The organism is Spirosoma areae, assembly GCF_054781775.1.
Map to the genome: position 1 here is coordinate 170967 of NZ_BAAGTT010000033.1, position 81667 is coordinate 252633.

General features: G+C 51.3%; 72 protein-coding genes, 1 tRNA gene and 1 pseudogene (1 of these 74 running past the window's edge). 32 read left to right on the forward strand and 42 right to left on the reverse strand.

Annotated features, from left to right (window positions below):
• From msrA to ACYVI1_RS18770, 4 genes are all read left to right on the forward strand, one after another.
• Window positions 1-89, forward strand: partial view of a peptide-methionine (S)-S-oxide reductase MsrA gene (gene msrA, locus ACYVI1_RS18755; RefSeq protein ID WP_460912269.1) — the 3' end only. It extends 556 nt beyond the left edge of the window; only the last 89 of its 645 coding nucleotides appear in the window; the start codon falls outside the window, past its left edge; its stop codon occupies window positions 87-89.
• 114 nt (window positions 90-203) lie between these two features.
• Window positions 204-995 carry a hypothetical protein gene (locus ACYVI1_RS18760; RefSeq protein ID WP_460912270.1) on the forward strand — a complete coding sequence of 264 codons (792 nt, stop codon included), beginning with the start codon at window positions 204-206 and terminating at the stop codon, window positions 993-995.
• Between the two features lie 13 nt (window positions 996-1008).
• Entirely contained in the window at window positions 1009-1458 is a 450-nt protein-coding gene (locus ACYVI1_RS18765) for a DM13 domain-containing protein (RefSeq protein ID WP_460912271.1), read from the forward strand.
• Between the two features lie 23 nt (window positions 1459-1481).
• On the forward strand, window positions 1482-2402 hold the full coding sequence (locus ACYVI1_RS18770; RefSeq protein ID WP_460912272.1) for a hypothetical protein: 921 nt from the start codon (window positions 1482-1484) through the stop codon (window positions 2400-2402).
• A 57-nt stretch (window positions 2403-2459) separates the two neighbouring features.
• Here ACYVI1_RS18770 and ACYVI1_RS18775 read toward each other — a convergent pair whose 3' ends face one another.
• From ACYVI1_RS18775 to ACYVI1_RS18800, 6 genes are all read right to left on the reverse strand, one after another.
• Entirely contained in the window at window positions 2460-3290 is an 831-nt protein-coding gene (locus ACYVI1_RS18775) for a hypothetical protein (RefSeq protein ID WP_460912273.1), read from the reverse strand.
• Window positions 3291-3377: 87 nt separating this feature from the next.
• Entirely contained in the window at window positions 3378-4415 is a 1038-nt protein-coding gene (locus ACYVI1_RS18780) for a Rieske 2Fe-2S domain-containing protein (protein ID WP_460912274.1), read from the reverse strand.
• Window positions 4416-4421: 6 nt separating this feature from the next.
• The gene (locus ACYVI1_RS18785; RefSeq protein ID WP_460912275.1) at window positions 4422-4841 is read right to left on the reverse strand and encodes a hypothetical protein; all 420 of its coding nucleotides are present in this window, start codon (window positions 4839-4841) and stop codon (window positions 4422-4424) included.
• Window positions 4838-5071 carry a hypothetical protein gene (locus ACYVI1_RS18790; protein WP_460912276.1) on the reverse strand — a complete coding sequence of 78 codons (234 nt, stop codon included), beginning with the start codon at window positions 5069-5071 and terminating at the stop codon, window positions 4838-4840. Before ACYVI1_RS18790 ends, ACYVI1_RS18785 begins: the two co-directional genes overlap by 4 nt.
• Before the next feature lie 6 nt (window positions 5072-5077).
• Window positions 5078-5761: an SDR family NAD(P)-dependent oxidoreductase gene (locus ACYVI1_RS18795; RefSeq protein WP_460912277.1), complete on the reverse strand. Its 684-nt coding sequence runs from the start codon at window positions 5759-5761 to the stop codon at window positions 5078-5080.
• A 260-nt stretch (window positions 5762-6021) separates the two neighbouring features.
• Complete coding sequence (locus ACYVI1_RS18800; protein WP_460912278.1) at window positions 6022-6558, reverse strand: REP-associated tyrosine transposase; 537 nt, start codon at window positions 6556-6558, stop codon at window positions 6022-6024.
• Window positions 6559-6592: 34 nt separating this feature from the next.
• Between ACYVI1_RS18800 and ACYVI1_RS18805 the strand changes: the two genes are divergently transcribed.
• Window positions 6593-6790 (forward strand): hypothetical protein, encoded by a 198-nt coding sequence (locus ACYVI1_RS18805; RefSeq protein ID WP_460912279.1) that lies wholly within the window; start codon window positions 6593-6595, stop codon window positions 6788-6790.
• A gap of 7 nt (window positions 6791-6797) precedes the next feature.
• Here ACYVI1_RS18805 and ACYVI1_RS18810 read toward each other — a convergent pair whose 3' ends face one another.
• From ACYVI1_RS18810 to ACYVI1_RS18830, 5 genes are all read right to left on the reverse strand, one after another.
• A complete protein-coding gene (locus ACYVI1_RS18810) occupies window positions 6798-7625 on the reverse strand; it encodes an MIP/aquaporin family protein (RefSeq protein WP_460912280.1) in 828 nt (275 codons plus the stop codon).
• 9 nt (window positions 7626-7634) lie between these two features.
• Window positions 7635-9596 carry an amylo-alpha-1,6-glucosidase gene (locus ACYVI1_RS18815; RefSeq protein ID WP_460912281.1) on the reverse strand — a complete coding sequence of 654 codons (1962 nt, stop codon included), beginning with the start codon at window positions 9594-9596 and terminating at the stop codon, window positions 7635-7637.
• A gap of 193 nt (window positions 9597-9789) precedes the next feature.
• Window positions 9790-12456: an MGH1-like glycoside hydrolase domain-containing protein gene (locus ACYVI1_RS18820; protein ID WP_460912282.1), complete on the reverse strand. Its 2667-nt coding sequence runs from the start codon at window positions 12454-12456 to the stop codon at window positions 9790-9792.
• 193 nt (window positions 12457-12649) lie between these two features.
• Window positions 12650-13465, reverse strand: coding sequence for an SDR family oxidoreductase (locus ACYVI1_RS18825; protein ID WP_460912343.1), 816 nt, complete (start codon window positions 13463-13465; stop codon window positions 12650-12652).
• Window positions 13466-13519: 54 nt separating this feature from the next.
• Window positions 13520-15076, reverse strand: a complete 1557-nt coding sequence (locus tag ACYVI1_RS18830; RefSeq protein ID WP_460912283.1) for a GMC family oxidoreductase — start codon at window positions 15074-15076, stop codon at window positions 13520-13522.
• A gap of 638 nt (window positions 15077-15714) precedes the next feature.
• Here ACYVI1_RS18830 and ACYVI1_RS18835 point away from each other — a divergent pair.
• The 4 genes and pseudogenes from ACYVI1_RS18835 to ACYVI1_RS18850 form a co-directional block, all read left to right on the forward strand.
• Complete coding sequence (locus ACYVI1_RS18835; protein WP_460912284.1) at window positions 15715-18060, forward strand: ATP-binding protein; 2346 nt, start codon at window positions 15715-15717, stop codon at window positions 18058-18060.
• Between the two features lie 26 nt (window positions 18061-18086).
• Window positions 18087-21047, forward strand: a complete 2961-nt coding sequence (locus ACYVI1_RS18840; protein WP_460912285.1) for a ligand-binding sensor domain-containing protein — start codon at window positions 18087-18089, stop codon at window positions 21045-21047.
• Entirely contained in the window at window positions 21040-22524 is a 1485-nt protein-coding gene (locus ACYVI1_RS18845; protein WP_460912286.1) for a sigma-54-dependent transcriptional regulator, read from the forward strand. The genes ACYVI1_RS18840 and ACYVI1_RS18845 overlap by 8 nt, the downstream gene beginning before the upstream one ends.
• 344 nt (window positions 22525-22868) lie before the next feature.
• A pseudogene (locus ACYVI1_RS18850) lies at window positions 22869-23012 on the forward strand (IS1 family transposase); the annotation flags it as partial.
• Window positions 23013-23328: 316 nt separating this feature from the next.
• Here ACYVI1_RS18850 and ACYVI1_RS18855 read toward each other — a convergent pair.
• From ACYVI1_RS18855 to ACYVI1_RS18875, 5 genes are all read right to left on the reverse strand, one after another.
• On the reverse strand, window positions 23329-23808 hold the full coding sequence (locus tag ACYVI1_RS18855; protein WP_460912287.1) for a hypothetical protein: 480 nt from the start codon (window positions 23806-23808) through the stop codon (window positions 23329-23331).
• Between the two features lie 144 nt (window positions 23809-23952).
• Entirely contained in the window at window positions 23953-24615 is a 663-nt protein-coding gene (locus tag ACYVI1_RS18860; protein ID WP_460912288.1) for a hypothetical protein, read from the reverse strand.
• Between the two features lie 5 nt (window positions 24616-24620).
• Complete coding sequence (locus tag ACYVI1_RS18865; RefSeq protein WP_460912289.1) at window positions 24621-25130, reverse strand: RNA polymerase sigma factor; 510 nt, start codon at window positions 25128-25130, stop codon at window positions 24621-24623.
• Between the two features lie 872 nt (window positions 25131-26002).
• The gene (locus ACYVI1_RS18870) at window positions 26003-26929 is read right to left on the reverse strand and encodes a helix-turn-helix domain-containing protein (RefSeq protein ID WP_460912290.1); all 927 of its coding nucleotides are present in this window, start codon (window positions 26927-26929) and stop codon (window positions 26003-26005) included.
• 12 nt (window positions 26930-26941) lie between these two features.
• Window positions 26942-27862, reverse strand: coding sequence for an SDR family oxidoreductase (locus ACYVI1_RS18875; RefSeq protein ID WP_460912291.1), 921 nt, complete (start codon window positions 27860-27862; stop codon window positions 26942-26944).
• Window positions 27863-28282: 420 nt separating this feature from the next.
• Here ACYVI1_RS18875 and ACYVI1_RS18880 point away from each other — a divergent pair, with 420 nt between their 5' ends.
• Window positions 28283-29047 (forward strand): alpha/beta fold hydrolase, encoded by a 765-nt coding sequence (locus ACYVI1_RS18880; protein ID WP_460912292.1) that lies wholly within the window; start codon window positions 28283-28285, stop codon window positions 29045-29047.
• 22 nt (window positions 29048-29069) lie between these two features.
• The gene (locus tag ACYVI1_RS18885) at window positions 29070-29537 is read left to right on the forward strand and encodes a hypothetical protein (RefSeq protein ID WP_460912293.1); all 468 of its coding nucleotides are present in this window, start codon (window positions 29070-29072) and stop codon (window positions 29535-29537) included.
• 350 nt (window positions 29538-29887) lie between these two features.
• On the opposite strand, the gene ACYVI1_RS18890 is transcribed toward ACYVI1_RS18885, so the two are convergent.
• Window positions 29888-30031, reverse strand: a complete 144-nt coding sequence (locus tag ACYVI1_RS18890; RefSeq protein WP_460912294.1) for a hypothetical protein — start codon at window positions 30029-30031, stop codon at window positions 29888-29890.
• Between the two features lie 727 nt (window positions 30032-30758).
• Here ACYVI1_RS18890 and ACYVI1_RS18895 point away from each other — a divergent pair.
• The 4 genes from ACYVI1_RS18895 to ACYVI1_RS18910 all read left to right on the forward strand — a co-directional run bounded on the left by ACYVI1_RS18895 (window position 30759) and on the right by ACYVI1_RS18910 (window position 35658).
• Entirely contained in the window at window positions 30759-32876 is a 2118-nt protein-coding gene (locus tag ACYVI1_RS18895) for a S9 family peptidase (protein WP_460912344.1), read from the forward strand.
• Window positions 32877-32884: 8 nt separating this feature from the next.
• Window positions 32885-34519: a M1 family metallopeptidase gene (locus tag ACYVI1_RS18900; protein ID WP_460912295.1), complete on the forward strand. Its 1635-nt coding sequence runs from the start codon at window positions 32885-32887 to the stop codon at window positions 34517-34519.
• A gap of 60 nt (window positions 34520-34579) precedes the next feature.
• On the forward strand, window positions 34580-34867 hold the full coding sequence (locus tag ACYVI1_RS18905) for a hypothetical protein (RefSeq protein ID WP_460912296.1): 288 nt from the start codon (window positions 34580-34582) through the stop codon (window positions 34865-34867).
• 170 nt (window positions 34868-35037) lie between these two features.
• The gene (locus tag ACYVI1_RS18910) at window positions 35038-35658 is read left to right on the forward strand and encodes a transposase (protein WP_460912297.1); all 621 of its coding nucleotides are present in this window, start codon (window positions 35038-35040) and stop codon (window positions 35656-35658) included.
• A gap of 239 nt (window positions 35659-35897) precedes the next feature.
• Here the strand turns inward: ACYVI1_RS18910 and ACYVI1_RS18915 are convergent, their stop codons facing one another.
• Window positions 35898-36854, reverse strand: a complete 957-nt coding sequence (locus ACYVI1_RS18915; protein ID WP_460912298.1) for a carbohydrate kinase family protein — start codon at window positions 36852-36854, stop codon at window positions 35898-35900.
• 78 nt (window positions 36855-36932) lie between these two features.
• Window positions 36933-38468 (reverse strand): MFS transporter, encoded by a 1536-nt coding sequence (locus ACYVI1_RS18920; RefSeq protein WP_460912299.1) that lies wholly within the window; start codon window positions 38466-38468, stop codon window positions 36933-36935.
• Between the two features lie 121 nt (window positions 38469-38589).
• Here ACYVI1_RS18920 and ACYVI1_RS18925 point away from each other — a divergent pair, with 121 nt between their 5' ends.
• Window positions 38590-40026: a BamA/TamA family outer membrane protein gene (locus ACYVI1_RS18925; RefSeq protein WP_460912300.1), complete on the forward strand. Its 1437-nt coding sequence runs from the start codon at window positions 38590-38592 to the stop codon at window positions 40024-40026.
• 2 nt (window positions 40027-40028) lie between these two features.
• On the opposite strand, the gene ACYVI1_RS18930 is transcribed toward ACYVI1_RS18925, so the two are convergent.
• Entirely contained in the window at window positions 40029-40394 is a 366-nt protein-coding gene (locus tag ACYVI1_RS18930; RefSeq protein WP_460912301.1) for a hypothetical protein, read from the reverse strand.
• Window positions 40391-40615 carry a DUF4160 domain-containing protein gene (locus ACYVI1_RS18935; protein WP_460912302.1) on the reverse strand — a complete coding sequence of 75 codons (225 nt, stop codon included), beginning with the start codon at window positions 40613-40615 and terminating at the stop codon, window positions 40391-40393. Before ACYVI1_RS18935 ends, ACYVI1_RS18930 begins: the two co-directional genes overlap by 4 nt.
• A 165-nt stretch (window positions 40616-40780) precedes the next feature.
• On the opposite strand from ACYVI1_RS18935, the gene ACYVI1_RS18940 reads away from it, so the two are divergent.
• Together ACYVI1_RS18940 and lepB are read left to right on the forward strand one after the other, a co-directional pair.
• Window positions 40781-41368, forward strand: a complete 588-nt coding sequence (locus ACYVI1_RS18940) for a hypothetical protein (RefSeq protein WP_460912303.1) — start codon at window positions 40781-40783, stop codon at window positions 41366-41368.
• A 179-nt stretch (window positions 41369-41547) separates the two neighbouring features.
• Window positions 41548-42717, forward strand: coding sequence for a signal peptidase I (lepB, locus tag ACYVI1_RS18945; protein WP_460912304.1), 1170 nt, complete (start codon window positions 41548-41550; stop codon window positions 42715-42717).
• A 112-nt stretch (window positions 42718-42829) separates the two neighbouring features.
• Here lepB and ACYVI1_RS18950 read toward each other — a convergent pair whose 3' ends face one another.
• From ACYVI1_RS18950 to mltG, 6 genes are all read right to left on the reverse strand, one after another.
• The gene (locus ACYVI1_RS18950; protein ID WP_460912305.1) at window positions 42830-43849 is read right to left on the reverse strand and encodes a hypothetical protein; all 1020 of its coding nucleotides are present in this window, start codon (window positions 43847-43849) and stop codon (window positions 42830-42832) included.
• Between the two features lie 97 nt (window positions 43850-43946).
• Entirely contained in the window at window positions 43947-44567 is a 621-nt protein-coding gene (locus ACYVI1_RS18955) for an L-threonylcarbamoyladenylate synthase (RefSeq protein WP_460912306.1), read from the reverse strand.
• A 103-nt stretch (window positions 44568-44670) separates the two neighbouring features.
• Window positions 44671-45702, reverse strand: a complete 1032-nt coding sequence (locus ACYVI1_RS18960; RefSeq protein WP_460912307.1) for a glycosyltransferase — start codon at window positions 45700-45702, stop codon at window positions 44671-44673.
• A gap of 267 nt (window positions 45703-45969) precedes the next feature.
• A complete protein-coding gene (locus ACYVI1_RS18965) occupies window positions 45970-46926 on the reverse strand; it encodes a YihY/virulence factor BrkB family protein (RefSeq protein WP_460912308.1) in 957 nt (318 codons plus the stop codon).
• 131 nt (window positions 46927-47057) lie between these two features.
• The gene (locus ACYVI1_RS18970; protein WP_460912309.1) at window positions 47058-47471 is read right to left on the reverse strand and encodes an acyl-CoA thioesterase; all 414 of its coding nucleotides are present in this window, start codon (window positions 47469-47471) and stop codon (window positions 47058-47060) included.
• 2 nt (window positions 47472-47473) lie between these two features.
• Window positions 47474-48511 carry an endolytic transglycosylase MltG gene (gene mltG, locus ACYVI1_RS18975; protein WP_460912310.1) on the reverse strand — a complete coding sequence of 346 codons (1038 nt, stop codon included), beginning with the start codon at window positions 48509-48511 and terminating at the stop codon, window positions 47474-47476.
• 153 nt (window positions 48512-48664) lie between these two features.
• Between mltG and ACYVI1_RS18980 the strand changes: the two genes are divergently transcribed.
• From ACYVI1_RS18980 to ACYVI1_RS18995, 4 genes are all read left to right on the forward strand, one after another.
• Window positions 48665-49162: a YybH family protein gene (locus ACYVI1_RS18980; RefSeq protein WP_460912311.1), complete on the forward strand. Its 498-nt coding sequence runs from the start codon at window positions 48665-48667 to the stop codon at window positions 49160-49162.
• A 141-nt stretch (window positions 49163-49303) separates the two neighbouring features.
• Window positions 49304-50563: an MFS transporter gene (locus ACYVI1_RS18985; RefSeq protein ID WP_460912346.1), complete on the forward strand. Its 1260-nt coding sequence runs from the start codon at window positions 49304-49306 to the stop codon at window positions 50561-50563.
• On the forward strand, window positions 50563-50970 hold the full coding sequence (locus tag ACYVI1_RS18990) for a hypothetical protein (protein ID WP_460912312.1): 408 nt from the start codon (window positions 50563-50565) through the stop codon (window positions 50968-50970). The genes ACYVI1_RS18985 and ACYVI1_RS18990 overlap by 1 nt, the downstream gene beginning before the upstream one ends.
• Window positions 50967-51713: a class I SAM-dependent methyltransferase gene (locus ACYVI1_RS18995; protein ID WP_460912313.1), complete on the forward strand. Its 747-nt coding sequence runs from the start codon at window positions 50967-50969 to the stop codon at window positions 51711-51713. Before ACYVI1_RS18990 ends, ACYVI1_RS18995 begins: the two co-directional genes overlap by 4 nt.
• A gap of 151 nt (window positions 51714-51864) precedes the next feature.
• On the opposite strand, the gene hslU is transcribed toward ACYVI1_RS18995, so the two are convergent.
• Entirely contained in the window at window positions 51865-53250 is a 1386-nt protein-coding gene (gene hslU / locus ACYVI1_RS19000; RefSeq protein WP_460912314.1) for an ATP-dependent protease ATPase subunit HslU, read from the reverse strand.
• Window positions 53251-53677: 427 nt separating this feature from the next.
• Here hslU and ACYVI1_RS19005 point away from each other — a divergent pair, with 427 nt between their 5' ends.
• Complete coding sequence (locus tag ACYVI1_RS19005; protein ID WP_460912315.1) at window positions 53678-55561, forward strand: beta-N-acetylhexosaminidase; 1884 nt, start codon at window positions 53678-53680, stop codon at window positions 55559-55561.
• A gap of 211 nt (window positions 55562-55772) precedes the next feature.
• On the opposite strand, the gene porQ is transcribed toward ACYVI1_RS19005, so the two are convergent.
• Window positions 55773-56822 carry a type IX secretion system protein PorQ gene (porQ, locus tag ACYVI1_RS19010; RefSeq protein ID WP_460912316.1) on the reverse strand — a complete coding sequence of 350 codons (1050 nt, stop codon included), beginning with the start codon at window positions 56820-56822 and terminating at the stop codon, window positions 55773-55775.
• Window positions 56823-56988: 166 nt separating this feature from the next.
• Between porQ and ACYVI1_RS19015 the strand changes: the two genes are divergently transcribed.
• From ACYVI1_RS19015 to chrA, 4 genes are all read left to right on the forward strand, one after another.
• Window positions 56989-58575, forward strand: coding sequence for an acyl-CoA carboxylase subunit beta (locus ACYVI1_RS19015; RefSeq protein WP_460912317.1), 1587 nt, complete (start codon window positions 56989-56991; stop codon window positions 58573-58575).
• A gap of 279 nt (window positions 58576-58854) precedes the next feature.
• Complete coding sequence (locus tag ACYVI1_RS19020) at window positions 58855-59547, forward strand: superoxide dismutase (protein WP_460912318.1); 693 nt, start codon at window positions 58855-58857, stop codon at window positions 59545-59547.
• Between the two features lie 136 nt (window positions 59548-59683).
• Window positions 59684-60640: an isopenicillin N synthase family dioxygenase gene (locus ACYVI1_RS19025; RefSeq protein ID WP_460912319.1), complete on the forward strand. Its 957-nt coding sequence runs from the start codon at window positions 59684-59686 to the stop codon at window positions 60638-60640.
• Window positions 60641-60767: 127 nt separating this feature from the next.
• Window positions 60768-61970, forward strand: a complete 1203-nt coding sequence (gene chrA / locus ACYVI1_RS19030) for a chromate efflux transporter (RefSeq protein ID WP_460912320.1) — start codon at window positions 60768-60770, stop codon at window positions 61968-61970.
• Between the two features lie 33 nt (window positions 61971-62003).
• On the opposite strand, the gene ACYVI1_RS19035 is transcribed toward chrA, so the two are convergent.
• The 11 genes from ACYVI1_RS19035 to ACYVI1_RS19085 form a co-directional block, all read right to left on the reverse strand.
• Window positions 62004-63986, reverse strand: a complete 1983-nt coding sequence (locus ACYVI1_RS19035) for an ATP-binding protein (protein ID WP_460912321.1) — start codon at window positions 63984-63986, stop codon at window positions 62004-62006.
• 104 nt (window positions 63987-64090) lie between these two features.
• Window positions 64091-65008: a PhzF family phenazine biosynthesis protein gene (locus ACYVI1_RS19040; protein WP_460912322.1), complete on the reverse strand. Its 918-nt coding sequence runs from the start codon at window positions 65006-65008 to the stop codon at window positions 64091-64093.
• An 8-nt stretch (window positions 65009-65016) separates the two neighbouring features.
• On the reverse strand, window positions 65017-65706 hold the full coding sequence (locus ACYVI1_RS19045) for a hypothetical protein (protein ID WP_460912323.1): 690 nt from the start codon (window positions 65704-65706) through the stop codon (window positions 65017-65019).
• Between the two features lie 67 nt (window positions 65707-65773).
• Window positions 65774-67147 (reverse strand): hypothetical protein, encoded by a 1374-nt coding sequence (locus ACYVI1_RS19050; protein WP_460912324.1) that lies wholly within the window; start codon window positions 67145-67147, stop codon window positions 65774-65776.
• 63 nt (window positions 67148-67210) lie between these two features.
• Entirely contained in the window at window positions 67211-68275 is a 1065-nt protein-coding gene (locus ACYVI1_RS19055) for a hypothetical protein (protein ID WP_460912325.1), read from the reverse strand.
• A gap of 131 nt (window positions 68276-68406) precedes the next feature.
• Window positions 68407-69120: a hypothetical protein gene (locus tag ACYVI1_RS19060; RefSeq protein WP_460912326.1), complete on the reverse strand. Its 714-nt coding sequence runs from the start codon at window positions 69118-69120 to the stop codon at window positions 68407-68409.
• A gap of 89 nt (window positions 69121-69209) precedes the next feature.
• Window positions 69210-70496: an adenylosuccinate synthase gene (locus tag ACYVI1_RS19065; protein ID WP_460912327.1), complete on the reverse strand. Its 1287-nt coding sequence runs from the start codon at window positions 70494-70496 to the stop codon at window positions 69210-69212.
• A 390-nt stretch (window positions 70497-70886) separates the two neighbouring features.
• On the reverse strand, window positions 70887-71120 hold the full coding sequence (locus ACYVI1_RS19070; protein WP_460912328.1) for a hypothetical protein: 234 nt from the start codon (window positions 71118-71120) through the stop codon (window positions 70887-70889).
• Window positions 71121-71124: 4 nt separating this feature from the next.
• Window positions 71125-71601: a DUF3291 domain-containing protein gene (locus ACYVI1_RS19075; RefSeq protein WP_460912329.1), complete on the reverse strand. Its 477-nt coding sequence runs from the start codon at window positions 71599-71601 to the stop codon at window positions 71125-71127.
• A 73-nt stretch (window positions 71602-71674) separates the two neighbouring features.
• Window positions 71675-72184, reverse strand: coding sequence for a Fur family transcriptional regulator (locus ACYVI1_RS19080; protein ID WP_460912330.1), 510 nt, complete (start codon window positions 72182-72184; stop codon window positions 71675-71677).
• Between the two features lie 65 nt (window positions 72185-72249).
• A complete protein-coding gene (locus tag ACYVI1_RS19085; protein ID WP_460912331.1) occupies window positions 72250-74535 on the reverse strand; it encodes a RelA/SpoT family protein in 2286 nt (761 codons plus the stop codon).
• A gap of 277 nt (window positions 74536-74812) precedes the next feature.
• Between ACYVI1_RS19085 and ACYVI1_RS19090 the strand changes: the two genes are divergently transcribed.
• Window positions 74813-74894: transfer RNA gene (locus tag ACYVI1_RS19090), tRNA-Leu, on the forward strand.
• Window positions 74895-75003: 109 nt separating this feature from the next.
• A complete protein-coding gene (gene tig, locus ACYVI1_RS19095; RefSeq protein ID WP_460912332.1) occupies window positions 75004-76350 on the forward strand; it encodes a trigger factor in 1347 nt (448 codons plus the stop codon).
• Window positions 76351-76429: 79 nt separating this feature from the next.
• On the opposite strand, the gene ACYVI1_RS19100 is transcribed toward tig, so the two are convergent.
• Both ACYVI1_RS19100 and ACYVI1_RS19105 read right to left on the reverse strand, forming a co-directional pair.
• A complete protein-coding gene (locus tag ACYVI1_RS19100) occupies window positions 76430-77500 on the reverse strand; it encodes a branched-chain amino acid aminotransferase (RefSeq protein WP_460912333.1) in 1071 nt (356 codons plus the stop codon).
• Window positions 77501-77646: 146 nt separating this feature from the next.
• On the reverse strand, window positions 77647-78198 hold the full coding sequence (locus tag ACYVI1_RS19105) for a cob(I)yrinic acid a,c-diamide adenosyltransferase (RefSeq protein ID WP_460912334.1): 552 nt from the start codon (window positions 78196-78198) through the stop codon (window positions 77647-77649).
• Between the two features lie 177 nt (window positions 78199-78375).
• Between ACYVI1_RS19105 and ACYVI1_RS19110 the strand changes: the two genes are divergently transcribed.
• The 3 genes from ACYVI1_RS19110 (at window position 78376) to tyrS (ending at window position 81481) form a co-directional block, all read left to right on the forward strand.
• Entirely contained in the window at window positions 78376-78885 is a 510-nt protein-coding gene (locus tag ACYVI1_RS19110) for a hypothetical protein (RefSeq protein WP_460912335.1), read from the forward strand.
• Entirely contained in the window at window positions 78878-80104 is a 1227-nt protein-coding gene (locus ACYVI1_RS19115) for an S-adenosylmethionine:tRNA ribosyltransferase-isomerase (protein WP_460912347.1), read from the forward strand. Before ACYVI1_RS19110 ends, ACYVI1_RS19115 begins: the two co-directional genes overlap by 8 nt.
• Window positions 80105-80176: 72 nt before the next feature.
• Window positions 80177-81481 carry a tyrosine--tRNA ligase gene (gene tyrS, locus ACYVI1_RS19120; protein WP_460912336.1) on the forward strand — a complete coding sequence of 435 codons (1305 nt, stop codon included), beginning with the start codon at window positions 80177-80179 and terminating at the stop codon, window positions 81479-81481.
• The last annotated feature ends 186 nt before the right edge of the window (window positions 81482-81667 follow it).

An 81667-nucleotide genomic window follows, 5' to 3' on the forward strand; every position in this document is an offset into this window, starting at 1 on the left:
CGAACCAACCGTATATCCAGCACGTATCGCTTCCCAAAGTAGAAAAGCTGCGCCATGCCATGCAGGGTAAACTGAAACGGGAAGGCTGAAAACGGTCTATTTTTTTCGACAGGATTAACAGGATTGACAGAATAAGAGAATGAAAGAAATCTTGTCAATCCTGTTAATCCTGTCGAAAAAACAAGCTTCTAAAACCTTAATCCATGAACGACTTAAATCAGGCCGATAAAACGCTGCATAGTCTGGCCCAGTTAATTGCCCTGACGGGTATGCAATGGTTGCCGCTTCTGGCCGACGATAGCCAGACCAATATGGCCTGGAACAGTCATCTGCATCGGCTGGAAGGTCGGCCGTTCGCCGATAACGGCCAACCGATTCGCTTAATTATTGATACCGAGGATTTTGCCTTACAGTTTATTAACGACCGTGAGGAGGTGCTGGCCTCGTTTTCGCCCGAAAACAAAACACCTGATGATGCAATGGCCTGGTGGAAAGACCAGATGAAGGCGTGGGGCATTTCTGAAATTCTGGGAGTAAACTACCAATTGGACCATGACCCGGTTGATGACCAAACTCCTTACGAACGACCAGCCGGTTTGCCTGCGTGGAATTACTGGCGGACAACAGCCAATAAAGCTTTGCAGGCATTGACGGACTGGAGCGGTCGGGCAAGCGAGGTCAGGATTTGGCCGCACCACTTCGATACCGGCGTTTATTACAGCCAAACCGATGCCAGCCGACAGGAGAAAGCCGCTATCTGGGCAGGCTATGCCATTGCCGACTCCATCTGCCATGAGCCTTATTTTTACCTGTCGGGCTACACTACCAATCAACCTATCGACTTCGCAGCAGCACCTGCTCTTTCAGTGGGTGAATGGCGTAACACGGCAGACTGGAAAGGGGCGATGATGCCTGTCTCTGCCAGTAACGAGACCCAACCTATAGAAGCATTTTTCCAGGAAAGTTATTCCTGGATTAACAGGTTAATTGACTAACAATCTACGAATTATGAAACAGATAGCATCAGTTGGTATTCTGCTGGCTTTACTGCTTGTCGGATGCGTCAAACCCAAAGACCTGACTCCCTTAGGCAGCACAGGCGCACCCGTAAGTGTCGTTGACCCGGTTCAGACATTTGATAAGGCCGGACAGCAGTTACGCGCTTCCGGGACCTTCCAAAATGGAGTTCATACGGTGAGTGGCAAAGTAAGTCTGTATGAACGGAACGGAAAACAAACCTTAGTCTTTGAAGGCTTCCAAAGCGATACTGGACCCGACTTACGAATCTATTTAGCCACCAACACGCAAGCCACTGACTTTGTTGAGGTGAGCATGTTAACCGCCACCGGTAACTTTTTCGTAGACGTACCGGCGGGGGTTTCGATGAATCAGCAACGGTACGTACTCATCTGGTGCAAACGATTTTCTGTGCACTTCGGAAATGCCGAACTGAAATAGAAACTGTCTTTAAAAATCAATCCATGAAAACCCTGACAACAATTTATCTGGCCCTCGTGCTGCTTTTATTGAGTAAGCTACCCACCCTTGCACAAGGCTGTAGCGATGCCGGTTTTTGTACCATCGGCGGGTTGAAACAGCACGGCGCAACCGATACGAAAGGGCAGAAGATTACCCTCCTGCTGCCGGTCGGATTAGGCGATGAAGCCGTTTTTGTGTTTGCGCCGGGTATTCAATACGATAATCAACTGTCGGCAAAATGGGCTGTACAGGCCAAACTAACGGGCAATTATGCCAGCGGCAACTTAGGCAGTGTCAGCGGTCTGGGTGATGTTTTTCTGGCGGGTACGTACACGCTGCCAGCCAGAGCAAAATGGGCAACATCATTGACACTGGGCACAAAACTCCCATTGAATCAGGGGAATCTGAAAGCCAGCGGCCAGCCGCTTCCGATGCAGTACCAAAGCAGTCTGGGAACGGTCGATTTGATAACGGGGCTTTCGGTTAGTGACGGTAAATGGCAATTTTCGGCGGGTTGGCAACAGCCGCTGACGGGTGCCAATGACAACACGTTCCTGCCAAATTTGAGCACGAAACCCGAAGCACCGGCGTACCCACCCTCCAACCAATTCAACCGCCGGGCCGACGTACTGGCGCGGGGTGCTTATACACTGGCAATAAAAAGCCGCTTCAGCCTGAATGCGGGATTGCTGGGCATCTATCATTTAGGGGAAGATACGTATAAAGAGGCAAGCGGTAAATCGCTTCCTATTGCTGGCTCACAGGGGCTTACCCTGAATGCGACGCTGGCGGGCTGGTGGACCGTAAGCCCAAAAATGCGAATCGGATTTACGGCGGGAACGCCCTTACTCGTCCGCGAGGTTCGCCCCGACGGCCTTACCCGAAGTATCGTTTTTGCGCCGGAAATCAGTTGGTTTTTTTAACGATATAGTCTGGGCCAAGCCAGAACGGTCTATCGTGCGACTTGACCCAGACAAACCCTACTGGCACATGGCTATTTGAAACACCTCATCAAGTCGATTTTGAGAAATGGGCTGAACCGAATCGGTGTATAGAATCAGCCAGTTATCGGCTTGTTTGAGCCGCCCCGACAGGCGAACCGGCCGACCCACATCCGTTAAAATGCTGGCATTAAGCGGTTCGCCCTGTGGCCCGACGAGGAGGTAATAATTGGCTCGGTTGCCGCTGTTACGCACCGACAACAAAGGTGGAATTCCTCCCGCCATGCACCGCACGGCACACGAGCGATGCGGTCGCCCTTCGCCGGGTTTCATCACACCCAGCATACATTTTGGGTCAGTGATTTCGCCGACCAGGGTGACCATGCCCAACTCGACGGGTTTAGCGGTGAATTGCTTCTGAACCGGAGCCGATACGTTTACTAAGGCATCGGCCTCTTCGGTTAGTTCGAGGGCTGCTTTTCCGTCGTGGTAAATGAGCGTCCCCCTGACGGTCAGTGTTTTGCCAGCCAGCGAACCGCGTTTCGCTTCCCATTGATTCAGGGTTGAGTCGGCTCCGCGCTTGTTGAAACCGATGAGCAGAATACGCTCGAAAAGGGGCGCATTTCCGGCAGGTTGTTTCACCAGCACCCGCAGAAAAGGCATGGGCGCCCGGATTAACTCACCTTCGAGAGTGGTTAGTTGACCATACTCGAACACGGCTCCTGAAAATCCCCGCTGCTGCCACACGAGTAGCCCGGCCATAATTGGCACCACAACGGCCAATGCAATCACTGCCAATCGTACCGCCTTTCGGAACGGGGCCGGAGCTTCGGCCTGCCAGCCAATGTAAAAATCAGTTTCTGGTTTCATGGGGTAATGAAGAATGTATAATTAATAATGAACGAACTTCTCAGTAGTTCTCAAACCCGACACCACTCCCACCATTACAACAGCGCGTTATCCATTTATCACCGCCGGTTCCTGCGGTGTGCCGGGCAGATTAGGCGTGGGGTTGACCCATACTGTTGTGCCAATGCACCTTACTGCATAGGTCTCTACTTTTTCGGTAAACGGCGGGGGCGATTGCCCGTTTTGGGGCAGATACTGATAGCCGTGCCAGGGACAGGTGATGCAGCCATCAACGATTTTACCCTCGCCCAGCGGCCCGTTCTGGTGCCGACACTGATTATTCACCGCTGAGAGTTTACCCTCGTATTTGAAAACAGCAATGTTCTGCCCGTCAACCATCAGCGTTTTGGCACGGTTTTCGGCAATTTCACCGACCTCGCAGACCTTCACGAAGCCAACGGTTTGGGCGGGTAATGGCTGGATGTCGCGTCGCTGACTCACAAAAGCCGCCGTTAGGTGCATGCCTACAATGGTCACTAAGCCAATACCCAGCACCGTAGCGTATACAGGTGATGTTTCCTGCTGGAGAACCCCCAGTAAAACGTGCATAACAATCAGGCCATAAGCCACATATACGCCCATATGCAGGGTTTTCCAGGTGCTAGGCGTCAGGTTTTTGAGCCAGAAATCGTGGCTCGTTGCGGCCATCACGAACAAAATCAGCAGGGCAAAAAAACCCAGCGGCTGAAACGGAAATTGCGAAAATCGGCCATACTCCGGCTCCGAGGTAAACAGTGAAACCAGGGGGTTGACATTCCCCTGCGAATGAAACTGGAGCAGGCTGAACACGCCATGCACTGCCGACACCAGGAACATACTCACGCCCAGATGCCGCCGGTTGTAGAGCAGGGGCAGAAACCGGGAATCGAGCCGACAGAGTGGGCCGATAATCAGGATAACGTGCAGCATCAGAAACGCCAGCGTACTGGTCGCCCGGATGATGACGGTTTCGGCGGTTACGTCGGGAAACAGCGCGGCTTGCAAGCCGATAAAAATAAGCAGATACAGACCCACGAACCCGACAATGGCCCAGTCGTACAGTTTTTTCTGGCGATTCCAGGAAACGGCTTGGTAGTGTAGAGCCATAATTGCTTAGAAATGAATGGTTTGAAGGGTAGAATGATGGACTTCATCGGTAAGTGTGATGGTTGGATACGCTGACGAATCGGGCAGGGAAAAGCGGTACACACCCGCTACGTCGAGTTGCCCAATGGCTTGCCCGCCAGCATCGCCCACGCGAACCACTACCGAAGGAACCTCCAGCGGTTGCCGGACTATGATTTCGAGTTGCCGCTCAGCCGATTTCCTGTCCCGACGCAGATTCACCTGCAAACCGGGGTTATTAATTGACTTTATTAGCACGGGTAGCGAAGCCGCCAATGGCAGACCAATTGGTTGCACCTGCACGGGCGGGATGGTATTTAGTCGCAACGCTGCCACAAAGCCGATGGGCAGCAGTATGGCCAGTCCGAGCCACATAATGCGGTGCGACCGGCGAAGGGTTGGCGTCATGGCAATGAAGAATTAGAATCTGTATGCGCTGGCGAATGATGTTGCATCAGTTTCCGCAACAGCAAGGGCCACAGGGCAATAGACCCCGGCAAGAGTAACAGCCGAACGGGCCATATCATCGTTTTGGCTTCGTCGTCGAGCCGGGCGGCTCCCCAGCCAATAAAATATAGCCCAAACACAGCCCCCATGAACCAGTAGCCGTAAAAGAGATTGATAAGTAATTCGGACATGGGTTATCAGGCTTTGTTATAGAGTTTTACCACCGTTTCGCGGGTCATGCGGCCCGTGTCGCTTATTAAAAAAGCCAGTAGTTCAGCTACTTTGTCGGTGGGGACCCAATGGCTGGGGTCGGCATCGGGCATGGCAGCGCGGTTGGCGGGGGTATCTAAGGTGCTGGGCACAACCACCGTTGCCGTAATATGATGCGTTTTGCCGTCGGCATTAATGAGTTTGGCAAGTTCAAAAATCAGGGCTTTGCTAAGGGCATACGCTAGGGCACTCTTGCCTTCGGTAGCGTTGAGCGTGGGCCGCGAGCCAATCAGAATAAACTGCCCGCCCCGCTGTTGCTCAAATCGGGCCATCAGGGGCTTCACCAGGTTAAACGCCGACATGAAATTGAGGTCAATCATTTTCTGCAATAACCGGGCATCGGTCTGCTGAATGGTTCCCATCGCAAAAGCACCCACGAGCAGCACCGCCGACCGCAACTCAATATCCGCAATGTCGGACAGAAAGGCGGCTACACTGGTTTCGTCCAGCACATTCACAACATACGACCGAACGTTGGGCAGGTGAGTGAACAGCGACAGGTCGCGGTTGGAGCTAAACGTAGCGAGTACGGAATAACCCTGTTGGTGAAGGTGCTCGACCACGTCTCTGCCCAGATTGCCCGATGCGCCGGTAACAAGAATTGTATTCATAGGGGTTGTCATTTGTAGTAATTAGGTTCTCATTAGCGTGCTGTCAGGTTCTCATTAGCGTGCTGTCAGGTTCTCAAACCTGACAGGCGAGGACGGTTCGCCGTTACAATTCTTAAGTTTTAATTTCCTTGACGCGGTTTTAAGAATCGTAACGGCGAACCGTCCTCACAGAGTCGGGTTTGAGAACCCGACTCCACTACAGCAAAACAAAAACCTGACTCTACAACAAGAACCCAACGTTGTCATTGCCCGGATTCTCACTAAAACAAATCGCGATAATGCATCAACTGCGATTTCTCCCGTTTGCCCTCGTAAAAAGCTGCGCTGGAAAACGGATACTCAGCGGGATAACTGACTAATCCCGCCTTAACCGGATTGTTATGGATATACTTAATTTTCGTTTCGCAAACATCCCGCGAGTACAGATATACGTCATCGAATCGGTCCGTCCAGATTTTAAAATGTTGAGTGCGGTGTTCATATTCGATATGCCGTAGCAGTTCGGTTTGCTGAGTCTGCATATACTCCCGTAGTTTTAGCGATGTGAATTTCTTAAAGTCCCGCATATAATCGATGAGGTGATTTTCTTCTTCAAAGAAGATGATGAAGTGTATGTGATTGGTCATCAAAACATAAGCCAGCAGTTTTGCCCTGTATTTGTCATTGTAGAATTGAAAACTATCAAAGAGAATGCTAAAACACTGGTTATCAAAAAGAAGTGGCAAATGCTGATGACAGGTTGTCGTGATAAAAAAACAGCGTTCTTCAGTTAGTAAAGTGCGGTTGCGAAGTCCCATTCCCGGCGGGTTTATTGGTTCGTCCTAAGACGGGGTGTTTTGGATTACGTTACCACTGTGCCTGATTTTCCGCGATTTGCCTGGCTGGCGTTTAGTTGTCGTGGTGGTGGGTTTTGTGTCGGCTGTGGTGTCGGGTTTAAGAACCCGACACCTCGCGTCAGCAATTGTGTCGGGTTTAAGAACCCGACACCACAGCCGACACCACACGACCACCGAACCCACTACCATCTGACACAGCACTACGACGCACCCGACATCATATCAGCGTCAGCCTCACTCCACCACAGCACTTCATACGTTTCGCAGCCGTTTTTCTGGCCGGAGAGATGCATCGCCATCGTGCGGCATTGGCCATAGCGTCGGCGGTAGTTGCGCCGGTAGAGCCCGCCCGCCAGCCACATACCCGAAACTGGCCCGACGAAATACAGCCACCAGCCCGTCCAGAGATGAGCGGATAGGGCCGAACTGACCGTGCGGGCGGGGTTGATGCTCATACCCGAATAGGGGGCCTCGAAGGTGATATACAAAGCGACCACAACGCCCACAAAATACCCGGTGTAGGGAGCCAGTTGGCGGGAGTTGCTCAGGACCAGTACCATCGTCAGCATACCGAAGGCCATTGCAAACTCAAGTGCTAATGCTACCCAAACGCCGGTTGAGCCGGGCTGCGTGGCTACAAAGTTTACCGATGGATGCGCCATGTATTGGGGTAAAAAACTGTATATCAGGATAATTCCTAAAGAGCCACCTACAAACTGGGCTACAATATAAGCCAGCGCATCGGTCGTCGTAATTCGGTTAAGCCGCCATTGGGCAACGGTTACGGCAGGGTTCAGGTGTGCGCCCGACCGCTTGCCCCAACCCGAATAAACCAGGCTGATGGCCGTTAGCCCCATGCACACGCCAATCAATGCCCTCCGATACAAGGGCGACGAGATGGCCGCACGCACCGGGAAAGCCGGATGCTCGACAACCATGACCGCCACCGAAGCCACTACCATAAACACGCCTAACGCCCAGGCTTCAATCAGATACAACCGCCAGTTTTTCCGCAATGTCTGTATCATATCCAGAATTTATCGGGCCGGATAATCGGTCATGAGTTTAACCATCGCCCCAACCGACCACGCCTGATTGGCCGCTCCCCACCCCTGCTGCGGGTGCAGTCCGTCGAAAATCTCGGAGATACCGAATAGGCAGTCGTTTTCGTAAAAATGCTGCTTCAGCGTCGCCAGTTCAGTATACATCCGTTTACGGGCCTTCGCCGAATCGCCATGAACGCGGAAATAAGCGGGCCAGTATTCGCCCAGCAAAAACGGCCAGACGGTTCCCTGATGGTAGGCTGTATCACGCAGCCACGGGTCGCCCCCATACACAGCCGCAAAAGCCGGGTCGCTGGGCGCGAGAGTCCGCAGACCATAAGGTGTGTACAGATGAGCATCCACCGTTGCCAAAATCTGTTGCTGGTCGGTTTTGTTCAGTAACGGGAACGGCAAACTGAGGGCATAAATCTGATTGGGCCGGATGCTGCTGTCGGGCGACCCACCGGGAATCACTACGTCGTTCAGATACCCTTTTTCGTTCCAGAAATGGGGCCGGAAACTCTCCTCAAACCGCCGAACCATGAGCGCGTACATATCGGGTTTCCGGCGCAGTTGCCTCGCAAAGAAAATCGTGATTTGCAGCGCGTTATACCACAAAGCGTTGATTTCGACCGGGCAGCCATGCCGGGGCGTTACCACATAATCACCCACACGGGCATCCATCCAGGTCAGTTGCGCCGTGCCTTTACCGCCGTACAGCAATCCATTTTCCGTGACATGAATACCGTATCGTGTACCACTTATATGGGCATCCAGAATGGTCAGCAACGGCTCGAAATACTGTTCAACAAAGGCCAAATCGTTGAATTTCTGGTGGTATTCGTAGAGAGCCACAAACAGCCAGAGCGTTGCGTCGATGGTGTTGTATTCAATCGGGTCGTGGCTATTATCTGGAAAACGGTTGGGCAGCATTCCATCATCGAGATACCGGAAAAACGTGGCCAGAATCCGTTGCGCCGTTTGCTGATGGCCGAGCGAAATACACAATCCCCGCAGGGCAATCATGGTGTCGCGGCCCCAGTCGGTAAACCAGTGATAGCCCGCAATAATCGTCTCACTCTGGGCGGCCTGCGTTCCGGTGAATTGCCGCTGCACAATGAACTGATTGGCCGAGATGACCAAATCCTGCAAAAACGGCTCGGTCTGGCTTTGGCGCAGGTCTTCAACCCGTTTGATTTCCCAGGCCCGTAAATCGGCAGGGTCGGGAATCAGGATTTTTTCGTCGGTCGAGAAGGTCAGAAAACACTCACCACCGGGTTCGAGCCGGGTTTCAATATGACCAACAGCGTAGGCATCTTCCATAAAATCCAGCCCGCGCTCCTGTTCCTGCCGGTATGTAAACCGATTGTACCAGGCCCGATTTTCGATAAACGTTCCCGACGAAAACGCGCAGTAAAGCGGCTCCGCGCCGTAATGGGCATAGAGTTTGAGGTATGGGGTAGTCTGGGCGATGTAGAAATTGTAATAATCGTTCTGATGGAACAGGCTGTGATAATCGCGGTGAACAAACAACGGCATCAACTGAATCGTAACTGCTTTTTTGCTCAGGTTTTTATACACAACCACCGTTGTATTGGCCATTTGCACCATAAACACGGTTTTGCTAAGGCTGTGTTCGCCCGCCTGATACACCCACGTGGGCAACGCCAATCGCTCGAACGACACCAGATGCTGCCAGCCCTGCGGATGCACTACATCACCGTAGCGATTGCTTGCCAGCGCCACCGGCCCCTGTTCGGTCAGCAGCGTTTCTTCCACTTTCGAGACCAGCACCTGCCGGTCAGTAGGCGGATTTTGGGCGGCCACCAGCAAGCCGTGATACCGCCGGGAGTTGGCCCCCGTCAGCGTGCTACTGGCGTAGCCGCCTAACCCGTTGGTTATGAGCCACTCACGCCCGGCGAGGTCGTCGAAGTTATTGTTTAGGAGAGCGTACATGAGGGAGGTTTTTGGTTTTAGTAATGTCAGGTGCTTATTGGTAGCGACAGGTTAGCCCGTGGTGGGTTTTGCCGGTGGTGTCGGGTTCTCAAACCCGACAGGCGGGAGCGGTTCGCCGTTGCGATTTTAAAACCGCACAGTGTCGGGTTTGAGAACCCGACACCACCAGAACATCACCGCAAACCGTAAACAGCTATCCTCCAATCAAGTCTGCCACAACGCCCGTCCAGCCGGTTTGGTGGCTGGCACCAACGCCCTGCGACGTATCGCCGTGAAAATACTCGTAGAACAACACGAGGTCTTTGAAATGCGGGTCGGTAGCATACCGATTCTCTCCGCCGTTGACGGGCCGGTGGCCGGATTCGTCGGGTCGAAAAATACCGATGAGCCGGTCGGCCAGCATAGAGGCCGCGTCGCCGAGGGTGATACGGTGGCCCGACCCCGTCGGGAATTCCACCTGCACCTGGTCGTTGTAGTAGCTATAATACGTTCGGAGGGCGCAGATGAGCAGGTAATTCATGGGCATCCAGATAGGCCCGCGCCAGTTGGAGTTTCCACCAAACAGCCCGCTCGACGATTCGCCGGGTTCGTAGCGCAGGCCAAACTCCTGGCCGTCAATCTGCACCGAGTAGCCGTGTTCGTGGATTTTCGAGATGGACCGAATGCCGCCCGGTGCGAGAAATTCGCGCTCATCGAGCATGGCGTGAAGGAGTCGCTCCAACCGCGCGGGTGGAATTAGTGACAGCAGCAAATCCTGATTGTCGGGAATATCTTCGACCACTACATGCATACTGCCCTGTTTCTGGTATTGCTGAAACCAGCGCATCCGTTTTGTGAAATCAGGCAGTTTCGTATAAATGCTTTTGGGAATTTTCAGCACGGCAAACAGCGATGAAAGTCCAACTAACGACCTGATTTTTAGAGGGATGTAGTTATGTCCGGGTAGTTCCAGAATGTCGTAGAAAAAGCCTTCGTTCTCGTCCCACGAACCGGCCCAGTCTTCGCCCATGCGGTTAAGCGATTCGGCGATATAGACGAAATGCTCAAAAAATTTGGTCGCTACGTCTTCGTAGGTATCGTCAACTTTAGCGATTTCGAGGGCCATTTCCAGCATATTCAGGCAGTACATCGCCATCCAGCTTGTGCCATCGGCCTGTTCGAGCCGACCGCCACCTGGAATCTGATTGCTCCGGTCAAACACGCCGATGTTGTCTAACCCCAGAAACCCACCCTCAAATACATTATTGCCTTTGGCATCTTTGCGGTTGACCCACCACGTAAAATTGAGCAACAGTTTCTGAAATACCCGCTTCAAAAACTTCACGTCGCCCACGCCCGTCCGTTCGGCATCGAGCTTGTACACTGCCAGGCACGACCACGCATGAACGGGCGGGTTTACGTCGCCAAACGCCCACTCGTAGGCCGGTAGCTGGCCGTTGGGGTGCATATACCATTCGCGTAAAAACAGAATAAGCTGGTTTTTTGCGAATTGTGGGTCAACGCGGGCCAATGGCACACAGTGGAAGGCCAAATCCCAGGCCGCATACCAGGGGTATTCCCACTTGTCGGGCATCGAAATAATGTCCTCGTTGTTGAGCGTGCGCCACTGCTGATTGCGCCCGTGTTTGCGCTCGGCGGGTGGAGCGGGCTGTCCGGGGTCGCCGTCGAGCCACTGCGGTATGTCGATATGATAAAACTGCTTCGACCAGAGCATTCCCGCAAACGCCTGCCGCTGAATCTGTTTCGTTTCGGTATCGGCCTCCGGCGATTGAATTCCGGCATAAAACTCATTCGCTTCGGTGATACGCTGGGCGAAAATCTGGTCGAAATCCGGGCCAAACGGTTGACTGTTTTTGCCGCGCAGCAGCCGGAGTTTTATTGTAACCGACTGCCCGGCAGGAATGGAAACCTGATAGACGGGCGCAACTTTAGACCCTTCGACCCGCTGGGTCACGTCGTCAAAATTCCCGCTGATAACGGCCCGATGGAACGCATCTTTGGCGAACGGCTGCGCGTCGCCGTCCGAACCGTCGGGCCGTCCAAACACCTGTTGGGTATTGGTTTCATTTTCAGTGAACAATACCCGGTCGGTAGTCTCGAAATAGAGTGTATAATCGCCCTGTTCGGGGTGTTCAGTCGTTACGCTTTGGCAACCTTCGCCATCAGGACCCCGCCGGATGCGTGGTTTGCTATCGAGCCGCCCGAATGACCAGCCATTCCGAAACCATAGTGTAGGCAACAGGTGTAATGAAGCCGAATCAGGACCGCGATTGTAGGCCGTAACCCGAATCAAAATGTCGCGGTCGGAGGCTTTGGCGTATTCGGTGAATACATCGAAATACCGATTCTCATCGAATATGCCGGTATCTAACAACTCATATTCGGGCTGATTCCGGTCGCGGTTGCGGTTGGTCTCTACGAGGTCGGCATAGGGGAAAGTCCGCTGCGGATACTTGTAGAGGTGCTTCATATACGAGTGTGTGGGGGTGCTGTCCAAATAATAGTACAGTTCTTTCACGTCCTCGCCATGATTACCTTCATTGCCGGTCAGCCCGAAAAGCCGCTCTTTCAGAATTGGGTCGTGGCCGTTCCAGAGGGCGATGGCAAAGCAAAGCTGTTGTTTCTCGTCAGATATTCCCGCAAGGCCATCTTCGCCCCAGCGGTAGGCGCGTGAGCGGGCGTGGTCGTGCGAAAAATATTCCCAGGCGTTGCCGTGCGGGCTGTAATCTTCGCGGACGGTTCCCCACTGCCGCTCCGACAAATACGGCCCCCAGTGCAGCCAGTCATGCTGACCGGCATATTGCTCCTGCAACCGAAGCTGTTCGGGCGATGGGGCGAGTTTGGTTTTTTGTGTTTTCATGGAAAAGGTTGCTTGGTTTGTTTAGTGATGCCGGATTTCCGTTGTTGTAGTGTTGGGTTTGCCGGTGGTGTCGGGTTCTCGTGGAGGTGTCGGGTTTGAGAACCCGACACCTCGCGTCAGTAATCGTGTCGGGTTTGAGAACCCGACACCTCCACGAGAACCTCAGCACACTTTCGCACCACCAGGTTTTCGTTTACCCATTATCTTCAAATCCAGGGTACAAGGTCATGCCGCCATCGACAACGAGGGTATGCCCGTGAATGTAGTCGGCTTCGTCGGAACACAGCCAGGCGACGGTCGAGCCGATATCGGACGTTTCGCCAATACGCTTGTAAGGAATGAGCCGCATTAGGCTCGACAGGGCTCGAGGTGTTTCCCAGGCTTCCCGGTTGATGGGGGTGCGAATGGCACCCGGTGCCACGCTATTGACCCGGATTTTGTAACCACCCAACTCCTGAGCAATGGATTTCATGAGCAGCATAACCCCGCCTTTGGAGGCTGCATAGTTCGAATGGCCCGCCCAGGGAATAATTTCGTGTACCGAACTCATGCAGATAATTTTGCCAACAGACTGCGAAACTTCCGGGCGTGGGCCGCGACGCAGGAACTCACGGGCGGCTTCGCGGGCGCATAAAAACTGGCCCGTCAGGTTCACATCCAGCACAAACTGCCAGTCTTTAAGCGTCATGTCGATAAATTTTGCATCTTTTTGCAGCCCTGCGTTCGCCACCAGAATATCGACCGTACCGAAGGTAGCAACAGCCTCGGCAAACATTCGCTGCACCTGGTCTTCTTTACTCACATCGGCCCGTGCGAGCAGTGCCTGACCGCCCCCATCCCGAATCAGGGTGGCGGCTTCTTCGGCGCCTGCCGGATTACCGATGTAATTGACAACGACGTTGGCTCCTTCGCTGGCTAACGCAATGGCGGTGGCTTTGCCAATGCCCGAACTGGCACCGGTAATGATGGCCGTCTGGCCAACAAGCCGTTGGTTTGGTTTCTGAAACATAAGGGTAGGTAGTGATTTAGGGTAGTTTGTCGTTGGCATACGTTGCGACACCAATTACAGCACGTTATTCATCAAATAATCACCGACACGCAATGCATTGGCCGCCGTTGTGAGCGACGGATTGTAAGCACCCGATGAAGGAAAAAAGCTGGCATCGGCCACAAACAGGTTGTCGAGTTCATGGGCTTTGCAGTTCACGTCAAGCACCGACGTAGCCGGGTCGGTGCCAAAGCGAAGCGTGCCGCACTGGTGCGATACCCCACTGATACCGAGGTCATAGCCCGACCAGTACACCGTTTTCAGAGCCGGGTCAATCTCGCCCAACTGCACGAACAGGTCTTTCAATTTTTGCTTCAGGGCGTCAAAAGCCGCTACGTTGTTGCGGTCGCGGTGGTAGATAAGCTGGATGGCTCCATCGTGCGTGAGCGTCACGCGGTTGTCGGGGTCGGGCAGGTCTTCGGCGGTAAGCCAGAAATCAATGCTGTGGGCCGATAGCCAGTCGGCCTCTTTGCCGGGCAGGAAATCGGCAGCTAATCCAACCACTGTTGGGGGGTCATTTTTGCCCATCAATTGAATTTCGCCCAGCGGATGAGGATTGTCGGGAGTCGGTTCGTAGTAATCGCCGATGCAGAAATATTTCTGAAAAAACGACGTGTTCAACTTGTCGGGCGTGTAGGCAATCTGGCAGCCGTTGATGTGCGCCATGTAATTCCGGCCCACCTGCCCACTGCCATTTGCCAGGCCGTTCGGATGTTGCTCATTGGCCGACCGCAGCAGCAAAGCCGCCGAATTAATGGCCCCCGCTGCCAATACTATGGCATTGGCGTAGTACGTTTTCGTCTGGCCGTTTCGATGAACCTCCACAGCCGTAATGCGCTGGCCGTTGGCATCGGTGATGAGCCGGGTCGCCATGGCGTTGGTCAGCAACGTCACGTTGGGGTATTGCAGAGCCGCCCGAACGCCCGTTACGTGCGAATCGGCTTTGGCTTCGGTTGGGTCAGGAAAACCGTCGAAATTGCCCAGCACGGTTGGCGCATCGGGCCGATTGGGGTTATCCTGCGACAGCCGCACCGCCATTGGAATCGGAAATGGTTTCAGGCCGGTTTTCTGAACGTTTTGGTACAATTCTTCGGCAAATGGTTCGGGTGAAATTGGGTTAAACGGATAAGCTTCGGCCCCGGCTGGTTCGGTCGGGTCGGCCCCGCGCAGGCCATGAACACTGAATAACCGTTCGGCTTCGGTGTAGTAGGGCGCAAAATCGGCGTAGGGAAGCGGCCAGGCGGGTGAGATGCCCGTCATGTGCTTTGTTTCCTGAAAATCAGACTCGCGCAGCCGAAAACTGGCCGCACCATACATCTTGCTGTTGCCGCCCACAACGTAGTGCGTAAACGGTTTAAACGGCTGGTTGTCTTTGTCAAACCAAATCTCATCGGTACGGTAGCGGCCTTTCACTACCACCTCGTTTACGTCCCAGTTTTCTTTCTCTTTCGGAATAAAATCGCCCCGTTCGAGAATCAGGATTCGTTTGCCCGACGGGGCCACGCGTTGGGCAAGTGTGCCGCCACCGGAGCCGGTGCCGATGAGGATTAGGTCGTAGGTATGTGTTTTCATAATAGGGAGATTCAGGACGTTTAGGCCTGATTAGTTTTTTAGCTATTGAGCGATTACCGCATCTCAATAGCCAGTTGACTATCCATTGCCAACTACCATACCACGCTATGAAAAAGGAGTAAAAGGGTTTTTTTAACGCAGGAATACGTGTTTTCAGGTTTGGATACGTGTGCCAACTCAGGCAGCAATCACGATATTTCGTGAGTATTGCTGAATGTCAGGATAGAGGGCCTTGTTTAGGCCAGGTCCGGCTCGACCGTTGTACTTCCGGGTGTTGTCAGATGTACGCATTTGACCCTACAATCATCCCCTAAATCCCCTGAAAGAGACTTGGCTGGCACGCAACTAAAGCCCCTTTGGGCACCTATAGGAGTTTATCAATTTTTCACGACATTTCGTTAGTTTCACGATATTTTGTGAATGTACGGATAGCCTGCCCCAAAATTCTCGCTGACAATTACCACCAGAAGGGCTACTCTGCTCACGTCAGACCACTTTTAACCAATGCAAATCTTATCTGCGGAAATGGGACCAAAAGTTGATAGACTACTATAGGGCTTTTTCATAAATGATGTAGTCTTAGCTGTACTCATCCGACACCACAAAAACCAGGACATTCCAACAACAGCAATCAGGCAATGGCAGATAGTATAAAAACAGATGAAAAAATCCTGCGGCTGTCGCACTTTACGGTTGAAAATGCGCTTGAAGCTATCCTTCTTCTCGACCAGCAGGGGCGAGTTTATCGGGCCAATAAAGCCGCTGCTGCTTTGCTGAACTATTCGATTGAGGAACTAACGAAACTCACGTTCTTCGATTTTACTACCGAACATAACGCTGAGAGCTTTGCCCGTTTGTGGCAATCCTTAGAAAAACTTCAGACGCTGACCTTCGAGATGAAGCAACGTCGAAAAAACGGCACGACGTTACAGGCCGAAGTGGGCATGAATTTTATCGACTTCGAGAGCCATAAATACCTGTGCTGCTTTTTCCGCGACGTAACCGAACGCAGTCAGTTGGACGAAACGCTGCGGCTCATTTCGGAGGGAACGGCGGGGGTGACGGGCCTCGATTTTTTTCAAACACTCGTTCGGCACATTACCCAAACCCTCCAGGTGCAGTTTGCCCTTGTAACGGAATGCACCAACGTCGAAAAAACACGCGTCCGAACGCTGGCTTATGCGGAAGATGACCGGCTTCTCGAAAACATTGAGTATGACCTGGCCGGTACGCCGTGCAGCATCGTAATGCAGGGCCGCGATTTTTATTATCCCTATGATGTCAGCCTGAATTTCAATAAAGATGCGGGTGTCGAATCCTACGTGGGCGTACCCATCTACGACCGCGACGGGCTGGTGATTGGGCATATCGCCATCTGCGACCAGCGGCCACTGTTGAACCAACAGAAATACCTGAGCATCCTCCGCATATTTGCGTCGCGGTCGGGGGCCGAAATCGAGCGAAACGTAGCGGAGGAGAATCTGCGCCGAACGCAGGAGCAGTTGGAAGCAACGGTCATCGAGCGAACGCGGGAGTTTTTGAAAGCCAAAGAAGCCGCCGAGATGGCCAACCGGGCCAAAAGTGAATTTCTGGCGAATATGAGCCACGAACTGCGTACCCCGCTCAACGGCATCCTGGGATACACGCAGTTATTCCAGCGCGACCTGTCGCTGACCTCAACTCAGCAAAATGGCATCGCCATCATTCACAATTGCGCCGAAAACCTGCTGGTGCTCATCAACGACGTACTGGATTTGTCGAAGATTGAAGCCCGAAAACTGGAATTTGAGCCGAAACCGTTTAGCCTCAACGAGTTACTGACCAACGTCAAGAGCCTGTTTCAACTAAAGGCCGAACAGAAAAATCTGACATTTTTTGACCAGACTACTATCCCGCTTCCCGAATTGGTGTATGGCGACGAGCGCAAGCTGCGACAGGTGCTTATCAACCTGCTGGGTAATGCTGTTAAATTTACCGATAAAGGGGGCGTTCTTCTGAACGTAAAGTACGAGTCGGGCGGCAGTCGCGTCTGGTTTCAGATTGACGACACGGGCATCGGCATTCCGTCCGATAAATTAGACCTTATTTTTCTGCCCTTTCAGCAACTCCGCGAACACGGCCGATTCATAGAAGGAACGGGTCTGGGGCTGGCCATCACCGAAAAATTAGTCGCCCTCATGAACGGCGAACTGCTCGTGGTCAGTACACCCGGCAAGGGTAGTTCGTTTAGTGTCACCCTCGATTTGCCGCCCCTCGCTACGTCGGAGCAACCCCATACGACCCGCAAAGAATCCCGCCAGATTATCGGCTACCGGGGCCGTCGGCGAACAGTTCTGATTGTGGACGACCACTGGGAAAATCGCTCCGTACTGACAAACCTGATGGAGCCGCTGGGGTTTCGCACGGTGGAAGCCGAAAACGGGGCTGTCGCCCTGACGCGGGCGCGGGAATTCACGCCCGACCTGGTGCTGATGGATTTGGTGATGCCTCAGATGGACGGCTTCGAGGCTGTGCGGCAGTTTCGGCGGCAGAAATCCCTTTCGGCGGTTAAGATTATCGCGCTCTCGGCCAGTGTTCTCAACAGCCACCAATTGAGCATGGATGCGGGCTGCGACGATTTTCTGCCCAAACCCATTCATGTCGAGCAGTTGCTCAATGCGCTGCAACGGCTTCTGCGGCTAACCTGGACCTACAACCCCACGCGAACATCTGCCCACTTAACAACCGCGCCTGGTTCGTTTTCTGCCACCGATACTACCGGACAGCTTCCGCCCATACACCAGATTGAAGACCTCTACGCCACAGCGCTCACCGGCGACATTCAGGGTGTACTGACCCGGCTGGATATGCTGGCTACAACCGGGCCGGACATCAGCGCGTTTGTCCATTCGATTCGTGAACTGGCCCGCCAGTTCGACATGAAAAAGATGCGCGACTATCTGCGGAGTTGCTTAAAAGACCAATCCTACCTGTCTGACAATTGAATTTACCGGCCTGATACGTAAACGTTATGAAAATCAATGGGTTGCTCATCGTATTGGGTTTGCTGGCAGGGATGCCGGGGATGGCGCAGGAAATGGGCAGCCCGCTTATTCAGCATTTCAGCCCCAAAGATTATCAGGCGCACCCCGAAATACGGACGATTGTTCAGGACAAACGGGGTATGCTCTACGTAGGAAACTACAACGGTCTGCTCGAATACGATGGCAGCAACTGGCGACTCATCGAGGTGCCGGGGCTGACGGTCAGGGCGTTGGATGTTGACAACAGCGGCACGGTCTTCGTAGGTACCCAATCGGATTTTGGCTTTCTGAAAACCACCCCAACCGGGCAAATGCAATACGTATCGCTGGCCCGCCACCTACCCGTCTCCGACCGCAGCGTACCCCCCGTCTGGCGGTTGTTCTGCACGCCCGAAGGCGTGTATTTCTGCACATACGGGAAAATCATCCGGTATCGGCCCAATAAGCCAATGCAGGTCTGGTATCCGAAACGACAGTTTCAGTTGGCTACGTATGTTCGGCACACCCTATTTGTTCAGGAAGAAGGGTTTAGCCTTATGCGGATTAACAGACAGGACGGATTGGAACCCGTACCTAACGGAAAGCAGTTTGCCAACGTCGCCGTGCAATCCATCCTGCCCTATCCCGGTGAGAAACTATTGGTGGCTACCCAGCACGACGGATTATTGCTGTATGATGCCCCCTTTCTGCACAACCGGCCCGGCCCAACTACAGTTACACGCTTAACCACGACCGAAGAAGCCTGGCTGCGCCACAGTGACATTTCTCAGGCCATTGCTCTCCCTGATTCGGCGAACAAGTCTGTTCGCTATGCCCTTTCGAGTTTGCGCGGGGGAATTAGCATTTTTGATGCCGATGGGCGACTCCGGCAACGCATTAATGAGCAGACGAACTTAGGAAATAATCGGGTTCATAGTCTGTTTCTGGACCAGCAGCAAACGCTCTGGGCCGGGCTGGCGAATGGCCTTGACAAAATTGAAATTAACAGCCCAATCACCCGATTCAACGCGAATCAGAACATCCGGGCTACCGTCTGGGATGTGTTTCGGCACCAGAACCGGCTCTATGTCGGTACCAACTCAGGGTTGCTATATGCCGATAAACAGAGGAATTCCTTCCGGGCGGTAAGCGGGTCGGAGTCGCCCTGCTGGGATATGGTTGCTTTCGGTAGCGACCTCTTGGTGGGGACAATGGGGGCCGTGCTACGGGTTCGGGATGGAGTTCTACAACAATCGTTATCTATAACCGGCGGTATGGCCTACGCCCTGGCGCGGTCGCACGTGGATACGAATGTGGTGTTTGCCGCCATGTTCGACGGGGTTAATGTGTTGCGGTTCACGAACGGCCAACTGCGCTTGCTGGGGCGGCTGCGGGGTATTTCGGGCGAGTGCTGGTCGATTGTCGAGGAACCGGGCGGGAACCTGTGGGTCGGCACGCACCTACAGGGGTTTTACCGCGTCAACCTATCGGGTGGTATCCGCCTGAATCCACCCATCCGGCACTATGGCCTTGATAAAGGACTGAATCAATTAGTCTGGAACTACGTCTTTGCTGCCCCGGACGGACTGTTTTTTACGACAAAGAACCGCATTTACCGGTATGTTTCCGGCACAGACCGGTTCGCTGAAGACACACGTTTTGCCTCTCTTTTCCATAATCTGGCTACCGGTTCGCCTTATTTTGCTCAGGACAGCCAACGCTCGTTCTGGTTTTCGAATCCGCTGGGAGGATTACGCCACCAGCCCGACGGGTCGTTCAGGCCCGATAGTGTAAGTTTACGGCCTGTTCAGCGCGGAGGTTTTGCGGTGTACCCTGATGCTTCCGGTGTGGTCTGGATTGGTAATGACGAAGCGCTGTATCGCTACGATGGCACCCGAAAATTACCCACATCAGCTTATTGGTCCCTAATTCGGGAAATACGCCTGACGGAGTCAGATTCATTGCTGGCTCTAAACGCCCGTGGCAAGGCCCTCATGGCTGAACTCACCTACCGCAACCGGTCCATTTCGTTCCACTTCGCAGCCGGTAGTTTCGTGGGCGAAGGCGGCAACGAATTTCAATATCGGCTGATGGGCCACGGCCTGATGATGGACGACACAAACTGGTCGAAATGGACGAAAGAAACGAAGAAGGAATACACTAACCTGCCCGCCGGGATGTACACCTTTTTCGTGCGGGCGCGCAACCCGTATCGGCAGTTCAGCCGCGAGAGTACATACTCCTTCAAGGTACTGCCGCCCTGGTATCAGACGAAGGTGGCCTACGTAGTCTATGGCTTTGCGTTCCTGCTGGTTATAAGTCGATTGGTTCGCTACTACACCCGGCATCTGACCAACGAGAAAACGAAGCTGGAACGGCTGGTAGAGTCCCGAACAGCGCAGGTCGTTCAGCAAAAAGAAGAACTTGAAGCGCAGGCTGTTCATTTGAAAGCGGCCAAAGAAGCCGCTGAACTGGCGAATCGAGCCAAAAGTGAATTCCTGGCCAATATGAGCCATGAACTACGCACCCCGCTCAACGGTATTTTGGGATTCGCTCAACTGTTTCAGCAGGATAACACCCTGACCGAAAGCCAGATGAAAGGAATTCGGGTTATTGAGGAGAGTGGTAACCGCCTGCTGACGCTCATCAACAAACTGCTTGCTATCACGAAAGCCGAAGGATTAGACAACGGCGTTTGGAATGGAGAAGCGGGCCATGAACCCATCAATAGGAGTGAACTACCTAAGGCTACAGGCCCGATTCAACCCCCGCCTGCTGAGTATCTCGAAGACCTGCATAAACTGGCCATGACCGGCGATATTCAGGGCATTCTGGCTCAGCTTCGCCAGATTGAATCGCTTGATTCAGCCTACCGGCCTTTTGTGGAGGAAGTGCGGAAAATGGCCGATGTGTTCGACACCAAACAGATACGACAGTACCTTAAAATCTGCTTAGAAACCCATGATTAACCGAACCGATAACGCGTCTGCCAGTATTCTGATTGTCGACGATACGCCTAATAACATCAGTATTCTGTTTGAAACCCTGAGCAGCAGCGGCTATAAAGTGCTGGTTGAGCGCGACGGCAAAAGTGCCATCGAGCAAATTCGCTATGCCCGGCCCGACCTGGTATTGCTCGATGTGATGATGCCCGGCATGGATGGCTTTGAAACCTGCCGCCGTCTCAAACTCGACCCCGATACGCGCGACATTCCGGTAATTTTCATGACCGCCCTCTCCGAAACCATCGACAAGGTAAACGGATTCAACATGGGTGCTGTGGACTACATTACCAAACCGTTTCAGCTTCAGGAGGTGTTGTCGCGCATCAACACTCATCTGACGTTGAGAAACTTACGGGCCGAACTCCAGCAGGCCAACCAATCCCTCGAACAGCGCGTGGCCGAGCGAACCGAAGCCCTTTCGAAAGCCTTACAGGAAGTAGAAAAGCTGACCAATCAATTGCAGGCGGAGAACGTTTATCTGCGTGAAGAGATTAAATCGACCAGTAATTTTGACGAGATTGTCACCCAAAGCAAGCTATTCCGGAAGGTGCTTACTCAGGTCGAACAGGTGGCTTCCACCCCTACGTCGGTGCTGATTCTGGGCGAATCCGGTACGGGGAAGGAACTGCTGGCGCGGGCGGTGCATAACCTGAGCAACCGCCAGAACCGGCCCCTGGTCAAAATCAACTGCGCGGTACTACCCGCTACATTAATCGAAAGCGAATTGTTCGGCCATGAAAAAGGCGCCTTTACCGGAGCCTCGGCCCAGAAAATCGGGCGGTTTGAACTGGCTAATGGCGGTACTATTTTTCTGGATGAAATCGGCGAAATGCCCATTGAACTCCAGGCCAAGCTCCTGCGGGTATTGCAGGAAGGCGAGTTTGAGCGGCTCGGCAGCACCAAAACCCTGAAGGTGAATGTTCGGGTGATTGCCGCCACCAACCGCAACTTAGAGACCGAAATTCAGGCAGGCCGGTTTCGGGAAGATTTGTACTACCGGCTAAACGTTTTTCCCCTGCAAAGTCCGCCGTTGCGCGAGCGCAAAGAAGATATTCCCCTGCTGGTGCGGCATTTCTGCGCGAAACACGGCCCCGGCATTGGCCGTAAAATTGAGGTCATTACCCAGGAGGTCATTGATGCCCTCTGCGCCTACAACTGGCCGGGCAACATCCGCGAACTCGAAAACATTATCGAGCGGTCGCTCATTATTTCACCCGGTCGCAAACTCGAACTCGGCGACTGGCTAACGCGAAAAAGTACCCTCGACAAAAAATTAATTCCCATCACGCTGGAAGAGTGCGAACGGGCGCACATCCTGTCGGTATTGGAAACGACCCGCTGGAAAGTAAGCGGCAAAAACGGAGCAGCCGCCATTCTGGACCTTGTTCCCACGACGTTGGAATCGAAGATGAAAAAATTAGGTATTAGCCGGAACGGTTGAATTCCTCCGGGAACGTACTTGCTGACAATAAGGTGTTATTCCAAAAACAAGTGATTATTGGCTACAGTACTGCTGTGTTTCCTTCGGGCCAAAAATAGCTCGCTAACCCCTAATCAGGCTTCTGGTATCATTCTTGAATTTATTGCCTGGCTACCAACAATTTACACAAATCCATTCGGTAGTGCTTAAGAAGTAATGATATTAGGAAGAAAGCCCCAGCCAGAGGGTAATTTTGAGTCGCCAAACTTGAATTACCCGTCATGTTTTATCAACACAACTGCCCTGGCTGTGGCTCATCAAACATAGTCAAAAATGGACGCACATACTACCACAAAGCGCGAGGCCATGTCGAGCGGTTCTTTTGCACGCTACGGCAACGGGCTTCTCGCTTAGTTCGATTGAGTTTATCGTTCTCTAAAAAGCTGGAACGGCACATCAACTCGATTCGATTTGTAGTGCATCACTACAATCTATCATTACAAATTTAGGACTACCGAAAAATGATATGTTACCGTTAATCGGGAAATATATAAATTTTGTATTTCTCCCATCATGAAAATTATTTTTGGTAAATATGTGACCCACCTTAGTGAACGGAGTCTAAAGAGTGTAATACCAATTTTCTGTAAACAGTACAGTTCTTCAATTCGGTTTCTGTTTATAGAAAATACAATGCCTGGCCACTGATAGGAAGTGGCCAGGCATTGTATTTTCTGAAGGTGTGTTTTATAATTCAGAATATGTTGTGAAATTAGCTAAAGAAGCGAACTGAGTTTGAGACGGCTTTAGGTTCTTTGATTACTGTTAGTTGACTTTAATAAACTCAGCCGATACGCGCCCTAATTTATAGCCCGGAGGGAGAAATACGTAGGAAGCCCAATTCGGTGAGACATCTGGTGGAAAAGGCGGTGCAATAACAAGTTCGCTTCCCAACTGATTATTTGGTTGGGTTTTGTCTGTTTCTAATGTCAAATAGTAGCCTTGTGGCTTTGTAACCACGTAAACCCTGTTGTAGGTAGTATCTCTGGCAGGCGAATAGAAGCCGTTGGCAGGAGCTTGCACTTTAACGCGTACTGTGTCAGGTGAAATTCGCTCTATCTGAAATGTTATCGTCTTTCCATTGATGGGATAGGACTTTACGTCGGGAATACGTGATATGTTAGCCGTGTATGTGCCCGCTATAACTTTGGCAGCATCGGGAGCAAGTACTGGCTGAACACTTGGAACATCATGTTTGCAAGCAGCACACAAAGTAATTCCCAAAATGATAAGTTGCTTTTTCATCCTGTTGAGTGTTTAGACAATTGTTAAAACCCTTTGATCTTATAAGTGTTCTGCAACGCTGTTGTATGAGTGAATATTATGTTTAAATAGTGGCTCTTAAACAAGCTCTTTTTGAGACAATTTTCTTCGCACTTGCAAGGCAGGTTAGTTTTCCTGAATAGTTGAGGCCTTGTACTCCTCGGCCTGGTTTAACAGGTCCATCGACTTCATTACTGGGCTCCATTCCTTACCCTCGAACAACAACCGAAACCATGGCTTATCCCGATTCGCGTAATTGATATTCCGGAAAAGCCAGATGGCTACTACCGTAAACGTGAGCGTAATGAAGGTTTGGACCAGGTAAAAGATAGGCGTGCCGTTGTTAATTAAACTGCTTGTTAGGTAAAAAGTGGTCCAGACTGGAAGCTGGAGCAACAGCAGGCGCGTCGCCCAAAGCGTCGATGCGGTCAAACGTGCCAGCGTATCTTGCGTTTTTACGATGGGTTCGCTAACATCAACCCGTTGAATCAAGACCAATTGGTAGAGGTAAACACCAATGGCCAGTTTGGTCAGTACCACTTGAATCACAGCGGAAATTAAGAAAAATGGACTAGCAGATGAAAAGATAGCAATTAGTAAACTATCGACAAAGCCAACCCATACAATGCCCACCGCTATGGTGAAGAATTTCAGGGGGTTCATGGAGGCTAGTAAAGACTGGACTTTAATTTTAATAATGTCTTCCGCATTTTTCCGGTTGAGGGCCAGGCTTTCGTCCAGTTGCTGGCTATAGGATTTCCAAAGACTGATAAGTTCAGCATCTTGCATGGCTATTAGGCTTTAATTGTGGAAAATTTCTGTCGTAGTATAGTTTTGATACGGCCAATTTTGGTAGCAATGTTAGTTTCAGACATGCCCATAATTTCAGCGATTTCCCGGTGACTTTTTTCGTCGAGGTAGAGCAGCAGCAGAGCTTTGTCAAGTTCTTTTAGCTGAGCAATGAATTGCTGGAGCAAGTTCAGATTTTCGTCTCCTTCATCCGTATTTGCTGACCCACCCAAGGTGAGAATACTATCTGAGAGAGGCTGGGAAATCGGTTTTCGACGGGTTTCTTTCCGGTACACCGAAATAGCGACATTCAGCGCGATACGGTAAATCCAAGTGGAATATTTGTACTGATCGGAATAGGTATCGAACGAGTTCCACAACTGAACAACGATGTCCTGGACCAGATCTTTTCGGTCTTCAGCCTCGGTGCAGTAGGAATGGGCTACTTTATAGATGATTCCTTTATGGGTCTGAAGAACGGTCAGAAATCGCTCCGTTTGGTCTGGTGCTCTCATGCGTTGGTGAGCGAGGTGTTGATTACCCAATTATTCGCACAAGGGTTAGAAAAAGCACATAATCTGGAGGAAATAGTATTTGTGTAGTTATTGGAATGAATTGTGAACCTGTTTATTAGATTTGTCATAGAGCCGTTTGAGGAGACTTCTTAGGCATGTTCGACCAAGTTTTAGCCGTAGTAGCGTCCATTACTACGCACTTTTTCTAGCTTGTTTAGATTACCAGCACTACGATAATGTTGCCCATTCGATTCTATAATCCGTAGCTTGAACTATCGAAAATAATTGCAATGGATTTACTTGGTAACCCCTCTGCTTGAAAGAGATTTCAGGGAGTGTATTTGGTATGGTTTTCCTCACCCTCTGTCAACCCCATTTCTTGGAAAAGTTTCTTAACATAAGAACTCATAGACCACTTGTCTGGTAAAAGTACAAAATTCATTGACGATAAAAGGGTGGTATAAACCTAATTTCTCATCCCTGTTAACCTCTCCTGGCTGGGAGCAGACCTCAATGCACTACCTCATTAATTTACTCTGTTATTGCCATGGGGGTTTGGCTGGTAGTGTTTCTGTACTATTTAACTAATTAGTATTTTTCTAATAATACGACGTCTCTTCTTATCTTCTGCATAACTCTTTCTGATTTGTAATTTTCGTGAACGCTTACTATGAAAAGTACAAATGTTAAAAAAGGAAGTCTTTCACTTCCTTCTAAATAGATTAACGGTAAAATACTATTATAAAATTAACAGAGCAGGCTAAAGCAACCCAGACTGCAACTTTGTTCATAAGCATTTAAATGGTTGATGAGAATATATGGGACTACCTTCCCTACGGAGTCTATAGGGAATTTGTTTGATACTTCCAGGATCAGTTAAACGCTTTCCTAAAGGCTAAAGGCGATTGATTCGTCTTAGTCTTGAACAACTTGCTAAACGATTGGGAATGTTCAAAGCCTAACTGGTAAGCGATCTCACTGACCGATAAATTGGTCGTTGACAACTGCTGCTTGGCTTTTTCAATGAGCTTCTCATGGATATGTTGTTGGGTGGTCAGCCCGGTCAGTGTCTTAAGCAAGCCACTCAAATAATCCGGCGATACGTGGAGTTGGTCGGCTAGATAACGAACCGATGGTAAACTAATCTGAATCTTATCCCTATCATCAAAATAGGCAATAAGCTGATCATTGAGCCGATCAAGGAGTTGGTGATTGGTTATCCGGCGGGTCATAAACTGGCGCTGGTAAAAGCGCTCCGAATAGTTGAGCAACGATTCCAGTTGAGTAATAATGATCGCATGGCTGAACTGATCCAGGTTGTTATGATACTCCTGGCTGATGTTACCGATGATCTGCGTTAGGACAGCTTCCTCTTTATCCGAAAGAAATAGGGCTTCATTCACCGAGTAATCAAAAAACGCATACTGTCTGATGGTTTTGGTCAAGGACGTATGCCACAGAAAATCGGGATGGATCAGCAGCATCCAGCCTGATTGGTAGGGAGTACTGTATTTTTGAGGGTCAAACCCGCTGATTTGACCAGGCGACATAAAGCTGAGTACGCCTTCATCAAAATCATAGGCTTGCTGGCCATATTTGACTTTCACCGGGGCCTTGAAGTCCTTTTTGAGAGCTATGTTATAAAAACCAGTAACCATAGTGCCCGGTATGCCCGCCGGTATAGGCTCAACCGGTTTAATGGCAATGACGCTGATCAACGGATGCTCCGGTTTAGGCAAGCCTAACAAGCGGTGAAACTCGCTGATAGTTTTGATCGGGTAGGGTTGGCTTCGTTCCATTAGGTAATTAAACTAGTGTTGTTGATACAGCTTCAATGCCTGCTCCACCGCTTGTTGATACGAAAGCGGCCTGCGTGGCAACAGCTTTCGGATGGCCGATGGGTCACCGATCATATCCTGGCCAAGACCATCCAGCGCACCCATTATGGCCCCCTTTGGTGATTTAGCCATTCGTTCGATCAGCGGGGATGCCCACCGTAATAGGGTCAATGAAATGTGGATTTTTATGGGATGCCGATGGCCGACCACGTCAGCAACCGTGTCGATCAATTCATCACTCGTCAATACATCGTCGCTGCCGACCTCGTAGCACTGCCCATAGGCCTTCGGTTCATTCAGTACACCAATAAGATTATAGACCAGGTCATCGATCGCAATGCAGCGAAACTTAGTACGGCCGTTGCCCACGACAAAGGCCAGACTTTTGTGAGCATTTGCTACTACCAGATTAAATCCTTGTCCGCCGATACCCACGATCATGCCCGGTTGGATGACCGTTATATCAAGGCCGCTGGTCAACAGATATTGTTGTATTTTCCATCGCCCGCGTGTCCAGGCATCGGTTGAATTCGCTGAAATGCCCAGAGATGTCACATAAAGCAGGCGGTGAACCTGGTGGAGTTGACAAGTCTGTACAATATGTTGCAGGCCCTTCATTTCGATGTCCATAAATTCCTGGCCTGCCGTGTCAGCGTGCTGAGGAACTATCGTATGTATGGACACGTAAACGGCATCCATGGAGTCAAGCGCCTGCTGAATTGAGGAAAGATCGGTGATATCCCCTTTTACGATCTCGCAGCCGCTGTCAGCCAAATCCTTCACTTTATCCGGATTACGGGCCAGGCAACGTACCCTATACCCGTCTGCCACTAATTGCCGGGTTAAATAACGACCGACAAACCCGGATGCCCCAATGACCAAAATCTTTTTCATCGTCAATTGTTTTCTATGGGGCAAAGCTCCCTTCAATGCTTCAACAGGCTGTAGTCAAATCCGGTTTTATTGTAGCCGAAAGCGAAGCGTCGGCTTTTTAATCCGATCCCCACGAAGTGTGTTTCATGAATGGCCGTGGTTTTAGGCAATTGATTCGTTCCGATGATTTTTCATAACGGCGATCATTGTACAATAACCATCGACCCGTGAACAGGCAAGCTTTTTCGTCCGTATTTATAAACAAAGCCAGTTAAGTTTTTGCTAAACAGTGTCTCGCTTGCCTTTGTTATAGCCGTAATAGCATCTGGTCAATAGCGATCAAAACAATGTTAGACCCGTTTAACGGCATCAATAAAGATGGTCATCAGCCAGAATATACAGCCAGATGAAAGCGGCTATGCAGCCGTAAACGGCCTAAAGATGTACTATGAGGTGTACGGCAGGGGCAAACCTATCGTCCTGCTGCATGGCTCTTTTATGAACATCCCCCTGAATTGGTCGCACATTATACCCCTGTTAATCCAAGATCGGAAAGTTATAGTAGCGGAAATGCAAGGACACGGCCGCACAAGAGACATAGACCGGGAGATCAGTTACGAAGGGATGGCCGACGATGTGTCCGGCCTACTTACCCAGCTCAACATAGATAGGGCAGACATAGTGGGCTATAGTATGGGGGGCGGGGTTGCCTTCCAACTGGCCGTCCGGCACCCTGAGCAGGTACGCAGACTGGTGGTATTGTCCGGTACGTATACCCATGACGGCTGGTGGCCCGATGTAGAAGCCAGTTATGCTACGTTCACCGCCGATATGTTCCAGGGCACATCCATACAACAGCAATACGAGAGCCTTGGGAACGATCCGGCCCATTTTCCCGAATTTGTAAAAAAGGTGATTCGTATAGACCTACAGCCTTATGATTGGTCTAAGGAGGTAAAAACCATACAAGTCCCGCTCTTGATGGCCATCGGCGATGCCGACGGAGTACGCTATGAGCATGCCCTGGAGCTGTTTCGGGCTAAAGGCGGGGGGAAAATGGGCGATTTACACGGGCTGCCCCAATCCCGGCTGGCCATTTTACCGGGCACCACCCATATTGGGATGATGCAGCGGACGGATTGGCTACTACCCATGATCACAGATTTCCTGGATTCGGACCTCCATGCTGCCCCACCCACCTTTTAAGACGCGACTAATTCTTAAAACTATGAAACAAGAACAAGGTATTCACAACGCACAAATTCCGAATCCTGCCCTAAACCAATTTGCTAAATTGGTTGGTGAATGGAAAACCGTTGGCACCCATCCCGGGCTTCCCCATACCGTTTTGGCCGGAAAAGCAACATTCAGGTGGATTGAGGGCGGTGCTTTTCTGGTGTGGTATTCTGAGGTAGATGAACAAGGTTTTCCAGCCGGCATTGGCATCTTCGGTAGTGACGATGCTACGGGAGACTTGTTAATGCTCTATTTTGACGAGCGGAAAGTTTCAAGAAAATATGAGGTATCCGTTGAAAACAATGTGGTGAACTGGTGGCGGAATGTGCCTGGTTTTTCGCAACGCTATTCCTGGACAATCACAGACAATGATGCGACTATAATCGGAAAAGGTGAACTGTGCAAAGACGGCACCACTTGGGAAAAAGATTTAAACCAGACATTTACCCGCATTCGGTGAGGGTGTTTTTCCTAAAGAGCTTGGCCGCAGGGAACCATACACTTCGAACCGCCAACAAACGTTTTTTAAGCTGATAACACGATGAAGGGTGCTTCTATTAAAAAGGATAAAGCCGCCTGAGCACCTATTTCACGGTCCCGCGATGGCGTACCAGGCCATCGCCGTCATTGAGAATTTATTGTCTTTAAAATTTACAATTTTTTATATTGGTTATTTAGAAAATTTGTGAGTAATATTTATTAGAAAGATACAGTTACTGATTTTATAGATTTCGTCCACGAAATCGCTGCTTCACCTAAACACTTATTATAACATTTGTTTACTACCGCCAATCGTGTACTAAAAGCGTTTCATGCACAAATGCGAACCCGTGACAGCCGGATATCCGACCGGTTGAACTGACGCTGCATTTCAGCAAATACCCCGTCAATGGCTTCGTCCGGATCAGTAGCCGCAACCGATAACTCTTCATTCAGACGGATATGGTGTTTCATCTCATCAAGTACGTCAAAGATGACTCGGATGAATTGTTTCTTTTTAGTGGCCATAGCAATCAACTAACTAAATACGGTTGGTCAATCAGCGCCAGGATAGTAGCACATGGCTTACTGTTGGTAGTGTCTATCCCTGGCAGCAGTTGCTTCTGGCCAAAAGTAATACCTTATTGTTATAGTTGTATTATATATAGCAAAATAATATTATAAAATTTTTAGCTTGCTTTTAACCAGCTTGCCGGACATAAGTAACGAATGGAATGGTTTACTCAATGGTCTGTTGGCAGTCGGGCAGCCAGACCACGCTGAGCATCTCGACCGGGCCTCTGCGGAACACTACCCAACAAGTGAAGTCGAAGGGGCTGAGTGGCTTTAACTGCTCTCCCTTTCCGATTTGGCTCAAGGCTAATATACCCGCTATGATACCTCCGCTAAACGGCTAAACGGGCGGTCTGGACTTACTAAAGAATGGGGTAAACCAGTACGACCGGTTCGTTATGCGGCTATTGTGGTAGACGAGTTCTTTACGTACTGCCGCCAGGACGGTACTATCTGTTCGGTATCGCAAACCAGTAATGCAGAAATCTGTGTATTTTTGGTAATTACTGACCTCAACTATACGCTTCAATCTGTGAACCCGTCTTTTTCTGTTTCCCGTTTATTAGTACCGTTGCTGCTGCTGACAATAATCCAGTATGCGGCAGAGGCTCAGGTGCCCGGTCGCCAGATGCACTGGTCTGCCGATGGAAATGCCCTGGCCACCGTCGAACAGGGTGACCTTGTCCTGACCGACATTCGCACCGGTCGCAAAACGGTTCTACTGGCAAAGGACAACCTGCACCGGCCCGGCAGTGATCAGGTCATGCCGGTTACTGATTTTGCATTTACGCCCGATAGTGCCAGTGTCCTGATTTTTACCAATACGGCCCGCGTTTGGCGGTATAACACCAAAGGCGATTATTACCTAATCAACCGAACAGGCGGACAAGCCCGGCAGGTAGGGAAGGAGCGGCCTCCGCAGTCGATGATGTATGCCAAACTGTCGCCGGATGGGCGTACCGTCGCGTATGTGAGTGAACACAACCTGTTTGTGGAGGACATCGCGACGGGCAAAACAACCCAACTCACCACCGATGGCACCCGCAAACGCATCAACGGCACCTTCGATTGGGCGTATGAAGAAGAGTTCGGTTGCCGCGATGGGTTCCGGTGGAGTCCCGATAGCCAGCAGATTGCCTACTGGCAGATAGATGCTACCGGCATTCGGGATTACCTGATGCTGAATACAACCGACTCCGTGTATTCGCATGTGGTGCCCGTTGAGTACCCAAAAGTGGGTGAGTCGCCATCGCCGGCGCGGGTTGGCGTGGTGTCGGTGGGGCGGGATGCCGTACCACCAACGACCTGGCTGGCCATCCCTGGCGACCCGCAGCAGCATTACCTGACGCGCATGGCGTGGCTGCCAAAGGGCGGGAGCCTGATTGTGCAGCAACTGAACCGCAAACAGAACGAAAGCAGGTTGTTTGTCTGTTCGCCTGCCAACCAATCGGTTACCCCAATTCATACAGAAATCGACAAAGCCTGGATCGACGACAATGGGCGCTGGAACTTCGACGACCCAACCGGGTGGGAATGGCTCAACGGAGGGAAAGCTTTTGTATGGGTATCCGAAAAAGATGGGTGGCGGCACCTGTACCGGGTAAGCAGCGATGGCAAGACCGAAACCCTGCTGACGCCAGGGTCGTATGATATTGACCTGATTAGCCATATTGACGAAGCCACCAACCAGATTTACTTCATTGCGTCGCCCCAGAACACCAATCAGCGGTATCTGTACCGCACCCGCTTAGATGGCAAAGGCAAAGCCGAGCGGGTAACCCCCGCCGGACTGGCCGGGACCCACCGGTATGTGATTTCGCCTAATGGACGACTGGCGCAGCACTCGTTCAGGAATTATCAGACACCGGTGGTGCAGGAGTGGATAAGCCTGCCCGACCACAAGGCCGTAAACCCCGCCGAAAGTATTGCTTCGCGGATGAAGCCCGTGCCCAAACCAAACGTTAGTTTCTTCAACCTGACCACCGATGAGGGTGTAACGGTAGATGGCTGGATGGCCAGGCCTACCGATTTCGACAGTACCAAAAAATACCCGGTTGTTTTTTATGTGTATAGCGAACCAGCGGGTAGCACCGTCAATGATAACTTTTCGGTGGGAAATAACTCACTTTTTCAGGGCGACATGGCCAAAGCGGGCTATATATATGTGGCGCTCGACAACCGGGGAACGCCCAACTTAAAGGGAGCCGCCTGGCGGAAATCCATTTACCGACAGATTGGCCGCATCAACATCCGCGATCAGGCGATGGGTGCCCGCAAATTGTTTGCCAAACATGCCTACATCGACACCAGCCGCGTGGCCGTTTGGGGCTGGAGCGGGGGCGGCTCGGCCACCCTGAACCTGCTGTTTCAGTACCCCGACATCTACAAAACCGGCATTGCCATTGCGGCCGTCAGCAATCAGTTGTTCTACGATAACATCTATCAGGAACGCTACATGGGACTGCCGCAGGAAAACCGGGACGACTTCGTGGCGGGATCGCCCATTACCTACGCCAAAAATCTGCGCGGAAATCTGCTCTTTATTCACGGCACTGGCGACGATAATGTGCATTTCGACAACGCCGAAGTGCTGATTAATGAATTGGTGAAACACAACAAACAATTTCAGGTGATGCCCTATCCGAATCGCTCGCATGGTATTTTTGAAGGCGAAGGAACGTCGCAACACCTAAGCACACTCTATACCAACTACCTGCTGAAACACTGCCCGCCCGGCCCTCGCTAATTGCCCTCATGATTCGACTGATAACCCTGTTTCTGCTGCTCTCGCCCGTTTTCGCCCAGGCCCAACGGGTTGAATTCACCCGCGACGATACCCTGCGCGGCACCATCACGCCCGAGCGCGCCTGGTGGGATTTGGCCTTTTATCACCTCAGCGTCCGCGTTCAGCCAACCGACAGCACCCTGAGTGGCTCAACGGTTATTCGGTATCGCGTGCTGAAACCCGGCCAGACGATGCAGGTTGATTTGCAGCGGCCCATGCGGGTGCTGCGGGTGGAGCAGGACGGAAAACCGCTGTCGGTTCGGCAGGAGGGCAATGCGTATTTTGTGATGCTCACCAAACGGCAAATGCCGGGTAAAACCGAGTCCATTACGGTAGAGTATGCCGGAAAGCCCCGCGTGGCCAAACGTCCGCCCTGGGATGGCGGATTGGTGTGGTCGCGGGATAAAGGCGGGAATTGGTTTATTGCCACGGCCTGCCAGGGATTAGGGGCCAGCGTGTGGTGGCCCTGCAAAGACCACATGTACGATGAGCCCGACTCAATGGTCATCAGCGTAACCGTTCCCGAAGACCTCACCGATGTCTCGAATGGACGCCTGCGCCGGGTGACAACTAACCCCGACCACACCCGTACCTTCGACTGGTACGTTGTCAATCCGATTAATAACTACGGGGTTAATCTCAACATTGGCCGGTATGAACACTGGTCGGAGACGTATGCCGGCGAGAAAGGCCCGCTTGCGCTCAACTACTATGCCCTGCCCGAACACCTCGATTCGGCCCGAGTGCAATTTAAGCAGGTGCCCCGCATGATGAAGGCCTTTGAGCACTGGTTTGGGCCGTATCCGTTCTATGAAGACGGCTACAAATTAGTCGATACGCCCTATCTGGGTATGGAACACCAAAGCTCGGTGACCTACGGCAATCGCTTTCGGAACGGCTACTTAGGCCGCGATTTATCCAGTACAGGCTGGGGACTGCTCTGGGATTTTATTATCGTGCATGAATCGGGGCACGAGTGGTTTGCCAACAACATCACCTACAAAGACATCGCCGATATGTGGATTCATGAGAGTTTCACCAACTACTCCGAGAATCTGTTCACGGAATATTATTATGGCAAAGACGCCGGGGCGCAGTATGCCATCGGCTGCCGCGCCCTGATCCGGAACGACCGGCCAATTGTTGGTATTTACAACGTTAACCACGAAGGGTCGGGGGATATGTATTACAAAGGCGGAAACATGCTTCACACCATCCGGCAACTGGTTGGTAATGACACAAGGTGGCGGCAAATTTTGCGGGGAATGAACAAAACATTTTATCATCAGACCGTTACGAGTCGGCAGATTGAGCAGTACATGAGTCAGCAAACGGGCCTGACCTTAAAACCTGTGTTCGACCAATACCTGCGCGATGTCAGGCTGCCGGTGCTCGAATACCGCCCGATGGCTGGTGGACTTCAGTACCGCTGGCGAAACTGCGTAGACGGATTTGCCATGCCGGTGCGCGTATGCCTCGGCGACTCGGGACCGTATCGGCAGCTACAACCCACGGGGCAATGGAAAACCCTGCCAGCCAGCGGAGTTACGACCCTCACGCCCGATGCCAATTATTACGTACTGGCCAGGCGGGTTGCGGAATGAGGAAATTAACAAATGGCCATACGGTTAGTTAGAATTGGACAAACTAACTATTTCTTTGCTATGCGTTATGCCTTTTTTTTCCTCCTGAGCGTCTTAGCTACATCGCTCTGCTTTGGTCAGATTGATTCGACCCAAAACGCCCAGCGCTCAGCGAATCCGCCCGTGCTGACACCAGGAATCAACTCGCCTGTCTCAGCGCCGGGCACGATGATGCAGGCCCCGGTGCAACCCAACGTAAATCTGACTCCCAAAAAGGACGGAAAGCGCAAAACAACTCCACCCAGCGACCCCAGAGCCTTTGGCGTGGGCATTCCGCTCGGAAAAACGAAGAAAGATTCGCTTCGGTGAACCGCGCGACCGGGCAATCGTTCCGTTCATGCTGGCATTGGCGTACCCGTTTAAGAAGCCCGGTAGGGTAAGAAACGACGTTTAATCAAAATAGTAGCTATTATTTTACAAGAAAATGTAGCTTGCTACCGATTAATCCTTAACCCCATTCTTATCTACTAAGAACGACCATGCGACTAAATCGAACGTTACTTTGGGCTGGTTTGCTTCCGGCGATGCTGATGAGTGGCTGCGGAAGCAGTAAAGAAGAAGAAAAAAAAGACGACGAGTCCGTATCGGCAATGGGTGCCGTGGGCGCTCTGAAGGAAATGGCCGCTCAGGCGGAGGAAATGCAGAAAAACGGCCCCGTTGCAACCGTTGACTTTCGCTCCCTGAAAGAATTACTTCCTGCCGATGCCGACGGACTGGCTCGTAAAGAAGCGACCGGCGAGAAAAACGGAACGGCAGGCTTCACTATTTCGACGGCTAATGGCCGCTACGCCAATGACGATAACAGCGAAACCGTCGAGGTGTCGATCATAGACGGGGGCGGCTCGGCCATGATGATGGGTCTGGCAGCCTGGTCGATGGTTGAGATGGACAAAGAAACGGACACCGGCTACGAAAAAACGGGTAAAATGGGCGATAATAAATCGTATGAGAAATACGACAATGCCAGTAAGAACGGCGAAATCGCGGTGTTGGTAAACAAACGGTTTATTGTTACAGCAAAAGGGCAGGGCATCAGCATGGACAAGCTCAAAGAGGTTGTCGAGGCCGTTAACCTGGATAAACTGGCTGCGTTGAAGTAAGTATAGACCGCAGAGTAGGATGACTGTTATGATTAAGATGATAAATCATAACAGTCATCCTACTCTGCGGTCTATACTTACTTCTGATGTTACGCCCAATTGCTACCAAACCAGACACCCCTACGGGGCTGAACCAGCACCATTCCGCAGCCCTGTAGGGGCGTCTGGTTTGGTAGCCTGTCGTACCCCATCGGCTTCAGCCCCGTAGGGGCATAGCAATAGACCGGGCGTAACAGCAGTTACTTGTGAGAGTCAAAATGCTCGTAGATCAGGTTTCGGTCTACTCGATCGGGCAGGGGTCCCTGCCGGGTTAATTTCATTTTGGCTAAAGCGGCTCCCGCATGAGCGCAGTTGCCGGGCGCATAGCCATCCAGATAGGCGGTCAGAAAGCCCGCCCAATAGGCATCACCTGCTCCCGTAACGTCCACTACATCAATTTTTCTGCCGAGTATGTGCGCCTGCCTGGCGCCCCCTTCATACGATACTAAACTGCCGTTGGGGCCGAGGGTCAGGCAAATCACGGTAGCGCCCATCTGATGAAAATCCTGCAAAATTCGCTCCGGCTTCTGGGCTTCGCCATAAAGCCGCTCGGCATCGTCCTCGCTGATTTTCACCAATGCACCAGCCGAACAATAATCTGCCAGCACCCGCCAGGCCTGGTCGCGGTCGGGCCAGATGGGGGGGGCATAGTTCGCATCAATCGTTACCTGACAACCGGCGGCCTGAGCACGGCGGGCGGCATCGACAATAACATCCTGCGCCGGTTGCCGGCTTAGCGCGAAGCAGGTCGTATGAAATAACTGAGCCTGAGCCAGCAGGGTATCCGGCAACTGCTCAGCCCTGAGTTGACAGTCGGCGTGGCGATACGCCACAAAGTCTGGCGTTCCGGCGGTGCGCGAAACAAGTACGATGCTGGTGGGTTCAAGCGGGTCGGCGGTGATGAACTGCGTATCGACGCCCGATTCCTCAATTTGCCGGGTCAGGTATCGCCCGATGTTGTCGGAGCCGACGCACGAAATCAAGGCTGCTTTATTCCCCAAACGGGCCATATTCGAGGCCATATTTGCCGGGCTTCCCCCCTGATACCGACGAAAATCCTGGGCGTCGAGCAAACTGCCCGACACGTGATGACCAATTAAGTCGGCTAATAATTCGCCAACGGAAAGCAGGGCGTAGGGGCGGGGAGTTGTTATCATTTTAAAAAAAGTGTTGCGGTCGGGAAACGTCCGACCGCAACGGCAAATGTAGGAAACAGTTCATACGATCAAAACCCCTCAATGTCCGCCTGGCCCAACCGAAACCTCTATATCTCCGGTTGTTTTGGGCGTTTTTACCAGGAAACAGGAGGCTGCCGCGAGCAGCAGACAAACACCCGCCAGTACCAGTGCATTGCGCGGGTCATCGCCCAGGAGCGGTTTATAGTAGAGTGGTACGGTGAGCATCCCAATAAACTGGGGTACGCAGATAAAGCCATTGAAAATACCCATGTAAACGCCCATGCGCTCTTTCGGAACCGCACTCGCCAGCATCAGGTACGGCATCGACATGATAGATCCCCAGGCTAAACCGATAATGCTCATGCCAGCCAGATAAATCAGTTTATCGTTCGACGTCAGCGTGAGGAAGAAGCCCATGGCCCCAATGGTGAGGAACAGGGCGTGCGTGGCCCGGGCACTGCCGATGGCCTTGGCAATGCGGGGGATGAATATTGAAATTACAGCGCAGGAGATGCTGAACATGGCAAAGCAAAGCCCACCCCACTTGGTACCTTCCTCGAATCCGGCTCGATTCGACACCGTATCGGGCGCGTTAAACGCATATTTAGCCGTTGCGAGCGACAGGTATTGCCACATCAGCGGCAGGCCATACCAGGTAAAGAATTTCACCCACCAAAGCTGTTTCATAACGGTGGGCATGGCCGAGAGCGAGGCCAGAATCTCTTTGAAAATAGGAAGCATCAGAAACAGGTAACTGCCTGCCAGGACGCCAAATCCCCACAGCAGGCCCGCTGAAATACCACCCAGGCGCGTAGCAAAGAAGAAGGCCAAAACAGCGGCCCCAACGGCTAAGGCCAAATGCCAGAACGAAATCGACTTCTTTTCTTCCGCACTAAACACGGGCTGCTCTTTATAGCGCTCGTCAACAGGCGGATACTCTTTCGTTGTGCGAACCGTCCACAGGACAGAAATCAGGATAGCGGCCGCGCCAATGTAGAACGGGTAACGCACCGAGTTGGGAATGCCATTGGCTAATTGCCCTTCCGACATCACCATCGAAATGCCCAGAATAGGCAGCAGATACGGCATCAGGTTGGCTAAGGTTTGCCCGAACCCCACCATAAACGATTGGACGGCAAACCCCGTAGGCCGCTGCTTATCGTTCAGCATATCGCCCACGAAGGCCCGGAATGGCTCCATAGCGGAGTTTAACCCGGCGTCGAGCATCCACATCAGCCCCGCAGCCATCCACACATACGATGAATTGGGCATCAGGACCATCGCGATGCTGCCGAACAACGCTCCTATGAGAATGAAGGGCTTCCGCCGTCCCCACGTCGGTGACCAGCTTCGGTCCGAAACGGCCCCAATGATAGGCTGGAGTAACAGACCCGTTAGCGGTCCGGCAAGCCAGAGACCCGGAATGGATGCTTCATCAGCACCCAGATAGCGGTAAATAGGACTCATATTGGCCTGTTGCAGGCCGAAGCCGTACTGAATTCCTAAAAATCCGAAACTCATATTCCAGATCTGCCAGAAACTCAAATGAGGTTTATCAGTTACAGACGATTTCTGAATTTTTTCAGTTTGCATGAATTAACGTACTAGTTAAGAAGTCATCATAGGTTTGCAGAATTGCCGACAATAATACACAGCGTTTGCAGGATACGGAGATATTGTTGGCTTATTTTTTTGAAAATTCGTACTTTTGATCATGATTCCCAAAAAGTGGCTGACTTATTTTCTGACGCTCCCGGCGCTTCTTTTGTCGCTTCAACTAAGCGTTGCGGCTGTGCCAGCCGATTCGTCGCAGAAGGTCATTGTCCGGTCCATAACGCTGAAAGGAAATTACCGCACCCGCGACCGGATTATCCGGCGGGAGATGACACTCCACGTCGGCGATTCCGTGCGGCTGGCCGACCTGCCCGACCGCATCGCCTGGGACGAACGAAACATCAACAATACGACCCTGTTCGTAACGGTCGATACCGAAACCCAGCTTACCACGCCAACCGACTCGACCGAACTTGCCCAACTCGATCTGACCGTGCTCATGAAAGAGCGCTGGTACATTATCGCGTATCCCGTCTTCGATTTGGCCGACCGGAATTTCAACGAATGGTGGTATGACCGGGGCCGCGATTTTCGGCGGGTGATCTACGGCGGGCGGCTGAGTTACCGGAATGTAACGGGCAACAATGATAAACTTCAGATCGCCATTGAGCGGGGCTTCCTCCAGCGAACAGTCCTGTCCTATTCCCGGCCCTACATCGACCGGGCGCAGAAAATTGGCCTGCGGGTGGATATAGGCTACATTACCAACAAAGAAATTCCGTATCGAACCCAGGCCGATAAGTGGGTATATGCCAAGTCGGAGGAGGTTCTGCGCGAACGGGCTTATGCAAGCCTTACACTCACACACCGGCGCGGCTTGTATCATTACCATACCCTCGATGCCCGTTACAACCTCAACTCCATTGCCGACACCGTCGCCCAACTGAATCCTGATTATTTTCTGGATGGCCGCACGCACCAGCAGTTTCTGGCCCTGAGTTATGTGTATCGCTACGACCGGCGCGACAATGTGGTGTATCCATTGCAGGGAACCCTACTCTCCGGCCTTGTTGGCGTGTCGGGGCTGCTGCCAACCGATAATTTTCATTTTCTGGACGTATCCGCGGCTATAACGCGCTATTGGCCATTGGGTGGGCGATTTTATGCCGCCGGGAGTTTTCGCGCCCGCTTTACCTGGCCTACCCGCCAGCCCTATGTTAGTTTGCGGGGATTGGGGAATGGGAATGATATTGTGCGTGGCTACGAACTCTACGTGGTCGATGGGCAACGGGCGGCTGTCTGGCGAAACAGTTTGCGGTACCAGCTCGTCAATGTCCGCAAGCAACTCAACTGGCTGCACGTCCGGCAATTCAACACCCTGCCCATTGCCGCTTACCTGACGGCTTTTGGCGATGCCGGGTACGTGGGCAGTACCGTGGCCGAACAGTACCAGAGCCGGTTGGCCAATCGGCTGTTGGTTGGTACGGGTATGAGCCTCGATGTCGTAACGTTCTATAATTTAGTGATGCGTTTCAGCGGCACAATCAATGGGCAGGGCAAGGCGGGTTTTTTCTTCAATCTGACGCAGGAGTTGTAGCGTCAGGCCGCCTGTTTTGCGTCGGAGATGGGTACTAAGCGGTAAAATTCCAAAGGTTTACTTCGACTGTAAAGTCCATCTGGGTCGTAGGTCAACGGACTGCTTCGTTGGCTGGTAGCACCTGATTCGTCCCAGTGGGTATGACGAGTTGATACATTGACCCAATGAAGCGTTTTTTGCTCACTGACGGAGACATACTTAAAGTTATCATAATCCAGCAAGAGGCTTTCCGTCAGACTTTCGGCCAATTTCCATTCATGAAAAATCGGCTCAAAGTCAATAACCCGCACCTCCCCGGTTGACCAGCGGCATGTTATTTTGAATGGCTCGACCTTAATAATTTCAGTGATGCGCGGTAAGGGCTTCATAGTTGTTGTAATCTGATAAATTCATTCAATAGTTCATTCTGAACAAATCTGGCCCACCTACGAACTCGTTTCAACTGTTTACCCGGCAGGTCTCCTGCCATAACTTCTAACGTTCTAATACTAATCAGGGCTTCATATTCAGCATAGTACGCATGAAAATGAGGTGGGCTGTGGTCACGAGGATAGATGTAAATTCGGATACCATCGAATGAACTAAACATAAGTCAAAGTTGACAAAATTATCAATCAACACAAGTGAAAACGACCTAAATTAGTTATGAGACAACGATTTTGAGGAAGAATACAAATGGAAAAATAAAATAGTCATACCGACCAGTAAAGGCGTTTTCCAGATTCTACCTTTATGCTAAAATCAACAAATTCTTATGAAACAAACGGCTCTGCTTTTCTTCACCATCACCCTTTTTCTCAACCAGGAAGCTTGCCGTAGTCGTCAGCAGGCCGACAGCCAGCCAACCGATTCAACCACAACAGCCGATGCCGCAGCGACGGCCGAAACACCAGCAAACATCACCATCACGGGCCGCTTAGCCGACCTCGGCCTAACGCCCGACAGCCACTGGCGCGGCATTAACCTCGGCGACGCGTTCAATAGCGTCAACGCCACCGAAAAAGGCGAATCCTTCGAGAAGGATGCAACCCATGTGGGCTATACCGTTGAACTCAAAAATCTCGAAACTGCGGACATGCTCTATTACCAGACTGGCCAGTTCGTGTCGGCCATCAACGTGGATTTGTTTTTGAACAGCCGCCCGTCGGTCGATGCCTATCAGACTGAATTAAGCGCCTATTTCACGGCCCGGTATGGCTCTCCCAAACCCGGTGATGAGGGCAGTGTCTGGGCTGGCCGGAGAGGAGAGACGGTTACGTTGAAAGATGTCTCGAAAGGCAAAGATTTTGGGCTGAAAATCAAGATCAATACCACCGGGACGACAACAGCCTCAGCGAAGTGATGCGGAAAGGGATTGGTACTTAGTCAGCAGAAAAGCAAAGCCCTTGAATTTCATCTTGTTATAGAGCCGCTGGTGTAAAATAGTAAGTACCCAAAGCGCTATACCGTTTATCTTTTGCTCACGAAGTAAAACGGCTTCAGTTGGCGGAGTACTTCGCATCACCTTTATCGCATTGGCGTATGTTCAGGACAAAGACGAGGGCCCTTCAACGACCGGCCAAACCTAAAAAATCCGCACTCAGGGAGTGGGCAGATTCGATTCTGTTTGCGGTGATAGCGGCTACGCTCATTCGATTCCTGACCTTTGAAGCCTTTGCCATCCCCACGCCATCGATGGAGAATAGCCTGCTGGTTGGCGATTATCTGTTTGTCAGTAAATTGCATTACGGTGCCCGAACCCCCCAAACGCCTTTGCAGGTACCCCTCACCCATCAAAAACTATGGGGCACGGAGATTCCGTCCTACAGTACGGCCATTCAGCTACCGTCTTTTCGGCTGCCGGGTTTTTCGCACGTGAAAAACGGCGATGTCGTCGTCTTTAATTACCCACCTCCCAAAGCAGGCGAGCCGGACTACCCCACCGACCTAAGAACCAATTTCATCAAGCGGTGCATTGGTATTCCCGGCGACGTGGTAACGATTCGGCTGGGACAGGTTTACGTCAACGCGAAACCATTTCCCGTTCCTCCTCAATCCCAAACCAGCTATTTCATTAAAACCACTGAGGTGCTTGATGAGCGGTTTTTCAGGAAATATGGCATTGTGAACGATTATAAATCGGCTGAAGGACCATTTATCAACTGGCAGCCGCTCGAAGCCTATGATGCTTCTACCAAAACGGCTACCCTGGTTGGCTACCGTGTCAATGCAACGCAGGCTGCTATTGAGAAATTCAACGGATTGGATTGGGTGAAGGGTATTGAACCACTCCTTGAGCAACCCAATCAGGCCCAGCAGGGTATCTACGGAGGCTCAGCTTACCCGTGGAACCTGGACAATTTCGGTCCCCTAACGGTACCGAAAAAGGGCATGACCATTCCGATCAACCGGCAGACTATCGCCGTTTATGGCCCCCTGATACAACGCTATGAGGCCAATAAAAACCCGGAGATAACTCCAGCCAGCATCACAATCGACGGTCGCCCACTCACCACCTACACCTTTAAACAGGATTACTATTTTATGATGGGGGATAATCGGCATAACTCTGAGGATTCCCGGTTTTGGGGATTCGTACCCGAAGACCATATTGTCGGTAAAGCGGTGTTTGTCTGGATGTCGATTGACCCCGTCCCTGCCAGCATCTGGCATAAAATCCGCTGGAGTCACCTGTTTAGTTTAATCAACTAATTTAGTTGTCTATCCAGAGGTGTATCTAACCGCCAGAGGCTAATGATGAGTAAATAAAAACCACAATAGGCGGCTCTATGGGCCGCCTATTGTGGTTTTAGAAATTACAATCTTATTGATATTGAATATACATCGGTTTTGGCGTTAGGGCCAGCACTTCCTCCGGCGTCATGATGCGGGAACCGGGTTTGCGAAAATCGTTTTTATAGAACAGCTTAAAGCCTGTGTATTGCACCGGCTCTTTCACGATGTAGTCGTGGTAGGAGTCTTTCTTAAGCACCGGTGGCCCCCAGCCGTCCATGTCCATCACAATCTGCACGTTCGGATCGAGCTTAATATTTTTGTAGTTTTTAATCATGCCCTGCGTGAAGCGGTGAACCACCAATACTTTTGGTGGCAGATTATTTTCTGTAGCAACCCGGCTCAGGAACTGCACGGCCTGGTTCACATCGGCAGCATCGTAGGAGCCAATTTTGGCGCCGGGCCGGTGGCCGGTAACCATCGAAAACTCCGGGTCGATACCCAGATGAACAAAGGGCAGCTTGAGGTATTTTTCCAGAAATTTCATTTCCGGGCCAAGCGGAGCATGGCCGCGCTGGATGTCTAAGAACACAAGTGCCTTATGCTCATTACCCCACTTGAGTACCTTTTTAATGGTTCTGTCGGACATCCGTAGCCGGTAGCCGCCGTCTTTGCCGGGGGCTCCCTGCGCCGAAATAGCCACTAAGTGCAGCGCGGGCTGGATGGGTGTGGCGGGGTCTGCTTTCTGCCAGTTGCTGATTTCCCTGTCTAATCGCTGCAGCATTTCTTCTTTAGGATACTCGCCCAAAGCACCCATTTTCTTAGAGTGCGGATTGCCATAATAAGCGAAAATACGCTTTTTGGGCAAAATCGCTTCGGTAGGCGCGTAGGTCAGCGAATCGAGGGTAGAGTCTCCGGTAGATACGGCCCGGGTCGAGGCAACGGCTTTTGCGGGCGGGTTTTCGGAAGAGTCGGTTGGCGTTGCCGCTTTTGCCGATGCCTGAGTGGTGAGTTTACCGCCTTTCGACGAATCATCCTGTTTGGGTTGCGAGGAGCAGCCGGTAAATTGACAAACAGCCAGCAGAGAAAGCGCGGCCAGAGAAAAACGCATACTACGAAATTAGTTAGGGAAATAATTCACAAAAAAGGACTAAAGGGTAAAGGAATGCTAACCCTACCATGCAAGTATAGAACCTTATCTTAACTTTTCAAAGTACTAATTCGCCCAGCCCCTGACGTATGACCGAAAAGTCGTCGTCGGTAGCGTCGACAATCGTCGAGGCCACGTTGCCGCCATAGCCGCCATCAATCACAATGTCGACCTGGTGCTGAAACTTCTCAAAAATTAACTCCGGGTCGGTGGAGTACTCGATCACCTCGTCCTCATCGCGGATGGAGGTAGTAATGATTGGGTTGCCAAGTTCATGCACAATCTGCCGGGGAATGTCGTGGTCGGGAACCCGAATGCCAACCGTTTTCTTGTTGGTATTCAAGAGTTTCGGCACGTTGTTCGTGGCCTGGAGAATAAATGTGAACGGGCCGGGCAGCACGCTCTTCATGAGCTTGAACGCCTGATTACTGACTCGGGCATAGTCGGCAATGTGGCTCAAATCGAAGCAGATAAACGAGAAATCATTTTTCGCCGGTTTAATGCCCTTAATCCGGGCTACCCGTTCAACCGCGCGTGCGTTGTGGATGTCGCAGCCCAGGCCATAAACCGTGTCGGTTGGGTAAATAATCACGGCCCCATCCCGCAGGGATTTCACAATGTGCTCAATCCGGCGCGGGTCAGGATTTTTCGGATACAGCTTAATGAATTCGGCAGACATGGTTAGTCAGTTGACGTTTGGAGTTCGCAGGTTGGAGTTGGTTAACGCAAGCAGTATGAACGCGCCAGCCGCATCAAACTACGAACTACAAACCACAAACGACTTAAACCGGTTTCGCAGATGGATAGGCCGGGTGCCATTTTCGATACCGACGGTAGAGACCGTTGACTGGCAGATGCAGACAACTTAGACTCAAAATCAGGCTGCTCAGAAAACCGGGCTGTTCAATTTGGCGGAGAAGATGCCCGAATTGCTTAGCCAACTCAAACTGTTCGGTATAAAAAGCTTTGCGGATAAACGTTCGGATGCGGTTGGCTAAAGCCCGGTACTCGTCGGGCGTTGTGCAGCGCTCAAAGGCTTTCCGGCAAACGACCAGCGTTGAGGCCAGCAACGTATTATCGGGCTGCACGACCTGCGCCGACAGTGAGCCAGCGAGTTGACGTTTCAGCGTCAGCACGTCATCTAAATAAGCGTATGGGTAGTGCCGCGACGACCGCACCCAGAAATCGAAATCCTCGTAGGCCAGCGTTTCGTCGTAGCCACCGAGTTCATTCAGTACGTCCCGGCGCATCATCATGGTGGGCGTACAGATGAAGTAGGCGTCGAGAATCTGCTGGAACACATACCCCGACGGCACAGCTATCCGGGCATGACCCGTTGAATCAATGGGGTAGTGAAACGCCGTTCGCCGGCCCTGTTCATCGATGTAAGCCGCGTTGGAGAACACCACTGCGTAGGGACCCGACAACTGTTCAAACAAGTCGGTCTGTCTGGCAATGCGACCCGGCAGCAGCACATCGTCGGATGCGAGGTCAATCACATACCGCCCTCCGGCCAGTGCCAGCCCCTGATTAAAGGCCCGGTTCAATCCCAGATTAACCGGATTTCGTAAATATACCGTAGCTGGGTGGCGGCTGGCAAACCGGCCAATTCGGTCGGGCGAACGGTCGGTGCTGCCGTTGTCAATAACGATCAATTCGACGTTGGGGTAGGCCTGGTCGACCACCGACTGGAGGGCTTGCTCAACGTAGGCTTCGTGGTTGTAGCTGGTACAGATGACGGTGACCCAGGGTTTGATCCGATTGAGGTGGAGGCCCATGGGCAGGGGATTAAACTGGTCGGTGACGGAGACCATAAACAATAACAGGACAGCTCATTACGGACTGAAATTCCGGCAGGGAGTTGTCGGATTAAATGACTTGATAAAGCTAAGACGAACGCTGGCCAGCCTGGTCAATTTTTTAGCGAAAGGCCGAAACAGGGGAGGAATTGCTGACCAAAACGTAAGATTGGCACGTTTTTCGCCGAATTTAACAGGAACACATTGGGGGCGTGTCAAGTCTTGATACAAACCTAAATGTGTGCCTATTACATTTATGGGTTAGGTTTTGCAAACGTCACCTCAAGTCTTGGAGGTGGCGTTTGTTGTTTTGGCGGCTACACTGGGATTTTTGTCCCCTTCGAGATTGTAGAGTGCAACGTTCATTTCAAACCCAAGAATGAGCAGAAGCGAGATGAGGTTTATCCAGATCATAAGCGCAATGAGTGTGCCAATTGACCCATAAACTTTGTTGTAGGAGCCAAAATTGGAGACATAGTACGAGAAGCCCAGTGTCGTCAGCACGATCAGGACCGACGCCGTAACGGCCCCCGGCGTAATAAATGCCCACTTCAGGGTTACATTCGGCCCGTAACGGTAGATGACTGACACGACACCGACGAACACCGCAAACACCACTAAATACCGAATAACGGTTAGCAGTGTACTGAAAACGACATTGTTGAAGGCACCAAAATGGAGCAGATAGTCGCTGACGATGCCACCAATAATCAGGACAACGACGGCCAGAATTAGCGCAAAAGCCAATATGAGGGTTAAGCCCACAGCAATGGCGCGAATTTTGAGGAAGCTGCGCCGTTCGGCAGAGTGGTGGGAGGAGTTGAAGGCCTGCATCATGGCAACCAGGCCGCTCGTCGCCGAATACAGGGCCAGTAGAAACCCGAAGGACAGCACGCTACTCTGCGGGCGGCTGATGATGTCCCGAATGGTGGTGTCAACGGAGTTAAAGGTTTCGCCGGGTAGTACCCGATGAAAGAAGCCCATAATTTGCTCCTCAAGGTCGGGAATGAAGGTGATGTAGGGAATCAGCGTAAAGAAAAAAATCACCGTGGGGAAAACGGCCAGTATCAGGCTGTAGGCTACCGAAGCAGCCCGCTCGCTGGTGTCGTTGTCCGCAATTTGGGCAAGCATTCGCTTCAAAAACGTGTACCAGGTGCTTTTGGAGTTGAACGGATGGTGGTTGTCCAGCCAGAAACGCACGTTTCGTAAAGCGTGGATACTAAATAATTTATCGAACATAGTTTTCAGTCATAAGTCCAAAGTCGTTCGTCGATAGTGGCTGACGAATTCTTGTTGCCTTTACCGGGCCGCTTTTGGGCCGGGCCACCACTATTAACTAATGACTGACGACGAATAACTCTTTTTGTAACCTACTGATCAAAGAAAGGTTTAGTGGCGTCAACCAGGTCGGGTGGTGCCGCACAGGGGCGACCTGTATCGGTACGAACAAAAACGAGCGTCGTCTGGCCTGTGTTCAGAAGTTGCCCTTCCTGATTGAAAATTTCGTACCCGAACATCAGCCGGGTTTTAGGCACTTGCGGAATGGTAACCCGAATGGTCAGCAAATCATCGTATTTGGCGGGTCGGATAAAGCGGGAGTTGAGGTCATAGACGGGCATCGAAATGCCGCTTTCTTCGATTTCTTTATACGTTAACCCTAACTGACGCAGCGCTTCGACCCGGCCAATTTCGTAGAAACGGGCGTAGTTGCCGTAATAGACAATGCCCATCTGATCGGTGTCGTAGTAGCGCACCCGAATGTTCGTAACGTCGTGAATAATCATGGTTATTTCATAATCTTCATGCGTGTCAATGCCTGCTGATACAGGCGGGCGTTGGCCATGTGTTCAGCCAGCGTTTTGGAGAACGTATGGTAGCCGTTGAAACGGGCGTCGACCACAAAATACAGGTAATCGTGCTGCTCGGCGTTCAACACCGCATCGATGGTGGCCGGAGCCGGCAGGTTGATAGGACCGGGGGGCAAACCGGTGTTGCGGTATGTATTGTAGGGCGAATCGACGGCTAACTGCCGGTTCAGGAGCCGGCGGATGGTGAAGTCACGCAGGGCAAAAATCACTGTAGGGTCGGCTTCGAGTTTAATACCCCGTTTGAGCCGGTTCAGGTACACGCCCGCCACGCGGGGCTGCTCGTCGCGTTTGTTGGTTTCGGCGGCTACGATCGAGGCCAGCACCTGCGTTTCGGTCTGGGTTAGGCCGAGCGCTTTCGCTTTCGCCTGCCGGTCGGGTGTCCAGAATTTTTTGTATTCGGTACCCATCCGCTCCAGAAGAGCTTCGGGTTTGATGGTCCAGAAAAGTTCGTAGGTGTTGGGCAAAAACAGGCAAACAATGGTGGTAGTGTCGAAGCCAAATTTCTGACAGGTGGCGGGGTCGTTGAGGAGTTTGCCGAGGGCATCGGAGCCAAACTCAAACTTACTGCCGAGCCGCTGGATGAGGTCGCTTTTTTGCCGCATGCTGTTGAACGTCACGGGCATAGCATCCTGATTGCCCGACCGGAGCTTAACTAAGGCTTCGCGGTTGCCCATGCGGGGTTTAATCTCGTAGCGACCTTCTTTAACCAGTTCGGGGTATTTCATCACCTTGGCCAGAAACCGAAACGACGTCTCGTCATTGACGACTTTGTGAGTCTTGAGCGTGTCCATAACCGACTCAAACGTGGCTCCGCGCCGAATCAACAGCGCAAATGCCTTGTCACCGTCCTGAACCTGAAGATTCGGGCTTTTAAGTACCTGCCAGAAATAAAACGAAAAGGTGGTGAACAGAATTGAAACGGTGAGAAACAGGGCAATTTTTACGTTACGCGACATAAGAAAGGAATGAATAATGAACAATTTAAAATGGATAAAGCGTCGTGCCACCCATTATTCATTGCTCATTCTACACTGTTCATTTTACATTATTTCGCAAATTTACGGCAAAAGACGACCAATTCAACGAAACCGGTCTACCATCCATCCCTTATGCGCTGCGGAATATCTCTTTTGCTAAGTATCGCCCTGCTGGTCTCATGCCGCGCCCGCGTCGATAGCCCCCGTGCCATGAATCCGGCGGCTGCCGTGCGTCAGCAGGCGATTGCTGAGATTCGGGAAGCCGACCAGAATTTCAGCATTCTTTCAGAAAAACAAGGAATGGCCAAAGCCTTCACGACCTACGCGTCTGACGATGCCATTAAGCTCAACGATGGGGCGGCCCCCACAATCGGATTCGATTCGCTGCGGGCGCAGATGAGCCGCCTGCCTGCCGATGGGTCGGTGTTGACCTGGCAGGTGCTTAAAGCCGACGCGGCCCAGTCGGGCGAGTTAGGCTATACATTCGGGCAATGGATGCTGACCAACAAAAATGACGTGGGTAAACCAAAACCTCGCTACGGCGTGTATGTTACGGTCTGGAAACGCCAGCGAAACGGCCAGTGGCGGTTTGTTATCGACGGCGGCAATCAAACGCCCGAACCCAAGTGAGTTTCAGGCCTAATCAGACCTAAACGATTTCTGAAACCTTTCAGGTCTATAAACCTGAAGCCTGAAAATTGGAACATTCTAAGTTTATTGGGCTCTTTTAATAAATGAATTGTATTTTTGGGTGAACAAAATCACCTCGTTTTGGTCGTTCGCCATCTTTTTACCCGCCGAAAATCCTCCGGCCCCTGGCTCTACACGCTCTCGTTCTGGCTGCTGTCGGTCAGTAATTTTTTGTTTTCGGCCAGTTTTTCGATGATGATCCCCGAACTGCCCGACTACCTGACGCGGTTGGGCGGTAAGGAATACGTTGGCTGGATTATTGCCCTGTTCACCTTCACGGCAGGTGTATCGCGCCCTTTTAGTGGGAAAATCACCGACACTGTCGGCCGGGTGCCGGTTATGGCCTTCGGGTCGCTGGTGTGTTTTGTCTGCGGCTTTCTGTACCCGTATCTGCTGACGGTCTGGGGGTTTTTGATGCTGCGGCTCGTTCATGGTTTTTCGACAGGAACGAAGCCTACCGCCACGGCTGCCTACGTAACCGATGTTGTCCCCATCACGCGCCGGGGCGAAGCCATGGGGACACTGGGGTTGTTTACCGCCATGGGCATGTCGCTGGGTCCGGCCATTGGCAGTTGGCTGGCTACGGATTATTCCATGAACGTAATGTTCTGGACATCGTCGGCATTTGCGCTGCTCTCCATCGGGATTCTCCTTCAAATGCCCGAAACGCTGATGAACCGGCAACCCTTTCGGTTTGGCCTGCTGCGGCTGAAGAAAGACGAAATTTTCGATAAACAGGCTCTTCCGCCGTTCATCGTGCTGTTGCTGCAATCGTTCTCGTCGGGGGTGGTGCTCACGGTGATTTCGAGCCTGAGTGCATCGCTTGGCGTAACCAACAAAGGCTTATTTTTTACGGTCTATACCATTGCCTCCTTAGTCGTTCGGATCGTGTTCAGCCGAACATCTGACCGGTACGGACGTGTGCCGGTGCTGTTTGTGTCGACCGTTGTGCTGGCCGTTTCGATGGTGTTGCTCATGCTAACCAATTCGACCACCTGGTTCTGGACGGCGGCTGTGTTCTACGGCATGTCGTGGGGTACAAACTCACCGACGGTAACGGCCTGGACCGCCGATTTGAGCGACGAGAAAACGCGGGGCCGGGCGATGGCTACCATGTACATTGCGCTCGAAGCCGGTATTGGGCTGGGCGCATTGGGGGCTGGCTGGGTGCTTAATCATGTTGCTGGCCAATCGGGCATTCAGGCTTCATTCGCCGTATCAGGCGTGCTGGCGTTGATTGCTGCTGGCTATCTGGGCTGGTTCTGGCGCAAGGGCATACAACCCATTCGGCATCAGCTTGACGAATCCGACGAAGTGGCCATGCTGAATGAGAAACCCTGATGGAGGTCATTGAGCCAAGTATCTGGCCATTAGTCGACACGCTCATTAAAACAGGGCGAGTCCGCACGTTTTCGAGCTGCGAAGGTCATTTTTCCCCGGAGGAACAAACGCTTGTTGACCGCAACCGGGCCGAGGTGCGCTTTGTGCCCGCTGAAGGAATAGCAGTCGAAGCGGTCGAGAAATTTCTTATTTATGTGCTTACTCACTTCAAGTCGCAGCATGGCTTGATTCCCATTACCCTAACGGCTCATAAACTGTATACAGCCATCGACGACGAAACCGTTGAGGAAACGTTCGTGCTCGAACTTCGGCCCTTCAATCGCTTCGACCCGCCCGACCGTAAACGCAGCGATACGGATAGAGCGATTGGGCAGGTTATTCACTTAATCGCTACATACACCGAATGAACTGGAATAGTGAATCCTATACGCAAAAGCACTCGTTTGTTTACCAATACGGAGAAGGATTGCTCGATGTGCTCAACCCCCAACCGGGCGAACGAATTCTCGATCTCGGCTGTGGCTCCGGCGAACTCACGCAACGTATAGCCGAACGAGGGGTTCAGGTTATTGGCATCGACTCGTCGGCAGACATGCTGACAAAAGCGCATAGGCAATTTCCTGAGCTTGAACTCTACCAGATGGATGCTACGGAATTTTTAGTTGATGAACCGGTTGACGCCATTTTCTCTAACGCTGTCCTACATTGGGTTGCCGATTATGAAGCTGCGGTTCGGCATATGGCAAAAGCACTGAAATCAGGTGGCCGATTAGTGATTGAATTTGGCGGCAAAAACAATGTATGCTCCATTGTTGAGGCAGTAGCCCGGCGACTCAGGGAATATGGGCACACATTTTCGCCCTTTTGGTTTTTCCCGTCAATCGGCGAATACACGCCCATTCTGGAACGATATGGCTTTACCGTTCAGCTTGCACAGTACTACGACCGTGACACGCTGTTAACTGATCCTGAAACAGGCCTTACTGACTGGATTGAGCAGTTTGGCGCTTATTTTTTCGAGGGGGTAGCGAGCAGCGACAAAGCTGCTATTCTGGAAAAAGTTAACCTGGATTTACGTCCGGCTCTCTTCCGCGACGGACGGTGGTATGCCGACTACAAGCGCATTCGGATTAGTGCGGAGAAGAAGTAAGCATGTTCGTCGCCTTAGGACAGCCCGAAAATTCTAAATTTTCGGGCTGTTGCTCCAAGCAGGGCTGTTTAAAAATTGGATTTCTGTTGGCTCGGTTTTACCCCCAACCGAGCCTGTTTTTATGAAATTTAGACAGCCTCTAAGCTGGGCACTATAAAATAAACTGGCTTAAATCCCGGTTTTTTACTAAACCGTTCAGTTTTTCATTCACCAATTCTTTCGTAACAACGACCTGGGCGTTAGCCCCGATAACATCGGGAATGTCGAACATGAAGTCGTTCATCAGATGGCTCAGTACCGTCTGCAACCGGCGGGCGCCAATGTTTTCAACTTCACCATTTACCTCGAAGGCAATCCGGGCCAGTTCGCGCAGGGCGTCGTCGTCAAACGTCAGGCCAACGTTTTCGGCATTCAGCATGGCTTCATATTGCTTCGTGAGGGCGTTTTTTGGCTCCTTCAGAATGTGATAAAAATCATCTTCCGACAGGCTTTGCAACTCCACCCGAATGGGGAAGCGGCCCTGTAATTCAGGAATCAAATCGCTGGGTTTGGCCACATGAAACGCCCCGGCCGCAATGAACAGAATGTGGTCGGTATGAATCACGCCGTATTTGGTGTTCACGGCGCTGCCCTCCACAATCGGAAGCAAGTCGCGCTGCACACCTTCCCGGCTGACATCCGGCCCGCCCCCGCCATTGCCCGACCGGGCCGAGGCTACTTTGTCGATTTCGTCAATGAAAATAATTCCGGCATCTTCGGCTTTGCGGATGGCTTCCTCCTTCACCTCATCCATGTCGATGAGTTTGGCGGCTTCTTCTTCCAGCAGGATTTTACGGGCTTCGGCAATGGTCACTTTGCGTTTTTTGCCGCGTTTGGGCATCATGCCGCCAATCATCTCCTGAATGTTCATCATCGACAAATCATCGACTGAACCGCCCATAATACCGATGTTGGGCGTTTGGCTCTGCTGCACGTCGATGTCGATTTTGCGGTCGTCCATCTCGCCGGAGCGGATTTTTTCACGGAACCGTTCGCGGGTGCGCTCGTTGATTTCGGCATCGGCATCCTGCTTTTCGTTCTCAAAACCTACTTGCCCGTTGGCAGACTTCACGGGCGGAATCAGAATGTCCAGAATGGCGTCTTCCACGAGTTGCTGCGCCTTCACCTGCACCGCTTCTTTCTTGGCACCCCGTACCATATTCACCGACTGTTCCACTAAATCGCGCACCATACTTTCCACATCGCGGCCAACGTAGCCAACTTCGGTAAATTTCGAGGCTTCGACTTTGATAAACGGCGCGTCGGCGATTTTGGCCAATCGACGGGCAATTTCGGTTTTACCCACGCCCGTTGCGCCAATCATCAGAATGTTGTTCGGTGTTATCTCGCGCTGCATATCAGCCGCGCTGTTCATACGTCGCCAGCGATTTCGCAGGGCAATGGCTACGTTGCGTTTGGCATCGTTCTGGCCGATAATGTACTGGTCCAACTCGGCAACAATCTGCCGGGGCGTAAGGTCTTTAAGTGATTGGGTCATCGAAAAAACGGAGCGTGTTGTGCGCTCCCTGCCAGAGAAACACAGGAAACCCAAAAATGTGCCACCGACGGGTGGAAATTTGGCTTTTATGATTTTGGCGTAAGCTGTAGCGTCAACTCACTCTTAGTCAAATAAAGGGAGCAAATTACCTACTTCAACTTGTTGCGATGCGAGTATGCTTTCGTAATAACACATCGCGTCAGCGTCTGAAATAGATTTTGGGAGGAACCGGAAGACAGAAGCGGCAACGTATTGACGTTCATTATCGAACGAAAGCCACCGACGGTTATTCAACTGTGGGTTCGCAGTTATACCCAATTGATGGTGCCGAAGACGGTAAAATATATAGAGTGGACTTGTTATAGAGTCGATTGATTAAAATACCGGTCTGGCTCGCTTTACAGTATACTCATCAATCACTCGCCCCATGAATCGCAGCCTATTATTTCTATTTGTCCTCTGCATCACAATTGCCCGTGCCCAGTCGCCGATTAATTTAATTCCCCAGCCGGTTAACGTTCAGCCGAAAACCGGGGTATTTACCCTCAGCAAAGCCACCACCATTCAGTATAACCAGGCTGAAGGGCGGGCCGTTGCCGAGATGCTCAGCCAGCAACTGAACCAGCCAACCGGTTTTGGGCTGACTGCAACATCGGGCAAGAGCGGCAAAATTCAACTCAATCTGAATGGTGCGCCCAATGCACAGCTTGGCGAGGAAGGTTATACGCTCAATGCCTCGGCAAAGGGCGTGACCATTACGGCCAACCGCCCGGCGGGTTTGTTCTACGGGATGCAGACGCTGGTGCAACTGCTGCCTAAAGAAATCGAAAGCAAGACCGCAACCCCGCGAACCTGGACCTTGCCTGCTGTCAACATCACCGACTATCCGCGCTTCGGCTGGCGGGGCATCATGCTCGACGTGAGTCGTCATTTCTTTACGAAGGACGATGTAAAGAAGTACATCGACCAACTGGTGAAGCTAAAATTCAATACCTTACACTGGCACCTCACCGATGACAACGGCTGGCGCATCGAAATCAAATCCTTACCAAAACTGACTGAAGTAGGCGCGTGGCGCGTGGCCCGAACGGGGCATTATGGCGATCGGGCCGACCCAAAACCGGGTGAACCAGCCACCTATGGAGGTTTTTATACGCAAAACGACATTCGCGATGTGGTGGCGTATGCACAGGCGCGTAATGTCACGATTGTGCCGGAAATTGACGTGCCGGGCCACAGCATGGCCGCTCTGGCGGCTTACCCTGAATTGAGTTGCACCAAAGCCCCCGTCAGTGTCAACCCCGGAACGCCATTCTCGGAATGGTATGGCAACGGCACCTTTAAGATGAAGGTGGAGAACACGCTGAACCCGTCGGATGAGAAGGTATATGAGTTTTTAGACAAAGTGTTTACCGAAGTGGCCGCGCTCTTCCCGAATCCATACATTCACGTTGGGGGCGACGAATGCTACAAAGGCTACTGGGCGCAGGACCCCGGTTGTCAGGCGCTGATGAAGCAACTCAACATCCGACACGTTGAAGATTTGCAGGGTTATTTTATGAACCGGGTCGAGAAAATCCTGACGGCAAAAGGCAAGAAATTATTGGGCTGGGACGAAATCTTAGAAGGCGGCATCTCGCCGGGCGCTACGGTGATGAGCTGGCGGGGCATCAAAGGTGGTATAGAAGCCGCGAAGGAGGGGCATAACGTGGTAATGACCCCTACTACCTTTGCGTATTTAGATTACAACCAGGGCGACCCCACCATTGACCCACCCATTTACGCGGCCCTGCGGACCCGCAAGAGTTACAGTTTCGAACCCGTGCCGGATGGGGTCGACGCCAAATTTATTCTGGGTGGGCAGGGAAACCTCTGGACCGAGCAGATACCAACCCTCCGTCATGCCGAATACATGACTTACCCGCGCGGCTGGGCATTGGCCGAAGTATACTGGTCGCCGAAGGAAGCGAAAAACTGGCCCAATTTCGCCCGGCGGATGGAAACGCATTTTGAGCGGGCCGACATGGCCAACATCAACTATTCGCGGGCGGTGTACGATGCCATCGTGAAAACGAGTATGAAGGACGACAAACTGCGGCTTGAACTGGAAGGCGAAGTGCCGGGGCTGGATATCTACTACACCCTCGACGATACGATGCCGGACCAATTCTCAATGAAATACAGTCAACCCATCGACCTGCCCGACGGCCCCGTTACGCTCCGGGTCATTACTTACCGCGCCGGAAAACCCATCGGGCATTTGATCACCCTTCCGCGCGATGCCCTGCAAAAGCGAGTGGGGCGGTTTTAATGGCTTCGGTAGCCGGGTAGGAATCGTCTTGCCCGGCTATCATTAAATCAGAAAACCCCTTCATAAACCTCACTCACCTGTATGGTCGAGGTATTCGTCTACCGTGTAGATGCGCTTCTCTGTTTCTTCCGCTACCATAACAAATCTGCTCCGGTTTTTAGGTGGGTGAAAATACGCGGTTTACCGCAAAAATCAAGTCAGTAATTTGTAACTATTTGCTCAAAATCCGCTCCAAATTAATCCGCAACGACAACTGACTCGTGCCCGCCGTTGGGACCGATGAAAACCGGCCGTAGGTTAACTGAAACCCCCGCGCCTGCACCGACGCGCCAAACGAGATGCCTGCTCCACCGCCCCCCGTCGCCAGTTTACCTTCCTGTCGTTTCTGGTGGTTGTAGCCAATCAGCAAATGCACGTTTCGGCTGATTAATAGTTCGGCGCCGAGACTTAGATGTCGGGCAATTTTTTCGCCCACACCAACGGTCTGCGGAATCGGGTTGCCGTTCAGGTCAAAACGCACGTTGAGGGATGGGTCGCTGTAATTAATGTCGAAGCGTTGCAGATGATGCGCCGTGAGCGTTAGCCGCATAGGTGCATACCGAGGCTTAACGGTCACACCCGCTTGTAAATCGAAGGGCAGGTCGGCGTCGAGTGGGCCGTAGTTTTTGATTAGATAACCAACGTTCTTCGCCACTAATCCGAACGTCAGGTTTTTTTTTGGATGCCGCCAGATACCCCCAACATCGGCCAGTAGGCCAAAGGCGGAATACATCTCGATGCTCGACCCAACCGCTTTAATCGTAGCACCAAGCGTGAAGTTACCTTCCGTCCGGGCATGGGTCAGGCTCAGGGCGTAGTCGTTAGCGGTGAACGTGCCCAGCGAATTGCCTGTCGGGTCGGTGAGGGTAAACTGCCCGTAGCTAAGGTACTGTAGACCAGCCGCCCAGCTACCCTTTGGCCTGGCGTTTTTGCTTTTTATAGGCAAGCCATAGTGAAGCGTGTAGTATTTAGCAGCCGCCAGATAGGGCATCAGGCTGATGGATAGTTCATTGCTTTTTATTGAATCGGCCAGAGCGGGGCTGTTGAGGTGATAGGCCCCGTCGGGCGTGGTGGCCGAGGCAACCTGCCCGCCGAGGGCTGCTACGCGGGCGTGAGTGGGCAGGTTGAGAAACGAGAAGAGCCGCTGCCCACCGAGGGGCTGAGCTTTAGTCGTCAGCGACCATAGCAGAAGGAAAAGAAACGAAACGTAACGAGCTTTCAAGCCAGGAGTATAGCACTGTTCAGTACAAAGAAACGGCAATTTTAGGCTTACTGCCTATCTGTGGCCTGCGAATTCAGTAAATCATACAGACTACGGTTCTCATACCTGCTGGAATCCAGAAGAAAAATTAACTTTGTCGATACTTGATGTTGCTAACGATACCCTTATGCAAACCGAAGCCCGGCCCGATCCCACTCTCAGCGACCAGTCGAAACCTACTAAAACCGATATTCTGGTCCGAAAAAATGCCGAAGCTGAACTGGGAGGAGGCCAGAAACGCATCGACGCACAACACGCCAAAGGTAAGCTGACCGCCCGCGAACGGATTTCGCTGCTGTTGGACGAGGGGTCGTTTGAGGAGATCGGTAAGTTTGTGATGCACCGCACCCGCGACTTTGGGATGGACAAAGAGCATTACCTCGGCGATGGCGTCGTGACGGGGTACGGCACGGTAAACGGCCGGTTGGTGTATGTGTTCGCGCAGGATTTCACCGTTTTTGGCGGGGCGCTCTCCGAGACCCACGCCGAAAAAATCTGCAAACTCATGGACCTGGCGCTGCAAAACGGCGCGCCCCTCATTGGCCTCAACGACTCCGGGGGTGCCCGAATTCAGGAGGGCGTACTGTCGCTGGCGGGCTATGCCGATATTTTTTACCGGAATACCAGGGCGTCGGGTGTGATTCCGCAACTGTCGGCGGTGATGGGACCATGTGCGGGCGGGGCTGTCTACTCACCGGCCATCACGGATTTTATATTCATGGTCGAGAATACGAGCTATATGTTCGTAACGGGCCCCAACGTGGTGAAAACCGTTACGCACGAAACCGTTACGGCCGAAGAACTGGGCGGGGCCAGCACCCACAGCACGAAGTCGGGCGTAACGCACTTTGCCTGCGCCAACGAACTAGCCTGCATCCAGCATCTGAAACGATTGCTAAGCTACATTCCGCAAAACTGCGAAGACGAACCGCCGATGCTGCCCTACGAGCCAGGCAATGAACGTCGGGCGGCACTGAACAGCATTATTCCTACCAATCCGAATCAGCCTTACGACATGCGTGAGGTCATTGAAGAACTGGTCGATGCCGGGTCGTTTATGGAAGTGCATAAATATTTTGCGGAGAATATCGTCGTGGGCTTTGCCCGGATTGGGGGCCGCAGTATTGGGGTCGTGGGCAATCAGCCAGCCGTTTTGGCGGGGGTTCTCGACATCCACGCCAGCACCAAAGCGGCCCGATTTGTTCGGTTTTGCGACTGTTTCAACGTACCGCTTTTGGTGCTCGAAGATGTACCCGGTTTTTTGCCCGGCACCGACCAGGAGTGGAATGGCATTATCACCAACGGGGCCAAACTGTTGTACGCGTTTTGTGAGGCCACCGTACCGCGCGTGACGGTCATTACCCGCAAAGCCTACGGGGGTGCCTACGACGTAATGAACTCCAAGCACATTGGGGCCGACATGAACTATGCCTGGCCGTCGGCCGAAATTGCCGTGATGGGGGCCAGTGGAGCTTCCGAGATTATTTTCAAACGTGAAATTGCCGAAGCCGACGACCCGCAGGCTAAGCTGCAGGAAAAAGTGCTGGACTATACCGAGAAATTCGCCAATCCATACCGGGCTGCCCACCGGGGCTATATCGACGAGGTAATTGTGCCCGACCAGACTCGCCAGAAGCTCATTCGGGCCTTCGGAATGCTGGAGAATAAAGTGGCAACGCTGCCCAGGAAGAAGCACGGGAACATTCCGTTATAGATGCAATACGAAAGAGTTGTTTTGCTAATTGATTTTATCCTCAAAAAAGAAGCACCTTTTCAGCAACCAATCTTAAACGTCAATCTACTTCGCCAGTTAAGGCCCTGTACCATCAGTTAGTGATGAAAATCTCGTTTCTTTGCGTCTATGACCCTGTGACTGCGCGTTGGGTTACCCTAAACATTCGCCGAGTAGACAGGTTGTGTTTGGAAAGCTTACTGGTGCAGGCGTGGCTCTACCAGACTCATTTTTCGTTTTTCTCTCAAATTAAATAGTCGTATGAATCGCTCCGAGTTTTTGAAACTGGCCTTTGGTGCATCGGCTGGGCTGGTTGCTTTGCCCTCCTTCGGTCTCTCGCCTGCTCAGGCCGAAGGCCCCTTTAAACTGGCTCCGCTCCCCTTCGATGCCGGTGCACTCGAACCGCATATTGACAAGATGACGATGGAAATCCACCACGGCAAGCACCATAAGGCCTATGTGGATAACCTCAACAAGGCCGTTGCTGGCACCGACATGGCCAAAATGGACATCGACGCATTAGTCAAAAGCGTAAACAGCAGCACACCGGCCGCCGTGCGGAACAATGCCGGTGGGCACTGGAACCACACATTCTTCTGGAATAGTCTGGGAGCTGGTGTGGGTGGTGCGCCGAAGGGGGCGCTGGTCGATGCCATCACGAAGAAATTCGGCTCATTCGATAACTTCAAAACCGAATGGGGCAAAGCCGCAACGGCTCGCTTCGGCTCGGGTTGGGTATGGCTAATCAAAAACGGCAGCGACATTGACATCACCTCGACGCCTAACCAGGACAATCCGCTGATGGCGCTCGCCGAGAAAAAAGGAACCCCTGTTCTGGGCCTCGACGTTTGGGAACATGCCTATTACCTGAAATACCAGAATCGCCGGCCCGAATACGTAGCGGCCTTCTGGAACGTGGTCGACTGGAACAAAGTCGGTAAGAATTTTTCTTAATTGAGGATATGTGTGTAGAGACGCAATACCTTGCGTCTCCTGTGTGTCAGCAAAACCATCCGGCACAGGAGACGCAAGGTATTGCGTCTCTACATTTATGCAATCTTTTGTATTTTTGTGAAAATAGTTTTCGTCTATGGTAGTAGAAGAATTATACAATGAAATTCCATCGCTGGATTTGGCCGATTTTACCTCCGGCGACCCCGACCGCAAAGTCCGCTTCGTGCAGGATTTAGGTCGGGCGTTCAACCAAATCGGCTTTGTCGCCATCCGTAATCACGGCCTGACCGACGAGTTGACTAAAAAACTGTACGGTTCAGCGCAGAAGTTCTTCTCCTCGCCCGATAGCGTGAAGCAGAAATACGAACACCCTGAACTCAACGGGCAACGCGGCTATATTGGTAAGGGGAAAGAGACCGCTAAGGGCTTTAAAGTAGCCGATTTAAAGGAGTTTTACCACATCGGTCAGCCCGAACCGGAAGGCGACATGCCCGCCAATATTATTCCTGAAGAATATCCCGAATTTGGGGAAGCTACCTTAACGGCCTACCGAACCCTCGAAAACGCAGGTAAGCAACTCCTGCGGGCCATTGCGTTATATCTGGACTTGCCCGAAACGTATTTTGACGACAAAGTTCGCAACGGCGACAGTATTCTGCGGGCGTTACACTATTTCCCCCTCGACCCAAACACCACTCCCGACGGGGCCGTGCGGGCGGCTGCTCACGGCGACATTAACCTCATTACGCTGCTGATGGGTGCCTCGGCAGATGGGCTGGAAGTGCTCCGGCGCGATGGCAAATGGATTGGCATTACGGCCCTGCCCGACCAGGTTGTGGTGAACGTAGGCGACATGCTCGACCGGCTCACCAACCACAAACTCAAGTCCACGATTCATCAGGTAGTGAACCCACCCCGCGAAAAAATGAACCAGTCGCGCTATTCGATTCCGTTTTTCATGCACCCACGCGCCGACATGGACCTGACCAGTCTGGAGAGTTGCATCGACACGCAGCATCCGAAAATATACGTCGACATGACAGCCGGCGATTTTCTGAACGAGCGCCTGATAGAACTGGGACTCAAGAAATAGGTATAATTGGGTAAATTTTGATTCTTTGGGTCTCGGATTCTTTAGAGTCTATTGTCAATATAATAGACTCTAAAGAATCCGAGACTCAATAGAATCCTCCCAAAACTAAGCCTGACTTGTCTTATTCATGCTACCCTACCTGACGACTGCCCAGCCTGTGCGCCGGATTCGCTACATCATCTTTTTGAAGGATGTGCTGATTCTGGCGCTCACAACATTTGGCGGCCCGCAGGTTCATTTGGCCATGTTCTACGAGCGTCTGGTTCAGAAACGACGCTATGTCACGGAGGAAGAGCTGCTGGAACTGAATGCGCTTGGTCAGGTGCTACCGGGACCAACCTCAACCCAAACCATAACGGCAGTGGGTTTTAAAATTGGCGGTCCAAACTTAGCTTATCTGACAATGTTCATTTGGGTATTGCCCGCTGTCAGCCTGATGACGGCTGCTGGCATGGGCATCCATTACCTCGAACAACAGCAGCTATCGTTGCAGTTTGCCCGGTTTATCCAACCAATGGCGGTGGGCTTCATGGTCGTGGCGGGGTATCGGATTGGCCAGAAAGTTATTAAAAACAAGGTGAGCCTGTTGCTGGCACTAACGGCTGCGCTGGTGGGATATATGTTTCGGTCGCCGGTAATGACCCCGCTCGTTATTGCCATTGGGGGAGTCACCACGGCATTGACCTATGAAAAACAGCAACGAATGGAGAAAAAGCCCCTGCGCGTACAGTGGGCTAATTTTTTTCTGTGGTTAGGGGTATTCATTGGGGCAGCCACGCTGGGGGCCTATACGCAGTTGCTGCCCGTTCGGCTGTTCGAGAATTTTTACCGGAACGGCAGTTTCGTGTTTGGCGGGGGGCAAGTGTTGACCCCCATGCTCTACAATGAGTTTGTGGCGTTTAAGCATTACCTGACCCGCGAAGAGTTTCTATCGGGTTTTGGGCTGGTGCAGGCCCTGCCCGGACCCGTGTTTGCCTTTGCGTCGTACATCGGCGCACTCTCCATGCGTGATGGCGGACTGAGTGGTCAGTTCTGGGGCAGTTTTGTATCCACCGCCGGGATTTTCCTGCCGGGCACATTTCTCATCTTCTTTGTGTATCGGTTTTGGGAACAGTTGAAGCGCTACCGGGTCGTGCGGGCCTCGCTGGAGGGCATCAACGCGGCCAGCACGGGCCTGACGGCGGCTGCGGCAATAGCCCTTTTTGAACCAATGGCGCTTCACTGGCCATCGGTCGTTGTGGTCATGCTCACGATTGGCGTGCTTTTATACACGAAAACTCCGCCATATATCCTGATTCTGGGGGGATTGCTGGCGGGAATAGTTTTGTGAGTAACGCGGACCACCCGCCTTGCAATAAGCCTGTTAAGTCGTTGGCAGTGTAATAATAAACTCAGAAAACGCTCCTTCCTTCGTTTCCACCGTCATGGTACCACCATGCCCTTTACTGATAATGTCATAACTTAGCGAAAGGCCCAGCCCCGTGCCCTGGCCTGTAGGTTTAGTAGTAAAGAAAGGCTGAAAAATCTTGGTCCGTACTGCTTCCGGAACCCCCATGCCGTTGTCTGTCACCCGAATTTCTACTTGCCCGTTCGTGCGATTCGTGCTAACGCTCACCGTGGGTTCATAACTGGCTCCCTGCTGTTTTTGCCTTTCGGCAAGGGCGTAGAAGGCATTGTTGAATACGTTGAGCAACACCCGGCCTATCTCCTGGGGGACCACATCAAGCAGGCCCAGTCTGGGGTCGAAATTAGTTTTCAGGTGAGCATTGAACGCCTTGTTTTTTGCCCGATAACCATGATAAGCCAGCCGTAAATATTCGTCCGCCAGGGCGTTGAGGTCGGTAGCCTGTCGTTCCCCGGTGGTAGTACGACTATGTTCGAGCATACTCCTAACGATGGAAGAGGCCTGTTTGCCGTGGAGGGTAATTTTCTGCAGGTTCTGCGTCAAATCATTGGCCAGGGCCATCACCTCATCCGTATGACCCGCCTGCACTTCGTCTTTGAGTTCGTCTATCAGTTCCACCGACACGTCCGAGAAATTAGTAACGAAGTTGAGCGGATTCTGAATCTCGTGGGCAATGCCCGCTGTCAACTCGCCCAAAGAGGCCATTTTTTCTTGCTGAATAAGTTGCGTTTGGGTGGATTTGAGCGTTTCGAGCGCGATTTGAAGTTGTGTTCGCTGTTCGTGAATCTCATCTCGCTGCCGTTGTAACAGCGCGTTGGCTTTCTGCTTTTGCCGGTTGTTTCGGTAGAGGAAGAGCACCAACAGAAGGATGCCAACCAGCACGCCCGACAAGACAAAGAGCCTGATTTGATTTTGGTAGGCCAGTTGATTTGCTTCTATTCTTCGTTTAGTACGTGCTTCCCGTTCTCGCTCTTCGTAGGCCAGTTTTTCGACTTGCCTGGCTTTTTCCTGATTAAACAGGCTGTCTTTCGTTGCCGACGCAAGGAGGTGGTAGTTGAGGGCTTCGGCGGGATTTGATGTTTTATACAGGTCAAAAAGCAGGTTAGCCGATTCGATGACATAGATTGTCTGGTTTCTTTGCTGTTGAATTTCGAGGGATTTCTTTGCGTAAAACCGGGCCGAATCAAGCTGGTTTCTATCCCGAAAAATGAGCGCCAGCCCCTGGTAGGATTGCCCGTGGGGTGTTCCGGTTGAGGTAGCAATTGAGCGCCGGAAATAGCTCATAGCCAGGTCTGATTGCCCTTTTTTGTAATAAACAACACCAAAATGTACGTAAAAACCACTTGGTGGCACCGGTATATTTGTTTTTAACGCAATCTGATAGGCTTTTTGAAGATAGACTAATGCCGAGTCGGCTAAGTTCCAGTTTTTGTAGAATTGCCCAAGTACCATCGTGATTGGGAAGACGCTTTCTGGTACGTTTTCCTTTACCATCAATTGTTTACACTGGGTATAGTAATATTGGGCTTTCTTAAAATCGAATTTGTTATACGCATAGCCCAAAAATCCGAATGCTCTGACTAACTCAACCTGGTTATTTGTTTTTTCGCAGAGTTGTTTCATTTCCGTCAGAATCGGAATGGCTCGATAGTAATCCACTTCGACCAAGAAAGCGCCAAGTTTAATACCGCATCTAATTATGCCTTTCTCATAGCGAATGTGTTTTGACAGACCTAACCCCTGCTGACCGTATTCCAATGCTGCTTTGGCATTAGGCGCTACGTCCATTAATTTATTATATAGCCACACCCGGTCTGTATCACTTTTTACCTGGGCAAGCTCACGTTTCAGGCTATCTAATTTCAGGGCTTTCGGGTTAGTTTGTCCCGAAATTAGCTGAACCTGAAGATAAAGAAGAACAAAAAACAGGCGAGTTTTCATACTGGATTTTGGTTAAGCAATACGCAAATTCACCACAAATGTTGTTTCCGATCCCTTAGCCCCCTTTTCAGTTGTGCTGTATGCCTTTAGAGGTCTGCTATTTCTCAAACATACCAGACTCCTTCTGAAATTAATTTGGTGCGTCCACCTACATTGATCTGATACATTTCGTTTGCCAACTCGCCGTCAAGGTATACATACGATTTGCGCCCCATTTGAAAACCCTGCTCCACAGTTGCTTTCATTTTTTCGCTTTTGTGTTTTAATAAATAGGCTAAAAAACAACCATTGGCGCTGCCGGTTGCGGCATCTTCGGACAGCTTGTTATTTTCAAGCAATAGCATTCTTGTATTGTAGGTATTTGCTGGTTCGTAGGTTTCTGTTGTGAAGAAAAACAGGGAAGTTGAATGGCCTGTTAAACTATTGGTTCGGTATTTGTTTCGGGCCAGTAGAAACGCCTTGAATGACTCATACGTGAGTGATAGGCGTTCCATAGCCGCTAAATTTTTGAGCGGAATGATGATGTATGGAAGTCCGGTGCTTATTTCCTGAATGGGAAGCGAAGTTTCTATGTCATCAAGCTTAATTTTTAGCCCATCGGCGACTTCTGCTATTGAAAATGTATCCCGGAATTCAGGCTGTGCCTGACGCATGAAAAAGATGCTTTCGTCGAGCTTGTCGGGATCTAAAATTGAGATTTCTATGTCGCTGTGCGCTAACGCTAAGGTTAATTTTGGGGTAACGTCAGGCAAGAGAAATTTAGCAATAATATAACTGGTTCCAATCGATGGATGTCCGGCAAAGGGAACTTCATGTTCAGGCGTAAATATGCGAACTACAAATCGCTGATTATTTATAATTGACTTTATAAAAGTTGTTTCGGCAAAGTTTATTTCCTGAGCCATTTGCTGCATTTGATTTTCGGAAAGTTTATCGGTCAAATCCAGAAAAACAGCCAATTGATTTCCTTCATATTTAGAGCTGGCAAAAACATCGACTATGTAATAGATAATGCGTTCCATGGTGTTTTTTAATTCAGATTTAACCCGAACAATACGCCAAACCAGGGCCTCTGTTGATAAATCCAGTTCTGCCGATGTCGATCAGTCAGGTAGTCGATTCCTACAGCGAGGCCGACATTGAAAATCCGGGCGTCGTAAATAGCGGCTACTCCGGCATCCAGAATAACGCCTTCGTATTCGATGCTGATTGGCTGACGAACGACAAAATCGTTGATGGTGGCCGAACCAATGCCAACAAAGAGGCCATACCCAAATCCCCGGCTACGTAATGTACGGACATCATACGTGGGCGTTACGGGCTGCCACCTGTACCGGTACGAATCAATCCGTCGGCCTACATACAGGGCCGCATTGAAATTGGAATTTAGCTGAGACGGTAAACCCGTTCGGGCGGGGCGAATTTTGAACGGCAGGGTGAACACATCCACGTCGATTTCCCGACTGTAAAGCACCCAATTCTGATAAGCACTCCTGGGTAAATTGCGCCGTTCGTAGGTCGTTGGCAGAATAACCTGTAGCGAATCGCCGGAGTCAATCACATACAGCTTTTTGTTCACCAGTTCCGGCTGTGGCGCATGAACGACTCGATAGAACGAAGGCTCTAATGTGGTGGACGACGAATTAACCCGGCAACTCAGCAAAAGCCCGGCGCAACCGAGCAGGCACAGCGTGTGGAAGCAACACCGAAGATAAACCAAAACCATGCAGGGTAGAACTACTTGAGTTATGGCCAAAATAAGTGGTATTCAGGCAATAAACCTACGCTCACAGTTCATCCGACAAAAACTTCCGAATGGTTTGATAGGGGCGTAATCCGTTTGGTTTGCCATTTGTTCCGTTGGCAGGCGGGGTGCCGTTGGGGCGGTTTTCGCTGACCCGATTGCGATGATTGTTTTGCAGCGACAGCATTTCTTTTCGCAGTTGCCGCTGTTCGTCGTCGCTCAGCCCGGAGCGGGTAGCCTCGCCCTGCCCGTAGCCATCGTTGTAGTTGCTAATGCGGCTGTCGGTTTGGGCCAGTTTCAGTTCGGCCAGCAACTCGTTTAAATCAGCCGTGATGGTTTGGCGTTGCTCTTTCAATTCATCGAGATTGGGTAACAAATCGAGGTTGTGCTTCAATACCTCCTGACGCGTGCGCTGCTCCGCCAATTGAGTTTCGAGCGGGGCTATTTCCCGCGTCAACCGCTTTAAGCGACGGCGTAGTTTTCCTAACTTAATGTCGGCCTGCAGCCACCGAAACCAAAACGATGCCAACACCGGCAACGCAATACCCAGGCATACCGCCCCCGCCAGGGCGAACAAAATACCGCTCAGCACAAACGACAGCAACGCAAACGGGCTGTTAACCAGCGCCAGATTCAGCTCGCTCGATTCGCTCAACTGCTTCTCAATTTTGTTGAGCGTCGATGGACTAATCACCTGCGATGTAGCGGTAGGGTCGGTATTAAGCTGAAGCTGTCGAACCGATTTATTAATAGCCGCTTTGAGCTGATCCGTGCGGTAGGCCTCGTACCGAAACCAACCCAGCACGGCCAGAGTAAGCACCGAAAACACAGCCAGGGCAATCTTAAACCGCTGGTACCTGCCATGATTTTGCACGGGGTTTTCCTGATACGGTTGTTCGATAAGTCGGTCGTAGGCCGGTTTTAGCAGAATTGACACCATGGCCAGCCCGAACGCAAACGCCCAGGCTTCGTTGGTGTTGCGGATGTTGAGGGCGTAGGCAACAATTTCGTGCGAGATAATGAGGTCGCCCGCCAGAAACGAAATTCCCGCTACTAAAAATAGTAATCCGGCCAGCAGCGAGTAGTCTGGAGCGGCTTTAGTCCGGCGTTCCAGCAGATTGTCGCGGTCCGATTCTACGGCCTGCCGGTCGGCTTCGCGTTGCTTAACCAGTTTGTCTAACCGATCTACCTGACTCTTATGGGTTTGTAAATCCGAAAAGGCGGTTCGGTTCGCTTCGGTGGCTTCGGCTAACTGCCGTTCGGTAGTGGTCAGGTCGGTTCGTTTTTCCTGAATCCGGTCGGTGAGCCAGTCGGTGTTAATCTGACTCGACAGATATCCTTCGTATGTTTCCCGGTTTACTCCCTCCACGCCACTCGTGTAGCCGTGCTGAAAGTCGGGGTTGTTGGTTGGCTCCATAATTAATGATGACTGATGACTGATGACTGATGACTGATAAGACGGGATTAGAGTAATCATTTATCATTCATAATTCATCATTCTTTTCCGTTCGCGCAGGCTGCGGGCGAGTTCAAATTCACTTATAAATACGTTAACAAGCTTGTCGCGCTGGGTGTTCAACAACGCCCGGTGCGCTTTAGCACGATTTAAGGCTGTTAGGATGGGCCACTTCTGGGCCCGAATGGCATCAATTTCGCGGCCAAGTTGCTCAAGCTGGGTTTCCCAGCGTGGCAGGTATTGGGCCTTATCGAGACTCAACTGGCGGTTTTTGCGGATGGTATCCAAGTCGGTTTGCAGGGAAGTGAGTGTACTTAGCAACAGCTTTCCGGCCAGCAGAAACACGAAAAACACAAAGAAAAATAAACTTCCTGCCTGTCCGCCCGACTGTGTTTGCAGGGCCTGAACAAACACAAACACCGCTGCCGCCAACGGCAGGCCCAGTTCCTCAACCAACCGCCGACCCGTTAGCCGGGCGCTTGTTTCGTAGAAGAACGAGGTGCGTCCAAACAAATTGAACATCCCCGCCAGAAACACGCCCACGCCAATCCAGCGATTCGGGAACGCTGGACGCAATGTCTCGTCAATCAGGTAGAAATTACCAATACATACGATCACTGAAAGGAGTAGACCCACGGCGTTCCGTATCAGATTCGTTGCGATGGGTTGCCTGTCGACCAACTCGTTTATCTGATTCTGTACCGTTGCTATACGGCTTTCGCGCTGCCCGATAAACAAATTGAGCTCGCCAATTTTCTCGGTATGCTGATTGATTACCTCCTCAAGCGGCACGGCCTGCTGACCGAAATAAGCCTGGATTTGAGCAATTTTCTCATCAGGCCGCGCATCCGACAGACCAAACAAACTCCCTTCATCCCGCAAATTTTCTTCATCAGCGAGCCAGCCCGGCATCGGTTCTACGGAAATAGCGGTCAGCAAAGCGGTTGGAACCGGCTCATTTTCGGCCAGGTTCGGCAAAACAGGTCCGTCGGAAACCATCGTTGGCAAAGGCGACAGAGTCGTACTCGCTGGCGCAGTTGGTGACGATTCGGCAGAAAACAAGGAACGAAGTCGTTTGGTTAGCGTCATTATCGAAACCCGACGATGGATGGGTTAGCCGGAACAGGTTGTTAGAAGAAAAACGGCTGTAAATACGCAAATAGTGCCCAACTCATGCAAGCCATTCATGAGCAACGGTAGAACGCTGCTCATGAATCTGGTCAGCGTGGCCCAAATATACGCTGGAGAGCGCTCCAGAGCCGTTTCTTTAAGTTCTGGTCAGCTTCGATAGTTGGCAGTGAGTCGGCCATCAGGAACGTGATACCCTCGAACCGAACCGGCGAATAGCGGTCCATCATAATGTCGAGGTTAAGCCGCTCGAAAGGCACCCCAAACGTGATGAAGTGGTTAATGTATTTGCCGCTCAGCAACTCGTTAAAATTCAGATCGCCAACCCCATGCAAATTCAGTAAATCAACGCCGTTAATGTTGAGGTTCACGGCTTTGAGAATTTTTTCCAGGAACAGCAGATTGCTGGGGTCTAGTTCTTCATCGGCCAGCAGCAACACTTTATGGTTAAGTTGCGGCATCCGGGATTGCTGCTGAATGGGCGGCAAAATAGACGGGACGGTTGGTCGCGGAGCAGACTGAGGCAACGGCTCCGGCGACGTAATCAAAACGACAGGTTCCGGCGTAACAGGCAGAAGAATTGGTTCGGGCGGGATGGTATTGACCAGCAAGGCGCCGGTCTCAGCAACGCCTAATCCCGATGATAAGGTGTCCAGTTCGGTCAGTAGGTCCAGACTATTGTCTTCTATAGGCTGCGGTTCCTGCGTTGGAGCAGCCGTAGCCGTTTCGGCCCCCCACGGCTCGCCAGCCAGCCGGAAAAGGGAGTCGCTCTGGTAAAAAGTCTGGTAAAAATTCTTTGCTGACATTAGACTTACTCAAGAGTTTGTTTTGAGAAGTTTTTTGTCATTCCGACCGGGACGCGGAGTCGAAAGGAGGAATGACAAAATAACCTTACCTAAGCCACCACCGCCCGCCGGTGGATAATGGCTTCGCGGTCGGGGCTGGTTGAGATAAAATTGATAGGCAGCCCCAGCGTATCTTCCAGAAAGTACACATACGTAGCCAACTCTGCCGGGACATGGCTGAATGAGCGGATGTTGGTCAGGTCAGCCTGCCAGCCTTTAAAGGATTGATAGACTGGCGTTACGGCCGTGTCGCACAGATCATAGGGCATCTGTTCGGTGGTGGACCCGTCGGGTAGTTCGTAATGCGTACATACCTTAATTTCATCAAAAATATTCAGCACGTCCACCTTCATCATAACTAACTGCGTCACGCCGTTAATCATGATGGCGTATTTCAGGGCGGGTAAATCGAGCCAGCCGCATCGGCGCGGGCGGCCTGTGGTGGCGCCAAATTCGCGTCCTTCCTGCCGGATACGTTCGCCGGTTTCGTCGTAGAGTTCAGTGGGGAAGGGGCCGCTGCCGACGCGGGTGCAGTAGGCTTTGAAAATACCATATACCTCACCAATCTGACGCGGGGCCACGCCCAGACCCGTGCAGGCCCCGGCAGCCATGGTGCTGGAGGAGGTCACAAACGGATACGAACCAAAGTCCAGATCGAGCAATGACCCCTGAGCGCCTTCGGCCAGTACTTTTTTGCCACTTTGCAGGGCGTCGTTTATGGCGTATTCGCTGTCATTCAGTTCAAACTGTTTCATAAACTCCACCGCGCCAAAAAACTCGGTTTCGGCCTGGGGCAATACGGATGCATGATCAAAATTATTCTGTTCCAGAATGACCTTATGGATGGCGACCAGTTTTTCATATTTTGCCCGGAAGTTGGGCGACAGAATATCGCCAACGCGCAACCCCTGCCGGGCCACTTTATCCTGATAGGTGGGGCCAATACCGCGCAGCGTCGAGCCTATTTTCGACTCGCCTTTGGCCTGCTCATAGGCCGCATCCAACAGCCGGTGCGTAGGCAGAATGATAGAGGCTTTGCGCGAAATCTGGAGGTTCCGGGTGATGGCGAGGTTGTATTTGGCCAGCCCGTCGATTTCTTTTTTAAACACAATCGGGTCGAGCACCACGCCATTGCCGATGATGTTGAGAATATCGTCCCGAAAAATACCGGACGGAATCTGGTGCAGCACATGCTTCAACCCATTGAATTCGAGCGTATGACCGGCATTGGGGCCACCCTGAAAGCGGGCCACCACCTGATACTGCGGAGCCAGCACGTCCACAATTTTACCTTTTCCTTCGTCGCCCCACTGGAGGCCTAATAAAACATCGATCATTTTTATTAAAATAAAATTGAGCGTTCGGCTATTCGTTCGCTCTCATTAAAACCAAAGATGAACTCAGTCACCAACCCAATGTCAGAAAGGGGTTCAATTCGATACGTATTCAATTGGAAATGTTCCGACCAAACGTCGATTCTTGGGTCGAAGAAACGGATAAATTCTCTTGCGCTATGCTTTATAGAGCCAATGTCGCTGCCTGTGTTGCAATTGCATAGCCAGCACGAATATGCCAGCTTTTCAATAGTGTTCGTACCTCTATGCTTCAACCTGATGATACGATCTAATTGAGCACTATGCCCCATAAATTTTTCAGCTAACAGACAATACTCACAACGATACCCAGCCCGTTCGGCTACTTTTCGTCGCACCGCATTACTGATGTAATCATTTCCCCTCGACATACTTCCAGGCACGAATTTTAGCCATCCGCATGATATGCTCCATCTCGTTAAAATGGTCAAGCTCACGGCGCTCTTCGGCACTAATCGTGTTGCTTCTTATCAGCGACAATAACTCTTCTAACCGGCGTTGCGATGTCGCAGACGGTTTAAAATTGACAATTTGCTCAGATGTTACACCAGCAGCTATAAACTCAATAAATTCCGCATATGGTATCATAAGCTTAGGCTATTTTCAGATGAACTAATGAATCATGCTGTACTACCTCCGGCCACATCTCCCGGAACGTAAAAGCCTGCGCACCTGGACCTTGTGCATTGAGCTGCTCAAGCCGTTCTTTCGCTTCCTCTACCGTTGGGATATGGCCGGCCGGAACCCACCACAACACCGTCATCATCTGGTCGGGCTTCTCGAACCACTTCCGGCGGTCTTTCATCACGGCGGTGTGCAGACTCTTAAACACAAAGTTCTGCAAGGCTTCTAACGATTCCCAGACCGACATATTCACAATAATTCGCTCATCGTCGAACGGGCGCAGGCTGGTGGCGTCGTTACCATCACCTTTCAGGCGCCAGATAAACCCGTCGCTTTGTTCTGCTAACTGATTAATGGTATCGAGTTGCGCCACAAAATCAACCATAATCGGGTGGTTGATATCGGGAGCCAGCATTCGCGAAATGTTTAACTGAGCAAGCGGCATCGTCAAGGTAAAATGATTAATGTAGAGTGGGGCGCTTATAGATGTAAATTATTCATTACCCATTATTCATTAATTATCCCTCAACGGGCACCTGAACGCCTTGTTCATCTTTCTCCGTCACCTGCCGGTTTTCGCATAAGTCGCGGGCGCAGGAGCCGTAAAAGATTAGCGAGTGGTGCATTACATTGAATTTAAGCATGTCGCCTACCATGTTCTGGATGTTCTGAACGCGGGGGTCGCAGAACTCCATCACCTTGTGGCAGTCCGTGCAAATCAGGTGGTCGTGCTGGCGGTAGCCATATGATTTTTCATACTGCGCCAGGTTGCGGCCAAACTGGTGCTTGGTCACTAAATCGCAGTCAACAAGTACGTCTAAGGTATTATAGACCGTTGCCCGACTAACTCGGTACTTCTTGTTTTTCATCGAGATGTACAACTCGTCCACATCGAAATGGTCCTTTCGGTTATAAATCTCTTCGAGGATGGCGAATCGTTCGGGCGTTTTTCGCAGCCCTTTTCGTTCGAGGTAAGCCCGGAAAATCATTTGGGCTGACTCTAAATTGGTTTGTGTCGGCGCAGGCATAAGACAAAAGTAATGATGAATGATGAATGATGAATGCGGTTTGTAGACCATTCATCATTCATCATTCACGAATCGAACCGCACGACTTCAAATACGCCCTGAACGCGCTCAAGTTTCTGCATCAGGATGTCGAGGTGGGCCGTGTCGTGAACATAAAGCCGGATATTGCCTTCAAAGATACCGTCTTTCGAGTCAATCGCTACGGAGCGCATGTTGATGAGGAGTTCATTGCTGATAACCCGCGTCACATCGTTGATTAAGCCAACCCGGTCGGTGCCCGTAATGCGAAGGCCAGCCAGAAAGGCCAGTTCTTTCTGCGATGTCCATTTGGCCTTAATAATCCGGTTGCCATGATTGGACATCAACTCAACGGCGTTGGGGCAGGTAACCCGGTGAATTTTAATGCCGTCGTTGATGGTTACAAACCCGAAGACGTCGTCGCCCGAAATGGGGTTGCAACATTTGGAGAGCGTGTAGTCGATGCGGTCCATATCCTCGCCAATGAGCAGCATATCTGCATCGACCCGCTCACCATGAATTTTCTTGAGTTCTTTAACAAACGCCTTGGCGTCGGGCAGGGTATCAATGTTGAGTTTGTTGGCGCGGTTTTCTTTGGCTTCCTTGTCCGACTTGAATTTCTTGAGTTCGCCAATGTCGATGTGGCCTTTTCCGATGCGGTAAAAGAAATCGTCGGTGGTTTTGGAGCCAAAATAAGCCCGCAACTGGTTGATAACCTCATTGGTCATTTCCATCCGCAGCAACCGCAACCGCTTATTAACCATCTCGCGGCCATCCGTTACATACCGCTTGTTTTCTTCTTTAATTAAATCTTTAATCTTGGTTCTGGCCTTCGACGTGACCACAAATCGAAGCCAGTCCTCGTTGGGCTTCTGCCGATTTGATGTGATTACTTCCACCTGGTCGCCGTTTTGCAGTACGTAACTGAGGGGCACCAGGGTGTTGTTAACTTTAGCTGCCATGCAGCGCGCCCCAATCTGGGTGTGAATGTCGAAGGCAAAGTCGAGAGCGGTGGCCCCACGCTGCAACACCTGAAGGTCGCCTTTGGGCGTAAACACAAACACTTCTTCGCTGTAGAGATTGCTTCGAAAATCATCGACAAATTCAATGGCCGCTTTTTTGTCGCCACTCCCCGCCGACTCGATCATGTCGCGCACCTGACTAATCCAGGCTTCAATGCCCGCACCAGTCTGCGTATCGTTGCCTTTGTATTTCCAGTGAGCCGCATAGCCTTTTTCGGCAATTTCGTTCATTCGCTCGGTACGAATCTGCACTTCCACCCATTGTCCCAGCCGGCTCATTACGGTAGTATGAAGGGATTCATAGCCGTTGGTGCGCGGAGTACTGATCCAGTCTTTTAACCGATCGGGGTTGGGTTTGTAATGGTCCGTAACAATGGAATAAGCCCGCCAGCAAGCTGCTTTTTCTTCGTCGGGGGGCACATCCAGAATAATCCTGACGGCAAACAAATCATAAATTTCCTCGAACGGTTTTTTTGAATTGTTGAGCTTGGTCCAAATCGAATAAATAGACTTTGGCCGGCCTTTGACAACGTATCTAATGCCTGTTTCGGCAAGGTCTTTTTCAATGGGTTCGATAAACCGACCAATGAACCGGTCGCGGGCCAGTCGGGTTTCGCGTAATTTTTTGGCAATGTCCTTATACGCTTCCGGCTCAACGTGCTTTAAATACAGATCTTCCAACTCCGACTTGATGCTGTAGAGCCCCAGCCGGTGCGCCAGTGGCGCATAAATATAAATCGTTTCGGAGGCAATTCTCAACTGCTTATCGCGGGGCATCGAATCCAGCGTTCGCATGTTGTGCAACCGATCCGCAAGCTTGATCAGAATCACCCGCACATCGTCTGACAGGGTCAGCAGCATTTTGCGGAAGTTCTCCGCCTGCTGCGAGGAACCGTACTCAAAAATGCCGGAAATTTTAGTCAGACCGTCAATAATCCGCGCAACTTTCGGCCCAAAGGCCCGGTCAATATCGGCGATGGTTGCGTCGGTATCTTCAACAACATCGTGCAACAAAGCCGCTACGATGCTGGTCGTTCCTAATCCAATTTCCTCAACGGCAATCTGCGCTACAGCCAGTGGATGATAGATATAAGGTTCTCCTGACCGCCGACGCATGTTTTTATGAGCCTCGGCAGAGGTGTTAAATGCTTTTTTAATCAGTTTGGCATCGTCGCCTTTCAGCATGGGTTTAGCCGCCCGCAACAGTCGCCGGTAGCATTTCAGAATTTCCTGACGCTCCAACTCTAAATCAATGACGGGATCGGCCGGGTTGGCAGGCCGGTCGGGTCGATGCTCGGTGGCATTCATCATAAGGTTCTTTCAGGTAGTAGCCTATCGGTTGTACTCGTACTACCAAGATAACAAAATAATAATCTAAAATTGACCAACGCACGACTAAAAATAAATCCTTCCGGCTATTCGCTTGACGAGTTGGAAAAATTTCGTACTTTTGCACGCCAAATACAATTTTGACTGATTGACCGGGCCGCCGTTGCGGTGATAGAATAATTGAATATCTGACGTATACATTATTCAATCACTCAATCACCGCAACGGCGGCCCGGTCAATCAGTCAAAATTAAATCCTGCGGGCGTGGCGAAATTGGTAGACGTGCCAGACTTAGGATCTGGTGCCGCAAGGCATGGGGGTTCGAGTCCCTCCGCCCGTACTGAATTAATTTTGAATGAGCGAATGAATGAATGAGCGAATAGCCTCCGGCAACATATTCACTAATTCATTCATTCGCTCATTCGCTAATTGGATAAATCAACACAACCGTGGATATTACCTTAGAAAAAGCCAGCGACACCAATGCCTCGCTGAAAATCACGCTGACCCCAGCCGACTATAAACCCGAAGTAGATAAGAAACTGAAAGATTATGGCCGGAAAGTACAACTCAAGGGCTTCCGACCCGGCCATGTACCGGCTTCACTCGTGCAGAAAATGTACGGCAAGGGCATTCTCGTCGATGAAATTAATTCGATGCTGAGCAAAACGGTTAGTGACTATATCCGCGAAAACAAATTGCAGGTTGTGGGCGACCCCGTTCCGAACCGCGAGCAGGCCGAAGCCATCGACTGGGATAACCAAACCGATTTTGCCTTCAGCTATACACTGGGCCTGGCGTCGGAATTTGACATCGATTTCGGTGATCTGCCGAGCCTTACACAGTACGAAATTCAGGCGGGCGATGCAGAAGTAGCGTCAACGATTGCCGATTTGCAGCAACGGTTTCATACCCACGCGCATGGCGAAGAGGTTGGTGAGGGCGATACCATTTATGGCGAACTGAAAGAAATAAACGGGGACTTCTCGGCGAAAACTGCTTTCCCGATGGCGCAGATGGCCGAGGATGCTAAAGGACAGTTCGTTGGTAAGAAAAAAGAGGATGTTATTACGTTTGTGCTGGAACAGGCGTTCCCCGATGAGAAATCCCGCGCCAATGCAACCGGCGTGAAAAAAGATGAAGCCACCGACCTGACCGGCGAATTCACCTTTACCATCGACGACATCACCCGCCATGAACCCGCCGAACTAAACCAGGAGTTTTTTGATAAAGTACTCGGGGTAGGGGCCGTCACCGACGAAGAACAGTTTCGGGTGAAAGTAATTGATGTCATCAAGGGCAACTACAGCCGGGAGTCGGCGCAGTTACTGCGGTTAGACATTGAGAAAACGCTGATCGACAACACGCCGATTTTGCTGCCCGATGAGTTTCTGAAAAACTGGTTGCTGGAAGTAAACGAAGGTAAATTCACACCGGAGCAGATTGACGAACAGTATGACGACTTCACGAAGTCGGTAAAACTCCAGCTTATTAAAAACAAAATTGCCGAAAAAGCCGACATTAAGGTCGAATTTGAGGAGGTAATGGAGGTAACTCGCCAGATGGTTCGCGAACAGTTTGGCTTCATGGGTGGCGAAGATGAGGAGATGAACAAAACCATCGACCGCATTGCCCGCAACTACCTGATGGACGAAAAAAATAAGGGGCAAAATTATACCAGTACCTTCAACCGGGTGTACGACGACAAAGTAATCGAATACGCCAAAACGCAACTGACCACTGTGAATCAGGAAACAACTGCTGATGAGTTTAAGGCATTGGTTGAAAATCGGTAATTGATTCTACAACACCATAAAAAACGGCCCGGTCAATTGCTGACCGGGCCGTTTTTTATGGTGTAACAAATGTATTGGCTTATACGATCTGTATCCAGCCGAACTCGTCGCCGATTTTGCCCGTCCGAAGGTCGGTGAGGTATTGCTTCACCCGAACGGCAAACGAATTTTCGGGTGCAAATTCGGGTAGCATGTAATCTTTGCCGTTGTAGCCGATAAGCGAATAGGGCGAAACAACGACTGCCGTTCCAGCGCCAAAGGCCTCCGTTAACCGCCCGGTTTCGATGCCACTGATCACTTCGTCGATAGACACTAAGCGTTCTTCAACCGGAATGTCCCAGGAGCGGGCAATTTGAAGAATCGTATCGCGGGTAACACCTTTCAGAATTGAGTCCGACGTGGCCGGGGTGATTAATTTGCCATCAATAACGAACATGATATTCATTGTGCCCGACTCTTCAATGTACTTATGCTCGCGGGCATCGGTCCAGATAAGCTGGTCATACCCTTGCTGTTGGGCCAGCAGGGTCGGGTACATCGACCCGGCGTAGTTACCAGCGCATTTGGCATACCCCACACCCCCCGGTGCCGAACGGATGTATTGAGTCTCTACTTTCAGCTTCGGCGGGTTCGTATAATACGCGCCCACCGGGCAGGTGAAGATGCAGAACCGATACGTTTTCGAGGGAGCTACACCCAAAAACGTGTCCGTACCAAACATATAAGGCCGAATGTAAAGCGAACTATCGGGCGTGTCGGGTACCCAATCGGCATCCACACGCAGCAACGCTTCCAGCCCGCCTATGAATACCTCTTCGGGCAGGGTGGCCATGCACATGCGCCGGGCCGACTCATTCATACGCTCAAAGTTATCGTGTGGGCGAAACAGAAGTACCTCGCCAGCCTCATTTTTGAACGCTTTCATGCCTTCAAAAATAGACTGACCGTAATGCAGCGACGACAGAGCAGGGCTTAGCGAGAAATTGTCGAACGGCACAATCATCTGATTTTGCCACTGACCATCCACAAAATCGGCCACGAACATGTGGTCCGAGAAATGTTTTCCGAAAGGCAGATGGTTAAAATCTACCTCCTGAAGGCGGGAGCGTTCCGCTTTCCGCAGTTCAATTTGCAATACGTCCGTCGTCATAACAGCTTGTGGTTAATGAGTTAGCCCATGAAATAGAGGCTGCGACAAAGCTAAAAAATAAGATTGAGTAAGTTTAGTTGTCAAGACAACTTTTTTTTTCAGACATACGCCATATCTTGGAGATATGGCGTATGTCTGAAAAAAAGTCACACTCTCGGTTTCCAGGCTACTTCCTCTGCGTTCAATTCCTGTGCCATTTTTCGGCTTAGTACAAATAAATAGTCTGACAATCGGTTGAGGTATTGTATCACCAACTCATCCACGACGGCCTCATTGGTTAAGGCAACTACCAGGCGTTCGGCCCGGCGGCAAACGGTGCGGGCGAGGTGACAGAACGAAACGGCCTGATGCCCGCCTGGCAGGATAAAAGCCCGCAGTTCGGGTAACTCAGTGTCCATTGCATCCATTGCCTGTTCGAGTAGCAGAACGTCGTCTGGATGAATAACCGGCATTGCCCGCCCGGGCGCCTTCCCGGAGTCGGTTGCCAGTTCGGCCCCAACTGTAAAGAGCCGGTCCTGGATTCCGTTCAGCAACTCCCTGCGGCTGGCATTGACCGGCTGGTCGTGCACTAAACCAATCCACGAGTTAAGTTCATCTACGGTTCCATACGCATCAATTCGTAAATCGGCTTTGCTGACCCGTCGCCCGCCGATGAGTGCCGTTTGGCCTTTGTCGCCTGTTTTTGTGTATATTTTCATCGCTGTACTTAAACCAAACTGCTTAACAAACGGCTAAACTAACGGATTTCACCCATTCGGGCCGTACCTTTGTGCCCTACAAGTAAAGTCGTTAGTCATTAGTCGTTAGCCATCAGCGTGGGAGAAACTTTCGCGTTAACCACCGACGCCTGACGACTAACAACTGACGACAAATCAATGAAAACCGGTATTTTTCTCGTCCGTATATGGCGCATTTTGTCCATTCTCGGTTTGTTATTCGCGTTGTTTAACAGTTATATCTCGTTTCCCGACAATGTCATCGTTCGCTTTGATGCGTTGAATCAACCTGTTCAGACGATTGACCGCGAAACAATTTTTTACATTGCCGTCGCTATTTTTCTCGTCAACGTTACGGTCATTAACGCGCTGACAAAATTATTCCTCCGTGTGCCAACCGCCCAGATTCCTGTGCCAAATCAGGCCGTTTGGGCAGCGCACCGCCCGCAACTGAACGAAATCTTTACGACCTGGTTCAGCGCACTCATGGCGGCCGTCAACACGGTGCTCGCCCTGGGGCTAATGGTCCTGTCGTTTCTGAATCGTTCCGACCGACCGATTCGGGAAATTGAATTCACCTGGTTGTTGCCACTCACGACCGCAATCTTAATGGCGGTGCTGGTGGCTTTACCTATTCGTTTGTTTATGAAACCCAGTGATGATGACTGAAACGAATGAATTGGTACTGAGTCAGTTCCACTACGATTTGCCCGACGACCGCATTGCCCGTTTCCCCTTAGCCCAACGCGACGCGTCGAAGTTGCTGGTTTATCAAAACAGCCAGATTCGCCATGAGCAATTTACCCGCCTGGCCGACCTGCTTCCATCAAATAGTTTTCTGGTCTTTAACAATACGAAGGTCATCCCGGCGCGGCTGCATTTCACGAAACCAACCGGGGCGGTTATCGAACTGTTTTTGCTCAGCCCATATCCGCCTGAACAGCCGATCAGCTTGGCAATGGAAGCCACCGGTTCTGCCGTCTGGCAGGGCATGATTGGCAATCGAAAACGATGGAAACCCAACGAAACACTGGAAACGACGCTTGCCGGAACCATTACCCTCATCGCCACCTGGTTCGATTATGAGCAATCGGCCGTTCATTTAAGCTGGCAACCAGCCGACCTGACCTTTGCCCAACTTATTCAGCACGCAGGCGAAATTCCCCTGCCACCTTACCTCAAACGCGATGCCACTGCTGCCGACCGGGAAACTTACCAAACTGTTTATTCAAAACAGGAGGGAGCCGTAGCCGCGCCCACCGCTGGCCTGCATTTCACGCCCGCCATGCTCGATTCTCTTGCCAGACGAGGAGTTAAGCAGGAATATCTGACACTTCACGTCGGGGCGGGCACGTTTCAGCCCATTAAAACCGATGATGTTCGGCAGCATCACATGCATACCGAGCAGGTCGTGTACACACAGGCAAATTTACGCAATCTGCTTGCCTGCGTAGACGATGTGATTGCCGTTGGCACAACATCCATGCGGGCGTTGGAAAGTTTGTATTGGATAGGAGCGAGGCTACTTCATAATGACCCTGACCCATTCCATCTCGACCAGCATTACGCCTATCAACTTCCTGCCAATCAGCAGCCCGAGGTAAAGTTGTCTCTAACCACCGTGTTGACTTATCTGGTTGATATGAAACAGGAGTCGATTATAGCGCATACGGGCATCTACATTATGCCCGGCTATTCCTTTAAACTATGTAAAGGTATTATCACGAACTTCCATCAGCCTGGCTCAACCTTAATTTTATTAATTGCCGCTTTGATCGGCAACGATTGGAAGCGGGTGTATGAAGAAGCCTTACAAAATGATTACCGTTTCCTGAGTTACGGTGATTCATCGCTGCTTTTGCCAAATCTAAAGAGTGAAAAAATGTAAGAGTGAAAAATTGGCCGGATGGTTTTCGCTCTTTCACTCTTTCACTCTTTTCACTCTTTAAAAATGCTCTTTATGAATTTCATCGAAGAACTTCGCTGGCGTGGCATGTTGAACGACATGACGCCTGGCACTGAAGAACAACTTCAGAAAGAACTGACGGCAGGCTATATTGGCTTCGACCCAACAGCGGCATCGCTTCATATTGGTAACCTCGCCACCATCATGCTGCTGGTGCATTTACAACGAGCCGGTCACAAACCGTTTGCGCTGGTTGGTGGCGCTACAGGCATGATCGGCGACCCATCGGGCAAAGCCGCCGAACGGGAATTCCTATCCGAAGAGACGTTGCGCCGAAATCAGGAAGGTATTCGCCAGCAATTGGCCAAATTTCTTGACTTCGATTGCGGAGCCAATTCTGCTGAAATGGTCAATAATTACGACTGGTTCCGGGAAATCTCATTTCTCGGTTTTCTGCGCGAAGCAGGCAAGCACATCACGGTCAACTACATGATAGCGAAGGATTCGGTTAAAAAACGGCTCGAAACAGGGATTTCCTTTACCGAATTCTCCTACCAGTTGTTGCAGGGCTATGATTTCTACTGGCTCTACAAAAACAAGCATGTAAGGCTACAGATGGGGGGCGCTGACCAATGGGGCAATATCACAACCGGAACCGAATTGATTCGCCGAAAAGAAGTGGGCGCGGTGGATAGTCAGGAAGGAGGGCATCAGGCGTTCGCCCTAACAACGCCCCTCGTAACTAAAGCCGACGGCACCAAATTCGGAAAATCCGAAAGCGGTAATGTCTGGCTCGACCCAGCCATGACCTCGCCCTACCAATTTTACCAGTTCTGGCTCAACACCGCCGATGCCGACTGCCCCCGCCTGATTCGGGTGTTCACGCTCCTGACGCACGAAGAAATTGACGAAGTAGAACGTCAGCACAATGAGACACCTCATCTGCGACTCCTGCAAAAAGCGATTGCTAAAGAAGTAACGATACGCGTTCACTCACAGGCAGGCTACGATTTGGCGGTAAAAGCGTCCGATGTGCTGTTTGGGAAAGCCACACTCGACACCCTGCGGTCAATTCAAATCCACGAGTTCGATATTATTTTTGACGGTGTCCCACAAACGGAAATTACTGCTGATGAATTAGCCAATAGTAAAGACATTACGGATTTATTATCAGTTACCAGCCGGGGCGAAGTATATGCGTCTAAGGGCGAAGCCCGGCGTGCCATCACGCAAAACGCGGTCAGCATCAACAAAACGAAAGTAGGCGATCCTACTGCTTCCGTAGATTTAGAATGGCTTCAGAACCGTTATGTCCTCGTGTCTAAGGGTAAGAAAAATCATTTATTGAAAAAAGTTTGAAAATTTCACCGGCTCTAAGTAGCTGACAATTGGTCACTTACCAAATAAGCTTTGGCAGGTGACCATTTATTTTGGCATATGGTCTTGACAAGCTGTGGGGCAATGGCTACCTTTGCAGTCCCAAATCAGGGAAAACAGGCAGATAAACAAGACTAAGCCCTTGTCTGTCAGGGGGTTAGGGTAACA

Coding starts and splice junctions, on each gene's coding strand:
- ACYVI1_RS18760 (WP_460912270.1), top strand. CDS start 204: ATGAACGACTTAAATCAGGCCGATAAAACGCTGCATAGTCTGGCCCAG.
- ACYVI1_RS18765 (WP_460912271.1), top strand. CDS start 1,009: ATGAAACAGATAGCATCAGTTGGTATTCTGCTGGCTTTACTGCTTGTC.
- ACYVI1_RS18770 (WP_460912272.1), top strand. CDS start 1,482: ATGAAAACCCTGACAACAATTTATCTGGCCCTCGTGCTGCTTTTATTG.
- ACYVI1_RS18775 (WP_460912273.1), bottom strand. CDS start 3,290: ATGAAACCAGAAACTGATTTTTACATTGGCTGGCAGGCCGAAGCTCCG.
- ACYVI1_RS18780 (WP_460912274.1), bottom strand. CDS start 4,415: ATGGCTCTACACTACCAAGCCGTTTCCTGGAATCGCCAGAAAAAACTG.
- ACYVI1_RS18785 (WP_460912275.1), bottom strand. CDS start 4,841: ATGACGCCAACCCTTCGCCGGTCGCACCGCATTATGTGGCTCGGACTG.
- ACYVI1_RS18790 (WP_460912276.1), bottom strand. CDS start 5,071: ATGTCCGAATTACTTATCAATCTCTTTTACGGCTACTGGTTCATGGGG.
- ACYVI1_RS18795 (WP_460912277.1), bottom strand. CDS start 5,761: ATGAATACAATTCTTGTTACCGGCGCATCGGGCAATCTGGGCAGAGAC.
- ACYVI1_RS18800 (WP_460912278.1), bottom strand. CDS start 6,558: ATGGGACTTCGCAACCGCACTTTACTAACTGAAGAACGCTGTTTTTTT.
- ACYVI1_RS18810 (WP_460912280.1), bottom strand. CDS start 7,625: ATGATACAGACATTGCGGAAAAACTGGCGGTTGTATCTGATTGAAGCC.
- ACYVI1_RS18815 (WP_460912281.1), bottom strand. CDS start 9,596: ATGTACGCTCTCCTAAACAATAACTTCGACGACCTCGCCGGGCGTGAG.
- ACYVI1_RS18820 (WP_460912282.1), bottom strand. CDS start 12,456: ATGAAAACACAAAAAACCAAACTCGCCCCATCGCCCGAACAGCTTCGG.
- ACYVI1_RS18825 (WP_460912343.1), bottom strand. CDS start 13,465: ATGTTTCAGAAACCAAACCAACGGCTTGTTGGCCAGACGGCCATCATT.
- ACYVI1_RS18830 (WP_460912283.1), bottom strand. CDS start 15,076: ATGAAAACACATACCTACGACCTAATCCTCATCGGCACCGGCTCCGGT.
- ACYVI1_RS18835 (WP_460912284.1), top strand. CDS start 15,715: ATGGCAGATAGTATAAAAACAGATGAAAAAATCCTGCGGCTGTCGCAC.
- ACYVI1_RS18840 (WP_460912285.1), top strand. CDS start 18,087: ATGAAAATCAATGGGTTGCTCATCGTATTGGGTTTGCTGGCAGGGATG.
- ACYVI1_RS18845 (WP_460912286.1), top strand. CDS start 21,040: ATGATTAACCGAACCGATAACGCGTCTGCCAGTATTCTGATTGTCGAC.
- ACYVI1_RS18855 (WP_460912287.1), bottom strand. CDS start 23,808: ATGAAAAAGCAACTTATCATTTTGGGAATTACTTTGTGTGCTGCTTGC.
- ACYVI1_RS18860 (WP_460912288.1), bottom strand. CDS start 24,615: ATGCAAGATGCTGAACTTATCAGTCTTTGGAAATCCTATAGCCAGCAA.
- ACYVI1_RS18865 (WP_460912289.1), bottom strand. CDS start 25,130: ATGAGAGCACCAGACCAAACGGAGCGATTTCTGACCGTTCTTCAGACC.
- ACYVI1_RS18870 (WP_460912290.1), bottom strand. CDS start 26,929: ATGGAACGAAGCCAACCCTACCCGATCAAAACTATCAGCGAGTTTCAC.
- ACYVI1_RS18875 (WP_460912291.1), bottom strand. CDS start 27,862: ATGAAAAAGATTTTGGTCATTGGGGCATCCGGGTTTGTCGGTCGTTAT.
- ACYVI1_RS18880 (WP_460912292.1), top strand. CDS start 28,283: ATGTACTATGAGGTGTACGGCAGGGGCAAACCTATCGTCCTGCTGCAT.
- ACYVI1_RS18885 (WP_460912293.1), top strand. CDS start 29,070: ATGAAACAAGAACAAGGTATTCACAACGCACAAATTCCGAATCCTGCC.
- ACYVI1_RS18890 (WP_460912294.1), bottom strand. CDS start 30,031: ATGAAACACCATATCCGTCTGAATGAAGAGTTATCGGTTGCGGCTACT.
- ACYVI1_RS18895 (WP_460912344.1), top strand. CDS start 30,759: ATGCACTGGTCTGCCGATGGAAATGCCCTGGCCACCGTCGAACAGGGT.
- ACYVI1_RS18900 (WP_460912295.1), top strand. CDS start 32,885: ATGATTCGACTGATAACCCTGTTTCTGCTGCTCTCGCCCGTTTTCGCC.
- ACYVI1_RS18905 (WP_460912296.1), top strand. CDS start 34,580: ATGCGTTATGCCTTTTTTTTCCTCCTGAGCGTCTTAGCTACATCGCTC.
- ACYVI1_RS18910 (WP_460912297.1), top strand. CDS start 35,038: ATGCGACTAAATCGAACGTTACTTTGGGCTGGTTTGCTTCCGGCGATG.
- ACYVI1_RS18915 (WP_460912298.1), bottom strand. CDS start 36,854: ATGATAACAACTCCCCGCCCCTACGCCCTGCTTTCCGTTGGCGAATTA.
- ACYVI1_RS18920 (WP_460912299.1), bottom strand. CDS start 38,468: ATGCAAACTGAAAAAATTCAGAAATCGTCTGTAACTGATAAACCTCAT.
- ACYVI1_RS18925 (WP_460912300.1), top strand. CDS start 38,590: ATGATTCCCAAAAAGTGGCTGACTTATTTTCTGACGCTCCCGGCGCTT.
- ACYVI1_RS18930 (WP_460912301.1), bottom strand. CDS start 40,394: ATGAAGCCCTTACCGCGCATCACTGAAATTATTAAGGTCGAGCCATTC.
- ACYVI1_RS18935 (WP_460912302.1), bottom strand. CDS start 40,615: ATGTTTAGTTCATTCGATGGTATCCGAATTTACATCTATCCTCGTGAC.
- ACYVI1_RS18940 (WP_460912303.1), top strand. CDS start 40,781: ATGAAACAAACGGCTCTGCTTTTCTTCACCATCACCCTTTTTCTCAAC.
- lepB (WP_460912304.1), top strand. CDS start 41,548: ATGTTCAGGACAAAGACGAGGGCCCTTCAACGACCGGCCAAACCTAAA.
- ACYVI1_RS18950 (WP_460912305.1), bottom strand. CDS start 43,849: ATGCGTTTTTCTCTGGCCGCGCTTTCTCTGCTGGCTGTTTGTCAATTT.
- ACYVI1_RS18955 (WP_460912306.1), bottom strand. CDS start 44,567: ATGTCTGCCGAATTCATTAAGCTGTATCCGAAAAATCCTGACCCGCGC.
- ACYVI1_RS18960 (WP_460912307.1), bottom strand. CDS start 45,702: ATGGTCTCCGTCACCGACCAGTTTAATCCCCTGCCCATGGGCCTCCAC.
- ACYVI1_RS18965 (WP_460912308.1), bottom strand. CDS start 46,926: ATGTTCGATAAATTATTTAGTATCCACGCTTTACGAAACGTGCGTTTC.
- ACYVI1_RS18970 (WP_460912309.1), bottom strand. CDS start 47,471: ATGATTATTCACGACGTTACGAACATTCGGGTGCGCTACTACGACACC.
- mltG (WP_460912310.1), bottom strand. CDS start 48,511: ATGTCGCGTAACGTAAAAATTGCCCTGTTTCTCACCGTTTCAATTCTG.
- ACYVI1_RS18980 (WP_460912311.1), top strand. CDS start 48,665: ATGCGCTGCGGAATATCTCTTTTGCTAAGTATCGCCCTGCTGGTCTCA.
- ACYVI1_RS18990 (WP_460912312.1), top strand. CDS start 50,563: ATGGAGGTCATTGAGCCAAGTATCTGGCCATTAGTCGACACGCTCATT.
- ACYVI1_RS18995 (WP_460912313.1), top strand. CDS start 50,967: ATGAACTGGAATAGTGAATCCTATACGCAAAAGCACTCGTTTGTTTAC.
- hslU (WP_460912314.1), bottom strand. CDS start 53,250: ATGACCCAATCACTTAAAGACCTTACGCCCCGGCAGATTGTTGCCGAG.
- ACYVI1_RS19005 (WP_460912315.1), top strand. CDS start 53,678: ATGAATCGCAGCCTATTATTTCTATTTGTCCTCTGCATCACAATTGCC.
- ACYVI1_RS19015 (WP_460912317.1), top strand. CDS start 56,989: ATGCAAACCGAAGCCCGGCCCGATCCCACTCTCAGCGACCAGTCGAAA.
- ACYVI1_RS19020 (WP_460912318.1), top strand. CDS start 58,855: ATGAATCGCTCCGAGTTTTTGAAACTGGCCTTTGGTGCATCGGCTGGG.
- ACYVI1_RS19025 (WP_460912319.1), top strand. CDS start 59,684: ATGGTAGTAGAAGAATTATACAATGAAATTCCATCGCTGGATTTGGCC.
- chrA (WP_460912320.1), top strand. CDS start 60,768: ATGCTACCCTACCTGACGACTGCCCAGCCTGTGCGCCGGATTCGCTAC.
- ACYVI1_RS19035 (WP_460912321.1), bottom strand. CDS start 63,986: ATGAAAACTCGCCTGTTTTTTGTTCTTCTTTATCTTCAGGTTCAGCTA.
- ACYVI1_RS19040 (WP_460912322.1), bottom strand. CDS start 65,008: ATGGAACGCATTATCTATTACATAGTCGATGTTTTTGCCAGCTCTAAA.
- ACYVI1_RS19050 (WP_460912324.1), bottom strand. CDS start 67,147: ATGGAGCCAACCAACAACCCCGACTTTCAGCACGGCTACACGAGTGGC.
- ACYVI1_RS19055 (WP_460912325.1), bottom strand. CDS start 68,275: ATGACGCTAACCAAACGACTTCGTTCCTTGTTTTCTGCCGAATCGTCA.
- ACYVI1_RS19060 (WP_460912326.1), bottom strand. CDS start 69,120: ATGTCAGCAAAGAATTTTTACCAGACTTTTTACCAGAGCGACTCCCTT.
- ACYVI1_RS19065 (WP_460912327.1), bottom strand. CDS start 70,496: ATGATCGATGTTTTATTAGGCCTCCAGTGGGGCGACGAAGGAAAAGGT.
- ACYVI1_RS19070 (WP_460912328.1), bottom strand. CDS start 71,120: ATGATACCATATGCGGAATTTATTGAGTTTATAGCTGCTGGTGTAACA.
- ACYVI1_RS19075 (WP_460912329.1), bottom strand. CDS start 71,601: ATGCCGCTTGCTCAGTTAAACATTTCGCGAATGCTGGCTCCCGATATC.
- ACYVI1_RS19080 (WP_460912330.1), bottom strand. CDS start 72,184: ATGCCTGCGCCGACACAAACCAATTTAGAGTCAGCCCAAATGATTTTC.
- ACYVI1_RS19085 (WP_460912331.1), bottom strand. CDS start 74,535: ATGATGAATGCCACCGAGCATCGACCCGACCGGCCTGCCAACCCGGCC.
- ACYVI1_RS19100 (WP_460912333.1), bottom strand. CDS start 77,500: ATGACGACGGACGTATTGCAAATTGAACTGCGGAAAGCGGAACGCTCC.
- ACYVI1_RS19105 (WP_460912334.1), bottom strand. CDS start 78,198: ATGAAAATATACACAAAAACAGGCGACAAAGGCCAAACGGCACTCATC.
- ACYVI1_RS19110 (WP_460912335.1), top strand. CDS start 78,376: ATGAAAACCGGTATTTTTCTCGTCCGTATATGGCGCATTTTGTCCATT.
- ACYVI1_RS19115 (WP_460912347.1), top strand. CDS start 78,878: ATGACTGAAACGAATGAATTGGTACTGAGTCAGTTCCACTACGATTTG.
- tyrS (WP_460912336.1), top strand. CDS start 80,177: ATGAATTTCATCGAAGAACTTCGCTGGCGTGGCATGTTGAACGACATG.